Origin of the sequence: Natrinema salifodinae, from assembly GCF_900110455.1 — an archaeon.
GTDB classification, from domain to species: domain Archaea; phylum Halobacteriota; class Halobacteria; order Halobacteriales; family Natrialbaceae; genus Natrinema; species Natrinema salifodinae.
On sequence record NZ_FOIS01000002.1, the window covers coordinates 842,759 to 928,932 of the forward strand.

Genomic DNA, 86,174 nt, shown 5'->3' on the forward strand with positions numbered 1-86,174 from the left:
GTCGCACGATGGAGCTGAGTCGTTCGCTCGTCGCAGCGAAAGCCCGTGAATACCGAGAGAATGAGCCGCTGGACACGGTCGAACGGGAACAGATCGAGACGCTCCCAGCGGCGTTCGCGTCGGGCGAGTACGGCCGGCGGGACGCGGCCTGGGTCGTCAGGTGGTACTACCGGCGGTTCCTGGGCGACTACCCCGACCGGGAGCGCCGGGCGGCGGAGGAGGCGTTTCGGGAGAACGACTTCGAGGCCGTCCGGGCAGCGATCGCGGACGCCGTCGCCGCAACTGACGCCGCGACGGGACTCGATCGGCTGACCGACCTCGACGCGGTCGATGTCCCCGTCGCGTCCGCGTTCCTCGCGTTCATCGAGCCGGACGAATACGTCGTCGTCGGCCCCCGCGTGTGGGCGACGCTCCGTGAGGCCGGCGAACTCGACCGGTCCTACCCGGATCCGCCGTCGGTTCCGGCGTACGAGGACTACCTCGAGCGGTGTCGAGCGCTCGCCGATCGCTTCGACTGCGACCTCCCGTCGCTGTATCGTGCGCTGTGGCGCCTGGCGTCGTCGGAGTGACGAGTCCGAACGAGGCGAAGCGATTCGTGACGACGCGACCGGAGGCTTTTGCCCCCGCTGGACGAACCGTCGAGTATGACCCCCAAAACCGGGCGCGACGAGCGGACGGGCCTGATCGTCGCCGGCGGCCACTCGACCCGCTTTGGCGACGAGGACAAGGCCGTCGCCGAACTCGCTGGCACGCCGATGATCCGCCGGGTCGTCGATCGGATCGAGCCGGCGGTCGACGAGTTCGTGATCAACTGCCGGGAGGATCAGGTGCCGGCGATCCGGGACGCGCTCGACGGCGGGCCGGCGGCGTCGTTCGCGGTCGATCCGATCCCCGACCGCGGACCGATGGCGGGCATCATGACCGGGCTGCGCGAGACCGCGACCGAGTACGCCGTCATCGTCGCCTGTGACATGCCCTTCGTCGAACCGGATCTCGTCGACCACCTCTTCGAGCGCGCGGCGGGCCGCGACGCCGCGGTCCCGCGGCTCGACGACCAGTGGTTCCAGACCACCCAGGCCGTCTACCGGGCCGAGCCGATGGCTGCGGCCTGCGAGCGCGCGCTCGAGCGCGACGAGCGCCGGATCGTCGAACCGCTGTTCGACCTCGATTACGTCGTCGTCGACGAGGACGAGGTCCGCGAGTACGCCGCGCTCGAAACGTTCGAGAACGTCAATACCCGCGAGGAGTTCGACGACGCGACCGCGCGACTCGGCGGTGAGGTGTGAGTCGGCGGTCGCAGTTCGATGGGCGACGAGTCGACACCGGGGACGATCGGTCCGTCTCGCGAGCCGAGAATGGATGTGACATTCATTATCATGGGCGGCAAACGGCCGGTCGGACCACATGACCGACCAGGCGACCACCGACGAGGACCTGACCGACTTCCTGATCCTGCGATCGCTCGACGAACCGATCACCGCGGACGAACTCGAGGCCGCCGGCGAGCAGTCCGGCCAGGCGCTCTCGGAACTGCGCGACGAGGACGTCGCCATCCGCTGGGTCGAATCGGAAGTGATGACCGACGAGGACGGCCGGGTTACGGGCACGTTCTGTCACTACCGGGCCGAGGGCGAAGACGCGATCCGCGAGCACGCCGATCGGGCCGGACTGCCCGCGACCCGAATCGATCGACGCGGAGCACCCCTCGAGGGGGAGTGAGCGGCGGCGAAAACGGAGCGGACGGGTGAACTACTTGCCGCTGAGCGCGCCGACCGCGTCGAGCCGTGACTGTCGAGGGAGCGGCCCTGCTCCTCCGCGGAATCGACGACGTACTCGACGGGCTGGCGCTCACCGCCTCGGACGAGGAACCGTCTCGGGGCCGTTCCTGAATCCGTGCAGAACCGTCTCCGCCCGATACAGTCGGTGCGGTTCGCCCGGTCACTTAGTACCGTCCCCGTCGTGGTATCTGACACCGTATGGCTCACAACAACAGAATTCCCGTAACCGTCGTCAGCGGCTACCTCGGCGCGGGGAAGACGACGCTGATCAACCACGTACTGTCGAATCCGGGGGATCGGCGGGTAGCGGTGATCGTCAACGATATGGGGGAAGTGAATATCGACGCGGAACTGATCGCGCGAACCAACGACGACGAGGGCATCGTGGACCTCTCGAACGGCTGCATCTGCTGTCGGTTACAGGGGGATCTCCTCGCGGAAGCGGCCCAGTTGGCCGAAAGCCGAACGTTCGACTACCTGCTGGTCGAATCCTCGGGGATTAGCGAACCGATTCCCGTCGCGCAAGTATTCACCGAGGGAACGGACGAGAGCGACGTGGACCCGACGAGCCTGTTCCGGTTGGACACGATGGTGACCGTCCTCGACACCTACGGGTTCTGGAAGGAGTTCGACGCCGGGGAGCAGTTGCCGGAGGGCGCTCAACCCGACGAAGATAGGCCATTGAGCGAGGTCCTCGTCGAGGGGATCGAGTTCTGCGACGTCTTGCTCCTCAACAAGTCCGACATGGTTCCGGACGACGTCCTCGAGGAGATCGAAGCGGTCGTCGAGACCCTCCAGCCGCGGGCGAAGCGACTCCGAACGACCTACTCCGAGGTGGATCCGGACGTCATCCTCGACACCGGCCAGTTCGACTTCGCGACGGCGAAACGCTCCCAGGGGTGGAAACGCCACCTGCGCGGAGAAGGACACGACCACGACGCGGGACCGAGCACGGCCGAACGGCACGGCGTTTCGTCGTTCGTCTTCCGATCCGACCGACCGTTCCACCCGGAGCAACTCGCCGCCTGGCTCGAGGACTGGGACGGCGCGATTATTCGAGCGAAAGGCGTCTGCCACGTCGCGAACCGCGACGAGGTGATCGGCGTCAGCCAGGCTGGGCCGTCCGTCAGGGCGGGCCCGATCGGCGAGTGGCGGCCGGACGACGACCGGCGCACGCGGCTGGTGTTCATCGGCCGGGAGATGAACGAAGATCGAATTCGGACGGAACTCGAGGCATGTTTGGTCGAGGGTCCCGACCCGGAGACGGTGGACGCGGCGGCCGATCCGTTCCCGCTGTAGCCGCTATCCGCACGGCCCTACAGCTCCAGCTCGTCGCTGAGTTCCTCCCAGGACTCGTGAAAGCCGTGGGTCGACCGATCTGTCGTCCGGTCGGGGAGGGCGTTCTGATAGATGTCGTCGTACTCGAGCAACCGCGTCCAACCGTCGTGAAAGGAGTAGTTGCAGTACTGGCACATGCATCCGGCTACGTCGGTCGACGGTATACCCGTTTCTCCGATCGAGCGGCCGGCGAGATCGCGGGCACCTCACTCATTCCGGAGCGCGACGGGGCATCCTCGACGGTACCGAATCGTGATCGAAACCCGCTATCGGAACGGACGGCGATCGGACTCGCTCGGATCGCAAGCAACAGGGCGAAGTTGTGGCAGCATCGAACGCGAGTGACCACCGGATGCGCCGGACGAGCGACGACCTTCCGAGGGAGTGATGAGGAGCATGAATCGAAGAGGCGAATACGTCAGTAGCGCGGACGACACGATCGAGCGTGAGTGCGATCACTGCGAGTGGCACGCGGTTGCGGGGTCCTACCCGGAACTGATCAAACGGTATCAGGATCACCTTCGCGACGAACACCCGACAACGTGGCTACGGAGCTGAAGCCGCGCTCGCTCGCGTACCGAGCAGGGTCTCGGTCCGTTCGGTCCCGAAACGCGGCTCCGATCGGAGCCGCCGTCGAACCGGTTACGGTTCGAGCAAGACTTTGATGACGCCTTCTTCGCGCTCGTCGAACTTCTCGTACATCTCCGGCGCCTGCTCGAGGTCGACGCGGTGGGAGACGACCCAGCTGGGGTCGGCGCGCCCCTCGATGATCATGTCTCGCAGCTCCCGATTGTACTGCTTGACGTTCGTCTGGCCGGTACCCAGCTTCAGTCCCTTCTCGAAGGCCTTGCCGAAGTCGATCCCGAGTCGGCCCTGGGCCGCCATCTCGTCGGGAGCGCCGGGGTCCGACGGGACGTACAGTCCCGGAATGCCGAGATTGCCGGTCGGACGGATGGTCTGGATGAGCTGGTTGAGTACGATCGCGGGGTTTTCTCGGGCCGGATCGTAGGCGTCGTCGGTCGGATCGGTCTCGGGGTCGATCGCTTGATACCCGACGGCGTCGACGCCCGCGTCCACGCCGCCGCCGTGGGCGTCTTTGATCTGTTCGACGGGATCGCTCTCCTCGAAGTTGATCGGGCGGGCGTCGCAGTGGTCTTCGGCCAACTCGAGGCGACTCTCGACGCGGTCGACGACGTAGATCTCCGATGCGCCCTGGATCTTGGCGCTGTAGGCGGCCATCAGGCCGACGGGGCCGGCCCCGAAGATCGCGATCGATTCGCCCGGATCCAGGTTCGCGAGTCGGGTACCGTGCCATCCCGTCGGGAAGATGTCCGCGAGGAGCGCGAAGGCGTCCTCGTGTTCGTCGCCCTCCGGCAGTTTCAGCGCGTTGAAGTCGGCGTACGGCACCCGAAGTTTCTCGGCCTGGCCACCTTTGTACGGCCCCATCGCGACGTACCCGTACGCGCCGCCGGCGAAGCCGGGATTGACGTTGGTGCAGAAACCGGTGTAGCCGTTCTCACAGTTCCGACAGAACCCGCAGGCCACGTTGAACGGCATTACGACGCGGTCGCCCTCTTCGAGCGTCGTGACGGCGTCGCCGACCTCGCTCACGATTCCCTGGTTTTCGTGACCGAAGACGATCCCCGGATCGGCCGAGGTTCGCCCCTCGTACATGTGGAGATCCGAGCCACAGATGCACGTCGTCGTGATGTCGACGATAACGTCGTTCTCGTGTTCGATCTCAGGTTCATCGACCTCTTCGACGGCGACATCGTGCGGTCCCTGATATACGACGGCGTTCATTGACATTTGGTATCGACCCTCAGTGAACCGTCCACAGACGCCGTTGTAAATGTTCGTGTGACTGCCGCCGTTCATCAACGCTCGTGTGACTGGAGAGTACCGCCGCTTGATGACTCCAAAATATACTCACATCAATCGAATATATTATGTTTTTTACAATGGATATTTATATTGCCTCATACTGTGGTAAGAGACCGCATGGTTGATACAGTGAGTCTCGACACGGCGAAGGAAATCATCGACGCGGCAGAGCAACGGGCGGCGGAGATCGACAATCCCATGGTGATCACGGTCGCGAATTCCGAGGGGAACCTTATCGCCCAACACCGGATGGACGGCGCGTGGCTCGCGTCGGTCGATATTTCGCGAAACAAAGCCTACACGGCGGCCGCCCTGGACATGCCGACGCACGACCTGGCCGATCCGACCCGACCGGGCGAATCGCTGTACGGCTTGCAGAACACCAACCAGGGACGGATGGTCATTTTCGGCGGCGGCTACCCGTTGATGCGAGACGGCGACGTCGTCGGGGCGATCGGCGTCAGCGGGGGCGCGGTCGAGCAGGACATGGACGTCGCGGAGTCGGGCGTCGACAAATTCGACGAACTCTCCGCGTAACGGCCGCCTCGAGTTCGGCGGTCATCGATCTCCGGCACGGACGGCAGATTCGGCCGGTTCTCGACGCGTACCAGGCGCTCTACCGCGTTCGGATCGCACCGAAGAAAAGCGAGCGCCGCCGGGCGGAGAACCGGTATCAGTCGCCGTTCGTTTCGTTGCCCTCCGCCTCGGCGGTCTCGTTACCGTCCCCGGTCTCGTTTCCGTCCATGTCTGCGGTCTCGTTACCGCCCATCCCGTCACCGCCCCGTTCGATCTCCTCTTGCTGGATCTCGCCCGTCGCTTCGGTTTCGCCTTGAACGGTGATCTCGCCGACCGCATCGAGTTGCGACTGATCGAGGTAGACGCCCATATCCTCTTGGGCGACGAATTCGACGGTCTGGGTCTCGCCCTCCTCGCTGGTGAAGTTCGACCGGACGTACGTGCTCCACTCGTTGGTGTCGCCGCCGCTGGCGATCACGAAGTTGTGGCCGGGCAGCGGTTCGAAGGTCATGTTTTCCGCTTCGGGCTGGTGACGACCGAGCGCGTTCTCCCACTCGACCGCGTACGTCTCGCCCGCCTCGAGTTCGAGCGGCGGGTTCTCCTCGTCGGCGATATCATCGGGTTCGACGCCGACCCACTGGCCCTCCTCGAGCGCGAACGAGTAGGTCTCGGTCGGGTCACCCGTTTCGATCGCCGGGACCGTGACCGTGACCTCCTGACCGTCGCCGTCGACCGACACCGTGTCGGTGACCCGTTCGTGGCCGTAGGTCCAGACTTCGAGGTTGTACTCGCCGTCCTGGAGCATATCGAACCGGGCGACCGCCGGCGCGTCCTCCTCGGCCGGCGTCTCTTCCTCTTGGGCGCCGCCCATGTCCGATTCGTTTCCGGCCGTTTCGTTTCCGGCCGTTTCGTTTCCGGCCGTTTCGTTTCCGGCCGTTTCGTTCCCTCCCGTCTCGTTCCCGCCCGTCTCGTTTCCGCCTTCGTCGTCGCCTGGCTCCCGTTGGGACTGTTCCTCCTCCGGCGGGGCGGGTCGCGCGGCGATATCGGAGAACGCGTGGTACTCCTCGGAGGGGGTCCTGAGGAACACCTCGGCCTCGAGGGGGTTCCCCTCCTCGTCTTCGACCTGAACCCGGAGTTCCCGGACCTCGTCCGGACTGACCAGTTCGACCGGGCCGCGCATCTGGACCGGGTGCGGCATGCAGTAGTACTCCGCCACTCCCTCTTCGGGAGTGAACGTGAGCGAGGTGGATTCGCCTTGCTCCTCGACGAAGTCCGTCGCTTCGACCACCTCGCCGTTCTCGTCCTCGAGGACGAAGTTGTGCCGCGAACCGTCGCCGTTCGTCCAGACGACTTCGTTTTCTTCGCCTTCGATCAGTCGCAGCGTCGGGTTGGAGGCGCCGTCGATTTCCGCCGGCGCGACGCCTTGCCAGCCACCGACGAGACCCACTAACGAGAGCGTCCGTCCCTCTCCGTCGTTCTGCGTAGCCGGAAGCCGGAAATCGATCTCGTCGCGGTAGGCGCCAGCGGTGCCGGCCATCGCAGCCGTGCCGGCGATCGCCGCCCCCTTCAGTACCCCGCGACGGGAAACGTCTTCGCGTGATTGCTTTTCGTTTGACATAGTTGTGTGAGTGCTATCGTGGTGTTCAGGCGTCCATCGAGAACACGGCGAGCGTGTCGCCGCGATCTCCCTGACGGAGCCAACCGCTGCCGCCGACCTGGACGGCGACGTACTGTTTCTCCTCGCCGGGGTCGTACCAGCTCATCGGCGAGGCGCTGATCGGCACGTCGAACTCGTACTCCCAGAGGCGGTCGCCGCTCTCGCCGTCGTAGGCGACGAGGACACCGTTCTGGGTCCCGTTGAACACGAGTCCCGTCGCGGTCGACATCGAGCCGCCCCACATGTAGTACTCGTCTTCGCTCTCGATCCAGTCGCGCCAGACGCGCTCGCCCGTCGCCGGATCGACCGCCGCGAAGGCGGTGATCGAGTCGTTCCACTCGTCGGGGAACTCCTCGGCCGGATCGGCCAGGCCGCCGCCCCAGTAGGGATTACCCTCGCTGTACTCCTCGTACCGCCAGTAGAGGTCCTGCGGGTAGTTCTGGTGGACGACGTACACGTACCCGGTCTCGGGGTTGTACGACGGTGGCTGCCAGTCGTTGCCGCCAGGCGCGCCGGGGACGAACGGGACGCGTTCGTCCTCGCTGATGTGGGGAATCATCTCCCACATATTGATGTGTTGGCAGATCTCCTCGCTGCGTTCGTGGAGTTGGCCGGACTCGGCGTCCATCATGTACACCCAGCCGGTCTTGTCGGACCCGACGACCATCTCCGACGGCCCGTCGTCGACGTCTACGTCGCGCAACAGCACTCGCGGCGCGACCGCGTCGTAGTCCCAGACGTCGTGCGGACTGCTCTGGAAGCCCCACTGGAACTCGCCGCTCTCCAAGTCCAGCGAGATGGTCCCACAGGTGGGGAAGTTCGGTCCCGGCCGGACCGTCCCGTCGAAGTCCGGTCCGGGATTCGCGACCGCCGTGTAAAGGACGTCCCGCTCCTCGTCGATCGTCGGCGTCATCCAGGTCGTGCCGCAGCCGTGCTCGCGGCTCTGGCCGATCCACTCGTCTTCCGGGAGCGTATCGTTCTGCCAGAGCATGTCGCCGCTCTCCGCGTCGAGCGCGGCGACGAATCCGAGGACGCCGTACTCGCCGCCGGCGCTGCCCGTGTAGATCGTCCCGTCGTAGATCACTGGGGCCCACGTCGCGGAGTACCCGACTTCGTGTTCGCCGGTACTCGTGTACCACTCCTCTTCGCCGGTGTAACGGTCCAAGGCGACGACGCCCGAGTCGAGCGTCGTCATGTAGACCTTGTCGCCGTAGACGGCGGCGCCGCGGTTGTTGTCGTCGCAGCACAGCTCGACGCCCATCGGAACCGCGTAGGTGTAGCTCCAGAGGACCTCCCCCTCGCGGGGGTCGATCGCCTTCATGTGGTTCGGGCCGTTCGTCTGGTACATGACCGGGGGATCGCCCGGAACGACGATCGGCGTCCCCTCCATGCTCGAACCCGTCCCGACCGACAGCTCGTACTCGAGTTCGAGATCGTCGACGTTGTCGGGCGTGATAGCGTCGGCGGTCGTGACTCGATGTTGCTCGTAGTTCCCGCCGTACATCAACCACGACCGGGGATTCTCCCCGGTATTACTCAGCATCTCCTGGTCGACGTCCTGCTCAGGAATGCGCTCGGGATCGTGCTGCTCGGTGATCGATTCCTCGGGGCCCCCGACCAGCGTATAGCCGTCCTCGATCTCTCTCAGTTCGATGTCTCGGGCGGCTTGTACCGCCTTATCGTTGCGAAGTGCCATTTAAAATCACCTCAGTTCGCTCGGCGCGCGTTTCTCGTCCGTGATGTAGAACACGTCGTGCAACAGCTCTTCCTGGCTGATGATCTGGACGGCCGCGCCAGCGGTGAACGCGGCTGTCAGCTGTTCGTCCGTGAACCGGTCTTCGCCCTCGCCCCCGCCGGCGAGATCGCAGGCGGCGGTCGCCGAGACGAACAGCCCGCCCAGCATCGCCTTCACGTACCTGGCCGCGTCGTCGAGGATGTCGTCGGTGACGAGCACCTCGTTCTGCCAGAGGTGCCTGTCCAGCCCGTTGATCCACAGCAGGACGCCGCCCATCGCGCGCTGATGAAGCGGCGGCACGTTTTCGGTGTCGAACTCGACCCCGTCGGGGATCTGGTTCGAGGGGACCCAGCGCGCGAGTCGCTCGTCGTTGTTCGCGACCGCCGTTAGAATCGCCGTCTTCTCCGATTCGTCGAACCCGACATCGTCGAGCGCCGCCGACAGCGGCTCGGTCAGGACCAGTTCGCGCGTCGTGTGCTCGATGTGGTCCGCCGTGAACCGCGGCAGGTTCTCGTCTACACTCTCGAAGAAGCCGACATCGAGCAAGTGGTCGTAGAGGTGCCAGCCCGGTGCCGCTACCTCAGTATACAGTCCCTCAGGTACGTCGGGGACGCCGACATCGCGGACGGCCGACAAGCGTTGGATCTCGTCCGCAACGTTCTCGCGCTCCCGTTCGATCAGTTCGCGGTCGAGTTGCGCCCCGAGATCGGCTCGGATTGCTTCCCCGCAGGAGGCCAGCGCCGAGTCGGTCTGCGATTCGACCTTCCCTGCGAGCGAGTCCCACGTGAGAGGACCGTCCCCCGGTACATCGACTCCGAGTCTCGTCGTCAGGTCACGCCGGTCCGCAACCGTCGTTCGTGACGCAGTGCGTATTTGTTTCATGCTACCACTGCACACCTACTGCCATCTCCTGATTTGATAATGCTTATCGAAGAATTCCAGACCTATAAGGAATATCTAAATCCAGTCATCGGTTCGACAAATAAACCTCCCGCTCGCGTTCCAACTCTCGAATTGTAACTCGTCGAAAGCGACGCCGCGACGGCAGCGGTAGGCGGTCGATACGAGCGCAGATGGCTCTCCCTGGTAGTAGCAGGTCCCGCGTATCACCGGTCGGCAGCCGACGCCGGCGTCGCGACGAGCACGAGATACGGCTCGTCGGACCGGCCGCGCTCGATCCGATCGACCGTCTCGATCCGAAAGCCCGCCGCCGACACGCGCTCCCGCCAGTACCCCTCCGGCTCGCGATCGACGCCGTCGGGAACCAGCGGGAGTTCGAGCACGCCGAGCGTCCCGTCGGGCTCGCAGACGCGCCGGCTCTCACGCAGCGTCCGATCGACGTCCCGCGCGTCGAGGTCGTGGAGAACCCGACAGGCGGTGACGACGTCGACCGAATCGGTCGCCAGCGGCAGCGCCGCCGCGTCACCGGCGATCGGTTCGACCGCCAGGCCGGCCCGCGTTCCGTTCCGGCGCGCGAGCGCCGGCCCGTTGCCGAAGATGACCCGATCGTCGAAGACGTCGAGGCCGATCACGGTCCGGCCAGGCGGGACGTGAGGTGCGAGTCCGACGAGCGAGCGCCCGGTCCCGCAGCCCACGTCGAGGATCCGATCGGCGCGATCGAGCGGGAGTCGCGCCGCGAGGGCGTCGTACTTGCCGCGTTCGATCGCCCACGGCGGCGGGGAGAGCAACGATTCGAGTATCGTGCCCGCGTGGACGGCCGCCCCCGTCGCGACGAGACCCGCAGCGAGCCGCCCGCGGGAATCGTCAGTCCGCCGCCTGGCGACGAGCGCGAGGACGGCGACGGCGATCGCGGCGCCGACCGCCCGGCATCGCCGCCGCCAGTGGTACAGACCGAAGTTGTATCGAACGGGGAGCATCGTCACTCTCGAGGGGTGAGAAATGAGAAACCGTGACGCGATCGGCGGCGATCAGTCGTCGCTCGGTGCCGCGGCACCGCCCTCGCCCGTGCTGACGCCGGTACCGGGGCCGATCTCGATTCCAAGGTCGTCGAGTTTCTCGTCGGGGACGACGCCGTCGACCCAGCCGCGGTAGTCGTAGTACTCCTCTTTCATCCGCTCGAGCTCGCAGTACTCGCCCTCGGAGGCGCCCTGGCCGGGGATACCGTCCGCGAGGAAGCGGTCCGGCAGCGAGTCGTCGGTCCCGTCGAACCCGGCGAGGTTGTTGTAGTAGCGCTCCAAGTTGTAGACCCGTTCGCCGGCCTCGAGGAGGTCGTCCTCGGTGACGTCGCGGCCGGTCATCCCGTTGTACTGGGTGACGTACTCCTCGATGCCCTCAGCGAAGGCGTTGAACTTGCAGATGTCGAAGCTGTCGGAGATGGCGTGCAGATCCTGGAACTGGGCGGTGAGCTCGCCCTTGCCCTCCCACTCGTAGGGGTCGACCTTCTCGGGAATGCCCAGAATCTCGGCGGCGGGCGTGTACCCGCGCAGGTGGCAGGCCCCGCGGTTTGAGGTGGCGTAGCCGATCCCCATGCCCTTCATGCAGCGGGGGTCGTAGGCCGGAATCGTCTGGCCCTTGACCGCCAGGGAGTTCTCGCGGGCGTCTCGCATCTCCGCGATCCGGTCGGCGCCCTCGGCCAGGAGGTCCGCCAGGTCGTCCTCGCGGTGAGCGATCCGCTCGATCATGTCGACCATCTCCTCGGAGTCGCCCCAGTCGAGGCCAGCGTGGGACTCTGTCCCACGAGCAGACGGGCTTTGCCCGTCGACATCGTTGAGGTCGTCGAGTTTGCCCTCCTCGGTCATCTCCATGGCCATCGCCATCATGTTGCCCACTTCGATGGTGTCGACGCCCATGTCGTTACAGCGGTCGATCATCAGGGCGATGTCGTCGCGGTCGGTGTGGCCGGAGTTCGGGCCGAGCGCGAACGCCGACTCGTACTCGTAGGACTCCGTCCGGACGTTCATCTCCTCGCCCTTGTGCATCGCCTGAACTTCGACCTCCTTCTTACAGGCGACCGGACAGGAGTGACACGTGGGTTCGTCGACGAGGATGTTCTCGCGGACGTTCTCGCCGGAGACCTGCTCGGAGTCGAACTCGTCGCCGGCCCAGCCGTCGTCGCGGGCGTCCCCGGTCGAGGTGTACTTCCCGTTGCGCGTCGGGAGCCCGGACATCTCCTCGGTGAGGTTCATCAGGACGTTCGTCCCGAACTTCGAGAGCCCGCCCTCGTTGGGCGCGGTGACCTCCGACTCTTGGATGGCCTGCATCGCCTGCTGGTGACCCTCCCGGAACGTCTCCGAATCGGCCGGTTTGGGCATCCGCGTGTTCGACTTGACGACGACCGCCTTGAGGTTCTTCGAGCCGGCGACGCAGCCGGTGCCGCCCCGACCCGAGGCGCGGTCGTCCTCGTTCATGATCGTGGCGTAGCGAACCTGATTCTCGCCACCGGGACCGATCCCCATGATGCTCAGGTTCTTGCCGTAGGAGCCCTCGACCTCCTCTTCGATCGCGTCGCGGGTTTCGTGGAAGCCCATCCCCCAGAGGTGCGAGGCGTCCCGAAGTTCGACCTCGCCGTCCTCGACGACGGCGTAGACCGGTTCGTCCGCCTGGCCCTCGAAGAGTAGGCCGTCGAAGCCGGCCCACTTGAGTCGGGCGCCCGACCAGCCGCCCTGGTGGCTGTCGGTGACGGTGCCGGTCAGCGGCGATCTCGTACAGACGGCGATCCGGCCGCTCATGGTCACTTGGGTGCCCGACAGCGGGCCGTTCATGAACGCGAGCAGGTTGTCGGGTCCGAGCGGATCAACGTCCGGTCCCTGTTCGAAGACGTACTTTACCCCCAAGCCGCGCGCACCGATATACTTCTTCGCGTCCTCGTCGTCGATCGACTCGTACGCGACCTCCCCGTCCGAGAGATCGATGCGAGCGACCCTATCTTGGAATCCACCGAGTTCGGTCATGGTAAACGCTCGCTCTTATCTACAACGCCTATCGTGTTAGGCGTTCCCTCCCACCGGTAACCGGATTCGATTACGGCGCTGGCGGAACCGACGTGCGGATTCTCGCGGGAACGCCCGCGACGGATCCGTTGCTGACTCTCCCGCGAACTGGCACGTCCTGCAGTCGCGTAACCGACGGTACTCACGTCGCGGCTGCAGTCGACATGGATGCCGCGACGTGCGAGCGGTCGAACCGCACGACAGCGGTCGCCGCAGACGGTTCGGGACCTACAACAGTAACGCGACCACCGCGAGGATGATGAAGATCAGTACGAAGATGCGCGCGATCTCCATCGAAACGCCGGCGACGCCGCGGGCGCCGACGGCGGCGGCGACGATCGCGAGGACGAAGAAAATGATCGCCCAGTACAGGAACCCACCGCCGCCCATCTGGAGTGGAGTTGCGAACGTGAGCATACGACCCGCTCCCACGGCGGCCCACATAAACGCCGGCGACTGTCCGCGGGATAACTGGCATCTACAGGTCTCTCGCGGTGATTTTCATCCGATTTGTGACGGGAGCGGTACGCTTCTCCGCGCCGAAGACGGGCCGACACCGCTTCGCCTCGGTCGTCCGTAGGCACTCGCAGAACGTCGGCCGCGAGACGGCCATCGACTGACCAGTTCCTCGCCGATCGACGGCCGCGGCCACTCGACGTAGCCGCCGAGGGCCGCCCGCTAACGCGCGGCAACCTGCCGGTCGATCAGCGCCGCCGCCAGGCTGGCGGCGAACGCCTGGCGAGTCTCGCTGTCGGACTCGCTGTCGCGTCGTGCTCGTGACGATCACCAGGGACATGGGCGAATCAGTCGCAAGCGTCTCGGCGGAGAGGTGCCCGTACTCGATCCCGTGCGGTCCGCGCCCGCGCTCGACCGCACGTCTGATCGTCCTCGGCGCAAAATCGCTCCGATTACGAGATTTCGATCGCCGATACAGGCGTCTAAGACCCGTCACGTTCGGACCCTGGCCGTTTCGGACACGAAGGCTAGAGTGTTATACGTTACCACGTGTTAACCGTCCATATGTCGACCTACCGTTCACCCTTCGAACGACTCCGCGAGAAGTTCGACGAGTCCGAAATGCGCTGTCCGGCGTGTGGCTACGTCGACACCGACGGCAGCTGGCGCGTCACCACCACCGGGGATCGCGTCCGCTACCAGTTCATCTGCCCGACCTGCGACGCCGTCGAGACCAGGGAACTCCGGCTCGGGTAACGTGTCCGCGCCAACGATCGACGGACGGTGGACCGACCGCCGCCGACGTGCGGTTAGCGCCGGCGGTGGCCCGAGACCGGCCGCGACGGCCCGTTTCGTCACGACAACGGATGCTTTTCGAGCCTGAAGTGCGGTAACAACTCGCTTAGACGAACGACGGACTCGGCGCAACGCCGGGTCCGACACCGACGGCGGATTCGACGGGACGCGAATCCAACGGCTCGGTTCCGCCTGGTGCCGACTCGATTCGGGACGACTGGCGGTCCGAAACGACGGCGATGCGCGGCTCACAGCCGCTCAAAACCGGTTACGTCCGGTTCACGCCGAATTCTCAACGGCGATTTTCTCGACGATAATCTCGTAACAGTCTGCCCGTTTTAGCCCGAGAACGGCTGTACGTCGGGGCGTATGGTTTCACGACCGCGAACACTCGGTGTCGCGTTCGTTGCCGTGCTCGTCGTGCTCGCGGGGGGTCCCGCCCTCGCCGGTAGCACGACCACGAGCGCGGCCGCGGACGACGATGCCGGAGACATGAGCGCACCGAGCGCGACGCTCGAAAACGTACAGGTCGAGACGCTGGAACTCGAGAACGTCACCGTCGAGAACGCGACGATCGAGGAACTCAGCGTTCAAGAGCTGGGCATCGAGGACAGCGAGGAACTCGAACAAGAACTGAACGATACCGAAGACGGGGGCGAAGACAACCAGTCCGAGGGCGACGAGAACCAAAGCGATGGCGCTGAGAACCAGAGCGCCGAGGGAGATAACCAGTCCCAACAGGAAGTGACGATCTCAGACGTCTCCTTCGAGACGCTGGCCCTCGAGAACGTTTCTGTCGACGATCTCCAGACCGACGGAGGCGGCATGGACGGTAACCAGACCGATGCCGGCAACGAGTCGGAGGACGGTAACCAGACCGACGCCGAAGATGGCAACGAGTCAGCCGAAGACGGTAACCAGACCGAAGCTGATGGCGGCAACGAGTCGGAGGACGGCAACCAGTCCGCCGAAGACGGCAACGAATCGGCCGAAGACGGCAACGAGTCGACCGGGATCGACCAGGTGATCGGCGAGGACGCCGACAACGTGACGATCCAGGACCTGACGATCGAGGAGATGAACGCCGAACAGCTGACGATCGAGAACCTCAACGTCGAGGAAGACGAGGGCGGCATCCTCTCGGGTATCTCCGACTTCGTCGGCGGTCTGTTCGGCGGTGACGGCGGCGACGGTGGCGATGGTGGCGACGGCGGCGACGGCGGCGCGAACGAGTCCGACGCCGGCGGCGAAGAGATCGAGGCGCTGACCATTGAGCAGTTCGACGTCGACGAGATCACCGTCGAGACGATGGACGTCAACACCCTCGAGAGCCAGGACGGCGGGAACCAGACGGCCGAAGACGGCAACGAGACGGAAAACGAGACGAACGAAACCGACGACGAGGCGGCCGCAGGCGAAAACGAAACTGACGAGGGCGAAGACGGTAACGAGACCGAAGCCGATGGCGGCAACGAATCGGCCGAAGATGGCAACGAGTCAGCCGAAGACGGCAACGAAACCGCCGCGGACGGAGCTGAGGGCGAGACGATCTCGTCACTCTCCGCGGGGACGATGACGATCGAAAACGTCACCGCTGATACCGTTTCCCTCGGCGAAACAGAGGGGCTACAGGACGCACTCGAACAGCAACAGTCCGACGGCGGCAATCAGACCGACGACGGGAACGAATCTGACAACGAGTCAGACGGGGGCGGCGGCAACGAGTCTAACGGCGGCGACGAGGGCATGGCACTCGGCTGACCAGCCGAACCGATCGGTTGCACCGCCGTAGCGTCGAATCGGTACCGGAGTGATTCGACGTGCCGTCGGCACCGTTCCGACGGCCGACTACCCGCGCCGGACCGGCGCGCTATTTTCGGTCCGGTCCGCGCTCCTCGAACAGGCGATAGTACGAGAGAGCGAGTACCGTCCGCCCGTCGCGGATTTCGTTGTCCGCAACTGCATCCGTCAGCTCGTCGAACGACCGCGTCCGAACGCGAATGCTCTCGTTGTGATCGAGTCGCTGTTCAGCGGTCGGCCGACAGCCCCGGGCGACGAAAAAGTGTAAGACGGCGTCCGCGATCCCGTTGGCTGGCTCGACGGTCACGAGCGGCTCGAGCGACTCGGCCTCGTAGCCCGTCTCCTCGGCAAGTTCCCGCCTGGCCGCGGCCTCGAGATCGTCGTCTTCGGGTTCGGTGCCGCCGACGGGGAGGCCGCGGCTGATCCGGGAGACCGCCTGGCGCCACTCCTCAATGCAGACGACGTCGCCGTCGGGGGTAAACGGCAGGACGCAGACGCTCGGCGGTTCCGAGAGGTAATCGAACTCGGTTTCAGTGCCGTCCGGCAGTTGAACGGATTCGTTAACAACATCAAAACCGGGACAAGAGTAGGCTACTCGGCGCTCGGTGGTCTCCCAGGCGAGTCGATCGTCCGACATAGCGGCTGCTACGGCAGTGGCCGTCAAAAACGCCGCGTCACGCATGCGTCGTCGCCGACGCGCGTCGCTACGGCTGGCGGAATCACCGGCACGGAAGCGGTTCTACGTGGTGCCTTCCGCCCGCTCGGCGGTTCGCGTTCGGGTCGGTTCTGACGCGGACTGCACGCGCGACGGCCAGGCGGACGACGACCACCGTTGTCCCGGTTTCATCTCCCGTTAAAGGCCGTCCCGGACGCCTTGGCCGCTTCATAACAAAACCACAGGACGGTGAACGTCGTCACTCAGAGGGTGATCCATGGACCAGCTCACTGGCTTCCAACGTGACCTATTGTACGTGATCGCAGGGAAAGACCGGCCGTCAGGGCAGGAGATTCTCGACGATATCAATGACTATATCGAGCAGCCGGTCACCCACGGCCGGCTATATCCGAACCTCGATACGCTCGTCGAGAAGGACCTCGTCGAGAAGGGACAACTCGACCGACGGACGAACTACTACGCGCTGACGCCGAAGGGCCGACGCGCGCTGCAGCGCCGTCAGGAGTGGGTCGACCAGTACGTCGACGTCTGACTTCTGACGCCGCAGTGCTCTCTCGCGTTGCCACAGTGACCGAATAGCGGCTGGGTTCGCGTTCGCCGTCGTCTTCACGCGTCGCGTCCGTCTCGGAACGGCTCGCGCGGTCCAGTCGAGTGAACGGCGGGCCGCGGACCGAACGGTCGATCGGCGGCTATCGGCGACCGTTCGGCGGCTATCGGTCGACGGCCGTCACCGAGCGTCGTCGAGATCGACGACCGTCTCCAGATCCGCGGTCAGCCACGCGTTCAGTTTCTCCGTCGTCGAGCCGTCGTGGGGCACGAGCGTGCAGCGATCGTTGCCGGACTCGTAGCGGACGACAATGGCGTCGAACAGCACCGCGTCGGGGTCGCTCCCATCGGTCTCGGTCGCGGATTCGGATTCGTATTCGTGGGCAGTTCCCTCGTCGGTCCCGTCGGCAGAGCCATCCATGATAGTCCAGGCGAGCACCGTCGCCACCGTCCGCTAGGCGCAGACGGTACAAAACCACTGCTAGTTCCGGTATAGAGCGTTCGGGTGCGCTCGGTACCGGTCGGGAACCGTCTCGATCCGGTTCGACGTCGACCCGGATCGCCGACCACCGACCGCCGATCCGAGAGCGCCGTGACGGCGATAACCGCGAGTACGGGACTCGAAACAGTTCGTACGGACCCGTGAACGAGAGAAACGGCTCCGTACAGCACCGGCCGACCACGCGAACCGCCGCCGATGTCGAGGTCCGAGCCGGAGTTCGGATCGGTGCCCGGACTCCCGGTGACTAGAACTCGACCGAGTCGAGGTCCGCCTCTAACTCCGCGACGTGCTCGTTGAACGCCTCGACGAACGCGGGCACGTCGTCGACCAGGCGACGGACTTCGGGAGCGGCGGGCGGGCCGTACTGCGAGAGGAGGTAGACGCCGTCGGAGCCGCCGACGCGCAGGTAGGAGGCGACGTCGCCGTCCCACTTCAGCTCCCAGCGGGTTCCCGAGATCGTCGTCGCGTAGGTGCCGTAGTCGCCGTTGTAGCGGTGAAGTTGGCTGGCCATCGCGTTTCCGACCTCGCGGACGCGATTGACGATGCGGTCGCGCTCGGCGACGAGTTCCGCCGTCGACTCGACTTCGGGGAAGTCGTCCGGCGCGTCCGCGAACAGCCCATCGAAGGAACGGACGTACTCGTTGTACGCCCGGACGAACGAGCCGTAGTCAGCCATCGCCGTCTCGAGGGCCTCGGGCTCGGGCGGCTGTTTGCTCGAGACGACGTAGGTCTCCGCGCCCGAATTCGGGTCGAACCGGAGGTAGTCGACGTCACCGGCCTCGTACTTGAGCGTCCACTCTCCGCCGTCGGTTTCGAAGGTCTCCTGCCCGTAGTCGCCGCCCTGGAGGACGGCGAGTTCCCGCGCGATCTCGCCGGCGTGGGCGCGCACGCGGGCCGCCAGGTCGTTGCGTCGCTCGGCGATCTCGTCCATCCCCTCGACGTCGGTCTCGAGTCCGTCGGTCATCAGTCGAGGGAGGGCCCGACGGACAGTAACGGTTGTGCCTCGGGGCGACGAGCGGCAAGGCGGCCACGGTAACCGTCGAAGCGACGGTCGGGAGGCGGTCGAGGCGCGACGCGAGGGCGGCGATCGGACCGCTCCGATCGAGCGAGCGATGCGGCCGACAGACTCACCCGCTGTCGTTCCCTCCGCCTCCGTTTCCACCACCGCTCTCGTTGCCGCCCTCGTTTTCGTTCTCCGCTTCAGTTTCGCCGCCTTCCGCGCTCTCGCCCTCGGGGGCGCCGCCCGAGTCGTTCTCGCTCTCGTTGGATTCCTCGCCAGTCTCGTTCGCGTTGTCGCCGGTCGGCGAGTCTTCGACGTCCTGGCCGTCGCCGGTTCCCTCTTCGCTCTCGGTTTCGCCCTCTTCCTCTTCTTCCCCGGTCCCGCCCCCGCCCGGGCCGCCACAGCCGGCGAGCAGGGCCGTCGACGCAGCGGCGCCGGTCAGTTGCAGTACTCGCCGACGGCCGAGTGCCTCCCGATCGGTCATACGGGAGCCCTCGCCGTCGTCCGTGATAAGCCGCCAGCCGACACTTGCGTGGTCGTTGCGTGGCGGCGGGTGGGTGGGGCGCGGACGAACGGAATCGCGCCGGGACCCGTCTCTCCGTCTTACCGTCAACCCGTCCACGACGGAGCGGGTTTGCCGTCGGGATGAGTAGGCACTACAGCCAAGTCACAGGCCGACGAACGCCGGTCCATGGGTTCGATTCCCGACGAGTTCCACGAGCTGTTCGAGAAGGAAACGTTCGCGCACGTCGCCACCCTCACCGAGGAAGGGCTCCCGCACGTAACGCCGGTCTGGATCGACTACGACGCGGACGACGACCGCCTGTTGGTCAACACCGAACGCGGCCGCCAGAAGGAGCGAAACGTCCGGAACAATCCCGGCGTCGGCGTCAGCATGACCGATCCCGACGACCCCTACACCCACCTCTCGGTGATCGGCGAGGTCGACGAGATCACGACCGAAGGGGCGCGCGAACACATCGACGTGCTGGCCCAGCGGTACATGGACGTCGACGAGTATCCGAATCCGATCGAAACCGAACGCGTGCTCCTGCGGATTCGGCCGGATCGCGTCCTGTGAACCCTCGGCGTCCGAAGCGGTTCGACGACCGGTCCCGGCTTTTCTGCGGGAGCTGCAGGGTGGGCGATTAATGGACAGCGGTGTGGACGGGTCGACCATGCAGTCCACAGCCGACCTGCTCGTCGACTGTCTCGAAGCCGAGGGCGTCGAGCGCGTCTTCGGGGTCCCGGGCGAGGAAATCGAGGATCTGCTGTTCTCCCTTCGAGACTCCTCGATCCGATTCGTCCCGACGCGCCACGAACAGGGCGCGGCGTTCATGGCCGACGTCCACGGGCGGCTGACCGGCGACGCGGGCGTCTGTCTGTCGACGCTAGGCCCCGGCGCGACGAACCTCATGACCGGCGTCGCCGACGCCCACCTCGACAAGAGTCCCGTCGTCGCCATCACCGGTCAGGGCGGCCGCGAGCGCCTCCACAAGGAGAGTCACCAGGCGCTCGACGTGGTCGACATCTTCGAGCCGATCGTCGAGTGGAACACCCAGATCGGCGAGCCCGAGATCACACCCGAATCGGTGCGCAAGGCGTTCAAGCTCGCCGAGTACGAGAAGCCCGGCGCGACCCATCTGGAGTTCCCCGAGGACGTCGCCGCCGAGGCGGTCGACGCCGAGCCGATCGCGATCCGCGATCCCGTGCGCCGGCCGGACCCCGACGACGAGTCGGCCGAGAGCGCGGCGCGGCTGCTCGAGGCGGCCGAGCGGCCGATCGTCCTCGCGGGCAACGGCGCGGTGCGGACCCCCGCGTCGGAGAGCATCCGCGCGCTCGTCGACCGCGTGGGCGTGCCCGTCGTCGAGACGTACATGGGCAAGGGCGCGATCTCCGACCGCGAGCCGGCCTCGCTGATGACCCTCGATTCGGGCCCCGACGACGAGGCCGCGCGGGCGATCGAGCGGGCCGACTGCGTCGTCGCGGTCGGCTACGACATCGCCGAGCACGACCCGGAGGGGTGGAACCCCGACCTCGACAAGACGATCGTTCACGTCGACTACGAGCCCGCGGAGGTCTACCGCCACTACAACCCCGACGTGGAGATCGTCGCGGACGTCGGCGCCGCGCTCGAAGCGATCGACGAGCGCCTGCCCGACGGGGCGTGTTCGCTGTGGTGTAACGACCTCCACGATCGGCTGCTCGACTCGGTGCTGGAGCCGCCCGCCGAAAGCGATCCGATCACCGTTCGGAACGCCCTCCCGCTGGTGCGCGGCGTGATGGACGACGCGGACGTGCTCGTCTCGGACGTCGGCAGCCACAAGATGGCGATCGCTCAGTCGTTCCCGACCTACGAGCCAAACACCTGCGTGATCTCGAACGGCCTGGCCAGCATGGGCATCGCCGTCCCGGGCGCGCTCGCAGCGGACCTGGCGACCGAGGCGAACGTGGTCGCCGCGACCGGCGACGGCGGGTTCATGATGAACGCGGCGGAGCTCGAGACCGCGACGCGGCTGGACTGTAGCTTCACGACCGTCGTCTTCAACGACGAGGACTACGGGCTGATCTCCGAGAAGCAGGAATCGCACCGGGGCGAGCACACCGGAACGGAGCTGACGAACCCCGATCTCGTGACGTTCGCCGAGAGCTTCGGCATCGAGGCCTACCGGCCCGAGTCGTGGGACGAGATCCACCAGGCGTTCGCGGACGCGGTGCCGTCCGACGACCCGGCACTGATCGAGGTCCGACTCGACTGAGGCGGCCGCTGGGAATCGGCGGTCGATTCCGATCGTACTCGGCGGCGAGAGTCGGGCCGGCCGGACACTCGCTGCGAGACGCCCTTCACGCCGTCCGGACTCTCACGCCGATCGCCCTCGGCGACTTTTCCGTGACGGCCGCGTAGGGCGGTCCATGTCACCTAACCTCTCGATCGAAGCCGACTGGAACGAACTCTACATCGGCGGCGACTGGGTCCCCTCCGAGAGCGGCGAGGAGATCGCGGTCACGGACCCCTCGACACGCGAGGAGATCGCGCGCGTCCCGGCCGGCGTCGAATCGGACGTCGATGCCGCCTACGAGGCCGCCGCCGAGGCCCAGAAGGAGTGGCAGGAGACGCCGCCGATCGAACGCGAGCAGATCGCCCAGAGCTACGCGCAGCTACTCCAGGAGCGCAAAGACGAGATCATCGAGCTGCTGTCCCGCGAGGCCGGCGGCACGCGGATCATGGGCGAGACGTCCGTCCAGATCTCGTCGGACCAGGCGGCCGAGGCGGCCACGTTCCCGCGGCGGATGAAGGGCGAGCAGGCCGACTCGAACGTTCCGGGAAAGGAGAACCTCGTTCGCCGCGTTCCGCAGGGCGTCGTCACGGTGATCTCGCCGTGGAACTTCCCGCTGAATCTCTCGGGACGGGCCATCGGGCCGGCGCTCGCCACCGGGAACGCGGTCGTGCTCAAGCCCGCGACGAACACGCCCATCACGGGCGGGTTGCTCATCGCGAAGCTGTACGAGGAGGCGGGGCTGCCGGACGGGCTGATCAACGTCGTGACCGGCCACGGCTCCGACATCGGGGATCGGGTGGTGAGCCACCCCGAGAGCGACGTCGTCGCCTTCACCGGCTCGACGCCGGTCGGTCGCGGGGTCGCCGCCGCGGCCGGCGAGAACCTCTCCGTGGCGGCGATGGAGCTGGGCGGCAACAACGGCCACATCGTCACCGCGGACGCCGACGTGGACGCGGCGGTCGATTCGGGCACCTTCGGTTCGTTCGTCCACCAGGGCCAGGTCTGCATCTCGATCAACCGCCATATCGTCCACGAGGACGTCTACGACGAGTACGTCGAGAAGCTGACCGAGCGCGCCGAGTCGCTGCCGGTCGGCAGCGTCCACGATCCGGACACGGTCGTCGGGCCGATCATCGACGAGAGCCAGCGCGACGAGATGCTCGGCTACGTCGAGGAGACGGTCGACGCCGGTGCGACGCTCGAGACCGGCGGCGAGACGGTCGAGGTAGACGGCGTCGACGACTCGTTAGTGGTCGCGCCGACGGTGCTCTCGGACGTGACCAACGAGATGTCCGCCGCGTGTTTCGAGCACTTCGGCCCCATCGCGCCGGTCATCCCGTTCTCCGATATCGAGGAGGCGATCGAGATCCACGACGACACCGAGTACGGTCTCTCGGGGTCGGTCCACGCCGGCGACGTGGGAACGGGCCTGCAGATCGCCGAGCGACTGGACACCGGGATGGTCCACGTCAACGACCAGCCGGTCAACGACGAGGCTCACGTCCCGTTCGGCGGGACGAAGGCCTCCGGCGTCGGCGGCTACAACAGCACCGACATCATGGACGAGGTCACCGAGAAGAAGTGGATCTCACTGCAACACGACGAGCGGGAGTATCCGTTCTGAGGAGGGGCCTCTCTTCGGCTATTGGTCGCGTTGGTTAATCGGACGATTTCGTGGGCTCAGTTAGATCGACCAGGCGGCTCCTGCGCTACTACTGTGTCGGAGTCGCCGACGCCTGGCCGTCACTCCTCACTCGTCATCGCCGCCGTCGCCGGCACCGGTCTCGTCGGCGAGCGCTCCGACACGGTGGCTATCTCGACCGCCGTCTGGCGTCTGCCAGACCGTCGAGACCGTATAACCAGAACAACGTCGTTCCCCGAGTGCCGCCAGGCGTCGAGCATCTCCTGAGCGACTCGGCGCGCGTTCTCGACGTAATCGGCCGTCCCTCTCGAGTCTCCGCGAAGGCGCTTAATATACTACGCGGTGGCAAACTATATCCTGTCGCAGCCCGGTGTTCTAGCTATGGGTTCGGGTGAGCCTCCAGAGCAGCCGCCTGGATTGGCCGACGAATGGGGTGCCCAGAAAGACCAGCAGTCGACCAGAGAGCGCATCTACGGCGTGGCACTCCAACTGTACGAGCCAACGCGTGTCGCGGCCGTCGCAGACCAGGCTAACGTCTCGAAGGAGACCGCTCGCGAGTATCTCAAATGGTTCGCGGAGATCGGGATGGTGACCCAAGACGCTGAATCGCCCGCTCTGTTCAGCCGAAACGAAGCGTACTTCGAATGGCGACGCATCCAGCGTCTCCAGACGCAATCTCTCGAAGAGTTAGAACGGGAATTGGAGCACCTCGTCGCGAAAGAACGCGACTATCGCGACCGATACGACGCCGACGGACCTGGGGATGTCGACGCGCTCGAGCACGCCGACTACGCCGATCTCGAGTCGGTGTGGATGGACCTCCAGGAGTGGCGGACGGTCCGACGGCGGATTCGCGAACTCGAGCACGCCCGACAGAACCGAAACGGGAGCGCACACGCTCCGGCGTGAGTCTGAGAGATGACGAGTGACGGGAAGCCACTCGACGAAGCGCTGTTGCGCGAGGTCGCTCGCCGACTCGGGTCACTGACGTTGATCGACACCGTCCGCGTGTTCCCACAGCAAAAGCCGGCGTCGGTCGTCGCGACGTTCGATTCGGTGTACTATCCTGACGAGATACGGCGCGTCGAACTCGAACTTCGCGCGTACCAAAACGACGATTTCAACGTGATCTATCGCGAGGTCAGGTCCGGTGAGGACTGGATGGCGAGGTGGGATCGCCACGACAATCCGCACAATTCTCGAGATCACTATCATCGGCCACCACGTGCTCGAACGGAGGATGCAGTGGACAACGCGTATCCGACCGACTTATTCGACGTTGTAGAGGAGATCTTAGCCGAAATCGATTCTCGCCTCGGAGAGGTGTGGGACCACACGGAGGAAGAGTAATCGCCACCGTGCCGGTCCATTGACGAGCATACACCTACTGCGGAAAGGAAGACCCTGTACTACTTCTGGTTCCGGACTCGAACTTGGCGACTCTCCGAGACGCGCTTACTGCGGTACACGCGTCTCATCTGCTGAATCTGTGCGGTTGCCCTTCCCGTAACACAGACTACTCGCTCCGCTCCTCAGATTGCGATGCGGGAGAAGTGGGCCGGCGCGAATTCGAATCGCGGTTACGGCCACCCGAAGGCCGAAGGATACCAAGCTACCCCACCGGCCCGCATTCGAAGGGAGTGCGTCCGGTCCTTTAACGCTTCCGAATCCGAAGTCGGATCGCCGCCAGGCGCGCCGACGCCCGACCCGCGTTAGAACTGTTCGTAGCCCTCGGTGTCCAGGTAGTGGTGTGCAATCGTGATCGCCTGGTCCGCGTGCAACAACTGCGGCCCGAGCCGGAGTCGCCGGTCGGCGACGTCCGAGAGCAGCGCCGCTTCGTCGTCGGTGAAGTCCTGGTGGTCCGAGAGCACGAAGATCGGATCCGCGAGTGCCGTCGGGTCGACGTCGGCCGCCGCGTCGCCGTCCTCGTGGAGCTGGACGACCGTGCCGTCGGCGGCGAGTTCCTCGAGCGTGGCCTCGAATCCGCGGCGGTAGACCTCGATGCCGGGGCTGGGTTCGGCCGGGAGCGCGCCGATGGCCTCGTCGCGGTGCTCGAGAGCCTTGCGGACCAGCGCGGCGGTGCTGCGCTCGTCGGGGTTGAGCCGCTGGAGGTCGCTGCCGTCGAAGACGATGGTGAGTTCGTCTTGGGCGATCAGGTGCACTCGAACGTCCTCCCGAATGCCGTGAGAGGTGACGAAGGAGGCGGTGATCGACCGACAGAGCGCGTCGAGGCGACCGGCCCCGCCCGCGAGGTCGTCCAGCGAGAAATCGGGGTCCGTCGGGACGTCGTGACCGATGAGCACGAACTGGCGCATACCGGGAGAAGGACGGCCGGCGGGATAGCCGCCACGATTCGGCGGTGGCGGGCCGGTCGGGACCGCCCGCGATCGGGATCGAGATCAGGAGCCGACGCCCAGTCGCCTGGCGATCGAAGCGCGCACGAGACCGAGCCCCGGCGCGCCGTCGCGGTACCAGGCGATGGCGGCGACGGCCAGCAGGCCGAACTGGAGCCACTCGTAGGGCCCCATGGCGTAGTAGTGGAGGAACGCGTCGAGGATGCCGGCGACGGGGTCCTCCGGCGGCTGCTCGACCGCGGGCCACAGGAGGTAGGCCGCGTAGGCGAACTCGCCGGAGAAGACCGCGGGCGGGATATCGGCGAGGAGGTGCGAGCAGTAGCCGAGGAGGAAGGCGACGCCGACCGGGCGGCGGTCGAGCCGGTCCGCGAGGACGAGCACGGCCGGGACGAGCAGCGCGACGACGAACAGCGAGTGCGCGAGGGTCCGACCGCCGGGGAGGATTCCGAAGTTCCACGCGAGCGGCTTATCGATCAGATCGGGCGTCTGCGAGCCGATCGCGACCGCGATCGCCGGAATCGCGCGCGGCGTGCGGCCGAACCGACGGTGCGTAACGATGGTGTACAGCAGGTACGCGACGGCGAGGTGTCCCCAAGGCCACATCCTCCGGCGATTCACCGGACGCGGGTATAGGGGCTTCGACTCGGGGCCTACCGGTGCGTTGCATAGGCATGGCCAACCGTTTCCCCCGCTTCCGGTATGCAATGACTATATGGCGAAATCAGAGTCGTCGCAGTCAGGCGGTCACCGACAGTTGCTCGCGATCCTTGAGGGACGGTCCTGTCCGAACTGCCCCGACGGCGAACTCGAGCGGGGCACGTACAAGGACAACCAGGCCGTCCTCTGTAACAGCTGCGGGACGCCGCAGGTTCAGGTCTGGCCGACGTCGCTCGACTGACGATCCCCGGCGAGCGATCGGGATCGAGCGCGACGCTGGTACCGCGCCGACACGAGACGACACACGGTTTTTCGACGCATTCAGGCCGCTGTGGGTATCCTGAACCCGATCGAAAGTCCGCGGTGTCGCGTCCGCGCCGACGGCGGGGACCCGAAAAGTGAGGACCCGGCGGTCACCGCGACCGCGATGCCTGATAGTCGTGGCCGACGACGAGGGCGAGGACGTTGATCGCGAGGAGGCCGACGAACAGCGAGAGGCGACTCATCGAGTCGATCCCGGCGGCGATGACGGGTACGTAAACGATCGGCAGCACGGTGGCGATCCAGAAGCCGACGGCGGTGACGGAGCGGGTCAGGTGCATCGGCACTGGCTAGCGCATCGTCTCGAGGTTGACGAACGAGTCGTCGTAGGCCGAAATCCAGGCGGTCTGCATCTCGTCCTCGCTGGCGTCACGAGGAAACATCGCACACTCGTCGGGAGCGTCAGGGTTTTCGATCGTGACGTGGTCCAGTGCGATTCTTGATTCCTCGCCGTCGGGCGGGTGGATATCGGCGTCGGTCATTGCGGTATCAGGCGCCGGGTACTCGCGCCGAGAACTGCTACAACATTCGATACTATTGTTATCGACATGCTAATGCGACGAACTCGGTCGATAGCGTCCGATTCCGAGTTGATTCAGCCGATATAATCGCTCGAAAAAGAACTCGATTGAATTTGACGTGTACGGTTCCGATACGGAGCGAATCGGTTGTCGGCCGAGGCGAACAAGACAACGTAATGACTCGTTTCGAACGGTTTTCTCCGGTCGACGGCCGGCCTGGTTCGAGCGCACGGCGCTCGGAACGAACCGGCAATCCTAGGCCGAGAGCGAGGGACGCTTCCCGAGGGTCAGGTCTCTGGTGATCGTCCGATCGCCGCGCCGGAGCCGAAGCGTGAGCCGGTCCCCGGGCCTGGTTTCGAGCGCGAGGTGCGTCTCGAGCGCGTGGCGGTCGGGAATCGGGTCGCCGTCCATCGCGAGAACGATGTCCCCGCCGACGGGGATCGGTTCGTTGCGCCGTCGAACGGTCCGGGAAGCGGGTTTGATGACGCCTTCGGCGGCCGACTCGCTGACGACGTCCGTGATCATGACGCCGGTCGCCTCGTCGAGGTCGTTGGCCTCGGCGACGAGTCGGTCGACGGAGCGGAGCCCGACCCCCATATAGGAGTGGTCGTACGACCCCGACTCGATGAGTTCGGGGACGACCCGCTCGGCCAGCGCGGCCGAAATTGCAAAGCCCATGTTGTCGCCGCCGCCGGAGTTGACGACGCCGACGACCTCGCCGTCGAGGTCGACGAGCGGGCCGCCGCTGTTACCGGGGTTGACCGCCGCGTCAGTCTGAACGACGTTCGGGAAGGAGAACCGCCGCTCGGAGACGGTAAGCGTCCGATCGACACCGCTGACGATCCCCGCCGACATCGATCCTTCGAACCCCAAGGGATTGCCGAGCGCGGCCACCTGCTGGCCGACGACGGGCCGCCGATCGGTCAGCGAGAGCGGCGTCGCCGACTCGGGAACGTGGTCGACTTCGAGGACGGCCAGATCGCTGTGGTAGTCCCGACCGACGAGCGTGGTCCCCGTCCAGTCGCCGGTAATGTACCGGAGATCGGCCGCCTCGCCGTTGGCGATGACGTGATCGTTGGTGACGACGTGGCGCTCGTCGTAGAGGAAGCCCGATCCCTGCCCGCGGCCCTCGGCGCCCGTGTTGGGATCCTTGATGCCGAAGACGCGAACCTGGGTGACCGATTCGATGAGTTCGGTATAGAGATCGGTGAAGACCGAGCCGTCCGCCAGATTCTCCCGGTCGATATCGTACGAGGAACTTCCCTCGATCGACCGATCGATCCTGGGCTCGGCACACCCGGCGACGGCGCCGGCCAGGCCGGCGCTCGCGGCCGCGAGAAGCGACCGCCGATCCAGTCGGAAATCGTTCATGAGCGGGGATGGGATCCCACCCATTTGAATTACCGGGCCGCCTGCCGGCGATTGCAAGCCGGCGGTCGACCCTCCGACGCCGCCCCGCCTCGATCTCGGCCTTCGTCTCCGGTCCACCCCACGAACGGACCGAGCGGGAAAGGAAAACGTGTTACCCGCGGCCGCCCGATTCCCGTGACATGATCACGGAAGACGCCCGCGCGCTGCTCTCGACGGGGCCCGTCTGCGACTCCTGTCTCGGACGGCCCTTCGCCGACCGGAGCTTCGGGTTGACCAACGCCGAGCGCGGCCGAGCGCTGCGGACGACGGTCGCGCTGGCCGACGACGAGCCCTACGAGGCCGACGACCCCGCCGACTGCTGGGTCTGCGAGGGCTACTGCGGCACCTTCGACGCCGTCGCCGAGACCATCGTCGACGCCCTCGACGGCGTCGACTTCGACACCTACCAGGTCGGCACGCGCGTTCCGCCGCTGGTCGAGGAGAACGAGCGCCTGGTCCGCGAGGACGCAGGTCTCGAACCGGACGTCGGCGAGTCGATCAAGCGCGAGGTCAACCGGGAAGTCGGACGGCGCGTCGGCGCGAAGACGGGTACCGAGGTCGACTTCGACCGGCCGGACGTCCTGGCGGTCGTCGATCTCGAGGGATTCGATCCGCTCGAGGCTCTCGATTCGGAGTCCGTCACGGGCCACGCGGTCGACGTACAGATCAATCCCGCGTTCGTCTACGGCCGCTACCGCAAGCTCGAACGGGATATTCCGCAGACCGAGTGGCCCTGTCGGGAGTGTGGCGGCAGCGGCGTCCAGCTGGGCGACGACGGCGAGGAGCCCTGTGACTACTGCGGCGGCTCCGGCTACATGTACGACACCAGCGTCGAGCAGGTCGTCCGCCCGCACGTCGTCGACGCGATGGACGGCGACGAGGGCACCTTCCACGGCGCGGGCCGGGAGGACGTCGACGCCCGCATGCTCGACGAGGGGCGGCCCTTCGTCCTCGAAGTGAAGCGGCCCCGCGTGCGCGATCCCGACCCCGCGGAACTCGAGCGCGAAATCAACGAGGCTGCCAACGGGAGCGTCGAGGTCGAGGGCCTGCGGCTCGCGACCTACGAGATGGTCGAGCGCGTCAAGGAACACGACGCGAGCAAGCGCTACCGCGCCGACGTCGAGTTCGCCGACCCGATCGACGAGGCCGATTTCGAGGCCGCCCTCGAGGAACTCTCGGGCACCACCGTCGAGCAGTACACTCCCCAGCGGGTCGACCACCGCCGCGCCGGCCTCACCCGCGAGCGGACGGTCCACGAGATCGACGGCGACCTCGAAACGCCGACCGCGGCCGAGGTCCGACTCCACGGCGAGGGCGGCCTCTACGTGAAGGAGCTCATCAGCAGCGACGACGGCCGAACCGAGCCGAGCCTGGCGGGCCTGCTCGAGACCGACGCCGAGGTGACGGCCTTGGACGTGACCGGCGTCGAAGGCGAGGACGAGCCGTTCGAGCTCGAGGAGTACTTCCGGGACGAGCCGCGGGCCGCCGACGTCGACGGCGAGGAATCGGAGACGGCGGACTGACCGACCGCGACGAGTCGCAACGACTTTCGTTTTCGCAGCCGATCCCCGGGATATGCCATTCGGCGTCGACGAGGCCGGCAAGGGTCCCGCGCTCGGGTCGATGTTCGCTGCGGCCGTCTACCTCGAGGAGCCAGGCGACCTCCCCGACGGCATCAGGGACTCGAAGCGGCTCGCGCCCGAGCGACGCCAGGCTCTAGCGGCGACGCTGCGCGAGGACGACCGGATCGCAGTCGGCGTCGCCGAGATCACGCCGGCGCGGATCGACGATCCGGAGACGGACATGAACTCGCTGGCCGTCACGGCCCACGCGGACGCCATCGAGGCTGCGGTCGCCGATCTCGGCCCGAACGAGGCCGCGAGCGAGCGCCTGGCCGGACTCTGCGACGCCTGTGACACCGACGCCGACCGGTTCGCCAGGCGTGTCGCCGACGCCTGCGCGCCGACGGCTATCGACGTCGCGGTCGACGCGCGCCACGGCGCCGACGACGAATCGCCGCTGGTCGGCGCAGCCAGCGTCATCGCCAAGGTCGAACGCGACGCCCATATCGCCGCGCTCGCCGAGGAGTACGGCCCGATCGGTAGCGGCTATCCGGGCGATTCGACCACCCGCGAGTTCCTGGCGTCGTACGTCGACGAGCACGGCGACCTCCCGCCGTTCGCGCGCGAATCGTGGTCGACCTGCGAGGACGTGCTCGCCGAGGCCCAGCAGACGGGCCTCGGGCAGTTTTAGCGCCCGTCCATCCGTTTTCTTCCATCTCTGGCACCGACCGGAACTCCGGCAACTGCTGACCGAGACGTAGCCCTCAAGCCCGTCGCCCGCCGAGCGAGACGCAGTGGCAGAAGTAGCAGTCCCAGCGGTTGCGGTCGGTCGAGAGCTGATGCAAGCGGCGGTCGTCGATCCGTTCGCCGTCATGAACGCGATCGGTCTCGTCGCGTTCGCGCTGGTCGGGTCGACCAAGGCGATCCGCGAGGAGTTCGATCTCTTCGGCATCGCCGTCGTCGGCCTGGTCACGGCCTTCGCCGGCGGCGCGACGCGGGACGTCCTCGTCAACCGCATCCCGCTGGCGCTCCAGTCGCCGATCGAGATCGCGCTCGGCCTGGCCGGCGTCGGCCTGGCCGTCGCCGCGAGCGTCGTCCTCGAATCGGCCGACGATCATCCGGTGACGCTGTTCTCCGACGCGGTCGGCCTGGCCGCGTTCACCACGACCGGTGCGATCGTCGCGACCGAGGCCAGCGTCTCGGGCTTTGGCATCGTCGCGATCGGGACGATCAACGCGGTCGGCGGCGGCGCGCTCGCGGACATCCTGTTGGATCGGTCGCCGTTCATCCTGCTCGAGGATTTCTACGCCAGCTGTACGGTCCTCGGCGGGGCTACCTACTGGCTGGCCGTCTCGCTTGGCTCCTCCGGGAGCGTCGCCGCGGCGATCTGTGCGGCCGTGACGGTCGGAACGCGCATCGCGGCGGTCGCATACGGCTGGACGGTCCCGACGGCGCAGGTGCTGCGGACGAGTCCGTGAGCCGACGCGGTCGGCGGCGTCACTCGCTCCGAAACCAGACCGCGTAGACGTACGCGCCGACGCCAAGGAAGACCAGCAGCGACGAGAGCCCGTCGGCCGCGGGCGAGCCGGCGAGCACGGCGACGAACTGGACCAGACCGCCGGCGACGAGACAGCCCGCGGCTGCGAGCAGCGCCGGCCCCGGGTCGCGGACGCGGTCGTACAGCAGCGCGCCGACGGCGATCGCGATAACGCCGAAGCCGAGCGCCGCGACGGTGGCCGCGAGCGGATCGTTCGCGATCGTCGCGTAGGCCAGTATGGCGAAGTAGCCGAGGATCAGGGCGACGATCGCTCGAGAGCGAGTCGTCGACCCGTCGGTCGCGTTCATGACAGAACGCACTCGCGCCCGGCCCTTAGCCTTCGAGGGTCTCGGCCCACTCGAGGCCCAGCCCTTCGTGGACCAGGAACTCGAGGGCGTTGATGAGGTAGTGGGCGACGACGACCACGAGGAAGCTCCCGGTGACGATGAACACGGCCGCGAGGACGAACCCGAGGAGGCCGGTGACGACGACGCCGACCGAGCCCTGCATGCCGTGGCCGAGCGCGAACGCGACCGAGGAGACGACCGCGAGCAGCCACGGCGACACCCCGAAGCCGGCGGCGGGCACGCCGATCAGCGCCGCCCGGAAGAGGAACTCCTCGAAGACGGCGATGATCGGCAGGACGCCCAGCAAGAGAATGAGCCACCCTCGAACCGAGTCGGGAGAGAGCAGTTCGCGAAGCTCCTCCTCGTGGTCGAAGCCGAGGTGGGTCGCGGCCGCTGCAACGAGTTCGTTCGCCACGTAGAAGCCGAGCCCGGCGATCGTTCCCAGCACCAGGCCCTCCTCGAGATACGCGACGGAAAATTCGATGCCCAGCGCTGACGCCGGGATCGCGGTGTAGACTGCCGCACCGAGCAGGACGAGCGCGAACAGCCCCTGCGAGAAGGCCACGTTCGCGAGCACCATGCCGGTCGACAGCGAGTCCGGATCGATCCCGTGATCGCGGTCGCTGGCGCTGGCGCGGGCGTGGTCGGTCGGTCGATGCTGCCGGTCGGCCTCGATCGCCGTGCCGTCCGCCGCCTGGTTCGAGTTCGGATTCTCATCTGCGTCCGCCTGCGACTCCGACGGCGATGCCGACCCCTGATCTCGCGGTCGCGAGCCGACCGCAGCGTCGCCTGGTTGGGACGGCTCGATCGATACGGCCGAATCGGTGGCGGTGGCGTCAGTTTCGGACGGGAAGTCGTCGTCAAAATCGCGATCGCTCTCGCTCCCGGCGTCGGTAAACGCCGACTGCGTCAGGTGCGATAAAACGAGTAAGAGCACGAGGACGACGCCCGAGATGCCGACGAACGTCGCCCACTGCGGCATGGTCAGTCCCGCTCCGTTACTGCGGACTGGGGTTCGAGCCGCCGGCGGAGCCGACGGTGCCCTGGTTCTGATCGAACGCGGTACTGGTGATCGACTTGAGTCGATCGACCAGCGAGTCCTTCTTCGGTTCGCCCATCAGGGCGACGTCTAGGACCTCGCTGATGTTCGCACAGGGGATGATCTCGATCATCTCCTCGTACTCCTCTTCGATCATCACGTCCTGCTCGTTGGCGGCGGGAATGATGACCTTGCTACAGCCGGCCTTCGCGGCGGCCTCGATCTTGTGGGTGACCCCACCGACCGGGAGCACGTCGCCGCGGACGGACAGCGAGCCCGTCATCGCGACCGACTGATCGACCGGGATGTCCTCCAAGGCGGAGATGACGGCCGTCGCCACCGTGATGGAGGCGGAGTCGCCGTCGACGCCCTGTTGGCCGGCCTGGACGAACTGGATGTGGATGTCCTTCTCCGAGAGGTCCACGTCGGAGAACTTCTTGATGATCGCGGAGACGTTCTGGACCGACTCCTCGGCCATCTCCTGGAGCTTGCCGGTGGCGATCACCTGTCCGCCGCCCTGGGCGGGCGCGATCTCCGCCATCACGGGGAGCATGATACCGGAGTCCTCGCCCATGACGGCCAGGCCGTTGACACGGCCTTCGACGCCGTCCTCGGTGACCTGCAGCTCGTAGTCCTTGCGGCGCTCGATGTAGTCGTCGGCGAGCTGCTGCTCGATCGAGCGCGAGCGTTCCTTGGCCTGCAGGACGTCCTCGCGGGTCGTGTGGTCCCGATCCTCGGCGCGAGCGATGTCGCCCGCGACGCGGACCAGGCCACCCAGGCTGCGGAAGTGCAGCGTCAGGTGATTCTTCCGGCCCGAGCGGCGCTTGGCCTCGAGGATGAGCTCCTCGACCGCTTCGTCGGTGAAGTGGGGCAGGCGGCCGTCGCGTTCGACCTCCTGGGCGATGAAGCGGGCGTACTTGCGCCGCATCTCGGGGGTATCCTCGATGGTGTCGTCCATGTAGACCTCGTACCCGTACCCCTTGATCCGGTTGCGGAGTGCGGGGTGCATGTTCTCCATGGCGTCGAGGTTCCCGGCAGCGACCATGATGAAGTCACAGGGGACGGGTTCGGTCTGGACCATCGCGCCCGAGGAGCGCTCGGACTGGCCCGTGATGGCGAACTCGCCCTCCTGAATGGCCGTCATCAGCTTCTGCTGGGTGCGGATGTCGAGCGTGTTGATCTCGTCGACGAACAGCACGCCCTTGTTGGCCTTGTGGATGGAGCCGGGCTCGACGCGGTCGTGGCTCGGGGTCTCCATACCGCCGGACTGGAACGGGTCGTGGCGGACGTCGCCCAGCAGTGCACCGGCGTGGGCGCCGGTCGCGTCCTCGAAGGGCGCGACGCGCTGATCGCCGTTGTTGACGATCATGTTGGGCACCATCGCGTCGGTGCCGCGGTTGGTGTACCGGAAGATCAGCCAGATGATACCTGCCGCGAGGATACCGAGCAGGATGCTACCGGTGAGGATCGCGTAGCCCACGACGATCGCGATGATGATCCACATCAGGATCGAGCGCATCTGGTTGCGCTTGCGGGCTTCCTCCTTGTGGGCGTCGATGATCTGGTCGCCCTTCCCGGCGGGGACGGTTCGGACCTTCGGCTCGTTGCCGTCGTCCGGGTTGTGGTAGACTAAGACGTCCTGAAGATCCTCTTTGGGAAGCAGCTGACTCATCGCCTTCGCCAGCATCGACTTGCCGGTACCCGGCGAGCCGATCATCATGACGTGCCGTCGCTGCTTCGCCGCTTTAATGATGATATCTCGTGCTTCGTCCTGACCGATGACCTGGTCGACGAGTCGATCGGGGACTTCGATGTCCTCGGTCGAGTCGATCCTGAGGCCGCCCAGCAGGTCGTCCTCGGCGATCTCCTCGTCGACCTCGACGCCGGGATCGACCTCGACTGAACTCCCAAGGTCCTCGACGGTCTCGATGTCGTCGTCCTCGTCTTCGTCGTCGGACGACGAGTCGAACTCGTCGATTGGCTCGTCGACGTCGTCACGACGGTCGCCGTCCTCCTCGATCGGCGACCGCTCTCCCTGACGCTCGGCCTGCTCCTCGCGCCGATCCTCGTCGGGATCGGGAGCAGTGCCCGGAGCGTCTTCGGGAGGGTCGTCAACGTTCGTATCGTTACTCATAGAACTCTGTTCGGTACCTGATCCGAAGGGATTGCGCCTGATATACTTTCTCCATGCGGAGGATGGTGTCAGTTGCGGATACCGGGGGGCACAGCGTCCGACGAGTGGGATCAGGGCGTTCTTCCGCACGACTTAATACGCGTTTCAGACGGGGCGAATATATAGATCGCTGATCGGTCAACGGACTGCCGTTCGGCCGGAATAGCAACGGTACGGGGTGCCACACACTACTGGGCCGAATTCTCGTTCGATGAACCGATAGCCCGGTGGTAACTCGCCACACTTAAGCGCCGCGACCGAACAGTCCTCGCTATGACCCGGGGGTTCTACATCGGCCGCTTTCAGCCCTTTCACAACGGGCATCTGAACATGGTCGAACAGATCGCCGAGGACGTCGACGAACTCGTCCTCGGGATCGGCAGCGCCGACGACTCGCACACGACCAGAAACCCGTTTACCGCCGGCGAGCGGATCATGATGATCACGAAGTCGCTCGTCGAGTACGACCTCGTCACCTACGCCGTCCCGATCGAGGACTTAGAGCGCAACTCGGTGTGGGTGAGCCACGTCCAGAGCATGAGTCCCGACTTCGACGTCGCCTACTCGAACAATCCGCTGGTCATCCAGCTGTTCCGAGAAGCCGACATCGAGATCCGTCAGTCGCCGATGTTCAACCGCGACGTTCTGGAGGGCTCGGAGGTCCGTGAACGCATGATCAACGACGGCGACTGGGAGTCGCTCGTCCCCGAACCCGTCGCCGAGGTCGTCGGCGAGATCGGCGGCATCGAGCGTATCCAGATGGTCAGCGAGACGGACTCGAACGGCAGCTGATCGTGCACTACTCCCCCTCTCCGGACGGTTCACGGGGTAGAGACATGCGCCGATTTCCGTCCGCGCGGCCCCTGACGGCGATGGTTCGCTGGCTCGTCGCGTGGATCGGCGGGTGGGTTCGGAGCCCTGCCGATCCTCGGTGACGGTGTTCGGGCCCCACGGCTCGAGAAGGTTCGAGCGGTTCCGAATCGCCTTTCCTCGGCCGAGGGGTACAGGCGGACATGATCACGCTCGCATCCGACTTCGGGTCGCCGTATCCGGCGGCGATGAAGGGGGTCATCCTCCAGCGAACCGATGCCCGTCTCGTCGACGTCGCACACGACTTCCCGCGACAAGACGTTCGCTCGGCCGCCTTCTGGCTCCGCGAGGTGCTCCCCTATTTTCCGCCGGCGACTCACCTCGTCGTCGTCGACCCCGGCGTCGGCACCGACCGGAACGCGCTCGTGCTCCGTGCGGGCGACCACGTCCTCGTCGGCCCGGACAACGGCGTCCTCCTGCCCGCAGCGCGGCAACTCGCCGACGACTTCGACCTCGAGCGCTACGTCGTCGACGAGACGCGAGTCGAGTCGCCCGCTCCGACCGGGAGCGTCCCGCCAGGCGAACCGACAACCTCGAGCGATCCGGATGGGCCGGCGAGCAATACCTTCCACGGACGCGACGTGTTCGCGCCCGCGGCTGCCGAGGCACACGAGGTCGGCCCCGACGGGCTCGAGACGCTGGAGTTCCTCGAGCCAGCCACGGAGTACGTCTCGTTCGAGTTCCCGGAGCCGACGCTCTCGACGGACCGCGCCGTCGGCGAGGTACTGGTCGTCGACGACTTCGGGAACGCGATCACCAACGTGCCCGGCTCCTTCCTCGCGGATCGAGAACGGATTACCGTCGACGGCCAGCAGGTCCCGGTCGGCGACACCTTCGCGTCGGTGCCGGTCGGCGACCGCCTGGCGACCGTCGGCAGTCACGGCTACGTCGAACTCGACGTGAATCGGGGCCGAGGCGACGAGGCGTTTGGTCTCGAACCGGGCGATCAGGTCGGTCTCGAGCCGGCCGACGAGAACGGCGATACCTGATCGGACCGACTCGCGGATCGCGACTCGCAGCCCCGGCGCCGTCAGCCGTCTGTCGACTGATCGGACCCTCCCGGCGGAACGATCACGATCTCACCGTCGGCGTGGACCGTCACGGCACAGACCGAGTACGGAAACGAGACCGAACCGTCCTCGACTGCGGATTCGTCGTGACGCCAGTACTCGAACAGGTCGTTCAGGGCGTCCAGATCGACGGATGCTGACAGCGCCTCGAGGTCGTCCGGCTCGACGCCGAGCACCGCCGAGACGGTCACGAGGAGTGCCGTACTCACCGGTTCGTAGGTGCTGTCGTCCCACTACGTGTGGTAGGTCCCGCGGTCCTCGTGTAAGTAGACCGCGTGACCGCTGGCGTCGCCGACCGGCGTCAGGTCCTTTCGCGGAACGGTCCCGGACATAACACACGATAGTGTAGAGTGTTAACACCTAACAGTGCCGGCCGGTAAAGCGGCCGCCGGCCGTCGATTAGCGCGCGAAAAAACGGCGATTCGTGGTGAACAGCGACGTTACTCGGCGGCGATGACGTCGTCGATGCGGACGATCATCGTGGCGGCCTCGGTCGCGCTCTCGACGGCTTCGCGCTTGACGTCGGCGGGGTCGACGACGCCGTGTTCGAACGGATCGTCGATCGTGACTTCGTCGCCGTCGGTGACCAGGCCGGCCCGGCCCTCGGACTCGTGGGCAGCGCGGAGGTCCACGAGCGCGTCGATGGGGTCCCAGCCGGTGTTGGCCGCGAGCGTGCGCGGGACGACGTCGAGCGCGTCGGCGAAGGCCGTCACGGCGAGTTGCTTGCGGCCCTCGATGCCGGCGGCTTCCTCGCGGATCTTGTCCGCGATGGCGATCTCGGTCGCGCCGGCGCCGGGGACGACCTCGCCGGATTCGAGCGCGGTCGCGACGACGTCCAAGGCGTCACCGATGGCGCGCTCGAGTTCGTCGACGACGTGTTCGGTGCCGCCGCGGACGAAGACGGTGACGGTCTCGGCGGCCGCACCGCCCTCGACGAACGCGAGGTCGTCGTCGCCGACGGTTTCGGCGGCGATCCGGTCGGCCGCGCCGAAGTCGTCCGCCTCGAGGTCCTCGAGGACGCCGACGCGGGTGGCGCCGGTCGCGGACGCGACCTTGCGGGCGTCGCTGTCGCCGAGGCCCTCGAAGACCAGGATGTCCTCGTTGGCCAGGGCGGTGGCGACACGGTCGTCGACGTCCTCGGTGGTGAAGACGACGTCGGCCCCGCTGTCGGCGACGGTCTCGGCGTAGTTGTCGAGTTCGCTCTCCTCGGCGTCGATGGCAGCGTTGAGCTGGTCGATCGAGTCGATGGCGTACTCAGCGTCGACGTCGCCGGTGCGGACGCCGAGTTCGACGTCGAGGATGGCGATCGAGGCGTCCTCGACCGCGTTGGGCATCGCGTCGTGAACGGGTTCCTCGTCGACGATGATGCCGGGGACGAGCTCGGTCGCGTTCGACGAGGCGCCGATCTGGGTGTGGACAGTGACGTTGTCCCGCTTGACGCCCTCGTCGGTGTTGACGTGGCGGACGGCCTCGACGACCGTCTCAGCCAGCGATTCGGCGGTGAGGCCGCCGGTGCCCTTGCCGGTCATGCTCGACTCGGCGACCTGCCGGAGGATCTCGTCGTCGACGTCGGCCTCGTTGACCTGCTCGGCGATCGCGTCGAGCGCGATCTCGGCGGCCTGGTGGTAGCCCTCGACGATCGTCGTCGGGTGGACGTCCTGCTCGATGAGGTCCTCGGCCTCGCCGAGCAGATTCCCGGCGATCACGGCCGCGGTCGTCGTGCCGTCACCGACTTCTTCTTCCTGGGAGTCGGCGACTTCGACGATCATCTGGGCCGCGGGATGCTCGATATCCATCTCGTTGAGGATGGTCGCACCGTCGTTCGTGATGACGACATCCCCGCCGGAATCGACGAGCATCTTGTCCATCCCGCGGGGCCCGAGCGTCGTGCGTACCGACTCGGCCACGGCCTTGCCGGCCATGATGTTCGACGACTGCGCGTCGCGACCCTGCGTTCGCTGGCTATCCTCGCTCAAAATGAACATAGGCTGTCCGCCCATGCGTCGCTGTTGTGCCATCGTTGATCCTCACTAACCATGTCGTCAGCACTTCTATATAATTCTTTCCCTCCAAACGCCGCCCCGTCTTGCGATTGCGCGCGCGAATCCCCGACGGGACGGCCCGCTGCGGAGCCGGTAGCAAAATATAGGTCCGCTCGGAAGACTCCGATGGGAATGCTGGAGCTGGAACACGAATTTCGCGTCGTCGACGTCGCGACGCGACTGCCGCGGGCGGACGGCAGCGGGGGACCCCGAAATCGAACGATCACGGCCGACCGACTCGAGCGGGAGATGCACCAGGCGGGGATCACGAAGGCCGTCGTCTTTCCGCCCTCCCAACCCGAGACGAGCTACGTCGCACCGAACAACGGCGTCGCCAGGCGCAGCGTCGACCGGCCGTTCGTCGCCTTCGCCAGGATCAACGGGACCCAGACACCGGGACGGAATCCGACGGGACGGCTGCGAAACGCCGTGAGCAGCCGTAAGGAGTACCACACGACCCCCGACGACGTCGAGAAGTATGCGTACGACGACCGGTTCCACGGGTTCGTCCTCGATCCCGCGGTCGACAACTACCCCGACGAGGACGTCCTCGCGGCCCTCGAGGACGTCGGGCTGCCGGTGATCGTCCGCGGCGGCGTCGACGCGCCGCCCGCGACGCTCGCGGCGACGCTGCTCGATCGCTCGTTCCCGGTCGTCGTCGGCCGCTTCGGGGGCCATCCCCTGGATCGGGCGCTCATGAACGAGATGATCGGCTTCTTGGAGGAGTACGATAACTGTTATCTCGAGTCGAGCTTCGTCCGCTACCGCGAGGAACTCGAACGCGCGGTCCTAGAACATCCCGACCGCGTGTTCTTCGGCAGCGGCGCGCCCGCCTGTCATCCCAACGTCGGCGTGATGGAGATCCTCACCTTGGACGTCTCGGAAGATATGCTCCGCCGCGCCTTCTCGAAGAATGCCTGCCGCGTGATCGACGCGCTCGCGCCCACCGCTGGCGTCTGAGCCGGCGTCGCCATCGCACCCGCCGGACGGTAAGCGCTCCCGCGAGCGCTACGCTCGGAGCGAGACGGGCGATTCCCCGCTCCCAGCACCGGTCTCGGGACTCACCTCTGCCGCAGCCGGAACAACACTCAGTCAGCCGAATATAATTTCTATCTTAGAGGTCCTGTGGTTCGATTCGCACTGTTCGCCCGCTGGATCCGCCGTGAAAACGTCTGTCGAAAATAACGACAGCTGAGGGATCGATACATTCATCATATTTCATGAGTGGGAGACAGGTGCATGCTCGACGGATTCGCACTGATACTGTTGCTCGCCGCCGCGGTGGCATTTATCATCCTCGCGACGGCGAAGTTAGATCTGCACGCGTTCCTGGCGCTGCTGATCGCCGCGTACCTGACCGGCCTGGCCGCGGGACTCGATCCCGCGGAGGTCGCCTCGCTGGTGACCGACGGGTTCGGCGGGATCCTCGGCTACATCGGCATCGTCATCATCGCCGGGACGATCATCGGCACCTGTCTCGAACGGTCGGGTGCGGCGATCGTCATCGCGGAGACGATCCTCGATTACGTCGGCGAGAAGTACACGACCGAAGTGATGGCGATCACCGGCAGTATCGTCAGCATTCCGGTGTTCTGTGACTCCGGGTTCGTCATCCTCTCCGGACTGAACCGCTCGCTCGCCCAGCGTTCCGGGCTCTCGCTGTCGACGCTCGGCGTGGCGCTGGCAGGCGGCCTCTACGTCACTCACGTCTTCGTCCCGCCGACGCCGGGTCCGATCGCGGCCGCGGGGATCGTCGGCGCGGATATCGGCCTAGTCATGCTGGCCGGCATCCTGGTCAGCGCGCCGATCGTCTTCGTCGCCGCGATCTGGGCCGATAAGGTCGCATCGAACTACCACATCGATCCGAACCCGGAGATGACCATCGAAGAGATCAAAGACGAGTACGGGACCTTACCCTCGCCCGCGGCGTCGTTCGCGCCGCTGCTCGTCCCCATCGCGCTCATCGCGCTGGGCTCGATCGCCGCCTATCCCGAGGCGGAGAATCCGGAACTGATCACCGGGACGCTCCAGCGCTGGCTGCTGTTCCTCGGTGACCCCGCGGTCGCACTGCTCATCGGCGCGTTCATCGCCTTCGGCATCGTGCCGCAGTTCGAGCGCGACGTGATCGACGACTGGGTCTCCGACGGCATCACGAACGCCGCCGTAATCCTCGCCGTCACCGGCGCCGGCGGCGCGTTCGGGGAGGTCCTCTCGGCGCTCCCGCTCGAGGCGTTCATCACCGACACGCTGGGCGGCCTCGGTATCGGCCTGTTCGCCGCGTTCGTCGTCGCCGCGGCGATGAAGTCGGCACTCGGCTCCTCAACGGTCGCGATCCTGACCACCGCCAGCCTGGTCGCGCCGCTGCTTGGCTCGCTCGGCCTCGACACCGAGATCGGCCAGGTCTTCACCGTCCTCGCGATCGGGGCCGGGAGCATGACCGTCAGCCACGCCAACGACTCCTACTTCTGGATCATCACGGAGTTCACCGACATGGAGACGCCGACGGCCTACCAGGCCTGGACGCTCGCGACGCTGGTGCTCGGCGTCTCGAGCATCCTCTGGATCGTCGTCCTGCGGAACGTGGCGGGAATGATCGTCTGAGCCGCCCCGATTCGATTCCGATTTCGATTCCCGTTCCTATTCGACGACCAGCACCCGCAGATCGTTCAGGTTCGTTCCGGTCGGCCCCGTAAGAAGGAGTCCGTTCCGCTCGTCGAGATACGGATAGACGTCGTTTTCCGCGAGCGCCTGGCGCGCGGCCGCCGGCTCGTCGACGGTCGTCTCGTCGACGATCGCGCCGGCGGCGTCGGACGCGCCGTCGATGCCGTCGGTATCGACCGCGGCGACGGTGATCGAGCTCTCGTTTCCGGTGCCGTTCCCGCTTTCGCCGCTGTCTTCGCCCCGACTGTCGCCCGCGAGTTCGAGCGCCGCGCTCGTCGCGAACTCCTGATTCGGCCCGCCCGTTCCGTCGCCGCGGAGCGTCACCGTCGTCTCACCGCCGGAGAGGAGTACGGCCGGCGGTTCCACGGGCGTGCCCGTAGCCCGGACCTCCTCGGCGATCGCGACGTGTGCGGTGGCCGCGTCGCGGGCCTCGCCGCGGACCCGCGAGGAGAGCACGAGCGGCTCGTAGCCGCGCTCGGCCGCGGCCTCGCGGGCCGCCTCCAGCACCGTCATCCCGTCGGCGACGACGTGGTTCGATACGCGTTCGAACGCGGGATCGTCGGGACCGGGCGTCTCGGACACCTCGCCGGCCGCGCCGCGTTCGAGGCGGTCCGAAACGGCCGCAGGCGCGTCGATCTCGTACCGGTCGAGGACCGCGAGCGCGTCGTCGAACGTCGACGCGTCGGGCGCGACGGGGCCGCTCGCGATCACACTCAGGTCGTTCCCGACCACGTCGCTGAGGATCAGCGAGGCGACCGTCGCGGGCGCGGCCCGGCGCGCTAAGCGCCCGCCCTTCAGCGCCGAGAGGTGCTTGCGGACCGCGTTGATCTCGCCGATATCGGCCCCGCTCGCGAGCAGATCGTCGGTCGTCGCCTGGAGGTCCGCGAGCGAGACGTCGCCGGCGGGCGCGGGCATGAGCGCGCTGCCGCCGCCGGTGATCGCCGCCAGGACGAGCGCGTCTTCGTCGGCCGCGTCCGCTTCCGCCAGCAGTTCGCGCGTGGCCTCGACGCCGCGCTCGCTCGGGACGGGGTGGTCGCCTTCGCGGACCGCGACCCGCTCCGTCGCTACCGGGTCGTCCGTCACGACGATACCACGGTCGATCCGGTCGCCGAGCAATTCCTCGAGCGTCGCGGCGACGTGGGCCGCGGCGTTGCCCCCGCCGAGTACGACGACCTCGTCGTACTCGTCGAGGTCGTACGCGGCGTCCGCGATGCGAAGGGTCCCGTCTTCGAGCGAGACGGCGTCGCGGACGACCGTCCGCGGGTGGCCCGCCTCGATGCCCGCTTCCAGACAGTCGAGCGCGACGTCCCGGGCCTCGGTCGCCGCCAGGCGGTCCCGGTCACGGATCTCGGTCACGCGCGATCACCCACTCGGTTCGTGGAGACGCCTGAGCCCGCGTCTGCAGACGAATCCGGAGCAAGACCCGGATCTACCTTCTGGCCTCGGCCCGGTCCGATACGGTTCGACTCCGTGCGCCGCGGATCGGCGGTCGGCTCGCTCATGGCGACGTGGTCGCTCGGCAGACGGTAAAACTAGATGGTTCTTCGCTAGCGACAAGATTCAACGGCGGTCGTAGATCCGGACCGCGCGGTCGTGTCGCGTCGAGAGGCCGTTGGGATTGCGCCGACTCGAGCGGTCGGCGTAGCGGGCGCGGACGCCGTCCCAGAGCCCGCGGCTGAGGTTCGCGACGACGTCGGTGCCGTCGTCGGCCCAGTCCGTCGGGGCGGCCTCGCCGGACGCGAGCCGGCGAACGCTGGCGACGCCGTCTCGGAGCGCGCTGCCGGCGGTCCGAGCGAGAACGCTCGGCCGCGGCCCGTAATTCTTCAGCAGTCGGTACGCCAGCGACCGGTAGGCCGCCCCCCAGTCGGGGTCCGCGCGGCCGCCGTCGGTCCCGACCTCACAGCGGGCGGCCATCGCGGCGTCCCACGACACCTCGAACCCGAGCCCGGAGACGCGGTGAGCGCAGTCGCGCTCGCTCTCCTTCTCGAGGTACTCGTCGAACCCGTCCAAGGCCTCCAGCACCGTCCGCTCGAAGGCGACGTTGTCCCCGTGGAAGTGCGTGACCTCCCGACCCGCGACGCGCCGCGGCGACCGGAGGTCCGCGTCGACCGGCCTGCCGGTGACGGGGCCGGTGACGACGTCCGCGCGCTCGCCCATCGCCTGGTCGACGGCCGCGTACCAGCTGTGGTCGATCGCGTACTCGCCGTCGAGGAAGGCGACGACGTCGCCGGTCGCCTGCTCGAAGCCGGCGTTCCGAGAGACGCCGAGGTTCCGTTCGGAGATTTCGACGAGAACGTCGACGTCGTCGCGCTCGCGGACGACGCCGGTGGTCCCGTCCGAAGACGGGCCGTTGACGACGATAATCTCGGTCGACGGCGGCGTTCGCTCCGCGAGGGCGTCGAGACACGATAGCAACCGCTCCCGGTCGTTCAGCGTCGACACGACTACCGAGAGCTCCATACCCTCCGATAGGAACTCCGAATAGTAAATAGATGGGATTCGATCGAGACGTTCGACGAGCGGTGACCGGCGACCTGCGAGCCCGGTCGGCGGTCGGTGGGTGGGCGATCGGCGCGCGGTGATCACCGAACGTGGGCGTTCCAGTACGATACCGACGCGACGTGGTCGGTGACTGGAAGCTCGCCGACGGCCTTGTCGATCGCCCGCAGCGGCGAGGCGAGCCCGTTGGGGATCGACCGGTAGAGCCCGTAGGGGAGGAGGAAATCGTCCTCGACGTCGGCGAGTGTGAGATCGGTCTTCGCGAGCAGCACCGCCACCTCGCTCTTCGAGTAGAGCCGTGATCCCATCGGGAGCGCCCAGTTGTAGACGCTGCGCGCGGAGAATCGATTGAACGTGTCAAAGACGATCTGGTCGCGAGAGACCCGTCGCATCTCCTCTAAGAACGCCTCCGGATCGTCCGCGAGATGGAAGAAGCGCATCGCGATGACGGTATCGAAGTGATCGTCTGGGAACGGCAGCCGGCCCGCATCACCGCGGAGAAACTCGAGTGTGCCCGAGAGGTCGGCGTCCTGCGCTTTCCGTCGTCCCTGCTGTAACATCGCCGCCGAAATATCTAATCCCACGACGTCGGCGCCCTGATGGGCCAGCATGACCGTAAACCGCCCGGTACCACAGGCGATCTCGAGGACCTTCCGGTCCTCGACCGGCATGATAGCCTCGAGGACGGCCTCTTTCTCCCGGCGGTCGATCAGCTGTCCGCCCTGAGAGAACCGCTTGTCGTCGTATTCCTCGGCGACGTCGTCGGCTTGGTACCACTCCTGTCCTTTCACACTGGGCGAACCTACTGTCGTGCTGGGATAAAACGATACTGGAGTCGGTCCACGACGGCTCCCGACCGCGGCCCGCCGTCGACCGCCGAGTCGGGCCCCGACGCGCCGGTGTTCGGCGGTTGCGCTTCTGTGTTAATACCTCATTCATACGCCTTATACAAACTGGACTATTCGTATCCCCATATAGGGAAGCTTTACCATCGCTGATTCCGCTCACGTGGACATGAGCATGAGTACAGCCGAGGATCGTGCCGCCGCCGCCGAGGAGACTCTCTCGGAGGACGAATACCGCGACCGTCTCCGCGACCTGCCCCCGAGCGCGAAGCTCGTCGCGAAAGTGTTAGAGACCGACTCGCCGCTCTCGCAGGGGCAACTCGCCGAGGAATCGCTGCTCCCCGACCGCACCGTCCGCTACGCGCTGAACCGCCTCGAAGACGTCGGCCTCGTCGGCTCGCGGTACAGCTTCCGCGACGCACGCAAACAGGTCTACTACCTCAAGCACTGAACTCCGAGCGCTCCGATACTTCCTTTTTCGCCCGGTCGTACCCTCGTCGTATGGGCCCCACCGTCACTCGTTGTTCCGTTCCGGTCTCGACGCGCGCGCCAGGCGGCGAGACGAACGCCTACCTGATCGGCCGCGACCAGGCCGTCCTCGTCGACCCCGCGGCGCGAACCGGCAACCTCGATCGCCTGGTCGTCGAGCGCGAGGTCGCGCACATCGCCGTCACGCACGCTCATCCCGACCACGTCGGCGCCGTCGACGCCTACGCAGACGAGACCGACGCGACGGTCTGGGCCAGATACGGGCGGGCCGACCGGTTTCGCGACGCGACGGGGCGCGAGCCGGACCGCACGTTCGCGCCGGGAGCGGCGATTTCGCTCGGCGACGAGCGGGTTCGGATCCTCGATGCGCCCGGCCACGCCCCCGATCACGTCGTGCTCGCGGTCGGCCGCGGCGGGCCGATCCTCTGTGGCGACTGCGCCGTCCGCGAGGGCAGCGTCGTCGTCGGCGCGCCCGAGGGTGACATGCGCGCGTACGTGACGACGCTCCGTCGCCTCTGGGCGATCGACCCGCCGGCGCTGTATCCGGGTCACGGACCGGACATCGACGCGCCGCGGGCGACCCTCGAACGGTTGCTCTCGCATCGGATCAGGCGCGAGGAGCGGGTACTCGACGCGGTCGCCGACGGAGCCGCGACGCTCGACGAAATCCTCGACGGGGCCTACGAAAAGGATCTGTCCGGCGTGCGCGACCTCGCGCGGGCGACCGTCCTCGCCCATCTCGAGAAACTCGCCGTCGAGGGTCGCCTGGCCTGGGACGGGGAACGAGCGACGCCGGCAACGCGCGGGAGCGAGGACGAGGGCGACTGACTTTTCAGCGTCGACTCCTTCCCCTCGGGTGTGCAATCGCTCGAAGCCGAACTCGAGGAGGCTCGCCAGCTCGCGGTCGACGACCTCGCGGACGCGATCGAGTCGATCGGCTTCGAGTGTACCCGCTGTGGCGCCTGCTGTACGGGCGAGGCCGAGGACGACCACACGGCGACCGTCTTCCCCGAGGAAGTGCGCGAGCTAGAGGCAAGTGACAGCTACGACGGCGACTACGACTGGCGCGACGTCGCCCGCCCGATGCCCTACGGCCTCTCGGCGACCGACGACGGCGACCTCGAGGGGGAAACCTTCGAGTGGGCGCTCCAGACCGACGGCTGCGGGGACTGCGCGTTCTACGAGGAAGCCGACGACGGAACCGGCGCATGCGCCGCCCACGACGACCGCCCGCTTATCTGCCGGACCTATCCCTTCAGCGTCGCGCTCGCGGGCACCAGCCAACCGATGGGCGAGGCGGTCGACGAGGAAGGCGTCGTCCGCGCCCACGAGTGCGAGGGCCTCGGTCGGGACATCTCCCGCACGGACGCCGAGGACCTCGCGCGGGCGCTGAAGGAACGCGCCGTCCGCGAACTCGAGGAAGCCATCGCCGTCCGGGACGAGTACGAACCGGTCGATCCCGCGCCTGGCGAGATCGTCATCCACGACTCCGAAGGAGCGAAACGGGCGGACGGGACGCCGCTCGAAGACTAAGCAGCGTTCGATTCTCGTCTCGCCACGCGGCGAGGGGGCACTCGACTCAGGATAGTGTTACAAGAGACGTCAGTAGCAACTAGACGGCGCGGTTCGCGTGCCGTTTCCCCGCGCCTCCGGCGCGCTCGGCACTTTTCGATCGAGGGGTTTGCGCGAGCGGCCGCCGAAGCCGACCCGAGCACAAAGCGGTCGCCTTAGAACGTGTCTTCGATGATCTCGCCGACCGCGAAGTTCGACTTGACCTCGGTGACTTCGATCTTGACGCGTTCGCCGACGTCCGCTCCGGGGACGATGATGACGTAGCCGCGTTCGACGCGGGCGATCCCGTCGCCCTGCTTGCCGATGTCTTCGATCTCGACGTAGCGGGTTTCCCCCACGTCGACCGGCGGTTGCGGCTCCGACGGCGTGCTCTGGGGCTTCGTCGACGTCGAGTCGTCGGCCGCGGCCCCCTCTTCGCGCGAGATGAGCGCGACGCGGTAGACCTCACCGGGATCGATATCGCCGGTCTCGACCTCCTGGTGTGGTACTTCGATGACGTATCGGTCCTCCTCTGCCGACACCTCCGTACTGAACAGACACAGCAGCTTTTCAGATATCTCCACAGGTAGACCCTCTATTTCACCTCTGATTCCCATCCATAATAGAACTACCGACACCGAGCCGTCAATTGACGGGGTAACTGTCTTACCGACGCGCCGAGAAGGGGGTCAGTCCGCGCGCTCGAGCGGTCGAACGGTTGCGAATCGGGAGAGATCGAAGGTCGTCCCCGGATTCGCATCGGCGACGGACTCGTAGGGCCGGTTGACGACGATATCGCCCGCGGTGCTGTCACCGACGCCGGGAATCGCGGTGAGTTCGTCCATCGAGGCCGCGTTGAGATCGAGCGGATAGGGAACGCCGGTCACCGAGCGGTAGCCGTGGTCGACGACCGCGACGTCGATCGTCCGCCCGAGCTCTCGTTCGCCCGGAATGCCGACCAGCAGCGGATAGGTGCCCAGCTGGCGGCCGAAGGTCTTGCCGTCCTGATGGTATTCGAGGTGGACGTCGGGCAGGACAGTCCCCGAGGGCGCGACGCGTTCGAGCATCGGATTGTCGATCTCCTCGCGGACCCGCTTCTTGTAGCGCTTGAACAGCTGCTTGTGCTCCCTGGCGATCTCGGCCCCGGTGTCGGACATGTCGGTGCCGTCGAAGGCCATCACCTGGCGGATGTTCACGCGCCGGAGCATGTACCCCTCGTCGTAGACCCGCTGGAGGAACTCGCGGTTGCGCTCGTAGGTCTCCTCGCGCTCGCCCTTGAGACCGTGCAGCAGGTTGATCCCGGGGAGCAGCTTCGGCAGGCGGTTGGGAGCGTCCTGACCGAAACTCGGACCGTCTCCGGGGTCCTCGCCCGCGCTCGCGGCTGCGCCGCTCGCGCAATCGGAGGGCCTCGGGTCCCTCGGCCCTCCCGGTCGCCACCCAGCCTCCTCGTTGACGATTTCGACCGCCTCGAAGCACTCCTCGGCGCTGACGTTGAGGTTGTTCTCCTCCTGGACGACCGGGTCGGCCGACTCGAGCCCAAACGCCGCCGTGTCGCCCGGCGTGTTGTGCTCGGCGATGATCCGGATCCCCTCGCGGCTCTTTTCGGGCCACTCGACGATCGTGATGGGGTTCATGTTGTCCAGATGCAGCGTCTCGAGGTCGGGCGCGACCTCGCGGATGCCGCTGTAGAGTTGGCGGAGTGCGTCGGGATTGGGGGCCTCGCCGTCGCCGCCGTACGCGAGGATGTCCGCCTGGCGACCCAGCCGGAAGTGCTTGACGCCGAAGTCCGAGAGCGCGTCGACCTCGCCGACGACCGTCGGCGGGGGACGGAACGAGGGATTGCCGTAGAGCGGTTCCGTACAGAACGAACACCGATACGCGCACCCGCGTGAGGTCTCGAGTTCGGCGATGAGGTAGTCGGGGTGGTTCGGGTGCTGTTCCACGATGAAAGCGCCCTCCCGAGCCCACCGGGAGACCTCGTCGACGTCGCGCATCCGGTTGTTGAACCCTTCGAGGCCGTTTACGACGAGGTCGTGGACGGCGGCCTCGACGTCGCCCTTGGCGACGAAGTCGAAGTCCAGATCCTGTCGTTCTGTCTCCGTCGCGCCGGCGTTTTCGTCGCCGACGCCGAACTTGACGGGGCCGCCCATCAGGCTGGTGCCGCTCGCGGTCCAGGCGAGTTTGCGGACCTCGTCGGGTTCGGCCGGCGTGCCGCCGACGTACTTCCCGGGGACGGTCATCCCGCCGAGGTAGATCAGGAGATCCGCCTCGTCGACGTCCCGCCAGCGGTCGGGCTCGTCGCGGAGACCGTCGATCGTGTGGTAGGTGATCCGTTCGCGGGGGACGCCCGCGTCGACGAGCGCGCCCGCCGCGTACCGGGGATACGTCGAGATGTACGGCGGCACCCCGAAGTGTGCGGGTTCGTCGACGTAACCGTCGACGATCGTCACGGACAGCGTCTCGGGGTCGGTCATGGCTCCGGGTAGCGCCTCGACGGGTAAAACGGTGACTACACGTCGTCTTCGGCTCCGCGCGTCGGCGGTCGCGTCCGATCGACCGAGCGGTTCCTGCAGTCTCGTGGGTGAAGCCAATGTTGATTAGTTCGGCACCCTAAGTGCCGATATGCCGCCGACGGAAGAGATCGTCTGTACTGCGGAGGATTGCTTTCTCGACCTGTTCGAGAACCACTACACGTACGACGTTCCCGACGAGTTCGACGTTTCGGAGCTGTCGTGTCCGGTCTGCGGGGGTACCGACTGTCTCGAACGGGTCGAACTCTGAGCCGGGCCACGTCCGCCGATACGGACACCCTACTCCGACGTCGGTCACCCGTCAGACGTTTCTTTTCTTTTGGGCAAAAGGGATATCAAGCCGGCTGTCATAGCCGTTCGTACGGCCATGTCTGTCACTGACTACACGGTCCTTCTCTCGGTCCCCGCGACCGCCGCCAGCCTCGCATGCACCGCCAGGGGTGACATCCCGTGACCCTTCGAGACCTCGGAAAATCGGTCGGTAACGCGCTCTACCGACAGCTCGGACGCGCGAACGGACGCGTCCAGAATCACCGCTCGCTGCCCGTCGACATCCTCGAAAACGACGCCGCCTACCGTGTGGTCTTCGACGCCCCCGGGGCCGAACCCGACGACGTCCAGGTTCGCTATCTCGATGGTAACGTCAAGATTCGGATCGACCGCTTCCGTCAGTTCCACGAGGGGTTCGAGATGCGGTTTCCCGGCCGCGGAATGTCGCTGAACGGCGAGGCCGAGTTGCCGGCCGACGCGATCGTCGATCCGGACGCCGGCACGGCGACGCTTACCGAAACCGGGACGCTAAGCGTCGAGATCCCGAAGGACGCGTCGGTTCAGGACGCCGACGACGGCGCCGAGTCCGACCAAACCGAGCCGATTGCTGCGACCGACGACCTCGACGATGTCGAGGCGGATCCGAAGACGAACACGGACGTGGACGCAGACACGGACACAGACACAGAGCCGGTCGTCATCGACGACTGACTCAGTTCGGGTCGAGCGTCATCCCCTCCACGACGGCGAACTCCTCGTCGCCGTCGAACCGCGTCGGATCGAAGGCCTCGATTCCCGCCTCCGACTCCGGCCCGCTTACGATCTCTTCTGCGAGTCGTTGTCCGATCGCCGGCGCACGCATGAAGCCGTGGCCCTGGAACCCGGTCGCGACGTACAGGCCGTCGCGGACCTGGCCGACCAGCGGGTCCCGGTCCGGCGTCGCCGTACAGAGGCCGGCCCAGGTGCGCTCGACCGCGAGGTCGGCGTCCGGAATCCGATGAGAAACCCGGTCGAGCAAGTCGTCCGCGAAATCCGGGTCGGCCTCGCGGTCGTAGGCGTCGGGGTCGGCCTCGCGCTCCTCGGTGCCGTCGCCCGCGAGGAGCCCCTCGGCGTGGGGCCGCAGGTAGAAGTCGCCGGTCGCGTCGTAACACATCGGCTCGGCGAGGTCGCCCTCGGCGACGAGCGCCTGAACGCGATAGGGTTTCACGGCGAGAGGCACCTCTGCGTCGGCGAGCAGTTGCTTCGTCCGCGCGCCGGCGGCGACGAGCACCGCGTCCACCTCGTGGACCGTGCCGTCGGGTCGAATCACCCGCGCGGGATCGGTTCGAACCTCGACCGGCGTGTCGGTCTCGAGGGTCGCGCCGGCGCCGGTGGCCGCGGCCGCGAGACAGGCCGCGTACTGGCTCGGATCGGTGTAGCCCGCCGCGCCCGCGATGCCCGCGACTTCGACGTCGTCGGTCCGCAAGGAGGGGAACCGGTCGGCGAGCGCGTCGCCGTCCATCTCGAACGCGACGACGCCGTTTTCCTGCATCCGCTGGACCTGCTCGCGGACGGCGTCGGCCCGAACCGTATCGCCTTCGCGGGCGAGCCAGACGTAGGGACACTCGACGAAGGGGAAAGTGTCGTCGCCCGAGAGCGCGCGGAACCGTTCGATCGCGTCGCTGGCGATTTCGGCGTCGAGGTCGTCCGCGAACGCGTCGTAGCAGATTCCCGCGGCCCGACCGGTCGCGTCGTTCGCGACGTTCCCGCGGTCGTAGAGGGTCACGTCCGCGCCCTCGCGCGCGAGGTCGTACGCCGCGGTCGCGCCGACGGCACCGGCACCGACGACGGCCACCTCGAGACCCGCTCCCTGCTGCGTGAACGCGTCCGCTCCGACGGCCAGTTCCGGCTCGTCGCGGCCGCTCATGGCCGATCACTCGTCGGGGCGGGACCGAATCGACTCGAAACGCGACCATCCGTTAGCTCCGCGCGACGCGGATCACCACTCGGCTTCATAGACGCCACTCGGGGTGGCGGTCACTTACATATAGGTGGTCGCGAGGGACGACGTCGAGGCGTTCGGTACCGTTGTGGGTTCGATCGGCTCTCTGCCGACTATCGGGCGGACCGCTAATCGGACGAATCAGCGGAGGGAAACGGGCAAATACGAGTGCACTCGCGCGCTCACGTCACGTACAGCGACCGCGCGATCACGAGGAAGCCGAGCAACACCAGCAGGCTCTCGAGTAAGATGCCCGTCATCAGCGGCACCCCGAGCAGTTCGTAGAGCATGCCGGCGAGCACTAGGCCGAGCGTAACGAGGCCGAACCCGACGGCGAGATAGCGAAGCGCCGGCTGGTGGGTCCGGCGGTAGGCCTTGTACGCGAAGAACGTGATAACGCCGCCGACGATGAGGACGAGCGTTTTGACGACCGCCAGCCCGATCGCGGTCGGCAGTGCCGCAGCGTAAACCCACATGGCTGTTCCTACTCCGATTTCCGATAGCTGAACTAAGAACCTTGTCGTTCCCGAAAGACGTGGTGTGTGACAGCTAGCCGTAGTGACAGGCCTCGGAGCGGTCCCCTCCGCCGGACGAAGCGAGCGAAGTATTTTGGGACCGGCGGCCGGAGTCGGTCCTGATGACGCGCCTGGTCGAACTCGACGAGACGGGACCGCGGAGGCTCGATCCGGAGGACATCGACGACGAGAAAGGCGACGTTGCGGTCTGCCAGTGCGGGCTCTCGGACTCGTTTCCCTTCTGTGACGGGAGCCACCGGCGGACGCACGACGAGGACGACGGGACGACCTACGTCTACGAGGACGGCGAGCGGCGGGCGGTCGAACGAGTCGTGACGAGCGACGAGGAGCGCGACGACTGACGCGGCGTCGGTATCGTTAGAACGACTCGCGCTCGCGCAGCCGGTCGACGACGTCACGGACGCGCTGGGACGCCTCGCGCGGGGCGACGAGGATTCGGTCGTCGTAGGCGGCGACGATTAGGTCCTCGACCTCGATCAGCGAGACGTGCGCGTCGGGCGCGGCGATGACGTTGTCCGCGGCCTCGAGCGAGAGGACCTCGCCCGCGACGGCCTCGTTGTCCGCGTCGTCGGCCGCACGGACGCGCCCGACGGCGTCCCAGATCCCCAGATCGTCCCAGCCGACTGACAGCGGCGTCACGTAGACGTCGGTCGCGCGCTCCATGATCGCGTAATCGACGCTGACGGCGTCGACCGCGTCGAATCCGCGCTCGGGCTCGCCGGCCTCGAGCGCGTCGACAAGCGGCGCGAGCGGCGAGTCGCGCGCTTCGCGGAGCACGGCGCTCGGCGACCAGGCGAAGATCCCGGCGTTCCAGTACGCGCCGGCGTCGACGAGCCGTGTGGCGGTCTCGCGGTCGGGTTTCTCGGTGAAGCGGTCGACGGGGACGCAGTCGTCGCCGTCCTCGAGCGCGCGCTCGTCGCTGTCGCCGTCGGGGACGATGTACCCGTACCCCGTCGCCGGCCGCGTCGGCTCGACGCCTAACGTGACGAGTCCCTCGGTCTCGGCGGCGACCGCGGCGGCCCGTTCGAGCCGCGCCGCGAACGCCGCGTCGTCGGCGACGTGGTGGTCGCTGGGCAGACAGATCAGGACGGGCTCCTCGTCGAATCGGTCGCGGAGACGCCAGGCGGCGTAGACCAGCGCCGGACCGGTGTCTTTCCCCGCCGGTTCGACCAGCACGCCGGCCTCGGGCGCGTGCTCGCGGATTTCGTCGGCGAAGGAGTCGCGGGTCAGGACGTACCGCTCGTCGGCGAAGGCCGTCCGATCGATCGTCCGCGAGAGCAGCGACTGACCGTCGGCCAGGGGGAGAAACTGTTTAGGACGGTCGCTCCGGCTCGCGGGGTAGAGCCGGCTGCCGATACCGCCGGCGAGGACGCAGGCGACGACTGGCCGGTCCATCTTACCAGGTCTCGATCCGTCCCGCGCGGACGTCTTCCGCACAGCCCTCGCAGTCGGGGTGGCCCGCCTCGTAACAGGCCGGGCGGTACTCGTCGTCGAGCTTCGCCGCCCGCTGTTCGGCGTAGCGCCGGCAGACGATCTTCGCGCGGCCGGCGTCGTCGGAGGGGAGCCCGCGGGCGTTTTTCGCCACCTCGTAGGCCTCGCGGGCCTCCCCGAGCTGCCCGTCGGTCGATTTCCGGAACTGTTCGTACTGTTCACCCGCTTCCTGGAGCGTCGAGCGCAGGAGTCGCTCGAGCCGACGCCGGTCCGCCATCGCCTCCGTCTTCGCCCGCCGGGCACATAGGCCCGTCGCCCACCGTCGCAGCCGCCGCGCGCTCGCCGCGAGTCGCGGCACGACGCGTGTGCGATGACAACGATTTTGACGCGGTAGCTGAACTCACGCACATGGACGACAGCGACATCCGCGACGCGCTCCGCGGGATCACCTGCCCGACGGTGACTCCCTTCGACGACGGATCGATCGACCAGGCGGCCCTGAACGACCTGCTCGATCACCTCCAGGCGGGCGGGATCGACGCGGTCTTCCCCTGCGGGACGACCGGCGAGTTCCCGAGCCTGGCGGCCGAGGAGCACCGACGCGTCGTCGAGGCGACAGTCGACCGCGCCGACGTGCCGGTCGTCGCGGGAGCCGCGGCGACGAGCGTCGAGGAGACGGTCGCGGCCGTCGACCGCGCCGCCGACGCGGGCGCAGACGCCGCGGCGATCGTCGCACCGTATTTCACCGCCGCGAACGCGCCCGCGGGCAACCGACGGTTCTTCGAGTCGGTCCTCGACCAGGCGTCGCTGCCCGTTCTCCTGTACAACATTCCGCAGTGTACGGGGCAGCGCATCGAGCCCGAGACCGTGGCCGCCGTCGCCGAGCACGAGCGGGCGATCGGGATCAAGGACTCGAGCGGCGACCTGGCGTACTTCCTCTCGGTGTTGGGGAAGACGCCCGACGAGTTCCTGTGTCTCCAGGGGTACGACGCCCTGCTGGTGCCCGCGCTGCGGATGGGCGCCGACGGCGGGATCAACGCGCTGTCGAACGTCGTCCCCGAGGTGCTCCGGGAGGCGTTCGAGCGGGCGGACGACGAGCGCGGTCGGAAACTCCAGGCCGAGGCGATCTCGCCGCTGTTCGAGGCCTGCACGACCCACGGCTTCGCGCCGGCGACGAAGACGGCGCTGACCCACCGCGGCGTCATCCCGTCCGACGAGGTCCGGCCGCCCCTGATCGCCGTCGACGACGACGGATCCGAGACGATCGGCGACGCCGTCGAGGCGACGCTCGACGTCGCCGGGCGGTAGCTCGATTTCCGATCCGGTCTCGGTACGGGGGTCGGGAGTTCGGACCGCTCTCTCGCGGTTTCACCCCGCAGTTCACTTTCACTCCGGTGCCGGCAGTTTAAATACTATGCGGCGCGAACGTGCGTATGCCTCCCAATGAAACCAAGGAGGAGGCGTGACACAATGAGCGACGTACGACAGCACGCGGACGAGATACACGAGCAGTTTTCGGACCACCTCGACGTGAGCGTCGAGGACGTTGAACAGCGCCTGACGACGCTCGTCGATGAGTACAAGGTACCGGTCGACGAGGCGCGCCGGAGCGTCACCAACCACTACCTCGAAGAGGCCGGCCTCGAGCGCGAGGACCTCGCCGGGGGTGGCAGCGAGGCCGCCAACATCGAGGACGTCGACGAGCCCGAGGAGTGGATCGATCTGACCGCCAAGGTCATCGAACTCTGGGACCCGCGCAGCGACTCGGTCGCCCAGGTCGGCCTGCTCGGCGACCCGACGGGGACGATCAAGTTCACCAAGTGGGCCAAGTCCGACCTGCCCGCACTCGAAGAAGGAGGGGTCTACGAACTCCGCAACGTCGTCACCGACGAGTACCAGGGCCGGTACTCGGTCAAACTCAACTCCACGACCGTGATCGAGGAACTCGACGAGGACCTCGAGGTCGGCGACGACACCAGCGAGATCGAGGGCGCACTGGTCGACATGCAAAGCGGCAGCGGTCTGATCAAGCGCTGCCCGAAGGAGGACTGCACCCGCGTCCTCCAGAACGGTCGCTGTAACGAACACGGCGAAGTCGAAGGCGAGTTCGACCTCCGGATCAAGGCCGTCGTCGACGACGGCATCGACGCCCACGAGGTCATCTTCGACAAGGACGCCACCGAGGAGCTGACCGGACTGAGCCTCGAAGAGGCCAAGGACATGGCGATGGACGCGCTGGACACGACCATCGTCGCCGACGAGATCGCGGACGACATCGTCGGCATCTACTACCGCATCGAGGGGCCGACTTTCGGCCGCTACGTCCTGGCCGACGATGTCGAGGAACTCGACGGGCCGGCGGATCCCGAGGAACTGCTGATCAAAGCGAGGTCGATGTGATATGAGTCAGGCAGAACTCACCCGCGAAGTCGCCCGTCGCGCCTTCGCATCCGAATTCAACGATTCGACGTACACGTTCAAGGAGAGCGACGACGAGCGCGCGCCCAACTACGCCCTGCTCCCGACGGGCGACCGCGCGAACCGCGTGTTCATCGTCGGCACCTTGACCGAGACCGAGGACGTCGGCGAGGACAGCGAGTACTGGCGCGGCCGGGTCGTCGACCCGACGGGGACGTTCTTCGTCTACGCCGGTCAGTACCAGCCCGAAGCGGCCTCGGTCCTCCGGGACACCGAGCCGCCGGCCTACGTCTCCATCGTCGGCAAACCGCGCACCTACGAGACCGACGACGGCACGGTCAACGTCTCCGTGCGCCCCGAGTCCATCGCGGTCGTCGACGACGCGACCCGCGACCGCTGGGTCGTCGAAACGGCCGAGCGCACGCTCGACCGCATCGCGGCCTTCGAGGAGTGGGAAGACGAGCAGGAAGCGCCCGAAAGCGGTTCGACGGCGCCGGCGAACGAGTACGCCCAGATGGCCCGCGAGCGGTACGACTCGCCCGTCGAGAACTACCGTCGCGACGTGATCCAGGCGCTCGAGAGCCTCGACGAGATCGAGGACGCCGACGAACCCGACGCGGAAACGCCCGCGTAAGGCACCAACACGCCTGCGAGCGACGATCGGACCCGCGGTCCGCGTTCGCGGCGCTTCGTTTTGTTTCAATTCGAGAGCGACCGCTACGGCGATCCGTCTCCGAGGACGGCGTCGAGCATCCCGCCGATCGCCTCGAACTCGTCGTCGGTGACCTCGTGGCCCGTCTCGGGATAGCGCCGCTCGTCGACCACGGCGTCCGCGGCCTCGAAGACGCGGGCCGTCTCGGCGACGCGTTCGCGGTCGACGTGCGGGTCCGCCCCGCCGTAGCCGATCAGCACCGGCGTTTCCGCCAGCGACCCGTCGAGTTCAGTCGCCGCGAGTTCGTCGGTCGATCCGGGAAGCGTCCCCGAGAGGACGACCAGGCCGCCGTACCGAGCGGGGGTCCGTCGGACGAACTCCGCGGCGACGCAGGCGCCTTGCGAGAAGCCGCCGACGACGGTCCGCTCGGGCGGGATATCGATCGCTCGCGCGGCGTCGAGCGCGGCGGCCACGCAGTCGACGCTCGAGGAGAGCCACGGCTCGTTGTCCGCACGAGACGCGGTCGCCGGGCGCGGATACCAGCGGCTGCGCTCAGCGTGGGGCGCGAGGACGGCCAGGCGGTGCCGGACGACGGGGTCCATGAGGTTGACGACGCCCTGGGCGGTCGCGCCGCGGCCGTGACAGAGGATCAGCGCCGCGTCCGCGGCCAGCGCGGGCGCGCCGGCGGTCAAAAGCGGCTGACCGGCGTGGGGGCCCGACACCGATTCCATCGGCCGTCCCGGCCCCGATTCGGTTCGCGTCATCGGTCTTCGTCACGGCCCGCCGGCTCACCCGCCGTCGGGACCGTCAGCGCCGGCAGCTGGCTCTCGATTAAGTCCCGATCGTCCTCGAACCAGTCGGGCAGGTATAGCGATTCGCCCGGTTCGGCATCGTCCTCGCTCGCCGCGACGCCGCCGGTCTCGGTCGCCAGTTCGAAGAGGATGCCCCCGGGCTCGCGGACGTACAGCGAGTGGAAGAAGTGGCGGTCCTTGACCCGCGAGACGTCGTAGCCGCGATCGTCGAACAGTTCGTGCCACTCGTAGAGGTCGTCCTCGGTCGGGACACGCACCGCGACGTGGTGGAGCGCCCCCTGCCCCTCGCGGCCGAAGGGGGCCTCGCGATCGAGCACGTCCACGACGGCGGTTCGCTCGTCGGTCGCCCGGTAGCGAACGCGGTTGTCGCGCTCTGCGACGTACTCGAACCCCAGCGTGTCGAGCGTGCCCGCGGTCGCGTAGGGATTAACCGACAGCGTCGAGACGCCGTGCAAGCCGCGGATCGCGCGCTCCGCCGGAACGGGGCCCGCAGTCCAGGGCTCGACGCCCGCCGGATCCGACTGGTCGGCGACGAGTTCGATCTTCGTTCCGGCGGGGTCCTCGAACCGCAGCACCCGCTCGTCGAACCGTTCGATCGGCCCCTCGACGGCGATGTCGCGGTCCGCCAGGCGCGCCCGCCAGTACTCGAGCGCATCCGCCGGGACGACGAACGCAACCGACTCGATCTGGGGTTTCCCGACCCGACCTGGGTCGCCGTAGGGGTCCGGGAAGTGTGTCAGGACCGTCCCCGGCGTCCCGACGGCGTCGCCGAAATAGAGGTGATGCTGGAGAATGTCCTCGAAGTTGACCGTTTGGGTCACCAGTCGGACGCCGAGCACGCCGCTGTAGAAGTCGATCGCCGTCTGGGCGTCCCCGACAATCCCCGTCACGTGGTGGAGTCCCGGCGTGTCGGAAAGCATTATCAGTGCGTTGGGCCGCCAGGCGGATAGCCTGTCGGGTCGGCGGTCGCGCGCGCGAAGTCGGGATCCGGTCTGATTTCGTGACCGGTCGATCCCGCTCGTCTGACGAATTGTTAAGTGTCGTGAACGACGAATGAGGACATCGATGGGGAACAAGAACAAGACCATCTCGTTCCGGGTCAACGAGGACGCGTTCGAAGCGCTACAGGAGATCGCCGAAGAGCGCAACATCTCGCTGTCCGCGGTCTTCCGGGACTACGTCGACCAGTTGGTCGACCACGACGGCCAGGTCGAAGTCGTCCCCGAGGACGAACTCGAAGCCCGCACGAGCGCGGGCGGAGACGGCGACGGGGACGACGAGATCTCGTTCCCGCCGACCGTCGAGGTCCCGAAGCGGTTCATCCGCGAACACGAGCGGCTCGAACTCGAGGCCGAGCACCTCCGAGAACAGCTCGATGAGTACAAGGCCTACGTCAACGACCTGCAGGACCGACTCGAGGACGAGCAGGACGAAGTCCTGCTGCTCGACGAATTAGACGAGTTAGACGAGGAAGACGAGTCGTACCAGCTGCGGTAGGATCGGCGAGCCGCGATCGGCCGCGTTGCCGTCCCGACCGAGAGAACCGCGGTCGGTGGCTCCCGCTTTCGTCTCGTTACCGCGCGAGGTTCTGTTTCGCCTGGCGAATCTCGTCGTGTTCGTCGTCGGCACCTTCGACCCGGGCCAGGCCTTCAGCAGCCTCGAGCGTCCGGACGGCGCTGTCGAGGAACGAGAGGATGTCGCCGGGGTAGGCGTAGACCATGTAATCGTCGGTCATCACGTCGACGATCGCGTCCGGACCCAGGCCCTGGGCGCGGAGTTCGAGTAGGTACTGGACGAACTTCCGCTCGGGACAGCCGCAGTAGGGATTGTTGTCGCAGTCGCAGTCGAGGAAGTCCTGCGAGAAGTCAAGCACCCGGTCGCGGGTCGCGTCGTCGAGCTTCTCGAGGCCGTCGCCCTGAAAGAGCAGGTCCAGCGTCGCTCCCTTGAACGCCCCCTTGGGGATGTTCGTCTCGAGCTGGGAGCTGAGCTGACGGTGATTCTTGATATAGATCTTATCGGTGATGGCCACGCGTTAGCGGGAGTTACCGGCCGTACGCCGAAAAACGTCTCGGTCGCGATCGATCGCGTCCGCGCGCCACGAGCGGGTCGCACATCGCGACCGAAATCGCGCGGTACGGAGTCGCACACCCCGCCGCGGAGTCGTAACGTATTTCAGTCCGACCGCGTGTAGAATACGGTGTAAGCGCGTCCGGGTTGGGGTAGTGGTTATCCTTCAGCCTTGTGGAGGCTGAGACGCGGGTTCGATTCTCGCACCCGGACTTCCTTTGGCGAACAAATCCGTGAGCTGAAGGAATAATCAGAGAATTGAATCAGGGAGCGAAGCGAACGCAGTGAGCGGAACGACCGTGGTTCGATTCTCGCACCCGGACCTTCTCGCCGCGCGGTACAAGCCTTCTACCAACTGGTCTCCCGTCACCCACATCCATCAACTCAGACCTATGGCGGGAAACAACCGATCATCGATGAACATCCGCGGCCGCCCCGTACAGGAATTGCGATACGCCAGTAGAATTGATATCAGGAGTGTGGTGCACAGTGACAATGATGAAAGGCCGGTCCGAACACGTGCTAATCGAGTGCGTGAGCTGTGGGACTATGCGACTCGGCCGCCGCTACGAAGACGGCACTCTCTCACAATTACATCGAAACGGATGCAATTGTGGTGGACAGGACTTCATTCTCGTTGATGACCGTGATTGATATTTTGATTTTGTATGGTGTGTTGGCTGGTATTACTCTATAGAAATGTTTTTAGCAGCAGAATATATCATACCTGTCAACGGGTAATGGCAACTCACAAACTCATCCCATACTGGATCCAAGTCCGCAAGGTAGAGGAACCGGATACAGCATGGGATCTTACCAGCATCCACACTCACGAGCCAAAATTCCCCAATAACAATCTCGCTGACTACTTTGAAGACTTCATAAAAGAGTACAAAGGAGAGAGTGACGTTTACAAAGACGAAGACGAGCAGAAAACGTTCACTGTCGCTAACCCGGTCAAACGCAAAGGAAATACCATCGAAGGACGATTTAAATCAGGAGAATGGGGTCAAAACGCTGACTTCTGGGACGTAGACAAGCACAAACGAATCGAAGACGCTCGAAAAGAAAACCATTCCGAAGAAATTCCATACTACTTCTTTTTCCACATCCCAGACACTGATCGCACACAAGCCCTTCTCCTTCTCAGCAAATACAAACGCAAAGGCGTGAAAACCCTGTTCAGTAACCTATTCTATCCAGACGAGGAGGTTGGAGATGCGTACATGACGATTGAACCGCATTACTCCGACAAAATCATCGAGAAGATTAACGAGGCTGACCGGATAGCAGCGATCAAGTTTCGTGGTCAAGACGGGATACCAGCTCGCGAACAATACGCTGATACGAAGGATATCGAGAATCTTGACGATGATTTCAGCGGTCAGCTTGAAGTCGGGTCAGAATGGAAGATCACGCCGAAAGGGAATCAGGAAGGATTCCTAGAGTACGCGAAAGAGATCGTATCTAGGGATGACACAGACGAAGTCAAGAATTTCGACTATGGGAGGGTTAGCGACTTTGAGAGTGCGAGCATCACGGTAGTTGAAGGAGAGTCCGAGCTGACGTTTCCGCTCTGGAAAGAGGAAATCCAAATGAGGGTTGACTTAGACCCTGACGAGTACAATCTTGAGATCTACGGCGATCATCCAACACCATATTCGATTGGGTGTGCCGCCCGTCAAGTAGCGAACGACTTGCTGCGTGACTGGAACACAGATATAGATACAGAATCGCTGATTCCGCAGGATGTAGGAGTGCCAGAAGACGAAGAAGAAGGTGATAGAAAAAGAGAAGAGACAGATCAAGTACCTGCTCCGCAAGGCTGATGAAAGCATTTGACCTCTCCCCGATCGTCCGCAATTTCTACAGAGATATCTTCGAGAACGATGATCGGCCTGACTACGAGGCGTACGCGTTACTCGCTATTCCCGGCTTGTTCTCACTTATTGCGTTCACTCGTCCCGTGGATTCTGATTTCATTGGGATGATGAGTACCGCGCTCGCGATTCTATTCGGGTTCACCTTCTCTACGCTGATGACGACTGCGAAGTATTCGACGAAGGATGACCGGATCGAAGAGATGGTTGTCCAGCAAACACGTGTTGGGACATCGTACGCGCTTCTCGTCAACCTAATATCCCTGATTTCGATTGTCCTCGTCTCGGTCCTCGTCGAGGATTACTCGCAGCTATCGTATCCAGTAGCCACAGGAATTTCAATTGTCGTGTACGCTTTGATGTTCCACTACTTGCTCGTCATGGTCTACCTGATGCGGTATCTCTACTTGCTCGCAATCGGTGGTGCATTCGAGCAATCGCCGAGAACAGAACCGAGGCAAGAAAGAGGGGATGAGAACGAACCACAGGAACGAACGATCTAACCGGATTACTGAGGGATGCGTTCTTTGTTCTCCAGTAGTTCGCGGCCAGCATCAGTCAGTTCATACAATCCATTTCCTCGCCCGGTCATCTCATCGGTTGGAACACGCTGAATCAGTCCTTTCTCGTCGAGTACACGGACGCGTTGCCGGATGTAGTTCTGACTCTGATCGGTTCGATCAGCGAGGTAGCACGGCGTTAGACGGCCTTCTTGGAGAGCGTCGAGAATCATCCAATCAATATCACGTAGTTCTAATTCATTTTATATCTAGAATTTTCATCTCTATCAGTTAATGACTAACGGCAAATTCAAATTATTTATATTAGTGACACGTCCTATAGCAGACATTGGGTGCAATAATTACCGCATCCTGCCTTGCCGAGACCATGAGCAAACCAGCCTCACAACAAACGTTCGGCGACTACACAGAACCCAAGTCTCCAGACGAGCCAGCACTCGCAGCTGACACGGGTGACTCGGACCTATCTCCTGCCGAGCAAGCATTAGAGAAGTACGACGGCGCACAGTACGGACAAACATCGAGATATTCTTGTCCGAGACTCTCGTCCAGATTCGTCATACTGATGATTCAGCAACCAGTTTATTAGATGTTCGTTGATTCAGTTGATCTATTGTGGACTCAGAGACTCGGCTTGATCGCTGAACGGTAACTCCAACAATTACGTTGACTGCCCGGACCTGTTTTGCGCGGCACTAACATCTGAATAGATCATCGGTATCGGGATTTCCTCGTAGGCAATCGAACCGGGGGTTCAATACGGTGGTCATAGATATCCGGAGTGACGGGAGCACACAGGGAGAGAAGGCATATCGCGTGAAAGCACACCCAAACCACCTGATACCTGTATTTCAGATGTATTCGCGGAGTCCGGGTGCGAGACAGAACCTGCGTCGATGGGGTAGTCGGTTAGAGAAGTCTTGTGGTGGCTGAGACACGGGTTCGGTTCTCGTACCCGGTCCTTCTGACGACGATTTCACGGAGGAGCCACGCGTCCGATTCTCGAGTTCAGCACGTCCGCTCGTTCAGGACGAGCCGTCGGCTACCGAGTCGTTCGTCCGTAGTGTCGCTATCCGGTAGCGCGACCGCTCCGTGGTAGCTGCGATAGAAGAAACGAAGTCACACCGCACCGTCTTCCGACGACGCTGTGAACCTGCGTTATTTGCGAACGACGTTCGTCGCTCGGGGGCCCTTGGGGGCCTGTTCGATGTCGAACTCGATTTCAGTCCCTTCCGTCAGATCCTCGCCGCCAACGTCTTCCATGTGGAAGAATACGTCGTCGTCGGAGTCCTCAGTCGCGATGAAACCGTAGCCGCCAGTGTCGTTAAAGAAGTCGACCTTACCGTTTGCCATTGCGATTATACAAAACGGGGTCATACGGTTAAGGGTTTTGTATTTGTTTCCGAATTCTCGAATCTAGGAGCCAGGTGTTCCATAAAATCTCCCCTATTTTGCTCATTCATCCATGTGTATGGGACTTCCCGAGCAATACTCTCCGATCCATCACAATACTGGGAGAATTCCGTAGGTACGCAACTTCTATCGGCCTGATACCCGGCCCGGTATCTCCCCGTTCGTCGGCACAGAAGGAGTCCAATGAGACTTTACGTATCTACGTCGGACAATACACGTGGATTCTAACGACGTTCGGCGTCAGTGGGCGAACCGATCCGGAGAATACTCACCGGAATACTACGCCTACTACGGTCCGAACGAAACAAGTGACACGCTTCGCGACATTCTCGATCAGTACATCGACCGAAACGCGCCCGTCTTGGAACTGGGCTGTAGTTCGGGCCGTCATCTCGCACACCTCTACGAACACGGCTTCGAGAACGTGGCGGGCATCGAGGTCAACGAGGATGCATTCGACGTAATGGCGGATGTATATCCCGACCTCGCCGCCGAAGGTGAGTTTTACCCGAACGCGATCGAAGACGTCATCACCGATTTCGCTGACGATCAGTTCGGCGCGATCTATTCGGTGGAGACGCTGCAACACCTCCATCCGGACGCCGAGTGGGTCTTCGACGAACTGTCTCGGATCACGGACGACCTCCTCATTACGGTGGAAAACGAGCCCGAAAGCGAGGGCGAACCCGACGTGAGCTACGTCAACGACGACTTCCCGCTCTATTACCGCGATTGGAAGGCTATTTTCACCGACCGCGGCTTCACCGAAGTCGACTCGAAATCGGGCCGGCGGGATACCATTCGAACGTTCCGAACCACTCGGACGACACGAGCGGACGTGTGAGCGACCGAGCGATGCGAAACGAATACGATAGTCGAGCGGACACTCTACGCTATCAACGAGAGAGCAATGACGGACGACCACTATCAGGTCACACTCGGCTCCTCCACCCGCGTCCGAGACGACCTCCGCGACGTAACTGATCTCACGGCCGTCGACTGGACGTTCGAAGGGTGGAACACCCAGCAGCACACCCACGGACTCCATCCCTACCCCGCGCGGATGATCCCCCAGATCGTGCGCGCCCTCCTGGGCTACTACGAGAATCAGGGCGTCATCTCGCCAGGCGACCTCGTCTACGATCCCTTCTCCGGGTCGGGGACCACGTCCGTCGAAGCGCGCCTGGCCGGCTACGACACGAAGGCCAACGACATCAATCCGCTCGCCGCCTTTCTCACGCTCGCCAAGGCGCGCCCGCTGCCGGTCGATCGGCTGGAGGCTTTCCGGCGGGACCTGATGGGTGATCTCGCCGTCGAGTTGCGGGCGGTCCGCGAACGCTACGCGGCCGGGGACGGCTTCGAGGAACTCGAGGAGCCCGAAGTGCGCGAGGGGTGGTTCCCGCAGCCGCAACTCTACGAACTCTGTACGATCCGCGACCGGATCGACGAACTCGAGGCCACGTGGGACGGCGAGCACGCGGCCGATCTCGCGCGGTTCTTCCGTGTCGCGCTCTCGCGGACGACGCGGGAGACGAGCTACCAGCGAAACGGGGAGTACAAGCGCTATCTCATCCCCGAGTCGAACCGGGGCGATCACGATCCAAACGTCTACGAGCTCTTCGACCGCGAGGTGTCGGCGAACGTCGACATGATGCGCTCGTACGCCGAGCGGGTCGATCACGAGCGGTCCTCGGAGGTCTATCTCGCCGACTCGCGGACGGCCGCGGACGTCGCGACCGACAGTGTCGACATCGTGATCACGTCGCCGCCGTACGGCGACCACAGCACGACCGTCGCGTATGGCGAGTTCTCCCAGGACCCGGCAATCGTCGCCTGGGAGCGAACGTACGACGAGATGCGAAACGTCGACAAGATCGGGCTCGGCGGCTCGGCCCGAAAGCTCGAGCCCCTCGAGACGCTCGAGGAGTGGTCGCCGTCGCTCGAAGCCACGCTCGACGTCCTCCGGGAGAAGGACGGCCGGGCGGAGGACGCCCTCGAGTTCTTCACCGACTACTACGCGGTGATGGAACAGGTCGCGCGCGTCCTCAAACCCGGCCATCCGATCGCCTGGGTCGTCGCCAACCGGACGATGTCCCGGGTGAACATCCCGACGCATCTCATCACGACGGAACTCTGCGAACGGATCGGCTTCGACCATCAGCACACGCTCGCCCGGGAGATTCCGAACAAGAAGCTCCCGCTGGAGAACGCCCCCGAAAACACTCCTGGCGTCACGGGCGAACTGATGGCCAACGAGAACATCGTGGTTATGACGGCGCCGGACGACTAGCTCGAGACCGAGACTGACCCCGGTCTGAGACCGCTCCTGGCACGAACCCGGTAATCGAAGACGGCCGCCACCGTCCCATCCGTCGATGATCAACCGCGACGGCCCCTTCGAGTGCGACACCTGCGGAACGCGGCTCGAAACGGTCGGCGGCGGCGAGTAACGCGACGGGTCCCGTCGGATTCCGCTTCCCGACGGCGTCCGCTCCGACTCGCCACCCCTAATACACAGGCTCGTTCGTTTAGTGAATTCACCCCGTCGAGTGAAATATGTCCGATATCGGGTTCGGACTCGGGCGGTCGCTCGACGAGCCGAAGCGAAACGCGGCGTTGGCCTGGTGCGTCACGGTCGCGCTCGTCGTGCTCGCGGTCAACCACGGGCTCAGCGACGCCTACCGCTGGTTCGTCTTCACCTGGTTCGCGGTCGCGATCGCACTGCTCCCGGTGGCCGCGTTCCGCGATCCGTACGCGTTGCCGCCCTGGGAACTGCTGGTCCTCGTCCTCTTGCCGGTCGCCGACGCGACGGTGCTCGGCGAGTCGCCCCTGACGTCGGTCGCAGTCTACGTGGCCGTCGCCGCGGTCGCGCTCGTCGCGACCGTCGAGACCGACCGGTTCACGTCGGTCCGGATGACCCACGGCTTCGCGGTCGCGCTGGTCGTGCTCACGACGCTGGCCGTCGCCGGCGCGTGGAACGTCGCGCAGTGGCTCACCGACGTGGCCCTCGGGACGAGTTACATTCTGGACGGCCGCTCCCAGGACGCGGCCAACCGAGCGATGATGATCAACTTCGCCTACGCGGCGCTCGCCGGCCTGGTCGCCGGCGGCCTCTTCGGGCGGTACTTCGGGACGTATTCCGACGGCGTCGCGGAGCGGTCGTCCGGGGCGCGGGACGGAGAAGGGAAAGAAGCGGAGGAAGGGAAGGAAGGGGAGAAAGAAGAGGAAACCGCACCCGACGACGAGCCGGATCCGATGCCGACCCTGATCCGAGACCGGTTGGACGCCCCCGAGCACCTCGTCAGGCGAGTCTCGCGGATCATGCAGGTCGCCCTCGCCGTCCTCCTGCTGTACGGGCTCGTGGGCCGGGATCTGACGACGATCGTGAACGCCGCCGTCGCGCTGTCGATCACGTTCCTCCCCGCCGTCTTCGAGCGGGACGCGAAGCTCCCGCTGGAACCGGGACTCGTGTTCTGGCTGACGGCGGCCGTGTTCCTCCACGTGCTCGGTTCGGCGGGGCTCTACGCGCTGATCGGGCCGTGGGACAGCCTAACCCACACGGTTTCGGCGTCGATCGTCGCCGCGGCGGGGTACGCGGTCGTCCGGGCGATCGACCTCCACACCGACGACATCTACCTCCCGCCGTCGATGCTCGTCGCGTTCATCCTCGTCTTCGTTCTTGCCTTCGGGGTCCTCTGGGAACTGTTCGAGTTCGCGATCGACTGGAGCGCCAAGTGGCTGGGAATGCAGGCGATCGTCGCTCAACACGGCCTCAGCGATACGATCGTCGACTTGGTCTACGATACGGTCGGCGCCGTCGTCGCCGCGATCTGGGGCTCGTTCTACCTCACCGAACTCTCCGAGCGCATCGCTGGACGCCTCGACGGGTGAAATCGACGAACGAAAAGACCAACCGACCGCATCGCGATCGTGGCGTCCTCAGTCCGCGGCCTCGGTCAGCCGCTGCACCTCGTCGTCGCTGAGCGAGAGTTGAGTGGCGGCAACGTTCGACTCGAGGTGATCGGGATCCGAGGTGCCCGGGATCGGGAGCATGACGTCCGCGCGCTCGAGCAGCCAGGCCAGCGCGACCTGTCGCCGCGTCGCGTCGTGCTCGTCGGCGATCTCGTCGAGGAGGTCGCCGTGTTCGTCGAGGTCGTCGCCGTCGATCGGGGCCCACGGGATGAAGCCGATGTCCTCGTCCTCGCAAATCTCGAGGACTTCCCGGCTCCCGCGGTCGTTCAGGTTGTACCGGTTCTGGACGGTCGCCACCTCGACCTGCTCGCGGGCCTGGTCGAGTTGTTCGGCAGAGACGTTACTGACGCCGACCTCGTCGACGAACCCCTCGTCTTTGAGTTCGGCGAACGTCGCGACGGAGTCCTCGAAGGGCGTATCGTCATCGGGTCGGTGGAACTGGTAGAGGTCGATGGTGTCCGCCTGCAGGCGATCGAGCGACGTGAGCACCTGGTTGCGGATGTAGTCCGGATCGCCGTGGGCGATCCAGTCGCCGTCGTCGTTGCGCAGCAGGCCGGCCTTGGTCGCGACCAGCACGTCGTCGGGGTCGCCGATCGCCTCGCCGATGAGCCGTTCGCTGACGGCCGGGCCGTAGGAGTCGGCCGTGTCGATGAGGTCGACGCCGCAGTCGACGGCGTGTCGGACGACCTCGCGTGCGGTGTCCTCGTCGTCCGGCGCGCCGATGATGTCCTCGCCGGTGATCCGCATCGCACCGAACCCGAGCCGGTGGACGGTCGTGTCACCGATTTCGAACGTATCGCTCTCGTTGGTGATCGTCTCGTCGCTCATGGTCGTACCGACAGCGGCCCGCCTCTTGAGACGTTGGCTTGCCCGAACGGTATGCCGGTTCTGCGATCGCACGAAGTCTATGGCCCCGACACCGGCCCCTCTCGGCCGGGGCTCGTCTCGTCACTCCCGCTCGCGCTTCCTTCACTCGACGTCGGTCCGCTCGGGCAGCGGACACCGAGCCACGCTCTCCGCATTCTCCGGGAGCATGTACTGCTTCCACTCCCGGGTCCGCGGGTCGACGAAGTTGCCCGCGTCGGGGTGTATCGCGACGTCGCTCGTAGAACGGCGCACGGCCGACGAGGAACACCGGCTCGCCGGCGAAGCAGTACTGCCACTTCGGGTGCTCGGGATCGGTCGGGACCGACGCCGGCCAGGGCTCGGGGTCGTGATCCTGCAGGTACTCGAGGACCCCCCAGACCTGGCGCTTGTAGGCTTCCGCAGACGGCTCGTCCGTTACGGCCGGATCCGCCTCGGACGGCCGGAAGAGCGCCACCAGCGACGGGTACTTCCCGATCGATTCGTAGGTCTCGAGGAACTCGGCCAGGGGATCGACGAGGGCCGCGAGCGCGTCCTCGCCGGCCGGCGAGTCGGGAAAGACGTACCGGAAGTAGGCCCTCCCGCTGGGCCTCTACGGCGAAGTAACACGGGTAGGGCGCGGCCTCGTCGGTCATCGTCTCGCAGAAGGCCCGGTACCTAGTCGCCTTCCAGTCGGCCAGGTCGACGGCCGCGAGTCGCTCCTCGAGCCGGTCCGCGTCGAGCAGTTCCACGGCCACGACGTCGACTACGGCCGACCGGCGCATAAATCGCGAGCCGACGCTCGCCGAGCCGCCGTCCGCGTGCGCCGTCGATCCGGTCCTGGCGGCGAGTACGGCGGACGGCGACCGCATCGTCAGCCGTACACGCGCTCCGCGAAGAGCAAGGCGACCAGGCCGAAGATGATGATCGTGTACGAGACCGCGGCGAAGAGAGCGTCCTGCGCGGTCGCGTACTCGTCCGTCCGGAAGATAATCGCCTTCCGGACCATCGCGATCACGCCAGTGTAGATGACGAGCCTGACTATCTGGCGGGTTTCGCTCTCCTGCGTGTAGGCGATGACCGTGTGATAGACTTCGACGATGATCAACAGCAAGAGGCCGGTGTCGATGAACCCGATGACGACGAGCGGATCGGTGATGGTCCGCGCTCGAATCGACCGCACGATCTGCAGCGTCAGGTCGATGACGCCGATCGCGAAGAGGATCGCAAACACCCAGGCCGCGATCAGTTCGACGAACCGAATGAATCGATCCGCGGCCGCGGCGATCCGATCGGATCCGGCGACGGTTTCCGGACTGCTGCCTGGCGGGTCCGGTGGCTGGGAGTCGTCGTCGGCCATGATGCAATCGAACCGTCGGTCCGTTCCGGACATCGACTCGAACGTGGATAAATGTTCGACGTCGCGCACATCGGTCCGGCTGGCGTTCGATCCGCAGGGCGTCACGCGTGTAGTTATGGTTCCGCCGGTCGTCGCGCCGGTATGAGCGTCACTCGCGACGCGATCCTCGATTGCCTCGGGACGATCCCCGACCGCCCCGATCCGGCCGTCGAAACCGTCTCGACCACGGCCGCCGACGGATACGAGCGCCGACTCGTCGAGTACGACGTCGAACCGGGGGAGCGAATCCGTGCGTACCTGCTCGTCCCCGACGACGTCGACGGCAATGGTGAACGCCCCGGCGTCCTCGCCGTCCATCCCCACGCAGGCGAATTCGCCGTCGGCAAGTCCGATCCGGCCGGGCTGAGCGAGACGGCCGCGTACCACTACGGCGTCGAGTGCTGTCGGCGCGGCCACGTCGTCTGCTGTCCGGATCTGCTCTGTTTCGAGGACCGGCGCCCGGCAGCGCGCGAGCGCGCGGCCGGAACGGCTCCCGACGGCGCCGAGTACGAGAAGTTCGTCGCGATGGACCGCCTGCTGCGCGGCTCCTCCCTCCAGGCGACGTACCTCTCGGACCTCGCTGCCGCGCTCGACGTCCTCGAATCCCACGACTCGGTCGATCCCGATTCCCTGGGCGTGCTCGGCCACTCGCTCGGCGGGCAGGAGGCCGCCTGGCTGGCCTGGTTCGACGACCGCGTCGCCGCCGCGGTCGCCTCCAGCGGGACGGCCCGCCTGGCGGCCGTCCAGCGCGAGCGGATCACCCACAACTTCGCGCTGTACGTCCCCGAGTTGCTGTCGATCGGCGATATGGACGACGTGCTGACGGGCGTCGCCCCGACGCCGCTGTTAGTGACTCACGGCACCGAAGATCGCATTTTCCCGCCGGACTCCGTCCGCGAGCTCGCCGCTACCGTTTCGGCCGCCTACGCCGACGCCGGCGTCCCCGACCGGTTCGAAGCACGGTTCTTCGACGGCGGCCACGAGTTCCCCGCCGATGTTCGGTCGAGCGCGTACGCCTGGCTGGACCGCTGGCTCGATCGCTGATCCGCGGTCCGTACGCCCGCACGTCGTCCCCGGTGATCGCGGTGATCGATATCCCTGCTTCACCCTATTTGAAAATCGTTCGAGGTCTCGCTGAATCGCTTCCGGAGTCGAGCGCGGTGAGAAAGGCTGCCTCTCGGATTGTGAACTACGCCTGAGAACCTGCTCGCGCTACTCGCAGAACTTCAGTCTAGTTCAAATTCGTACGGAATGCGCTTTCGCTTCTCACAGACGACTCGCGATGCTCGTCGTCTTGTTCGTCGCAAAAGTGCCGCCTCCCGGATTTGAACTTCCGAAAGACTCGCTTGCGCTCGTCTTTCGACTTCCCGCTCGCTGCGCTCGCGGGAACGGGGACAGCTCAATCTCCAGTCGAGTCCAGTAACTTCTCGAGTGAGAATCGCGTAAAATCGGGATGCCGCCTCCCGGATTTGAACCGGGGACAGCTCGATCTTCAGTCGAGTGCTCTCCCAGTCTGAGCTAAGGCGGCGCGCACCTTTATCTCCGTCCATGGTATAAAAAAGGATTTCGAATCGAGTTCGTTGTTCCGCTGTGCTTACAGGACTACGCGGTCAAGGTTCGTAACTGTGAGTAAGTTAGTGAAAAACGAGTAATGGGGACAATACGCTTACATCTACGTGTGATTACCTTCCGTCTGTTGGAATTTTAGATATTCAAGACACCCTTTTCCGCCCTGGGGGGTAATATCGTGTTATGGAAGCCCTTACCTCGAGCCAGGAGGCACACGAACTTTCCGCCAACACCATCCTCGAGCTACTGGCGAACCGCCGGCGCCGATATCTCCTCTACGCGCTGCGGGGGCGCGAGGACCCGATCGAACTCTCGACGCTGGCAGAGACCGTTGCAGGCTGGGAACACGACGTCCCGCCGGACGAAGTCGCGAAAAACGAGTACAAGAGCGTCTACGTCTCGTCCGTCCAGTGCCACGTCCCGAAACTCGACGACGCGGGCGTCGTCGACCACGACGAGGACAACCACACCGTCGTCCTCGCGGATAACTTCAAACAGCTCGAGCCGTACCTCCAAGTCGTCGTCAAAGACGAACCCGAGAACTCCACACTCCACGCCGCGCTCCAAACCGAATCGGGCGACGGGCTCCTCGGCCAGATCCGGGAGAACGTCGCGCGACTCAAGCAGTAATTTCGGTCGCCGCATTCGTCCGCCGGTACCGCGCCCGGCGCGACCAGTTCTCAGTAGCGAGTCGCCTGGCCGGACTCGAGGATTCGGGCATCGCGATCGGTCCCGCAGGCCTGGGACGGGCCAGGCGATTCCGGGAAGCAGGGTTTTGACGATTCTCACCGAGTAATACTAGGGCACAGGTGGGTTCGAACCGCCACTCGCATCACGCACCTGCTGCTCGCGAATTTGCTCGCAGCAGGAGTAGTGGGCTCGGGCGGGTTCGAACCACCGACCTCGGCCTTGTAAAGGCCGCGTCATGACCAGCTAGACCACGAGCCCGCATTCGAACCGAGTGGCCCCGTCGGAATAACCTTTACTTTCTCGCCGTGAAGGGAGCGTGATGGCATTCGAGCGCGTCTGGAAGGGACTTCTCGCTATTGCCCTCCTCTCAATTGTCGGCGTCGCCCTCGTACAGGCCGGCATCGTCTCGACACCGTGGGGTGCCGACGAGGGCCACGTTCGAGTCTTCGGCGACGAATCCGACGGCGACGCGGCCGCCGAGGCCGACGACCGCGAACCGAAGGCCGTCGTCGACGTCGAGGTCGCGGACACCAGGCGGGAACGCTACGTCGGACTGAGCAATCACGACTCCCTCGAATCGGGCAACGGGATGTTGTTCGTCCACGACGACGAGGACGAGCGGACCTACGTGATGCGGGACATGGACTTCGACATCGATATCATCTTCATCGACGCGGATCGCGAGATCACGACGATCCACCACGCCCGCGCGCCCGAAGCGGGCGAGGACGGCGAGGACCTCCGGTACTCCGGCCAGGCGAAGTGGGTGCTCGAGGTCCCCCGCGGCGACGCGAACGAGACGGATATCGCGGTCGGCGACGAGGTCGAGATTGATCTCGAGTCGAACTAGACGAGCACCACGGCGGCCGGTCCGGGGCCGGCGCGCTCGAACGGCACGCGCCGACGACAGAGCGCACGACGAGGTCGATCCGACCGCGTCCGCCCCGGGACCTGTTTCGATTCGTAGGTAACCCTTATTGCCGGCGGTCCCGGAGGCCCGTGCAATGAGTGGCGTCGACTGGGAGGACGACGATCCGTTCGAGGAACAGCGGGAAGAGATCGAGAACCCGATGAAGCGACTGTTCCTCGCGTACGGTCGCCGCTACAAACTCCCCGCGGTCGTCGGTATCTTCGCGAGCGTCTTCGCCCGCGTCCTCGATCTGCTGCCGCCGGTGATGCTTGCGGTCGCGCTCGACGCGGTGTTCCGCGACGAGACGGGCTACGCCGAGGCGCTGCCCTTCGGCTCGGGCCTGGTCGCGCCGTACGTCCCCGCGACACAACTCGGGCAGTTCTACCTGACCGTCGGGGTTATCGCCGGCGCGTTCTTCTTCGGGGCGGCGTTTCACTGGCTTCGAAACTGGGGCTTTAACGCCTTCGCCCAGAACATCCAGCACGACGTCCGGACCGACACGTACGACAAGATGCAGCGGTTGAACATGGACTTCTTCGCGGACAAGCAGACCGGGGAGATGATGTCGATCCTCTCGAACGACGTCAATCGCCTCGAGCGGTTCCTCAACGACGGGATGAACTCCCTGTTCCGGCTGCTCGTGATGGTCGTCGGAATCGGCGTCATCCTCTTCGCCTACAACTGGCAGCTCGCGCTGGTCGCCCTGCTCCCGGTGCCGTTGATCGCCGGGTTCACCTACCTGTTCGTCAAGATCATCCAGCCCAAATACGCGACGGTCCGGTCGACCGTCGGCAAGGTCAACTCTCGGCTCGAGAACAACCTCGGGGGGATCCAGGTCATCAAGACGAGCACCACCGAGGACTACGAGTCCGAGCGCGTCGAGGACGTCTCGCAGGATTACTTCGACGCCAACTGGGACGCCATCGAAACGCGCATCAAGTTCTTCCCGGGGCTGCGCGTCCTCGCCGGGATCGGCTTCGTCGTCACGTTCCTCGTCGGCGGCCTGTGGGTTTTTCAGGGGCCGCCCGGCCCGTTCACGGGGACCCTGAGCGCCGGCGAATTCGTCGTGTTCATCCTCTACACCCAACGCTTCATCTGGCCGATGGCCCAGTTCGGGCAGATCATCAATATGTACCAGCGCGCCCGCGCTTCCTCGGCGCGGATGTTCGGCCTGATGGACGAACCGAGTCAGGTCGCGGAAACGACCGACGCGGCCGAGCTCGAGGTGACCGAGGGCCGCGTCGCATACGACGATGTCACGTTCGGCTACGACCCCGACGAAACGATCGTCGAGGACGTCGACTTCACCGTCGACGGCGGCGACACGTTGGCTCTCGTCGGCCCGACGGGTGCGGGCAAGTCGACCGTCCTCAAACTTCTCTTGCGGATGTACGACGTTCGAAGGAGCGAAGCTTCGAGCAACTCAGAATCGCAAAGCAATTCCGATGACGTCGACAAGGGGGCGATCAGGATCGACGGCCAGGACATCCGCGAGGTCACCCTCGAAAGCCTCCGCGAGTCGATCGGCTACGTCAGTCAGGACACGTTCCTCTTCTACGGCACCGTCGAGGAGAACATCAAGTACGGCGCGTTCGACGCCGACCGCGAGGCCGTGATCGAGGCCGCGAAGATGGCCGAGGCCCACGACTTCATCGAGAACCTGCCCGACGGCTACGACACCGAGGTCGGCGAACGGGGCGTCAAGCTCTCCGGCGGCCAGCGCCAGCGCATCTCCATCGCCCGCGCGATCCTCAAGGATCCCGACATCCTCGTGTTAGACGAGGCCACCAGCGACGTCGACACCGAGACGGAGATGCTCATCCAGCGCTCGATCGACGAACTCGCCGAAGACCGCACCACGTTCGCCATCGCCCACCGGCTCTCGACGATCAAAGACGCCGACCGGATTCTCGTCCTCGAAGGCGGTCAGATCGTCGAACGCGGCTCCCACGAGGAACTGCTCGAAAACGACGGGCTCTACTCGCACCTCTGGGGCGTTCAGGCCGGCGAAATCGACGAACTTCCGCAGGAATTCATCGAACGCGCCCAGCGTCGCCAGGCGCGGACGGAAGTCGGGGACGACGACTGACTCGCGGAAGGGAAAACGAGGACTGCAGCGCGATAGCGCGACGGCTCCGTCGGCGAATCGGGCGGCTCAGAACGATTCCTGTCCTTCCTGTCCTTCCTGATCTGGTGCGCCCTCGTCCTGTCGTTGCTCGCCGGACGCGGGCGGCGTTCGGTCGCTGTAGTTCTTCCGCCCGATCGCTTCGTCCCCGACCATGTTCATGATCGCCTGCTCTACCTCGCCGTAGTCGCGGTACTGGTCCTCTCCCAGCGGACCGATGAGTTCCTCGAGGGTTGTCGTCTCGCCGCTCATTTCGATCTCCTCGTCGCCGTACTTCTCGAGGAGTTCGTCGTGGCCGATCGGGAAGTCCTCGGACTGGATGTCTTCCTGGAGGTCGCCGAGTTCGACGCCGAGTTCGCGGTTGTCTTCGGGCATACATGGTGATTCGTCAGGGATCAAAAACGAGTTCCCCCTGCGTACGCCACGGGACGGACGCTACGGGGCGGCGTCCGATTGTCGGCCCTCTTCGGGCCGGGCCGACCGTTCCGGGCCTGGTCCCGTCTCGGTCGCGGCGAATCCACCGGGGGTTTCATACCCGCTCGCTCGGAGTACTCGCGCATGGACCTCTCGGACGCGACGTGGACGGACGTACGGAACCTCGAGACCGACCTGGCGGTCGTCCCCGTCGGCAGCACGGAACAGCACGGCCCCCACGCGCCCCTCGGAACGGACGTCCTGACCGCCGAGGCGGTCGCCGACGCCGGAATCGAGCGCGTCGACCGCGAAGTCGTCCGGGCACCGGCGATTCCGGTCGGCATCGCCGAGGAACACCGCCAGTTCCCCGGCACGATGTGGGTCTCCGAGGACACCTTTCGGGACTACGTCGGCGAGGCCGTCGCGAGCCTCGCCCATCACGGGTTCGACCGCGTCGTCCTCGTCAACGGCCACGGCGGGAACGTCGACGCCCTCCGCGAGGTCGGCGGCCGGCTCACCCGGAACGGCGACGCCTACGTCGTTCCGTTCACCTGGTTCGAGGGCGTCGGCGAACACACCGCCGACATGGGCCACGGCGGCCCCCTCGAGACCGGTCTCCTCCGGCACTGCGAGCCGGACCTCGTCCGCGAGGATCGGATCGACGAGGCCCTCGCCGGCGCGGCCGACGGCTGGGGCGACTGGACGAGCTACGTCAACCTGGCCTACGACGCGGCGGAATTCACCGAAAACGGCGTCGTCGGCGATCCCGAGGAGGGCGACGCTCGGCGGGGCGAAGAACTGCTTTCGTTAGCGGCCGACGGCCTGGCGCGGCTGCTCGAGACGGTCGCCGAACGAGACGTCTCGCGGCCCGAACGACGGTAACGGGGGCGAAAGCGGGACGAGAACGGACATGGGACGGGGCGAGACGCGGCTCTCGATTCGGGGCGTGAGAAATCTGACGCGGTCGATTTCGGGCACCGGCACCGAGCAGCCCGTTATTCCTCGTCTTCCGCGTCGTCAGCGTCATCCGCGTCGTCCGCATCTGCATCGTCATCCGCATCCGCCTCTTGGGCGTCGTCCGCGTCATCGCCGTCGGCTTCCTCGACGCCGGCGGATTCGAGCGTGCCCCGCAGCGCCGGAATCGTCGACGTGAGTTCGCCGACCTGATCGCCCGCCTCGGAGATGTCCGCGATGGCCGCCTCGAGATCGGCGATCTCCTCCTCGAGGTCGTCGGCGTCCTCGAAGGCGTCGGCCCGCTGACCCATGGTAAACCACTTCTTCGCGTCGCGGAGGTGGTCCTCCGCGTCGCCGGCGTCCAGCGCGGAGTTGAGGCCGTTGAGCACGCCCAGAACGTTGTCAGCGTCGGTCTCCCAGACGTCGTCGGCGTCGGGCAGCGCCGACCAGGCGTTTTCGAGCGAGGATTCGACGTCCTCGCGCATCTCGTTGGCCGCCTCTCCGAACAGTTCCTCGTCGTCGCCGAGCGTGGCTTGGCTCATGTCACCACCTTCACGGGGACCAAGGTTAAAAGATAGCCCGAAAGTGAAAGTGAAATCAGCCGGGAGCACGTCGATATCGGTCGAATGGGAGCGAGATTTCGAAAGGAAGGTCGTCGGAGAATTGGGCGGGCGTTACGTCCCCTCGAGCGATCGCTGATACTGGGCCCGCGTGACGGTATAGCGGTGGTGATCGGCGATCACATCACCGACCGGTCGCCAGTTTCGCAGGACACCGTCGTACTGTCCCCCGACGTCATCGACGACCCGTTCGATCGCACGCTTCGAGCGCTCGTTCCCCTCGGCGTGGTTGAGCGCCACGACGTCGAGATCCAGCCGATCGAACGCCAGGCCGATCAGCGCCGTCGCGCACTCGCCGGCGTAGCCGTTCCCCCAGTACGGCTTGCCGAGGACGAACCCGAGCCGCGCCGTTCGGCGGTCCCACTCGGGAAACAGGCCGGTGTATCCCGCGAGGGCCGCGGCCTCGTCGACGTCTTCGGGGTCGTCGCTAACGGCGCCGGGGGCGATATATACGGCGTACTGCGCGGCGTCGCCGGCGTCCCACGCAGCGTCTGCCTCCCGCAATCGCTCGCGGGCGTCGTACACCGAGGCGTAGGGCTCTTGGGGAACGTACTCGAACACGTCCGAGACGTCCTCGCGGCTCGCTGCGAACAGCTCGTAGAGCTCGAGCACGTCGACGTTCGCCTCGGACAGCCGCGCGAGAACGAGCGCGTTCGTCTCGATGGTCTCGGGGAACATACCGATCGCTACGCACGTGACAGGTAAATAATCGGACGGCGACGGGGCGCTCGCGATCGGATCCTCGACTGCGGGTAGCGATCGCCCGTTCTCCGCGTCCCTGCTATTCCTGTTGCGCTCGGCCGCGAACCGATTCGACGCGCATCAGCGGATAGCCGTCCTGCATATCCATTCGGGTGACGACCTCGCAACCCTCGTAGTCGACGACGATCTCGACCTCGAGGAAGCGGCCGGTCAGTTCGGTGTAATCGGCCGCCGACTCGGCGAGTTCGGCCTCGAGTTCGTCGGTCAGCACGTCGACGGTCACGTCCCTGCAGTGGGGCTGGTTCTCGATCGACTCCTCTATCGCCGCCGCCAGGCTCCCCGCGCTCTCGGGGGAGACCGGCGTGCCGGCGAACTGGTGGTAGAGCGTGCCGAACTTGATCCCGGCCTCGAAGCAGGCAGCCTCGGCGTCGGTCGGGCCAGCCGTCGGATCGTCGGAAGCGGAAGCCATACGCGGGTCCTCGCGCGCGGGCGGGAAGGAGATTGCGATGCGGTAGCGGCGTCGCGTTCGGGACGACGGTGACGCGGACCGAGCGAAGGTGAAAACGAGGACGAGGGCGAGCGAGGGGCGCGTGCCACTCCCGACCGCGCTGTCGCAGAACCGCACGTTACTTATCGACGCTGCCCCTCACACCGAACGAATGGCACAGTCAGTCCTGCTCACCGGGGCTGCGGGGCGAGTCGGGGACGCCATCCTCGGCGGCCTCGCGGACGACCACGAGTGGCGGTTGCTGGACCGCGATCCGCCGACCGAGGACTATCCGGACGAGTTTATCGTCGCGGACATCACCGACGACGAGGCCGTCCGCGATGCGATGGAGGGTATCGACGTCGTGATCCACCTCGCGGGCGATCCCCGTCCGGAAGCGCCGTGGAAGAGCGTCCTGAACAACAACATCGACGGCACCCAGACCGTCTTCGAGGCCGCCGTCGACACGGGCGTCGAGAAGGTCGTCTTCGCCTCGTCGAACCACGCCGTCGGGAGCTACGAAACCGACGAGCGCACGCCCGACATGTACCGGTCCGACGACGACTACCTCCTCGACGGCACCGAACTCCCCCGTCCGAGCAACCTCTACGGCGTCTCCAAGGCCGCCGGCGAGACGATCGGTCGCTACTACCACGACGAGTACGACCTCTCGGTCGTCTGCGTCCGCATCGGCAACCTCACGAAGGGCCACCCGCCGATCGACTACGAGCGCGGCCAGGCGATGTGGCTCTCCTACCGTGACTGTGCGCACCTGTTCGATCGCTGTATTCGAGCCGACTATGACTACGAGATCGTCTACGGCATCTCCGATAACGACCGCAAGTACTACTCGCTCGAGCGCGCCCGCGAGGTGCTCGACTACGACCCGCGGGACAACTCCGCCCACTACGACGGCGAGGACCAGGTCGTTCCGGAGCGCTAAGCCTGGCGAAGAAACGCAGGCTGGCCCGATTTCCTGACCGGTTTCGCAGTCGTACGCGACATGTCGGAAGGTCGCCGCCACCGATCGATTCAGTCATACATTCGGCGTCCGATCGGCAGGCCCGTTATTCCCGCGTGTGCTTACTGCACGCACCGTAGCTCGTCTTAACACGTCGAAAAAGCGTTCGGAAAACGTATCGTCTGATCTTCATTCCGGGTCTTATCGAATCAGCCGGTAAGGACATACGCTACCCGCGTACCGGAGAAGAACGTCGTATTCTACAGCGACGTTTTCCCGTCTACTCGCAAAGAAAATAGTACCGAAGTGTTAGTCAAGTAGCGATTCAAGCGATCGTCCCCGCAGTCCCAGCGGTGCCAGGATTAGAAGCGGTGCAAGGCCACCATGATTCACTTTCTGGCCGTGTTTCTGCGGACAGTTCTTGTTGCTATCGCGCGGCTGTTCGTTCTGACACGGCTTGTCGTTTCCTTGGAATTTCGGCGGGTCTGCAGCTACCTGGCTTACACCACGCTCGCCATGATCATCCCGGTGATTACTAAGACGAGGAGGATTCGAAGTACTTTTTTCATGTGTACGTAGTTCTCTGCGTGTTCGTGAACGATTCTCGGTAGCAGTCGCTCTGCATCCGTGGCTGATTTACACCTAGCTTGGATTTCGCTCCCTGCTCCGGGAGCAAGCGTACGCACTTGCAAGAGGGAGAAAAAGGCGAACAACTGTTTCTCCTAATCCAGTTATTATAAGTACCGTGTGCCGATTGGCAATCCACTATGCACCGAACGGAGATACTCGGCATTACTCTGTTATTGCTCCAGGCCGTATCACGAACATACAGTAATATCTATTTTTAGATTGATATTTAGTATTATGCGTTTGCGTTTTCGTATAGTATTGATAGTGTAATTGATAATAACCATACAGATCCAGGGTTGTGAGTAAAATGAATTTCTTTCTAGCAGGTAGCAAAGAAATAGATGGCCGATCTAGCAACACCGTGACCTGTACTTGCCGCTGGATCCTTCGAACCGAAAGTTCGAGAATTCATCCACGACGTCCGAAAACAGGGGCTTAGCGGACTCGATCGAGGTTGGCCTGCGAAGTGCTCGGCTACGACCCGCGGGGTAACCCCGCCCACTACAACGGCGCGGACCGGGGGCGAACCCGACGCCTGATCGCAGCGAACCGCCCTCCGGTCTCACACCGTCGAGAGCCGGCAACCGACTCTGAGAGCCCCGTTCTTTTGTCGTCCGCCCAACGATCGGGTGGTATGGAATACACCACGCTCGGATCGACGGGAATGAAAGTCAGCCGGATCGGGCTCGGCTGTATGAGCTTCGGCTCCGGCCGGGAGTGGATGCTCGATCGCGAAGAGAGCGAAACGCTCATCGAACGCGCGATCGACCTCGGGATCAACTTCTTCGACACCGCGAACGTCTACTCGCTGGGCGAGTCCGAAGAGATCCTCGGCGACGTCCTCGCGGAGTACGACCGCGACGCCCAGGTGGTCGCGACGAAGGTTTTCGCCGAGATGGATCCCGACAACCCGAACGCAAGCGGGCTCTCGCGAAAAGCCATCGAGCAGGAACTCGACGCCAGTCTCGATCGGCTCGGAATGGACACCATCGACCTCTACCAGACCCACCGCTGGGACTACGAGACGCCGATCGAAGAGACCCTTCGGGCGCTCGACGACGCCGTCCGCCGCGGCCAGGCGCGCTACGTCGGCACCTCCTCGATGTGGGCCCACCAGTTCGCCGAGGCCCTCCACACCAGCGATCGGCTCGGTCTCGAGCGGTTCGCGACGATGCAGAACCACTACAACGTCCTCTATCGCGAGGAGGAACGCGAGATGCTCCCCCTCTGTCAGAAGGAAGACGTCGGCGTCATCCCGTGGTCACCGCTGGCCCGCGGCGTGGCCGCCCGCCCGCACGAGGAACAGGACTCGACGACCCGCGGCGAGACCGATCAGTACCTTGAGCAGATGTCCTACCTCCAGGGCGGCGGCAAGGAGATCAACGAGCGCATTCAGGAACTCGCCGTCGAGAAGGGCGTCTCGATGGCCCAACTCTCGCTCGCCTGGTTGCTCCACAAGGAGTGGGTCGACGCGCCGATCATCGGGACGACCAACGTCGACCACCTCGAGGACGCCGTCGAAGCCCTCGAGATCGACCTCTCGACCTCCGAGATGGAATATCTCGAAGAACCCTACGAACCGCTGCCGGTGACGGGCCACGAGTGAGCGGCCCGCCGCGTGAGTGATCGGTCGGAGAGCAGTGATCGACCCTTAGAATAAGCCGTCGACGTCCTCCTCGCGGGCCCGTCGCCGTCCCACGTGATCGGTAAGTCGCTGATAGATGATGCCGCGATGCTCGTCCTCGCGGACGAAATCGAAGAGGAGAGTGATGAACTGACTGTCGTCCTCGCCGGCCGCGAGATCCCGTTCGGCATACGTGCGGGCCCGGTCGACCGGCTCCGGATCGTAGCCGAACGCCTCGGCGAGGACGACCGCCGCGATCGCCGTCGGCTCGACCGCCAGATCTGCCAGGCCGGGCGCAGTACCCTCGTGTTCGATCGGGACCGGCCGCCGGCGCTCGACGAGTTCGGGATCGCTCGCCAGGCGCGCGAGCTCCGCCCGGATCGGATCGAGCCGGAGGTCGCGGTAGTCGGTCGGGAGCGCCGCGAGGTACTCGCCGCCGCTCTCGGCGAGCCCGACGGCGCCGTCCCAGTTGTGCTCGCGGGCGTGGAAGACCGCGGCGCTGTACTGGATGAGTCCGTGGAGCAGTCGCTCGTCGTCACTCCCGGACTCGAGGTCGAGCCAGGAGTCTTCCCAGGCGTCGTGGGCGGCGTGGAAGTGGCCGTCGTTGAAGATGGCCGCGCCCGTCCGGAGTTGATCGCGCATGTGCACGGTTAGGACTCGAGACTCGAGAGCGTGACGGACCCGAGAACGCGGGACCGCAAACCGGCGAAAACGGTGACCGCCGGATACTCCGCCGGGCGGCGGCGACAGGGACCGGACCGGGGAGAACGGTCCCGCGTCGCCGGACGACCGACGGCACACCACCGCCTCCGGCAGGGCGGGCAGACGACTGCGAACGGAGCGATGTCGATTCCGGGACGCGACGTCCCGACCGGTTACTGTGAGGTACTGCGCTGACGGGGCACTGGCAGTACGCCGCCACCGGTGCGGCGGTACTCGACGCGAGAACCCGCACCCGGATTAGTATGGCTCGGTTTCCGTCGGGAGGGCCGTTCTCGCCGATCCGTAATCGATCCCTAGTGCGTCGAGAATGTCTAGCCGTCGAACCAGTCTTCGAATCGGAACGTCCCGTTTCGTTGGACGACGTCCCCGTCGATCTCGAGCCGCGAACCCTCGCTCACGTCCGTGATCAGGTCCACGTGGACCGCCGAGTCGGTGCCCGACTCGCCATCGGGGAGACAGGCGTCGTAAGCCCGCCCGAGCGCCAGGTGGACGGTGTCGCCCATCTTCTCGTCGAAGAGAATATTGTCCGTGTAGCGGTCGATCCCGCGATTCATCCCGATCCCGAGTTCGCCCAGGCGCCTGGCGCCCTCGTCGGTCTCGAGGATTTCACCGATGACGTCGCCGCCCTGGTCGGCGTCGTAGTCCACGACCTCGCCGTCGGCGAACTCGAGGCGAACATTCCGGACGGACTCGCCCCGGATCGTCATCGGCACGTCGAACGTCACCTCGCCCTCGGTCGCGGAGGGCGCGGTGAAGACCTCGCCGCTGGGCAGGTTGTGCGAATCGTACGCGACCGACGCGGCGCTGTTGACCGCCGTCCGGTCGTCGATCCGCATGGTGAGGTCGGTGTTCTCGGAGACGAGTCGCACCTCGTCGCCGTCGTCGAGCAGCTCTTTCAACTGGGCCATCTCGTCGGCCAGCGACTCCCAGTCCCGCAGGATGGCGTCGTAGGCGAAATCCCGGTACTCTTCGAAGGCCATGTTCGCCTGCTGGGCGAGCGACCGCGTCGGGTGGACCGTCGACACCCAGCGGGTGGCCAGGCGTTCCTCGCGGATCTCGCTGGTGGCAGTATCGTACGCTCGACGCTGTTCACCGGGGATGTCGGCCGTCGCGCTCGTGTTTCGGCCGCCGCCGAGCGAGAGGTAGACGTCGGCGTTCTCGACCAGCGCGAGTTCGTGGGCCGGGTTCTCGTCGAAGTCACCGTCGTGGGCGCGGAGGTAGGCTCGCGTGAGCTCGCCCGAGCTATAGGTTGCGAGCAGGTTCGCACCCCGCTCTCCGAGTTTCTCGGCGACGGCGACCGCCAACTCGTGGGCGTCAGGTCCGACCGAGACAACGACGTCGTCGCCCGCCTCGACGCGAGCGCTCCAGTCAACCAGTACCTCGGCGTGTTCGCGTACGCGTTCGTCCATACCCGTTCGTCTCGAGCAGGCCACTAAACGCTCTCCGTTCGAAATGAGTCTCTCGGATGTGCTTCCGGGAGGCGTGAGACCAAAAATCAGGCAGTGTGGGTGTCTTCGGCAGCCAATCCTTCCCGCGTGCGTACGAGCGAGACGATCGCGTAGACGACCGGCGTATCGAAGAGCGCGATCGCGAGTTTCAGGAGATACTGGCCGACCATCAGCGCGAGCGCGCCCTGAAATGGGAGGGGATCCATGCCGACATCGAGCACGGCCGGCGCGAGCACGAATCCGACGGCGACGAAGACGACGGTGTCGATCGCCTGGCTGCTCGCCGTGGAGCCGATATTCCGGAGCCAGAGCTTTTCCGACCCGGTATAGTCGCGGATACGGTGAAAGACGATCACGTCCCAGTTCTGGCTGACGACGTACGCGAGGAGACTCCCAAGGACGATGTTCGTCGACGAGCCAAGCACCGTCGCGAACTGGCTTGCACTGCCAGGATCGGCTGCCGGGGCGGCAATCGTCGACCAGACGAGCGCGAGAACGACGAAATTCAGGACGAACCCGACGTTGACGACGATCTGGGCCGCCCGACGTCCGTACAGTTCGGTGTAGCAATCGCTCGCGAGGAACGTGAGCGCGTACGCGAGCGCCGCACCGGGCAACGCGAGTTGTGCGCCCGCGACCGGGAGCGCAAACGGAAGTTCGAACGCGAGTACCTTCGACGCCGTCAACTGTGCGGTCACGAGCGCCGTGACGAAGAGGCCGATCAGCGCGACCTGCGCGATCGTCGGCGCGCCGCTGGTCCGTGAGTGGCTCATACCGCTGCGTTCCCAGCGGATCCACCTAAACGGTACTATTCGGGGATGACTCAGCGGAGATTGCAGTCCGCTCCGAGTGCACCCGGACGACCCACACCGTCGCGAGCGAGTCAGCCGACGCGCCGAACCGGGATGGCCAGGCGATAATGAGTTACGACCGATTCTGGACGAACGGTCGGTTGCATTCGGGTCAGATCCGACGGACCCCGCTGACTCGCAGCCGATCCCGAACTCAGACTGAAGGAAATACGGCCATAAAACCGTTGTAGACGCCGTCTTGAGGGAGTAGTAGTCGGCTTTTCGGTCGGTTTTTCGGTTACCGAGAAATCGAGAGTCTTAGTCTCATCACGGCCCGACCGCTGATCGTCGGATTCGACCGCCGATTATTTTCCTTTCGACATATGAGGCGTAACACAACTGTTATACGCATCGCGGGCCTCTCTCGAATTGCAATGGCGAAAGGCAACGTTGATTTCTTCAACGACACAGGCGGTTACGGTTTCATTTCGACGGACGATGCGGACGACGACGTATTCTTCCACATGGAAGACGTTGGCGGCCCGGACCTCGAAGAAGGACAGGAGATCGAATTCGACATCGAACAGGCCCCCAAGGGCCCCCGCGCCACCAACGTTACCCGCCTGTAAGACGGCCTCTCACGTTCGGTACCGGGTTTCGTAGTTCGACTATCACATTCTTCAATACGTTATTCGACCGAGCAGTCGCTGCGGCTGTAACGGTGCCTAAAACTGCAACTGCAACCCAGTGACTCTAAACGGTCGAGTCACCCTCTCAAAAGCCCAGTACGATCAGTAGCCGTAGCGAGGGTTCTCCTACCTGCGTTGAACCTAAATACTTGAGCTTTCCGTGTAACTGATCGTTACCAGCCGAAATCGAACCCATCAGCATCAGCAATACGATTAGTTCCACAGAACGGAGCAGAAACGGTCGATACGAAATCGATAACAAATAGCGGGGTTCCCGTTCGTCAACCTGAGTGCACAATGGACGATCTGACAGGCTTTCAGCGAGACCTCCTGTACGTAATCGCGGGGGCCGATCAACCCTCGGGGCAGGACGTGAAAGACGAGGTCGAGACGTACTACAACAGCGAGATCAATCACGGGCGATTGTATCCGAACCTCGATACACTCGTCAATAAGAACCTTGTCGAAAAGGGTCAGCTCGATCGGCGCACCAATTACTACGAGATCAGCGACACGGGTCGCCAGGCAATCGAGGACCGACGGGAGTGGGAACGACAGTACATCGACGAGTAACTGCCAGCCTCTGTTCTGGGAACTCACTCACCACTGAGACGTGAGCCATGCGTGTTCCCGCCGGAATGGACTCATCGACCCTGCTCATCGCGACACCGTCGCCAGGCCCATCGCGCCGATACTCCCCCAGCCCGACCCGAGAATACCGCATCCCGCCTGGCAGACAGTCCGAGCTGGCTCCCGCTCGCTTCGGTTCACTCTAGCACAGGTTCGAAATACACGTTAAATCGAACTGCCTTCGTTTCGATCGGCCTGTACAGCACCGACTCCGATCACTAGGTTGGGTGTTCGTTGTTGTATTCCCGGTTGAAATAATCGGCCCGGACACGTTAGCTACTCAAACGAGGCATCTCGTCCCGTTGGGCTGTCACGTAGTTTGGTTTCGCCTGGTTTCAAAAGCGTCCCAATATCGTGATACGAAACCGTCACAATCAGATTGATGTTTCCATTTCGCTCAGAATCCGGTCTCTCGTTAGCGGATACGCAAAAAACCCCTCACGGCCATCGGAGCGGTGGCTGGCGAGGGGGAATGGAT

Annotated in this window: 91 protein-coding genes, 4 tRNA genes and 2 pseudogenes; 46 read left to right on the plus strand and 51 right to left on the minus strand. The window is 65.3% G+C overall.

Annotated elements, in window-relative coordinates; all coding sequences use genetic code 11:
• Positions 1 to 8 precede the first annotated feature (8 nt).
• The 4 genes from BMY29_RS09520 to BMY29_RS09535 all read left to right on the plus strand — a co-directional run bounded on the left by BMY29_RS09520 (position 9) and on the right by BMY29_RS09535 (position 3,077).
• On the plus strand, positions 9 to 569 hold the full coding sequence (locus BMY29_RS09520) for a hypothetical protein (RefSeq protein ID WP_049990176.1): 561 nt from the start codon (positions 9 to 11) through the stop codon (positions 567 to 569).
• Between the two features lie 75 nt (positions 570 to 644).
• Positions 645 to 1,286, plus strand: a complete 642-nt coding sequence (locus BMY29_RS09525; RefSeq protein WP_049990175.1) for a molybdenum cofactor guanylyltransferase — start codon at positions 645 to 647, stop codon at positions 1,284 to 1,286.
• 118 nt (positions 1,287 to 1,404) lie between these two features.
• Positions 1,405 to 1,719 (plus strand): DUF4242 domain-containing protein, encoded by a 315-nt coding sequence (locus BMY29_RS09530; protein WP_049990174.1) that lies wholly within the window; start codon positions 1,405 to 1,407, stop codon positions 1,717 to 1,719.
• A gap of 257 nt (positions 1,720 to 1,976) precedes the next feature.
• A complete protein-coding gene (locus BMY29_RS09535; RefSeq protein WP_049990173.1) occupies positions 1,977 to 3,077 on the plus strand; it encodes a CobW family GTP-binding protein in 1,101 nt (366 codons plus the stop codon).
• A 17-nt stretch (positions 3,078 to 3,094) separates the two neighbouring features.
• Here BMY29_RS09535 and BMY29_RS21015 read toward each other — a convergent pair whose 3' ends face one another.
• Positions 3,095 to 3,253 carry a hypothetical protein gene (locus tag BMY29_RS21015; RefSeq protein WP_173424905.1) on the minus strand — a complete coding sequence of 53 codons (159 nt, stop codon included), beginning with the start codon at positions 3,251 to 3,253 and terminating at the stop codon, positions 3,095 to 3,097.
• A gap of 505 nt (positions 3,254 to 3,758) precedes the next feature.
• Positions 3,759 to 4,919: a glutathione-independent formaldehyde dehydrogenase gene (locus BMY29_RS09540; protein WP_049990172.1), complete on the minus strand. Its 1,161-nt coding sequence runs from the start codon at positions 4,917 to 4,919 to the stop codon at positions 3,759 to 3,761.
• A 198-nt stretch (positions 4,920 to 5,117) separates the two neighbouring features.
• On the opposite strand from BMY29_RS09540, the gene BMY29_RS09545 reads away from it, so the two are divergent.
• Positions 5,118 to 5,537, plus strand: a complete 420-nt coding sequence (locus tag BMY29_RS09545) for a GlcG/HbpS family heme-binding protein (RefSeq protein ID WP_049990171.1) — start codon at positions 5,118 to 5,120, stop codon at positions 5,535 to 5,537.
• Between the two features lie 136 nt (positions 5,538 to 5,673).
• Here BMY29_RS09545 and BMY29_RS09550 read toward each other — a convergent pair whose 3' ends face one another.
• The 7 genes and pseudogenes from BMY29_RS09550 to BMY29_RS21435 all read right to left on the minus strand — a co-directional run.
• The gene (locus BMY29_RS09550; protein ID WP_049990170.1) at positions 5,674 to 7,134 is read right to left on the minus strand and encodes a plastocyanin/azurin family copper-binding protein; all 1,461 of its coding nucleotides are present in this window, start codon (positions 7,132 to 7,134) and stop codon (positions 5,674 to 5,676) included.
• A gap of 25 nt (positions 7,135 to 7,159) precedes the next feature.
• Positions 7,160 to 8,869, minus strand: a complete 1,710-nt coding sequence (locus tag BMY29_RS09555; RefSeq protein WP_049990169.1) for a pyrroloquinoline quinone-dependent dehydrogenase — start codon at positions 8,867 to 8,869, stop codon at positions 7,160 to 7,162.
• A 6-nt stretch (positions 8,870 to 8,875) separates the two neighbouring features.
• Positions 8,876 to 9,790 carry a hypothetical protein gene (locus tag BMY29_RS09560; RefSeq protein WP_049990168.1) on the minus strand — a complete coding sequence of 305 codons (915 nt, stop codon included), beginning with the start codon at positions 9,788 to 9,790 and terminating at the stop codon, positions 8,876 to 8,878.
• 224 nt (positions 9,791 to 10,014) lie between these two features.
• Entirely contained in the window at positions 10,015 to 10,785 is a 771-nt protein-coding gene (locus BMY29_RS09565) for a class I SAM-dependent methyltransferase (protein ID WP_049990205.1), read from the minus strand.
• Positions 10,786 to 10,836: 51 nt separating this feature from the next.
• On the minus strand, positions 10,837 to 12,819 hold the full coding sequence (locus tag BMY29_RS09570) for an aldehyde ferredoxin oxidoreductase family protein (protein ID WP_049990167.1): 1,983 nt from the start codon (positions 12,817 to 12,819) through the stop codon (positions 10,837 to 10,839).
• A 267-nt stretch (positions 12,820 to 13,086) separates the two neighbouring features.
• The gene (locus BMY29_RS09575; RefSeq protein WP_049990166.1) at positions 13,087 to 13,275 is read right to left on the minus strand and encodes a DUF1328 family protein; all 189 of its coding nucleotides are present in this window, start codon (positions 13,273 to 13,275) and stop codon (positions 13,087 to 13,089) included.
• A 61-nt stretch (positions 13,276 to 13,336) separates the two neighbouring features.
• A pseudogene (locus BMY29_RS21435) lies at positions 13,337 to 13,611 on the minus strand (helix-turn-helix domain-containing protein); the annotation flags it as partial.
• Positions 13,612 to 13,878: 267 nt separating this feature from the next.
• On the opposite strand from BMY29_RS21435, the gene BMY29_RS09580 reads away from it, so the two are divergent.
• Both BMY29_RS09580 and BMY29_RS09585 read left to right on the plus strand, forming a co-directional pair.
• Positions 13,879 to 14,070 carry an HVO_0649 family zinc finger protein gene (locus BMY29_RS09580; protein ID WP_049990165.1) on the plus strand — a complete coding sequence of 64 codons (192 nt, stop codon included), beginning with the start codon at positions 13,879 to 13,881 and terminating at the stop codon, positions 14,068 to 14,070.
• Between the two features lie 408 nt (positions 14,071 to 14,478).
• Positions 14,479 to 15,870 (plus strand): hypothetical protein, encoded by a 1,392-nt coding sequence (locus BMY29_RS09585; protein WP_049990164.1) that lies wholly within the window; start codon positions 14,479 to 14,481, stop codon positions 15,868 to 15,870.
• A 109-nt stretch (positions 15,871 to 15,979) separates the two neighbouring features.
• Here the strand turns inward: BMY29_RS09585 and BMY29_RS09590 are convergent, their stop codons facing one another.
• Positions 15,980 to 16,546 carry an NUDIX hydrolase gene (locus BMY29_RS09590; RefSeq protein WP_049990163.1) on the minus strand — a complete coding sequence of 189 codons (567 nt, stop codon included), beginning with the start codon at positions 16,544 to 16,546 and terminating at the stop codon, positions 15,980 to 15,982.
• A gap of 295 nt (positions 16,547 to 16,841) precedes the next feature.
• On the opposite strand from BMY29_RS09590, the gene BMY29_RS09595 reads away from it, so the two are divergent.
• Positions 16,842 to 17,117: a PadR family transcriptional regulator gene (locus BMY29_RS09595; protein WP_049990162.1), complete on the plus strand. Its 276-nt coding sequence runs from the start codon at positions 16,842 to 16,844 to the stop codon at positions 17,115 to 17,117.
• 195 nt (positions 17,118 to 17,312) lie between these two features.
• On the opposite strand, the gene BMY29_RS09600 is transcribed toward BMY29_RS09595, so the two are convergent.
• From BMY29_RS09600 to BMY29_RS09610, 3 genes are all read right to left on the minus strand, one after another.
• A complete protein-coding gene (locus BMY29_RS09600; RefSeq protein WP_049990161.1) occupies positions 17,313 to 17,579 on the minus strand; it encodes a DUF7511 domain-containing protein in 267 nt (88 codons plus the stop codon).
• Positions 17,580 to 17,877: 298 nt separating this feature from the next.
• On the minus strand, positions 17,878 to 18,597 hold the full coding sequence (locus BMY29_RS09605) for a profilin-fold protein (RefSeq protein WP_049990160.1): 720 nt from the start codon (positions 18,595 to 18,597) through the stop codon (positions 17,878 to 17,880).
• Positions 18,598 to 18,760: 163 nt separating this feature from the next.
• Entirely contained in the window at positions 18,761 to 19,117 is a 357-nt protein-coding gene (locus BMY29_RS09610) for a hypothetical protein (RefSeq protein WP_049990159.1), read from the minus strand.
• Positions 19,118 to 19,324: 207 nt separating this feature from the next.
• Between BMY29_RS09610 and BMY29_RS09615 the strand changes: the two genes are divergently transcribed.
• The 5 genes from BMY29_RS09615 to BMY29_RS09635 all read left to right on the plus strand — a co-directional run bounded on the left by BMY29_RS09615 (position 19,325) and on the right by BMY29_RS09635 (position 24,405).
• On the plus strand, positions 19,325 to 19,714 hold the full coding sequence (locus BMY29_RS09615) for a pyridoxamine 5'-phosphate oxidase family protein (RefSeq protein ID WP_049990158.1): 390 nt from the start codon (positions 19,325 to 19,327) through the stop codon (positions 19,712 to 19,714).
• Between the two features lie 97 nt (positions 19,715 to 19,811).
• Positions 19,812 to 21,392 carry an acetolactate synthase large subunit gene (locus BMY29_RS09620; protein ID WP_049990157.1) on the plus strand — a complete coding sequence of 527 codons (1,581 nt, stop codon included), beginning with the start codon at positions 19,812 to 19,814 and terminating at the stop codon, positions 21,390 to 21,392.
• A 154-nt stretch (positions 21,393 to 21,546) separates the two neighbouring features.
• The gene (locus tag BMY29_RS09625) at positions 21,547 to 23,037 is read left to right on the plus strand and encodes an aldehyde dehydrogenase family protein (protein WP_049990156.1); all 1,491 of its coding nucleotides are present in this window, start codon (positions 21,547 to 21,549) and stop codon (positions 23,035 to 23,037) included.
• A gap of 399 nt (positions 23,038 to 23,436) precedes the next feature.
• Positions 23,437 to 23,964, plus strand: coding sequence for a DUF7342 family protein (locus tag BMY29_RS09630; protein ID WP_049990155.1), 528 nt, complete (start codon positions 23,437 to 23,439; stop codon positions 23,962 to 23,964).
• A gap of 9 nt (positions 23,965 to 23,973) precedes the next feature.
• Complete coding sequence (locus BMY29_RS09635; protein WP_049990154.1) at positions 23,974 to 24,405, plus strand: toxin-antitoxin system TumE family protein; 432 nt, start codon at positions 23,974 to 23,976, stop codon at positions 24,403 to 24,405.
• A 204-nt stretch (positions 24,406 to 24,609) separates the two neighbouring features.
• On the opposite strand, the gene BMY29_RS09640 is transcribed toward BMY29_RS09635, so the two are convergent.
• The 3 genes from BMY29_RS09640 to BMY29_RS09650 all read right to left on the minus strand — a co-directional run bounded on the left by BMY29_RS09640 (position 24,610) and on the right by BMY29_RS09650 (position 26,012).
• Positions 24,610 to 24,682 (minus strand) — tRNA-Pro (locus tag BMY29_RS09640).
• Positions 24,683 to 24,767: 85 nt separating this feature from the next.
• Positions 24,768 to 25,370, minus strand: coding sequence for a tRNA (pseudouridine(54)-N(1))-methyltransferase TrmY (gene trmY / locus BMY29_RS09645; protein WP_049990153.1), 603 nt, complete (start codon positions 25,368 to 25,370; stop codon positions 24,768 to 24,770).
• Positions 25,371 to 25,454: 84 nt separating this feature from the next.
• Positions 25,455 to 26,012 carry a metal-dependent hydrolase gene (locus BMY29_RS09650; RefSeq protein WP_049990152.1) on the minus strand — a complete coding sequence of 186 codons (558 nt, stop codon included), beginning with the start codon at positions 26,010 to 26,012 and terminating at the stop codon, positions 25,455 to 25,457.
• Positions 26,013 to 26,121: 109 nt separating this feature from the next.
• Between BMY29_RS09650 and BMY29_RS09655 the strand changes: the two genes are divergently transcribed.
• On the plus strand, positions 26,122 to 26,307 hold the full coding sequence (locus BMY29_RS09655; protein ID WP_049990151.1) for an HVO_A0556 family zinc finger protein: 186 nt from the start codon (positions 26,122 to 26,124) through the stop codon (positions 26,305 to 26,307).
• A gap of 172 nt (positions 26,308 to 26,479) precedes the next feature.
• Here the strand turns inward: BMY29_RS09655 and BMY29_RS09660 are convergent, their stop codons facing one another.
• The 3 genes from BMY29_RS09660 to BMY29_RS09670 form a co-directional block, all read right to left on the minus strand.
• Entirely contained in the window at positions 26,480 to 26,668 is a 189-nt protein-coding gene (locus BMY29_RS09660) for a DUF8028 family protein (RefSeq protein ID WP_049990150.1), read from the minus strand.
• A gap of 9 nt (positions 26,669 to 26,677) precedes the next feature.
• Positions 26,678 to 26,869: a DUF7511 domain-containing protein gene (locus BMY29_RS09665; protein WP_049990149.1), complete on the minus strand. Its 192-nt coding sequence runs from the start codon at positions 26,867 to 26,869 to the stop codon at positions 26,678 to 26,680.
• A gap of 294 nt (positions 26,870 to 27,163) precedes the next feature.
• Positions 27,164 to 28,279, minus strand: coding sequence for a S1C family serine protease (locus BMY29_RS09670; protein ID WP_049990148.1), 1,116 nt, complete (start codon positions 28,277 to 28,279; stop codon positions 27,164 to 27,166).
• Positions 28,280 to 28,458: 179 nt separating this feature from the next.
• On the opposite strand from BMY29_RS09670, the gene BMY29_RS09675 reads away from it, so the two are divergent.
• The 3 genes from BMY29_RS09675 to BMY29_RS09685 all read left to right on the plus strand — a co-directional run bounded on the left by BMY29_RS09675 (position 28,459) and on the right by BMY29_RS09685 (position 31,358).
• Positions 28,459 to 29,841: a tRNA pseudouridine(54/55) synthase Pus10 gene (locus tag BMY29_RS09675; protein WP_049990147.1), complete on the plus strand. Its 1,383-nt coding sequence runs from the start codon at positions 28,459 to 28,461 to the stop codon at positions 29,839 to 29,841.
• 52 nt (positions 29,842 to 29,893) lie between these two features.
• Positions 29,894 to 30,571 carry a ribonuclease HII gene (gene rnhB, locus BMY29_RS09680; protein WP_049990146.1) on the plus strand — a complete coding sequence of 226 codons (678 nt, stop codon included), beginning with the start codon at positions 29,894 to 29,896 and terminating at the stop codon, positions 30,569 to 30,571.
• 148 nt (positions 30,572 to 30,719) lie between these two features.
• Complete coding sequence (locus tag BMY29_RS09685; protein WP_049990145.1) at positions 30,720 to 31,358, plus strand: trimeric intracellular cation channel family protein; 639 nt, start codon at positions 30,720 to 30,722, stop codon at positions 31,356 to 31,358.
• 19 nt (positions 31,359 to 31,377) lie between these two features.
• Here BMY29_RS09685 and BMY29_RS09690 read toward each other — a convergent pair whose 3' ends face one another.
• Genes BMY29_RS09690 through lonB form a run of 3 tightly spaced genes read right to left on the minus strand, consistent with a single transcriptional unit; the run spans position 31,378 to position 34,937 of the window.
• Positions 31,378 to 31,725: a hypothetical protein gene (locus BMY29_RS09690; protein ID WP_049990144.1), complete on the minus strand. Its 348-nt coding sequence runs from the start codon at positions 31,723 to 31,725 to the stop codon at positions 31,378 to 31,380.
• 25 nt (positions 31,726 to 31,750) lie between these two features.
• Entirely contained in the window at positions 31,751 to 32,746 is a 996-nt protein-coding gene (locus tag BMY29_RS09695) for a CPBP family intramembrane glutamic endopeptidase (protein ID WP_049990143.1), read from the minus strand.
• 16 nt (positions 32,747 to 32,762) lie between these two features.
• Positions 32,763 to 34,937 (minus strand): ATP-dependent protease LonB, encoded by a 2,175-nt coding sequence (gene lonB, locus BMY29_RS09700; RefSeq protein ID WP_049990142.1) that lies wholly within the window; start codon positions 34,935 to 34,937, stop codon positions 32,763 to 32,765.
• A gap of 312 nt (positions 34,938 to 35,249) precedes the next feature.
• On the opposite strand from lonB, the gene BMY29_RS09705 reads away from it, so the two are divergent.
• Positions 35,250 to 35,768, plus strand: coding sequence for a nicotinamide-nucleotide adenylyltransferase (locus tag BMY29_RS09705; protein ID WP_049990141.1), 519 nt, complete (start codon positions 35,250 to 35,252; stop codon positions 35,766 to 35,768).
• A gap of 221 nt (positions 35,769 to 35,989) precedes the next feature.
• Positions 35,990 to 36,835, plus strand: a complete 846-nt coding sequence (locus tag BMY29_RS09710) for an SAM hydrolase/SAM-dependent halogenase family protein (protein WP_049990140.1) — start codon at positions 35,990 to 35,992, stop codon at positions 36,833 to 36,835.
• 41 nt (positions 36,836 to 36,876) lie between these two features.
• On the opposite strand, the gene BMY29_RS09715 is transcribed toward BMY29_RS09710, so the two are convergent.
• Together BMY29_RS09715 and thsA are read right to left on the minus strand one after the other, a co-directional pair.
• Entirely contained in the window at positions 36,877 to 37,125 is a 249-nt protein-coding gene (locus BMY29_RS09715) for a HalOD1 output domain-containing protein (RefSeq protein ID WP_394297062.1), read from the minus strand.
• Between the two features lie 231 nt (positions 37,126 to 37,356).
• Positions 37,357 to 38,901, minus strand: coding sequence for a thermosome subunit alpha (gene thsA, locus BMY29_RS09720; protein ID WP_049990139.1), 1,545 nt, complete (start codon positions 38,899 to 38,901; stop codon positions 37,357 to 37,359).
• Between the two features lie 189 nt (positions 38,902 to 39,090).
• Here thsA and BMY29_RS09725 point away from each other — a divergent pair, with 189 nt between their 5' ends.
• A complete protein-coding gene (locus BMY29_RS09725; protein ID WP_049990138.1) occupies positions 39,091 to 39,918 on the plus strand; it encodes an amidohydrolase family protein in 828 nt (275 codons plus the stop codon).
• Positions 39,919 to 40,197: 279 nt separating this feature from the next.
• Positions 40,198 to 41,559 carry a GntP family permease gene (locus BMY29_RS09730; protein WP_049990137.1) on the plus strand — a complete coding sequence of 454 codons (1,362 nt, stop codon included), beginning with the start codon at positions 40,198 to 40,200 and terminating at the stop codon, positions 41,557 to 41,559.
• A 36-nt stretch (positions 41,560 to 41,595) separates the two neighbouring features.
• Here BMY29_RS09730 and BMY29_RS09735 read toward each other — a convergent pair whose 3' ends face one another.
• The 3 genes from BMY29_RS09735 to BMY29_RS09745 form a co-directional block, all read right to left on the minus strand.
• A complete protein-coding gene (locus BMY29_RS09735) occupies positions 41,596 to 42,975 on the minus strand; it encodes a glycerate kinase type-2 family protein (protein ID WP_241471277.1) in 1,380 nt (459 codons plus the stop codon).
• Positions 42,976 to 43,179: 204 nt separating this feature from the next.
• Complete coding sequence (locus BMY29_RS09740) at positions 43,180 to 44,079, minus strand: glycosyltransferase family 2 protein (RefSeq protein WP_049990136.1); 900 nt, start codon at positions 44,077 to 44,079, stop codon at positions 43,180 to 43,182.
• Positions 44,080 to 44,201: 122 nt separating this feature from the next.
• Positions 44,202 to 44,909, minus strand: coding sequence for a class I SAM-dependent methyltransferase (locus tag BMY29_RS09745; RefSeq protein ID WP_049990135.1), 708 nt, complete (start codon positions 44,907 to 44,909; stop codon positions 44,202 to 44,204).
• A 223-nt stretch (positions 44,910 to 45,132) separates the two neighbouring features.
• Here BMY29_RS09745 and BMY29_RS09750 point away from each other — a divergent pair, with 223 nt between their 5' ends.
• Genes BMY29_RS09750 through BMY29_RS09760 form a run of 3 tightly spaced genes read left to right on the plus strand, consistent with a single transcriptional unit; the run spans position 45,133 to position 46,985 of the window.
• Positions 45,133 to 45,414: a MarR family transcriptional regulator gene (locus tag BMY29_RS09750; RefSeq protein ID WP_049990134.1), complete on the plus strand. Its 282-nt coding sequence runs from the start codon at positions 45,133 to 45,135 to the stop codon at positions 45,412 to 45,414.
• A gap of 50 nt (positions 45,415 to 45,464) precedes the next feature.
• A complete protein-coding gene (locus tag BMY29_RS09755; RefSeq protein ID WP_049990133.1) occupies positions 45,465 to 46,280 on the plus strand; it encodes an MBL fold metallo-hydrolase in 816 nt (271 codons plus the stop codon).
• Between the two features lie 30 nt (positions 46,281 to 46,310).
• Positions 46,311 to 46,985, plus strand: coding sequence for a YkgJ family cysteine cluster protein (locus tag BMY29_RS09760; RefSeq protein ID WP_049990132.1), 675 nt, complete (start codon positions 46,311 to 46,313; stop codon positions 46,983 to 46,985).
• Positions 46,986 to 47,179: 194 nt separating this feature from the next.
• Here the strand turns inward: BMY29_RS09760 and BMY29_RS09765 are convergent, their stop codons facing one another.
• Both BMY29_RS09765 and BMY29_RS09770 read right to left on the minus strand, forming a co-directional pair.
• The gene (locus tag BMY29_RS09765; protein ID WP_049990131.1) at positions 47,180 to 47,587 is read right to left on the minus strand and encodes a TRAM domain-containing protein; all 408 of its coding nucleotides are present in this window, start codon (positions 47,585 to 47,587) and stop codon (positions 47,180 to 47,182) included.
• Between the two features lie 105 nt (positions 47,588 to 47,692).
• Positions 47,693 to 49,477 carry a radical SAM protein gene (locus tag BMY29_RS09770; protein WP_049990130.1) on the minus strand — a complete coding sequence of 595 codons (1,785 nt, stop codon included), beginning with the start codon at positions 49,475 to 49,477 and terminating at the stop codon, positions 47,693 to 47,695.
• Between the two features lie 148 nt (positions 49,478 to 49,625).
• On the opposite strand from BMY29_RS09770, the gene BMY29_RS21020 reads away from it, so the two are divergent.
• Positions 49,626 to 49,784 carry a DUF7559 family protein gene (locus BMY29_RS21020; RefSeq protein WP_173424904.1) on the plus strand — a complete coding sequence of 53 codons (159 nt, stop codon included), beginning with the start codon at positions 49,626 to 49,628 and terminating at the stop codon, positions 49,782 to 49,784.
• 200 nt (positions 49,785 to 49,984) lie between these two features.
• The gene (locus BMY29_RS09775; RefSeq protein ID WP_049990129.1) at positions 49,985 to 50,515 is read left to right on the plus strand and encodes an Hsp20/alpha crystallin family protein; all 531 of its coding nucleotides are present in this window, start codon (positions 49,985 to 49,987) and stop codon (positions 50,513 to 50,515) included.
• 1 nt (position 50,516) lies between these two features.
• Here BMY29_RS09775 and BMY29_RS09780 read toward each other — a convergent pair whose 3' ends face one another.
• Together BMY29_RS09780 and BMY29_RS09785 are read right to left on the minus strand one after the other, a co-directional pair.
• A complete protein-coding gene (locus BMY29_RS09780) occupies positions 50,517 to 51,710 on the minus strand; it encodes an NAD(P)/FAD-dependent oxidoreductase (protein ID WP_049990128.1) in 1,194 nt (397 codons plus the stop codon).
• A 257-nt stretch (positions 51,711 to 51,967) separates the two neighbouring features.
• Entirely contained in the window at positions 51,968 to 52,261 is a 294-nt protein-coding gene (locus BMY29_RS09785; protein ID WP_049990127.1) for a DUF7521 family protein, read from the minus strand.
• A gap of 161 nt (positions 52,262 to 52,422) precedes the next feature.
• Here BMY29_RS09785 and BMY29_RS09790 point away from each other — a divergent pair, with 161 nt between their 5' ends.
• Complete coding sequence (locus tag BMY29_RS09790) at positions 52,423 to 52,662, plus strand: CDGSH iron-sulfur domain-containing protein (RefSeq protein ID WP_049990126.1); 240 nt, start codon at positions 52,423 to 52,425, stop codon at positions 52,660 to 52,662.
• 16 nt (positions 52,663 to 52,678) lie between these two features.
• Here BMY29_RS09790 and BMY29_RS09795 read toward each other — a convergent pair whose 3' ends face one another.
• Together BMY29_RS09795 and BMY29_RS09800 are read right to left on the minus strand one after the other, a co-directional pair.
• Complete coding sequence (locus tag BMY29_RS09795; RefSeq protein ID WP_049990125.1) at positions 52,679 to 53,716, minus strand: mannose-1-phosphate guanylyltransferase; 1,038 nt, start codon at positions 53,714 to 53,716, stop codon at positions 52,679 to 52,681.
• A 1-nt stretch (position 53,717) separates the two neighbouring features.
• On the minus strand, positions 53,718 to 54,029 hold the full coding sequence (locus BMY29_RS09800) for a DUF7091 family protein (RefSeq protein ID WP_049990203.1): 312 nt from the start codon (positions 54,027 to 54,029) through the stop codon (positions 53,718 to 53,720).
• Between the two features lie 131 nt (positions 54,030 to 54,160).
• On the opposite strand from BMY29_RS09800, the gene BMY29_RS09805 reads away from it, so the two are divergent.
• From BMY29_RS09805 to BMY29_RS09815, 3 genes are all read left to right on the plus strand, one after another.
• On the plus strand, positions 54,161 to 55,060 hold the full coding sequence (locus BMY29_RS09805) for a dihydrodipicolinate synthase family protein (protein WP_049990124.1): 900 nt from the start codon (positions 54,161 to 54,163) through the stop codon (positions 55,058 to 55,060).
• A 162-nt stretch (positions 55,061 to 55,222) separates the two neighbouring features.
• On the plus strand, positions 55,223 to 56,152 hold the full coding sequence (locus tag BMY29_RS09810; RefSeq protein ID WP_049990123.1) for a replication factor A: 930 nt from the start codon (positions 55,223 to 55,225) through the stop codon (positions 56,150 to 56,152).
• Between the two features lies 1 nt (position 56,153).
• Positions 56,154 to 56,804 carry an RPA family protein gene (locus tag BMY29_RS09815; RefSeq protein WP_049990122.1) on the plus strand — a complete coding sequence of 217 codons (651 nt, stop codon included), beginning with the start codon at positions 56,154 to 56,156 and terminating at the stop codon, positions 56,802 to 56,804.
• 83 nt (positions 56,805 to 56,887) lie between these two features.
• On the opposite strand, the gene BMY29_RS09820 is transcribed toward BMY29_RS09815, so the two are convergent.
• Both BMY29_RS09820 and BMY29_RS09825 read right to left on the minus strand, forming a co-directional pair.
• On the minus strand, positions 56,888 to 57,586 hold the full coding sequence (locus BMY29_RS09820) for an alpha/beta hydrolase (RefSeq protein ID WP_049990121.1): 699 nt from the start codon (positions 57,584 to 57,586) through the stop codon (positions 56,888 to 56,890).
• Positions 57,583 to 58,554: a VOC family protein gene (locus BMY29_RS09825; RefSeq protein WP_049990120.1), complete on the minus strand. Its 972-nt coding sequence runs from the start codon at positions 58,552 to 58,554 to the stop codon at positions 57,583 to 57,585. Before BMY29_RS09825 ends, BMY29_RS09820 begins: the two co-directional genes overlap by 4 nt.
• A gap of 145 nt (positions 58,555 to 58,699) precedes the next feature.
• On the opposite strand from BMY29_RS09825, the gene BMY29_RS09830 reads away from it, so the two are divergent.
• Positions 58,700 to 59,131, plus strand: a complete 432-nt coding sequence (locus BMY29_RS09830) for a DUF8146 domain-containing protein (protein WP_049990119.1) — start codon at positions 58,700 to 58,702, stop codon at positions 59,129 to 59,131.
• A gap of 76 nt (positions 59,132 to 59,207) precedes the next feature.
• Here the strand turns inward: BMY29_RS09830 and BMY29_RS09835 are convergent, their stop codons facing one another.
• Entirely contained in the window at positions 59,208 to 59,663 is a 456-nt protein-coding gene (locus BMY29_RS09835) for a DUF5814 domain-containing protein (protein WP_049990118.1), read from the minus strand.
• 179 nt (positions 59,664 to 59,842) lie between these two features.
• Here BMY29_RS09835 and BMY29_RS09840 point away from each other — a divergent pair.
• The 3 genes from BMY29_RS09840 to BMY29_RS09850 all read left to right on the plus strand — a co-directional run bounded on the left by BMY29_RS09840 (position 59,843) and on the right by BMY29_RS09850 (position 62,084).
• Positions 59,843 to 59,914 (plus strand) — tRNA-His (locus BMY29_RS09840).
• 527 nt (positions 59,915 to 60,441) lie between these two features.
• The gene (locus tag BMY29_RS09845) at positions 60,442 to 61,530 is read left to right on the plus strand and encodes a hypothetical protein (RefSeq protein ID WP_049990117.1); all 1,089 of its coding nucleotides are present in this window, start codon (positions 60,442 to 60,444) and stop codon (positions 61,528 to 61,530) included.
• Entirely contained in the window at positions 61,530 to 62,084 is a 555-nt protein-coding gene (locus BMY29_RS09850) for a hypothetical protein (RefSeq protein ID WP_049990116.1), read from the plus strand. The genes BMY29_RS09845 and BMY29_RS09850 overlap by 1 nt, the downstream gene beginning before the upstream one ends.
• A gap of 5 nt (positions 62,085 to 62,089) precedes the next feature.
• On the opposite strand, the gene BMY29_RS21720 is transcribed toward BMY29_RS09850, so the two are convergent.
• Together BMY29_RS21720 and BMY29_RS09860 are read right to left on the minus strand one after the other, a co-directional pair.
• Positions 62,090 to 62,323: a winged helix-turn-helix domain-containing protein gene (locus tag BMY29_RS21720; RefSeq protein ID WP_394297063.1), complete on the minus strand. Its 234-nt coding sequence runs from the start codon at positions 62,321 to 62,323 to the stop codon at positions 62,090 to 62,092.
• 937 nt (positions 62,324 to 63,260) lie between these two features.
• Positions 63,261 to 63,455 (minus strand): cold-shock protein, encoded by a 195-nt coding sequence (locus tag BMY29_RS09860; protein WP_049990115.1) that lies wholly within the window; start codon positions 63,453 to 63,455, stop codon positions 63,261 to 63,263.
• 277 nt (positions 63,456 to 63,732) lie between these two features.
• On the opposite strand from BMY29_RS09860, the gene BMY29_RS09865 reads away from it, so the two are divergent.
• From BMY29_RS09865 to BMY29_RS09875, 3 genes are all read left to right on the plus strand, one after another.
• The gene (locus BMY29_RS09865; protein WP_049990114.1) at positions 63,733 to 64,359 is read left to right on the plus strand and encodes a class I SAM-dependent methyltransferase; all 627 of its coding nucleotides are present in this window, start codon (positions 63,733 to 63,735) and stop codon (positions 64,357 to 64,359) included.
• Positions 64,360 to 64,425: 66 nt separating this feature from the next.
• Entirely contained in the window at positions 64,426 to 65,805 is a 1,380-nt protein-coding gene (locus BMY29_RS09870; protein WP_049990113.1) for a DNA methyltransferase, read from the plus strand.
• A gap of 266 nt (positions 65,806 to 66,071) precedes the next feature.
• Positions 66,072 to 67,406: a DUF2238 domain-containing protein gene (locus tag BMY29_RS09875; protein WP_049990112.1), complete on the plus strand. Its 1,335-nt coding sequence runs from the start codon at positions 66,072 to 66,074 to the stop codon at positions 67,404 to 67,406.
• A gap of 48 nt (positions 67,407 to 67,454) precedes the next feature.
• On the opposite strand, the gene BMY29_RS09880 is transcribed toward BMY29_RS09875, so the two are convergent.
• The 4 genes and pseudogenes from BMY29_RS09880 to BMY29_RS09895 all read right to left on the minus strand — a co-directional run bounded on the left by BMY29_RS09880 (position 67,455) and on the right by BMY29_RS09895 (position 69,690).
• Entirely contained in the window at positions 67,455 to 68,315 is an 861-nt protein-coding gene (locus BMY29_RS09880; RefSeq protein WP_049990111.1) for an aldo/keto reductase, read from the minus strand.
• A 141-nt stretch (positions 68,316 to 68,456) separates the two neighbouring features.
• Entirely contained in the window at positions 68,457 to 68,606 is a 150-nt protein-coding gene (locus BMY29_RS21025; protein ID WP_177179243.1) for a YqcI/YcgG family protein, read from the minus strand.
• Between the two features lie 34 nt (positions 68,607 to 68,640).
• Positions 68,641 to 68,862: pseudogene (locus tag BMY29_RS21725) on the minus strand (YqcI/YcgG family protein); the annotation flags it as partial.
• A 342-nt stretch (positions 68,863 to 69,204) separates the two neighbouring features.
• Positions 69,205 to 69,690 (minus strand): phosphate-starvation-inducible PsiE family protein, encoded by a 486-nt coding sequence (locus BMY29_RS09895; protein ID WP_049990202.1) that lies wholly within the window; start codon positions 69,688 to 69,690, stop codon positions 69,205 to 69,207.
• A 141-nt stretch (positions 69,691 to 69,831) separates the two neighbouring features.
• Between BMY29_RS09895 and BMY29_RS09900 the strand changes: the two genes are divergently transcribed.
• Positions 69,832 to 70,773: an alpha/beta hydrolase family protein gene (locus BMY29_RS09900; protein WP_049990110.1), complete on the plus strand. Its 942-nt coding sequence runs from the start codon at positions 69,832 to 69,834 to the stop codon at positions 70,771 to 70,773.
• Between the two features lie 410 nt (positions 70,774 to 71,183).
• On the opposite strand, the gene BMY29_RS09905 is transcribed toward BMY29_RS09900, so the two are convergent.
• Positions 71,184 to 71,257: transfer RNA gene (locus tag BMY29_RS09905), tRNA-Phe, on the minus strand.
• A 224-nt stretch (positions 71,258 to 71,481) separates the two neighbouring features.
• Here BMY29_RS09905 and BMY29_RS09910 point away from each other — a divergent pair.
• Positions 71,482 to 71,928 (plus strand): DUF7344 domain-containing protein, encoded by a 447-nt coding sequence (locus tag BMY29_RS09910; RefSeq protein ID WP_049990109.1) that lies wholly within the window; start codon positions 71,482 to 71,484, stop codon positions 71,926 to 71,928.
• A 244-nt stretch (positions 71,929 to 72,172) separates the two neighbouring features.
• On the opposite strand, the gene BMY29_RS09915 is transcribed toward BMY29_RS09910, so the two are convergent.
• Positions 72,173 to 72,246, minus strand: a tRNA-Val gene (locus tag BMY29_RS09915).
• 61 nt (positions 72,247 to 72,307) lie between these two features.
• Here BMY29_RS09915 and BMY29_RS09920 point away from each other — a divergent pair.
• Entirely contained in the window at positions 72,308 to 72,838 is a 531-nt protein-coding gene (locus BMY29_RS09920; protein ID WP_049990108.1) for a DUF192 domain-containing protein, read from the plus strand.
• A gap of 154 nt (positions 72,839 to 72,992) precedes the next feature.
• On the plus strand, positions 72,993 to 74,987 hold the full coding sequence (locus BMY29_RS09925) for an ABC transporter ATP-binding protein (RefSeq protein WP_049990107.1): 1,995 nt from the start codon (positions 72,993 to 72,995) through the stop codon (positions 74,985 to 74,987).
• Positions 74,988 to 75,053: 66 nt separating this feature from the next.
• On the opposite strand, the gene BMY29_RS09930 is transcribed toward BMY29_RS09925, so the two are convergent.
• Positions 75,054 to 75,398, minus strand: coding sequence for a DUF5789 family protein (locus BMY29_RS09930; protein ID WP_049990106.1), 345 nt, complete (start codon positions 75,396 to 75,398; stop codon positions 75,054 to 75,056).
• 183 nt (positions 75,399 to 75,581) lie between these two features.
• On the opposite strand from BMY29_RS09930, the gene BMY29_RS09935 reads away from it, so the two are divergent.
• Entirely contained in the window at positions 75,582 to 76,319 is a 738-nt protein-coding gene (locus BMY29_RS09935; RefSeq protein ID WP_049990105.1) for a creatininase family protein, read from the plus strand.
• Positions 76,320 to 76,432: 113 nt separating this feature from the next.
• Here BMY29_RS09935 and BMY29_RS09940 read toward each other — a convergent pair whose 3' ends face one another.
• From BMY29_RS09940 to BMY29_RS09950, 3 genes are all read right to left on the minus strand, one after another.
• Positions 76,433 to 76,933 carry a DUF5790 family protein gene (locus BMY29_RS09940; protein WP_049990104.1) on the minus strand — a complete coding sequence of 167 codons (501 nt, stop codon included), beginning with the start codon at positions 76,931 to 76,933 and terminating at the stop codon, positions 76,433 to 76,435.
• 132 nt (positions 76,934 to 77,065) lie between these two features.
• A complete protein-coding gene (locus BMY29_RS09945; RefSeq protein ID WP_049990103.1) occupies positions 77,066 to 77,689 on the minus strand; it encodes a GNAT family N-acetyltransferase in 624 nt (207 codons plus the stop codon).
• Between the two features lie 103 nt (positions 77,690 to 77,792).
• Complete coding sequence (locus BMY29_RS09950) at positions 77,793 to 78,182, minus strand: dihydroneopterin aldolase family protein (RefSeq protein ID WP_049990102.1); 390 nt, start codon at positions 78,180 to 78,182, stop codon at positions 77,793 to 77,795.
• Between the two features lie 190 nt (positions 78,183 to 78,372).
• Between BMY29_RS09950 and azf the strand changes: the two genes are divergently transcribed.
• Positions 78,373 to 79,143 (plus strand): NAD-dependent glucose-6-phosphate dehydrogenase Azf, encoded by a 771-nt coding sequence (gene azf / locus BMY29_RS09955; RefSeq protein WP_049990101.1) that lies wholly within the window; start codon positions 78,373 to 78,375, stop codon positions 79,141 to 79,143.
• Between the two features lie 1,282 nt (positions 79,144 to 80,425).
• Complete coding sequence (locus tag BMY29_RS09965) at positions 80,426 to 81,397, plus strand: aldo/keto reductase (RefSeq protein ID WP_049990099.1); 972 nt, start codon at positions 80,426 to 80,428, stop codon at positions 81,395 to 81,397.
• Positions 81,398 to 81,442: 45 nt separating this feature from the next.
• Here the strand turns inward: BMY29_RS09965 and BMY29_RS09970 are convergent, their stop codons facing one another.
• From BMY29_RS09970 to BMY29_RS09980, 3 genes are all read right to left on the minus strand, one after another.
• Positions 81,443 to 82,057: a DUF309 domain-containing protein gene (locus BMY29_RS09970; RefSeq protein WP_049990098.1), complete on the minus strand. Its 615-nt coding sequence runs from the start codon at positions 82,055 to 82,057 to the stop codon at positions 81,443 to 81,445.
• Between the two features lie 392 nt (positions 82,058 to 82,449).
• Positions 82,450 to 83,547 (minus strand): aminopeptidase, encoded by a 1,098-nt coding sequence (locus BMY29_RS09975; RefSeq protein WP_049990097.1) that lies wholly within the window; start codon positions 83,545 to 83,547, stop codon positions 82,450 to 82,452.
• Positions 83,548 to 83,633: 86 nt separating this feature from the next.
• Positions 83,634 to 84,359, minus strand: a complete 726-nt coding sequence (locus tag BMY29_RS09980) for a queuosine precursor transporter (protein ID WP_049990096.1) — start codon at positions 84,357 to 84,359, stop codon at positions 83,634 to 83,636.
• A gap of 452 nt (positions 84,360 to 84,811) precedes the next feature.
• On the opposite strand from BMY29_RS09980, the gene BMY29_RS09985 reads away from it, so the two are divergent.
• Together BMY29_RS09985 and BMY29_RS09990 are read left to right on the plus strand one after the other, a co-directional pair.
• Entirely contained in the window at positions 84,812 to 85,006 is a 195-nt protein-coding gene (locus tag BMY29_RS09985; RefSeq protein WP_049990095.1) for a cold-shock protein, read from the plus strand.
• A 357-nt stretch (positions 85,007 to 85,363) separates the two neighbouring features.
• Positions 85,364 to 85,639, plus strand: a complete 276-nt coding sequence (locus tag BMY29_RS09990) for a helix-turn-helix transcriptional regulator (protein ID WP_049990094.1) — start codon at positions 85,364 to 85,366, stop codon at positions 85,637 to 85,639.
• Positions 85,640 to 86,174: the final 535 nt, after the last annotated feature.

Coding starts and splice junctions, on each gene's coding strand:
- BMY29_RS09520 (WP_049990176.1), top strand. CDS start 9: ATGGAGCTGAGTCGTTCGCTCGTCGCAGCGAAAGCCCGTGAATACCGA.
- BMY29_RS09525 (WP_049990175.1), top strand. CDS start 645: ATGACCCCCAAAACCGGGCGCGACGAGCGGACGGGCCTGATCGTCGCC.
- BMY29_RS09530 (WP_049990174.1), top strand. CDS start 1,405: ATGACCGACCAGGCGACCACCGACGAGGACCTGACCGACTTCCTGATC.
- BMY29_RS09535 (WP_049990173.1), top strand. CDS start 1,977: ATGGCTCACAACAACAGAATTCCCGTAACCGTCGTCAGCGGCTACCTC.
- BMY29_RS21015 (WP_173424905.1), bottom strand. CDS start 3,253: ATGTGCCAGTACTGCAACTACTCCTTTCACGACGGTTGGACGCGGTTG.
- BMY29_RS09540 (WP_049990172.1), bottom strand. CDS start 4,919: ATGAACGCCGTCGTATATCAGGGACCGCACGATGTCGCCGTCGAAGAG.
- BMY29_RS09545 (WP_049990171.1), top strand. CDS start 5,118: ATGGTTGATACAGTGAGTCTCGACACGGCGAAGGAAATCATCGACGCG.
- BMY29_RS09550 (WP_049990170.1), bottom strand. CDS start 7,134: ATGTCAAACGAAAAGCAATCACGCGAAGACGTTTCCCGTCGCGGGGTA.
- BMY29_RS09555 (WP_049990169.1), bottom strand. CDS start 8,869: ATGGCACTTCGCAACGATAAGGCGGTACAAGCCGCCCGAGACATCGAA.
- BMY29_RS09560 (WP_049990168.1), bottom strand. CDS start 9,790: ATGAAACAAATACGCACTGCGTCACGAACGACGGTTGCGGACCGGCGT.
- BMY29_RS09565 (WP_049990205.1), bottom strand. CDS start 10,785: ATGCTCCCCGTTCGATACAACTTCGGTCTGTACCACTGGCGGCGGCGA.
- BMY29_RS09570 (WP_049990167.1), bottom strand. CDS start 12,819: ATGACCGAACTCGGTGGATTCCAAGATAGGGTCGCTCGCATCGATCTC.
- BMY29_RS09575 (WP_049990166.1), bottom strand. CDS start 13,275: ATGCTCACGTTCGCAACTCCACTCCAGATGGGCGGCGGTGGGTTCCTG.
- BMY29_RS09580 (WP_049990165.1), top strand. CDS start 13,879: ATGTCGACCTACCGTTCACCCTTCGAACGACTCCGCGAGAAGTTCGAC.
- BMY29_RS09585 (WP_049990164.1), top strand. CDS start 14,479: ATGGTTTCACGACCGCGAACACTCGGTGTCGCGTTCGTTGCCGTGCTC.
- BMY29_RS09590 (WP_049990163.1), bottom strand. CDS start 16,546: ATGTCGGACGATCGACTCGCCTGGGAGACCACCGAGCGCCGAGTAGCC.
- BMY29_RS09595 (WP_049990162.1), top strand. CDS start 16,842: ATGGACCAGCTCACTGGCTTCCAACGTGACCTATTGTACGTGATCGCA.
- BMY29_RS09605 (WP_049990160.1), bottom strand. CDS start 18,597: ATGACCGACGGACTCGAGACCGACGTCGAGGGGATGGACGAGATCGCC.
- BMY29_RS09610 (WP_049990159.1), bottom strand. CDS start 19,117: ATGACCGATCGGGAGGCACTCGGCCGTCGGCGAGTACTGCAACTGACC.
- BMY29_RS09615 (WP_049990158.1), top strand. CDS start 19,325: ATGGGTTCGATTCCCGACGAGTTCCACGAGCTGTTCGAGAAGGAAACG.
- BMY29_RS09620 (WP_049990157.1), top strand. CDS start 19,812: ATGCAGTCCACAGCCGACCTGCTCGTCGACTGTCTCGAAGCCGAGGGC.
- BMY29_RS09625 (WP_049990156.1), top strand. CDS start 21,547: ATGTCACCTAACCTCTCGATCGAAGCCGACTGGAACGAACTCTACATC.
- BMY29_RS09630 (WP_049990155.1), top strand. CDS start 23,437: ATGGGTTCGGGTGAGCCTCCAGAGCAGCCGCCTGGATTGGCCGACGAA.
- BMY29_RS09635 (WP_049990154.1), top strand. CDS start 23,974: ATGACGAGTGACGGGAAGCCACTCGACGAAGCGCTGTTGCGCGAGGTC.
- trmY (WP_049990153.1), bottom strand. CDS start 25,370: ATGCGCCAGTTCGTGCTCATCGGTCACGACGTCCCGACGGACCCCGAT.
- BMY29_RS09650 (WP_049990152.1), bottom strand. CDS start 26,012: ATGTGGCCTTGGGGACACCTCGCCGTCGCGTACCTGCTGTACACCATC.
- BMY29_RS09655 (WP_049990151.1), top strand. CDS start 26,122: ATGGCGAAATCAGAGTCGTCGCAGTCAGGCGGTCACCGACAGTTGCTC.
- BMY29_RS09660 (WP_049990150.1), bottom strand. CDS start 26,668: ATGCACCTGACCCGCTCCGTCACCGCCGTCGGCTTCTGGATCGCCACC.
- BMY29_RS09665 (WP_049990149.1), bottom strand. CDS start 26,869: ATGACCGACGCCGATATCCACCCGCCCGACGGCGAGGAATCAAGAATC.
- BMY29_RS09670 (WP_049990148.1), bottom strand. CDS start 28,279: ATGAACGATTTCCGACTGGATCGGCGGTCGCTTCTCGCGGCCGCGAGC.
- BMY29_RS09675 (WP_049990147.1), top strand. CDS start 28,459: ATGATCACGGAAGACGCCCGCGCGCTGCTCTCGACGGGGCCCGTCTGC.
- rnhB (WP_049990146.1), top strand. CDS start 29,894: ATGCCATTCGGCGTCGACGAGGCCGGCAAGGGTCCCGCGCTCGGGTCG.
- BMY29_RS09685 (WP_049990145.1), top strand. CDS start 30,720: ATGCAAGCGGCGGTCGTCGATCCGTTCGCCGTCATGAACGCGATCGGT.
- BMY29_RS09690 (WP_049990144.1), bottom strand. CDS start 31,725: ATGAACGCGACCGACGGGTCGACGACTCGCTCTCGAGCGATCGTCGCC.
- BMY29_RS09695 (WP_049990143.1), bottom strand. CDS start 32,746: ATGCCGCAGTGGGCGACGTTCGTCGGCATCTCGGGCGTCGTCCTCGTG.
- lonB (WP_049990142.1), bottom strand. CDS start 34,937: ATGAGTAACGATACGAACGTTGACGACCCTCCCGAAGACGCTCCGGGC.
- BMY29_RS09705 (WP_049990141.1), top strand. CDS start 35,250: ATGACCCGGGGGTTCTACATCGGCCGCTTTCAGCCCTTTCACAACGGG.
- BMY29_RS09710 (WP_049990140.1), top strand. CDS start 35,990: ATGATCACGCTCGCATCCGACTTCGGGTCGCCGTATCCGGCGGCGATG.
- thsA (WP_049990139.1), bottom strand. CDS start 38,901: ATGTTCATTTTGAGCGAGGATAGCCAGCGAACGCAGGGTCGCGACGCG.
- BMY29_RS09725 (WP_049990138.1), top strand. CDS start 39,091: ATGCTGGAGCTGGAACACGAATTTCGCGTCGTCGACGTCGCGACGCGA.
- BMY29_RS09730 (WP_049990137.1), top strand. CDS start 40,198: ATGCTCGACGGATTCGCACTGATACTGTTGCTCGCCGCCGCGGTGGCA.
- BMY29_RS09740 (WP_049990136.1), bottom strand. CDS start 44,079: ATGGAGCTCTCGGTAGTCGTGTCGACGCTGAACGACCGGGAGCGGTTG.
- BMY29_RS09750 (WP_049990134.1), top strand. CDS start 45,133: ATGAGCATGAGTACAGCCGAGGATCGTGCCGCCGCCGCCGAGGAGACT.
- BMY29_RS09755 (WP_049990133.1), top strand. CDS start 45,465: ATGGGCCCCACCGTCACTCGTTGTTCCGTTCCGGTCTCGACGCGCGCG.
- BMY29_RS09770 (WP_049990130.1), bottom strand. CDS start 49,477: ATGACCGACCCCGAGACGCTGTCCGTGACGATCGTCGACGGTTACGTC.
- BMY29_RS21020 (WP_173424904.1), top strand. CDS start 49,626: ATGCCGCCGACGGAAGAGATCGTCTGTACTGCGGAGGATTGCTTTCTC.
- BMY29_RS09780 (WP_049990128.1), bottom strand. CDS start 51,710: ATGAGCGGCCGCGACGAGCCGGAACTGGCCGTCGGAGCGGACGCGTTC.
- BMY29_RS09785 (WP_049990127.1), bottom strand. CDS start 52,261: ATGTGGGTTTACGCTGCGGCACTGCCGACCGCGATCGGGCTGGCGGTC.
- BMY29_RS09790 (WP_049990126.1), top strand. CDS start 52,423: ATGACGCGCCTGGTCGAACTCGACGAGACGGGACCGCGGAGGCTCGAT.
- BMY29_RS09795 (WP_049990125.1), bottom strand. CDS start 53,716: ATGGACCGGCCAGTCGTCGCCTGCGTCCTCGCCGGCGGTATCGGCAGC.
- BMY29_RS09800 (WP_049990203.1), bottom strand. CDS start 54,029: ATGGCGGACCGGCGTCGGCTCGAGCGACTCCTGCGCTCGACGCTCCAG.
- BMY29_RS09805 (WP_049990124.1), top strand. CDS start 54,161: ATGGACGACAGCGACATCCGCGACGCGCTCCGCGGGATCACCTGCCCG.
- BMY29_RS09810 (WP_049990123.1), top strand. CDS start 55,223: ATGAGCGACGTACGACAGCACGCGGACGAGATACACGAGCAGTTTTCG.
- BMY29_RS09815 (WP_049990122.1), top strand. CDS start 56,154: ATGAGTCAGGCAGAACTCACCCGCGAAGTCGCCCGTCGCGCCTTCGCA.
- BMY29_RS09820 (WP_049990121.1), bottom strand. CDS start 57,586: ATGACGCGAACCGAATCGGGGCCGGGACGGCCGATGGAATCGGTGTCG.
- BMY29_RS09825 (WP_049990120.1), bottom strand. CDS start 58,554: ATGCTTTCCGACACGCCGGGACTCCACCACGTGACGGGGATTGTCGGG.
- BMY29_RS09830 (WP_049990119.1), top strand. CDS start 58,700: ATGGGGAACAAGAACAAGACCATCTCGTTCCGGGTCAACGAGGACGCG.
- BMY29_RS09845 (WP_049990117.1), top strand. CDS start 60,442: ATGGCAACTCACAAACTCATCCCATACTGGATCCAAGTCCGCAAGGTA.
- BMY29_RS09850 (WP_049990116.1), top strand. CDS start 61,530: ATGAAAGCATTTGACCTCTCCCCGATCGTCCGCAATTTCTACAGAGAT.
- BMY29_RS09860 (WP_049990115.1), bottom strand. CDS start 63,455: ATGGCAAACGGTAAGGTCGACTTCTTTAACGACACTGGCGGCTACGGT.
- BMY29_RS09870 (WP_049990113.1), top strand. CDS start 64,426: ATGACGGACGACCACTATCAGGTCACACTCGGCTCCTCCACCCGCGTC.
- BMY29_RS09875 (WP_049990112.1), top strand. CDS start 66,072: ATGTCCGATATCGGGTTCGGACTCGGGCGGTCGCTCGACGAGCCGAAG.
- BMY29_RS09880 (WP_049990111.1), bottom strand. CDS start 68,315: ATGAGCGACGAGACGATCACCAACGAGAGCGATACGTTCGAAATCGGT.
- BMY29_RS09895 (WP_049990202.1), bottom strand. CDS start 69,690: ATGGCCGACGACGACTCCCAGCCACCGGACCCGCCAGGCAGCAGTCCG.
- BMY29_RS09900 (WP_049990110.1), top strand. CDS start 69,832: ATGAGCGTCACTCGCGACGCGATCCTCGATTGCCTCGGGACGATCCCC.
- BMY29_RS09910 (WP_049990109.1), top strand. CDS start 71,482: ATGGAAGCCCTTACCTCGAGCCAGGAGGCACACGAACTTTCCGCCAAC.
- BMY29_RS09920 (WP_049990108.1), top strand. CDS start 72,308: ATGGCATTCGAGCGCGTCTGGAAGGGACTTCTCGCTATTGCCCTCCTC.
- BMY29_RS09925 (WP_049990107.1), top strand. CDS start 72,993: ATGAGTGGCGTCGACTGGGAGGACGACGATCCGTTCGAGGAACAGCGG.
- BMY29_RS09930 (WP_049990106.1), bottom strand. CDS start 75,398: ATGCCCGAAGACAACCGCGAACTCGGCGTCGAACTCGGCGACCTCCAG.
- BMY29_RS09935 (WP_049990105.1), top strand. CDS start 75,582: ATGGACCTCTCGGACGCGACGTGGACGGACGTACGGAACCTCGAGACC.
- BMY29_RS09940 (WP_049990104.1), bottom strand. CDS start 76,933: ATGAGCCAAGCCACGCTCGGCGACGACGAGGAACTGTTCGGAGAGGCG.
- BMY29_RS09945 (WP_049990103.1), bottom strand. CDS start 77,689: ATGTTCCCCGAGACCATCGAGACGAACGCGCTCGTTCTCGCGCGGCTG.
- BMY29_RS09950 (WP_049990102.1), bottom strand. CDS start 78,182: ATGGCTTCCGCTTCCGACGATCCGACGGCTGGCCCGACCGACGCCGAG.
- azf (WP_049990101.1), top strand. CDS start 78,373: ATGGCACAGTCAGTCCTGCTCACCGGGGCTGCGGGGCGAGTCGGGGAC.
- BMY29_RS09965 (WP_049990099.1), top strand. CDS start 80,426: ATGGAATACACCACGCTCGGATCGACGGGAATGAAAGTCAGCCGGATC.
- BMY29_RS09970 (WP_049990098.1), bottom strand. CDS start 82,057: ATGCGCGATCAACTCCGGACGGGCGCGGCCATCTTCAACGACGGCCAC.
- BMY29_RS09975 (WP_049990097.1), bottom strand. CDS start 83,547: ATGGACGAACGCGTACGCGAACACGCCGAGGTACTGGTTGACTGGAGC.
- BMY29_RS09980 (WP_049990096.1), bottom strand. CDS start 84,359: ATGAGCCACTCACGGACCAGCGGCGCGCCGACGATCGCGCAGGTCGCG.
- BMY29_RS09985 (WP_049990095.1), top strand. CDS start 84,812: ATGGCGAAAGGCAACGTTGATTTCTTCAACGACACAGGCGGTTACGGT.
- BMY29_RS09990 (WP_049990094.1), top strand. CDS start 85,364: ATGGACGATCTGACAGGCTTTCAGCGAGACCTCCTGTACGTAATCGCG.